The following is an 87933-nucleotide window of genomic DNA, read 5'->3' on the forward strand; positions in this document are numbered from 1 at the left end:
GAATAACACGCGCACGTGGCTTGCTCCTTAGCTTTGGTGTGCGGCGGTGAGCTCCTCGAGTCGCGGGACGATCTCGTTGGGGGAAGGCATGGCGAGCATCTCGTCGCGGATCTTCTGGGCGTTGGCGCGGAAGTGTGGCTCGTTCAGCAGCGCGAGCACGGCTTCCCGGACGGCTGGGCCGGTGGCTCGCGCCGAGTCGATGGCGAGGCCGGCACCGTGTTCGGCGAACCGGGTGGCGAGGGCGGGTTGGTCGAAGTGGTACGGAATGGACAGTTGCGGTATGCCGTGCAGGCTTGTGGTGGCCATCGTGGCCGCACCGGCGTGGTGGATGACCGCGGTGCAGGTCGCGGCCAGGTCCTGTAGTGGCACGTACGGCACGATCTTGGTGTTCTTGGGAATCCGGGGCAGTGCGGCTCGGGTCTTGTCGGTCAGGGTCGCGACGAGCTCGATGCGCAGGTGGCCGAGCGCGTCCAGTATTTGTCCTATGTCGACGGTGTAACCGGCGAACTTCTCCGTGGCGGTCAGGCCGAGGGTCAGTGCGACGCGCGGCTTGCGTGGCGGTGTTCGCAGCCAGGACGGGACAGTCGCCGGTCCGCCGTAAGGAGTGTGACGCATCGGAACGTACTGCAGATCGGCCGCGATGCGAAGCGAAACGGGCAACTGGTCGATGGTGAACTGACCGGTGACCATGTCCTCGCTGAAGTCCGCGCCGTACTCGCGGGCGTGGCGGGTGAGCCACTCGGCCAACGGATCCGGTCCCGGTGCGTCGAGTTGCCGGTACAGCTGCCGCGTGACGCCGAAAACGTCCATGCTCCACAGCATCCGGGCGTGCGCGGCGCCGATGGCCTTCGCGGCGATCGATCCGGCGAACGTCCGCGGCTCCCAGACGATCAGGTCCGGCCGCCAGTGCCGGGCGTACGCGACCAGCTGGGAGATCAACGGCAGGTTGTCCATCTTGTGCCACCACGTGACGTGGTGGTCGTACCCCGCCCGCAGGTGCTCCGGTGTGGCCAGCGAGGGGTCGATCGCCGCGTCATAGGGCCGGGGGAGCCCGGCGCGGGCGGAAACCTGTTCGCCTGGCGCGTTTTCCAGCGCACGGTGGATGTCGCTGTCCCGGCCGACCGGGACGGCGGTGAGCCCGGCCTGGGTGATCACGCCGGCGAAGCGGGGCTGGCTGGCGACGCGGACGTCGTGCCCGGCGGTGCGCAGCGCCCAGGCCAGCGGCACCAGGTACTGGAAGGTGCTCTTGTCCGGGCAGGTCGCGAACAGCACGCGCACGTCGTGTCTCCTTCAGTGTTGTGCGATGCGGCGGTGTGCGATGCGGTGGTGTGCCACGAGGCTTTCCAGCCGCGGGACGATCTCGTTCGGCGTGGGCATGGCGAGCACTTCGTCACGCAGCCGCCGCGCCCCTGCCCGGAACCGCGGCTCGCCGAGCAGCCGGAGCAGGTCCCGCCGGACGTCCGCGCCGGTGGCCATGGTCGAGTGGATGTCCAGCCCGGCGCCCTGCTCGGTGAGCTTGCGCGCCAGCGCGGGCTGGTCGAAGTGGTACGGAATGGACAGCTGGGGCACGGCGTGCAGGCTGGTGGTGGCCAATGTGGCCGCGCCGGCGTGGTGGATCACGGCACTGCACGTCGCGGCGAGGTCGTGCAGCGGCACGTACGGGATGACCCGGGTGTTCGGCGGAATCCTGCTGAGGTTCTGCTTCGCCTTGTCGGTCAGCGTGGCCACCAGTTCGATGTCCAGGTCGGCCAGGGCGTCGAACACATCCTGGACGTCCACGGTGTAGCCGCCGAACCGCTCGGTGGCGGTCAGCCCGAGGGTGAACGCCACCCTCGGCCTGGCCGGTGCTGTCCGCAGCCAGGCCGGAACGGTGGCAGGCCCGCCGTACGGGACGTACCGCATCGGGAGGTAGTCCAGATCCGCGGTGATCCGCAACGACTCCGGCAACTGGTCGATGGTGAAGTGGCCGGTGATCATGTCCTCGCTGAAGCTGGTGCCGTACTTGGTGGCGTAGCCGGACAGCCACTCGGCGAGCGGATCTTCCCGGTCCTCTTGCCCGTCTTTCAGGCGCAGGTAGTGGTCGCGGGTGACGCCGTAGATGTCCAGGCAGTACATCAGACGGCCGTGGGTCGCGCCGATGGCCTTCGCGGCGATCGATCCGGCGTAGCTGGTGGGTTCCCAGAGGATCAGGTCCGGCCGCCAGTGCCGGGCGTACGTGACCAGCTGGGCGATCATCGGGAAGTTCTTCATCCGGTGCCACCAGGTGACCTGCGTCCGGTAGCCGTCACGCAGGTAGTCCCAGCTGGCTTTCTCCGGTGCGTCGGCCACGTCGTACGGCGGGGGCAGGCCCGCACGCGACGCCTCGACCTGCTCCGGTTTGCCCTCGGCGACACGCCAGATCTCCCGGTCACCGCCGACCGGGACGGCGGTGAGCCCGGCCTGGGTGATCACGCCGGCGAAGCGGGGCTGGCTGGCGACGCGGACGTCGTGCCCGGCGGTGCGCAGCGCCCAGGCCAGCGGCACCAGGTACTGGAAGATCGTCTTTTCCGGGTAGGTGACGAACAGCACGCGCACGTCGTGTCTCCTCAGCGGTGTGTGGCCGCGAGCTCTTCGAGGCGCGGGACGACCTCGGCGGGAGCGGGCATGGTCAGCATCTCGTCGCGGAGCTTCGCCGCACTGTCGCGAAAGGACGGTTCGTGCAGCAGCCGGGAAACACTGTCCCGGACGGCCGCCGCGGTCACCGTGTGCGGGTGGATGTGCAGCCCCGCACCGCATTCCACGATCCGGTCGGCCAGCGGCGGCTGGTCGACGTACACCGGCAGGACCAGCTGCGGTAGGCCGTGGCGGACCGCGTCGAGGAACGTGGCGAGGTCGCCGTCGTGCACGACCGCGGCGCACTCGCCGGAATCCGGCTGCGCCACGGCGGCGGTGATCTCGTCGACGGTGAGCCGGTAGCCGCCGAACCGGACGGTCGGCTCGATGTCCATCACCACTGCGACGCGTTGCCGGCCGAACCGCTGGGACGTTTCCCGCCACGGGGTGTGGCGCATCGGCAGGCTGGGCAGTCCCGTGTCGAGCCGCAGGGAACCGGGCAGCTGGTCGATAGTGAGCTGACCGGTCACCATGTCCTCGCTGAAGCTGGTGCCGTACTTGGTGGCGTAGCCGGACAGCCACTCGGCGAGCGGGTCGTCCTGCCGCCGTTGCCCCAGCCTGAGGAAGTGCCCGCGGGTCACGCCGTGAATGTCCAGACTGGACAGCAGACGGGCGTGCGCGGCGCCGACAGCCTTCGCGGCGACAGGTCCGGCGTAGCTCGTCGGCTCCCAGATCACCAAGTCGGGCCGCCAGTCCTGGGCGTGTGCCACGAGCTGCGAGATCACCGGCAGGTTGTCCATCTTGTGCCACCAGGTGACGTGGTACTCGTACCCGGACCGCAGGTATTCCCACGTGATGTACCGCTCGTCCTGGCCCACCACGTCGTACGGCTCCAACATCGCGGCCCGCAGTGCCGCGCGTTCGCCGGGCTCCACACCGAATGCCTGCCACACGTCGTGATCGCGGCCGACCGGGACGGCGGTGAGCCCGGCTTGGGTGACCACGTCGGCGAACCGGGGCCGGCAGGCCACCCGCACCTCGTGCCCGGCGGCGTCCAGCGCCTGGGCCAGCGGAACCATGGAGGGAAAGGCGCTTTCGTCCGGACAGCTCGTGAACAGGACGCGCATCACGCGGAGGTGGCCGCGTGTGTGCGCTCCGCGTGGTCGGCGATGGCCACGGCGGTGCGCTTCAAGGCCTCCGCCAACGGAATCCGTGCCCGCCAGCCGGTCGCTCGCTCGAACGGGCCCGGGTCGAGCACGAAGTCGAGCTGGTCGGTCTGCAGCGACTGCTCGGCCGGTTGGGTGGAGATCACCGGCACCGGTGGCTTGCCGGTCGCGGCGGACATCGCTTCGGCGATGCTGCGGAACAGGTCGGCGATCGACGTGGCCAGGCCGGTGCCGACCAGCCAGTGCCCGCCGGCCAACCTGTCCGCGTGGTCGAGCGCGTCCGCGAACGCGGCCGCCGCGTCGTCCACGCACAGCAGATCGCGTTTCACCGTGCCGTCGTGCCACATCGTCAGCGGCTCACCCGCCCACGCGCGGCGGGCCATCGCGCTGACCACACCCCGGTCCAGCGCGATGGAATCCGTGCCCTGGCTGAACAGTGTCGCCAGGCGGAGCGTGACGCCCCGCAGGACACCTTCGGCCGTGGCGGCCTTGAGCGCGTTCTCCGCGGCCTGCTTCTGACGGTCGTACGTGGTCAGCGGGTTGTCCGGCTCGGTGCCGTCGATCCGGCCGCCGGTCGGGTGCCCGACCTGCGACATGGAACCGGCGAACAGGACCACCGGCGGCGTCGCTCGGCGCTGGGCCCGCAGCACCGAGATCAGGTCGTGCACGAGACCGAGGTTCACGCGCTCGGCCACCGCGTCGCCCGCACTCACCCGCCACGTGGCCGGGCCCGCGATGTGCGCGACGAGGTGGATGATCGCGTCCGCGCCGGCGACCGCGCGGGCGAGTTCGTGCGGCTCGGTGAGGTCGGCGGTCCGGACTTCGACGTCGGCGACCGGCCGCTCAGGGACGTTGGTCAGCCTGCGCCCGACCACGCGCAGTTCGATGGGCAGTCCGGCCAGTTCCCTGGTGACCGCGGTGCCGAGCAGGCCAGAGGCGCCGAGCACGACGACCGACCGCCGGGACGAGTTGCTGCTCACGCATTCTCCTAGGTGTGGATCGTGGGGCCGGGTTCATCCCATGTTCTGACTGCGTGCGGCGCTTTCCACGATGATGTCGGCCAGTTCGCTGAATTCGGCGCCGTCGAACTCCTCCAGCGACTCGAGCAGCCGGACGTGGTAGATGTTCTCCAGCTCGAGAATGATCTGGACCATCGAGAACGAGTCGAGGTCGGCGACGGAATTCGGCTCCGGCACATCGGGCTGCTCGGCGCAGATCATCCGGGCGGTGGCCGCGACGGTCTCGGTCACGGCGCCTTTGTCGAGCGTTTCGTTCATCGGGCATGCGCCTTTCCTGTCAGGTTGTCGGCACGACAAGGACTGCGGAGCCTTGTGTGTTGACCGGCGAGCAGAACGTCGTCGCCGTGAATCCGCGGGGAACGTCGGTCCCGCCGGCGAGACGAATCATATGGCGAAAACGCCCACCGATTAGCGGTCACCGGCCGGCGAATCGCCGGTCATGCGCCAGCGGTCCCAGTTCATCCGGCCGGTCGTCGCCGGTAAGGCGTCCAGTTCGCGCAGATCCTCGCGGCTGAGCCGGAGGTTGAGCGCGGCGAAGTCCTCCTGCAGCCAGCGCAGCCGCCGCGTACCCGGCAGCGCGACCACCCGCTCGTCCTGCGCGAGCGTCCAGGCGATCGCCACCTGGGCGGGCGTCGCGCCGAGCCGGTCGGCGACCGACCGCACGCCCTTCACGATGATCTCGTTGGCCGCCATGGCGTCCGCGGTGAACCGCGGGTCACGCGACCGGGAGTCCTCCGCGCCGAGACCGCCGGCCACGTTGCCCGACAGGTAACCGCGGCCCAGCGGCGAGAAGGCCACGTAGTCCACGTCGTTCTCCCGGCACCACGGCAGGACGTCGGCCCGGTTGTCCGCCGCCCAGATGGACAGTTCGTACTGCACGGCGGCCATCGGGAAGATCGCGTGCACCGCGCTCAGTTCGTCCACTGTGGCGTGGGAGATGCCCAGCGCCCGCACTTTGCCCTCGGTGACCAGTTCGGCCATGGCGCCCCACGTCTCCTCGAGCGGGACGGCGGGGTCCACCCGGTGCAGCTGGTAGAGGTCGATGACGTCGGTCTGTAGCCTGCGCAGCGAGCCCTCGCACGCGGTGCGGATGTGCTCGGGCCGCCCGTTGCGGCTCAGCATGCCGTCCGGGCCCGCGACCAGCCCGCATTTGGTGGCGATGACAGCCGAGTCGCGGCGTCCCTTCAGCGCCTGGCCGAGCAGTCGTTCGTTGCTGAACGGGCCGTAGACGTCCGCGGTGTCGAAAAGCGTGATGCCCAGCTCGATGGCGCGGTGAATGACGCGGACCGACTCGGCGTCGTCGCGATTCTCCGGCGCGTATCCACCGGACATGGTCATACAGCCGAGGCCGACCCGGCCCATTTTGAGCCGTTCGGCGATCAGAGTTTTCCGCATGGGTACCTGCACATCTATCGAATGGGGATGGAGGTGCACCTCGTGAATGCGGCTCAGCGGTGCGAACCCGACCACAAGAGCCGGTGCTGCCCCGAATGATGTCCCAGCCGGCCGGATGCTCGCAACAATTCAACCGGGAAACCCGCCGGAGAATGTCCGTGCCATTACGGGCTCGTTGATATCACGGCAAGCCGTGCCACCACACGAGCCCGCATGTCCCGCTTCCCGGCGGGCGCTCAGCCGTCCCGCTGGCGGGACGGCTCGCTCTGCGGCCGCGCGGCGTAGATCCGCGCGATTTCGTGGAAGGCCGCCTTGGGTGCCCACCGCTGGCCGCTTCGCTGGGTCACCTTCGTGATCGCGTATCCGGCCATGTCGAGGTCCCGCGCCGCCCGGCCGGAATGCAGCCGGGTGCGGTCGACGAACTCGAACACGAACGCGCCGTCGACGTCTTCATCGCGGTAGATCCCGAGCAGTTCGGCCAGATACCTGGCCTGTGTGCCCTCGTCTCTGGTGAATCCGGGGCGCACCCGCGGCGGGTCGGTGCGCCAATCGACGATCCCGTGTGTCGCCGGTCCGTCGTCGTCCGCGCCCACATAGCTCCCGCAGCCGAATTCCAGAATGACGACGGGCTTGCCGTGCCGGTGCTGACGGCGCAGTTCCGCGCGGTATCCGACGCGGTTGTGCCGGTGCCGGTAGTAGTTCACGCCGACGATGTCGAACGCGGTCCAGTCGACTTTCTCCCAGAAACCCGACGCGTACGTGATCCGGCCGTGGAAACCCGCGCGGGCGGTCGCCGCTGCCTGTCCGAGAAACACGTTCAGCCGCCTGTTGAACAGCGGGAGCAGTGCCCACCAGCGGGGTGACTCCAGCGGGAATCCCTTGTCCGCCGCGGTGCGGCCGGGAATGATCCCGTCGGTGTAGAGCGAGTACTCGCAGCCCACGTTGAGCACGATCGCCGGGTGTTCCCGCCGCAGCTGCTCGGCGGCGTGCGCGGCTTCGCCCAGGTGGGCGAGCACTTCGGCGGGTGCCGCGTCGGGCAGCCGGGGTTGCAGCCAGACTTCGAGGCCGAGTTCGAGCGCGACACGGGCGGCTTCGGCCAGCTGCCGCACATCGCGGCCGTAGATGTTCACCGCGTTGCAATACAACTCGTCGCGAATGGCGATAAGGTCTTGCCGTACGATGTCCGCGCCGTCCGTGTACCAGTAGTCGGACTCGATTCGATAATTGATGCCCCGGTGGACAAGGCTCATTGTGTATCCTCGTTCGACAGGTGCTGAATAATACGTTCGAACACGTCCGTCATAGGTATGCCGATAGCTTTCGCCTCGTTCACCATGGGCTCGAGGTAGGTCGCGAAGAACGTCTCCCTTCGTTCCGCGCGCCCGCCCTCCTGCCGCAGGTCAAAGGACATGCCGATGCCTCATTTCACGTGGTTGTCATTGCTCGATCCGCGTAATAGATTGCGGAGAGCGGTGAACATCATCCTACGTCGTGGCGTGCCGGGCTGACTACCCTCGGTGAACTGTCCACGGCGGCAAATCCCTTGTTGTGCTCCGGCCGTCGTGCCAGGCCGTCCGATGCGGAGAGGAATTCGATGCGGGTTCTGTTCGCCACATATGCGGTGAAAACGCATTTCCAGGCGATGGTGCCGCTGGCGTGGGCGTTGCGTAACGCGGGCCACGAGGTCAGGGTGGCCAGCCAGCCTGAGCTGGCCGACGTCATCACCAGCGCCGGCCTGACGGCGGTGTCCGTCGGCCAGGACCACACGCTGTGGCGTACCGCCAACCGGTTTCTGACCAAGCGGTACGCGGAGTCCAACCCGGCGGTGTACAAGTCCGTCCGTGAGGCCAAGGTGCTGCCGTTCGACCAGGCCGAGCGCGCGCCGGAACAGCTGACGGTGGACGACCTGGCGCCGGCCTACGACAACCTGGTGCGGTCCTGGTACCGGATCGTCAACAACACCATGGTCGCCGACCTGGTCGACTTCGCCCGGCACTGGCGGCCGGACCTGGTCATCTGGGAGCCCAACAGCTACGCGGCGGCGATCGCGGCCGAGGTGTCCGGCGCCGCGCACGCCAGGATGCTGTGGGGCGCCGACATTTTCGCCGTCACCCGGGCCCGGTTGCTCGACCTGCGAGCGGGACGACCCGACGCGCTGGGGGAGTGGCTCGCCGGGCTGATCGAGCCGTACGGCCACGACTTCACCGAAACCCTGGTCACTGGGGACTTCACGATCGACCAGCTGCCCGGCCCGCTGCGGATGACAGCCGATCACGTGCACTACGTGCGGATGGGATACGTGCCGTACAACGGCGTGGCCACCGTGCCAAAGTGGTTGTGGGAGCAGCCGAAACGGCCACGAGTCGCGCTGACCCTGGGTGTGTCCGCCGCGGAGAGCTTCGGCGGATACGGCGTCAGCGTCCAGGACGTGCTGGACTCGTTGGCGGACCTGGACATCGAGATCGTGGCCACAGTGGCCGAACGGGAACAAGACAAGCTCCGGCAGATCCCGGAGAACACCAGGGTCGTTCCGTCCGTGCCGCTGCATGCGCTGCTGCCCGGCTGCTCGGCGGCCATCCACCACGCGGGGTTCAACACGTTGTGCACCACCCTGTTCTACGGCGTGCCGCCGATGTCACTGCCGGAACGGTTCGACGAACCGCTGCTCGCACGACGAGTCGAGCAACAGGGCGCGGGGCTCTCGGTGCACATGGCGGAGGCGACCGGCGAGCAGGTGCGTGCCGGAGTGCTCCGGCTGTTGACCGAACCGTCGTTCCGGCAGGCGGTGCAGCCGCTGACCGCCGAGATGACCGCCATGCCGTCACCGGCGGATCTGGTGGCATACCTGGAAGAACTCACCGACGGCTATCGCCGTCACCCCAGCCCAGCTGTCCGGCAAGTCGCCGCACTTCACGGAAACGGATCATCATGAAGGGAATCATCCTCGCAGGCGGAAGCGGGACCCGGCTCTACCCGCTGACCGCCGCGACCTCGAAGCAACTGCTGCCCGTCTACGACAAGCCGATGGTCTACTACCCGTTGTCGGTGCTGATGCTCGCCGACATCCGGGACGTGCTGATCATCTCGACGCCCACGAGCGTGCCCGCGATGCGGTCGTTGCTCGGCGACGGCACGCACCTCGGGATGAACATCACCTACGCCGTCCAGCCCGAGCCCAACGGCATCGCCGAGGCGTTCCTGATCGGCGCGGACCACATCGGCGGTGAGGACTCCGCGCTCATCCTGGGAGACAACATCTTCCACGGGACCGGGTTCCCCGGCCTGTTGCGGGACACCCGCAAGAACCTCGACGGCGCCACGCTGTTCGGCTACCCGGTCTCCGATCCGGAGCGCTACGGCATCGGCGAGCTCGACGAGCGCGGGAACCTCGTCTCCCTTGAGGAGAAACCGAAGCAGCCGCGCTCGGACAACGCGATCACCGGGCTGTACTTCTACGACTCCGACGTCGTCGAGATCGCCAAGGGCCTCACGCCGTCCGCCCGCGGCGAGCTGGAGATCACCGACGTCAACAAGGAGTACCTGCGTGCGGGCCGGGCCCGCCTGGTCCGCCTCGGCCGCGGCTTCACCTGGCTGGACGCCGGGACGCACGAGTCGCTGCTGGAAGCGAGCCAGTACGTGCACGTGCTGGAGAACAGGCAAGGCGTGCGGGTGGCGTGCCTGGAGGAGATCGCGTTGCGGATGGGCTTCATCAACGCCGACGAGTGCTACTCGCTCGGCGAAAGGATGACCAATTCGCAGTACGGGCGCTACGTCATGACTGTGGCGCGGTCGGCGGCATGAGCCGTCCCGCCAGCGAGACATCTGCGGGGACCAGAGGATTCCCCGCGATACCACCGGATGAGCTGCTGTCAGCCGGGTTCGACGCGATCACCGACCGGCCGTGGCGTACACAGTGGACATCCGGCGCCGCGGACCTGGTGCGCGACTTGCTGCCGGAGACGGTGGTGACGCGCACGTCCGGGTCCACCGGTCCCAGCCAGGAATGGCCACGCACACGCGAGCAGTTGTGGGCGGAAGCAGGCCTGCTGGCGGATCTGCTGCGTCCCCATCGGCCGGACGCGGTGGTGTCCTTCGCGCCGCCGAGGCACTTGTTCGGTGCGCTGGCCAGCGTGCTCGTGCCGGCCCGGCTGGGTGCCGAGGCCTGGTACCGGCCGGGGTTCTTCGGTTCCCTGCCCCCGGTGGCCGGCCGGCGCGTGGTCGTCGTTGCGGTGCCGTGGATCTTCCGGCTCCTGCTGGAACATCCGGACTGGGTGCGTTCGCTGGCCGACCTGACGGTGTTGCACAGCACCGCGCTGCTGCCCGCCACCGCCGGGGACTTCCTGGCGAGCGCGGAGCAGGCGCGCATCGTCGAGGTCTTCGGGGCCACGGAGACGGGGGGCGTGGCGTATCGGTGGTGGCGTGGTGGAAACCCGCCGTGGCAGCTGTTCGACGACGTCACAGTCGATTTCCCCGGGCCGGGTGAGCACCCGCTGGTGGTGCGCGGCCCTCGGCTGGCCGGGAATGCACGGAGCCGGCAGCTGGACGACTTCGTCGAGCCGGTCGGCGACCGGCGGTTCCGGTTCACCGGCAGGCGGAGCCGGTTGGTGAAGGTCAACGGGCGACGGTTGAACCTCGACGAGCTGGAAGTGGCACTGCGCGCGGTGGTCCGGTGTGCCGACCTGGCGCTCGTGCCCAGCGCGGACGCCATGACCGGCGAACACCTGGAGTTGCTGATAGTCCCGCCCGACGGCGGCCGGCACGACCTCAGCCCGGTTGTCGACGTGCTGGGGTTGCGGCCGAGGCGTGTGCACGTGGTCGATCGGATCGACCGGACCGAGACGGGCAAACTCCGGCGAGCCGTGTCATGAGCGGACTGGCTTCGCTGGTGCGGCAGGCAGGCTGGGACGCCGTGCTGCCCGACTGCGGTCCGGACGACATCGACCGGATGGCCGAGAGCACCGCGACCGTGGACAAGGCACTGGCCGCCGGAGTGCGGATCTACGGCCTCACCCAGGGCTTCGGGCCGCTTGTGGAGTTCACCGCGGCGTCCGAGGCCGAGCAGGGCACGAGCCTGATCGCCCACCTGGGCAGTGGCCAGGGCCGCCCACTGGACCCGGACGTCTGCCGGTTGATCGTGTGGCTGCGGCTGGTGAGCATGCGCAAGGGGTATTCGGCGGTGTCGCCGGAGTTCTGGCACGTGCTCGCGGACCTGTGGAATCGCGGGTTCACCCCGGCGATTCCCCGCGACGGCACGGTCAGCGCGAGCGGCGACCTGCAACCGCTGGCACATGCGGCTCTCGCGTACGCCGGTCACGGCGACGCGTGGGTGCGGGTCGAGAACGAATGGACACTGCGCCCCGCCGCCGAAACGCTCGCGGCACTGTCGGCCGAACCCGTCGAATGGCCGGTCCGGGAGGCGTTGGCGTTCGTCAACGGGACCGGTGCCAGCCTCGCCGTCGCGATCGTGAACCAGCAGTCGGCGACACGGCTCGTACGCGCGGTCACCCTGCTGACGGCCCGTATTGTCTTCCTGTTGCGCGCCAACAGGGAGCACTACCACCCGGGTGTCGCGGTCGCTCGTGGCCAACCTGGACAGTCCACTGTGGCGCGCTGGTTGCGTGAGTCGCTGCCGCCGGACACGGCCAGGGACCCGGCACGGCCGCTGCAGGAGCCGTACAGCCTGCGGTGCGCGCCGCAAGTGCTCGGCGCGGTACTCGACCAGCTCGACTCGGCGGGCAACGTCCTGCTGAACGAGGCGTTCGGCTGTACGGACAACCCGCTTACCTACGAAACGGAGGTGCTGCACGGCGGCAACTTCCACGCGATGCCGGTCGGCCTCGCCTCCGACCAGATCGGGCTGGCCCTGCACCAAGCCGCCTACCTGGCGGAACGACAGCTGGCCCTGATCTGCGACCCCGGCACCAACGGCGGACTGCCGCCCATGCTCACCCCGCGCCCGGGACGTGGCTGCGGCCTGGCGGGGGTGCAGATCAGCGCGACCTCGTTCGTGTCCAGAATCAGGCAGTTGGTGTACCCGGCGTCGCTGACGTCGTTGCCGACCAACGGCTGGAACCAGGACCACGTCCCGATGGCGCTCAACGGCGCCAATTCGGTGGCCGACGCGCTGGATCTGGCCTGGCTGGTGGCCGGTTCACTCGCGGTCGGCGCCGCGCAGCTCGCGTCGATGGTGGGCGAGCAGCCGCGGGACGAGTTGTGGGCCGCGCTCGCGCGGATCAGTCCTCCGCTGGCGGCCGACCGGCCGCTGGCAGGTGAGGTCAGGGCCGCCCGTGATCTGCTGGCCGAAGCGGCCGGACAATTGTTCCGGCCGTGATTTTCACCAGGAAATTCGTCGTACCGAATTCCGTACGGACGACGCTGTGGAGCCGATGGATTCGGTAACTTCTTGTCCGGTAACCGGTTCGGCAACTTCTCGAGGAGATTTGATATGCCGGTCACATCCCAATGCCGTATTTGCGACGGAATCGTCCAGGAGTTCTTCGACTTCGGGCGGCAGCCGTTGTCCGACGCGTTCGCCGAGCCGGCGAGGGCCGGGGACAACGAGTTCTTCTTCCGGCTGGCCACCGGGATCTGCACGTCGTGCTCGATGGTGCAGCTGATGGAGGAGGTCCCGCGCGAGGAGATGTTCCACGAGGACTACCCGTACCTGTCCTCGGGTTCGTCGTTCATGCGCGAGCACTTCGGCAAACTCGCCGAGCGGTTCCGCACCACCGAGCTGACCGGGCCGGACCCGTTCATCGTCGAGCTCGGCTGCAATGACGGGATCATGCTCAAGGCGCTGGCCGACGCGGGAATCCGGCATCTGGGCGTCGAGCCGTCCGGTGGCGTCGCGGATCTCGCCGCTGCCAAGGGCATCACCGTGCGCAAGGACTTCTTCGAGGAGAAGGTCGCCTCGGAAATCCGGGCCGAGCAGGGCCCGGCGGACGTCATCTACGCCGCGAACACGCTCTGCCATATCCCGTACATGGGCTCGATTCTGCGCGGCGTGGTGAATCTGCTCGCCCCGAAGGGCGTTTTCGTCTTCGAGGACCCGTACTTCGCCGACATCGTCCGCCGCAACTCGTTCGACCAGATCTACGACGAGCATTTCTTCTTCTTCACCGCGCAGTCGGTGCGGGAGATGGCGAAGCTGCACGGCCTGGAACTGGTCGACGTCGAGCGGATTCCGGTGCACGGCGGCGAAGTCCGCTACACGCTCGCGCTGGCGGGTGCCCGCACGCCGAGCGCGGCGGTGGCCGAGCTGATCGCGGCCGAGCAGGAGCAGAAGCTGACCGACTTCGCGACGCTGGAGTCGTTCGGTGCCAACGTCCGCCAGATCCGCGACGACCTGGTCAGCTTGCTGCGTGAGCTGAAGGACAAGGGCCACCGGGTGGTCGGCTACGGCGCGACGGCCAAGAGCGCCACGGTGCTCAACTTCTGCGGGATCGGCCCCGACCTGATCGAGTTCATCTCGGACACCAGCTCCACCAAGCAGGGCAGGGTCACGCCCGGCTCGCACATCCCGGTCAAGCCGCCGACCGAGTTCGCGGCCCGCTACCCGGACTACGCGGTGCTGTTCGCGTGGAACCACGCCGAGGAAATCATGGCCAAGGAACAGGATTTCCGGGACGCGGGCGGCCGGTGGATCCAGTACGTGCCCAGTGTGCACGTGTCCTGATCAGACGAACACCAAGGCCGGGGTGGCATGCCACCCCGGCCAGTTCGTTGGCAGATCCCCGAATCACTCCCGCGCGGCGGCCGCCTCGTCGAGCACGGCGACGATCCACGTCAGCAGATCCTGGTCGACCGTCGCCGCGGCGTCCTGCCAGCGTTGCTGCTGGTCGGGGATGATGGTGACCTGTAGCCGGGTGCCCGGCAGGGGAGTCCCGTTCCGCGCTGTCCCGTCCTGGCCGGCACGGCGGCTGGCCTTCACGCGGTTGCGCAGCTCGTTGCGTGACCAGTTGTGTTTCTCCGCGCGGTCCATCCAGTCGTCCTGCTCGGCCTCCGGCAGGCTCGCCACTTCGGCGTGGTGCTGGAAGGTCAGCGACTCACGCCTGCGCTCGCGCGGGAACTTCCGCGCGACCCACGCATAGTTGCGCAACGTCTGGTAGTCCAGACCGGTCTCTTCGATCGCCCGCTTGTAGCGGTCCGAGTACTCCGTTTGCCCGTAGATCAGCCAATCGCCCAGCCACCAGGCCGACGAGTCCGAGATGGTGAAGATCTGACGGCCTATTCTCCGCCATTCATCGAGCGGCATTCTCGCGGGCAGCGCGAGGCAGGTCCGCATTGTCAGTGCGGTGCCGAGCGACGATGTCGACGACCGTGACGGTCCACGCTGTTCCGGCTTGTCCCCAGTGCGTCCGGCAGCGCCTTCGCTCATTGGCATTGGCTTTGTTCCCCAGTTCTTTCTCCCCCGGTGGCTCCGCGCCGAGCCGCATCACGCGCCCCCCTCGCGGCTGTTGTCCCCGGACGCCATGTTGCCAGTGTTGGCACTCGCGGACAACGCAGGTCAGTCACGGGGAACCGGACACCTGCGGGTTCGGTGACAACTGGCGGCGACTCGGTGTTGCCTGCCGTCCCGCCAGCGGGACGGCCGCGCCCGCCGGACCGGCGACGCGGCGCGGCCGGGCGGCCGGACCGGGCCGAAGAATGAATCGGCGGCTGTCGGCTCGGAATGGAAATTGACTGCCGCTCGCCAGGTGAGTAGTTTTCCTGAGGAGCGCGGAATCGCCGGAATCCAACGTTGATGCGTCTGTCCGTTGGCGGTTGCCGGTCGTGATGTCGCCCATTCGAATTGTGATCCCATGCGTGCTGGAGGATGACGTCGACCATGACTCAATATGTCTGGGGTTATCTGGACGAATATGAAAGCGAGCGGGCCGACCTCCTCGCTGCGGTGGACGAGGTCTTCCGCTCGGGCAAGCTCGTGCTCGGGCCGAGCGTCGCCGGGTTCGAGCGGGAGTTCGCCGACTACCACGGGGCCGCGCACTGCGTGGGCGTCGACAACGGGACCAACGCGATCGTGCTGGCCCTGCGCGCGATCGGTGTGGGCGCCGGCGACGAAGTCATCACCGTCTCGAACACCGCTGCCCCCACGGTGATCGCGATCGATGCCGTCGGCGCCACACCGGTCTTCGTCGACGTGCACGAGGACACGTACCTGATGCGCGTCGACCAGATCGAAGCCGCGATCACCGAACGCACCAAATGCCTGCTGCCAGTGCACCTGTACGGGCAGTGCGTCGACATGGCGCCGCTGGAGGCCGTCGCGGCCAAGCACGGCCTGCGCGTCCTGGAAGACTGCGCGCAGGCGCACGGCGCCACGCACCACGGCCGGATCGCGGGCTCGATGGGGCTCGTCTCGGCGTTCTCCTTCTATCCCACCAAGGTTCTCGGCGCCTACGGCGACGGTGGAGCAGCGGTCACCAGCGACCCCGAGGTGGACGCCAACCTCCGCAGGCTGCGCTACTACGGCATGGAGGACGTCTACCACGTCGTGCAGACGCCGGGCTACAACAGCAGGCTCGACGAGGTACAGGCGGAGATCCTGCGCCGCAAGCTGACCCGGCTGCCCGAGTACCTCGCCGGTCGCCGCGCGATCGCCGACCGTTACGTGGAAGCCTTGTCGGACACCGACCTCGTGCTCCCGGTGACCGCGCCGGGCAACGACCACGTGTACTACGTCTACGTCGTCCGCCACCCGCAGCGCGACAGGATCATCGCGGCGCTGCGCGAGCACGACGTCCACCTCAACATCAGCTACCCGTGGCCGGTGCACGTCCAGAAGGGCTTCGCGCACCTCGGCGTCGAGCCCGGCACGCTGCCGGTCACCGAACGGCTGGCCGGCGAGATCTTCTCGCTGCCCATGTACCCGTCGCTGACCCGCGGCGCGCAGGACAAGGTCATCGACGCGCTGCGCGAAGTCCTTGCCACCCTCTGACGAAGGGACTTGCCGTGACTTCCACGAGTGCCGCGCCGGTGACCGGGGACGGCGTGCTGACGACAATCGCGGAGTTCGACCAGTGGTGGGCGGGCCGCCACCGCGCCGGCCGGTTCGAGGTGACCAGGATCCCGTTCGCCGAACTGGACACCTGGCACTTCGATGAGGCGACCGGCAACCTCGGGCACGACAGCGGCCGGTTCTTCACCATCGAGGGGCTGCAGGTCGAGGTCGGCGGCGGGGCGGTCGACTGGCAGCCGATCATCAACCAGCCGGAGATCGGCCTGCTCGGCATCGTGGTCAAGGAGTTCGGCGGGGTGCTGCACTGCCTGATGCAGGCCAAGATGGAACCGGGCAACGTCAACACGTTGCAGCTCTCGCCGACCGTGCAGGCCACCCGCAGCAACTACACGCAGGTGCACCGCGGCGCGACCACCCGGTACCTCGACCTGTTCATCGGGCCGGACCGCGGCGAGGTCCTCGTCGACGTCCTGCAGTCGGAACAGGGCGCGTGGTTCTGGCGCAAGCGAAACCGCAACGTGGTCGTCAGGATCACCGAGGACGTCCCGATCAACGACGACTACCGCTGGCTGCCACTGCACCTGGTCCGCGAGCTGATGCGGGTGGACAACCTGGTGAACATGGACGCCCGGACTGTGTTGTCCTGCATGCCTTTCGCGCAGCCTGACGAGGCCGTGCAGTCCAAGGGGACGTCCTTCGCCGACGCGCTCACCCGCTCTTATCTGTCGGACAAGGCGTTGCACACGTCCGGTGCCGTGTTGAGCTGGTTCACCGAGGCGAAGACCATGTGCGACTGGAGTGTCCGCCTGATCCCGGTCGGCGAGGTGCGCAACTGGTCACGCACCGAGTACGAGATCGCCGACGACGCCGGGCGGGACTTCCGTATCATCGGGGTGCGGGTCGAGGCGGGCAACCGCGAGGTCGCCGCGTGGACCCAGCCGCTGCTCGAGCCGCGCGGCCAAGGCCTGGCGATCTTCGTGACTCGCTCGATCAACGACGTGCTGCACGTGCTCGTCCAGGCACGCCCGGAGATCGGGCTGCTGGACCTGGTCGAGATGGGTCCGACCGTGCAGCTGCTGCCAGGCCGGGACCCCGCCGACGTCGACGACCCGTTCGTCAAGGGCGTCGCGACCGGTGAGGTCGGGCGGATCCGTTACGACACCGTGCTTTCCGAGGAAGGCGGCCGGTTCCTCAACGCGCTCACCCGTTACCGCGTGGTGGAGGTCGGCGACGAGTTCCCCGTCGACGTGCCGCCGAACTTCTGCTGGCTGACCGTGCGGCAGCTGATGGACCTGTTGCGGCACGGCCACTACCTCAACATCGAAGCGCGCAGCCTGCTCGCCTGCGTGCACAGCTTGTGGTGACTTGGACCCGGATGCGCGACCTAGGCCGTGTTTCAAATGCCCGATCGCGATAGCCGGGCCGGATGCGGCCCCTGACGCCACCGCGGGACCGCCCAAAGACAACCAGTATTCGCGGCGATCCCGCGGCGACGCCAGGAACCGCCCCGATCCCGACTCTCATCGACCGGGACATTCGAAACACGACCTAGGAGGGAAACCCTGATGCAGGCACGGAAACTGGCCGTCGAAGGCGCGGTCGAGTTCTCGCCGAGGATCTTCGCCGACGACCGCGGCCACTTCGTGTCGCCGTATCAGGAGGCCGCCTTCGTCGACGCGGTCGGCAAACCGCTGTTCGCCGTGACACAGACCAACATCAGCATGTCGCGGCGCGGGGTGGTACGCGGCATCCACTACACGACCACCCCGCCCGGAACGGCGAAGTACGTCTACTGCACGCGGGGCAGGGTGCTCGACATCGTCGTCGACATCCGCGTCGGCTCGCCGACGTACGGGAAGTGGGATGCGGTCATCCTCGACCCGGAGTCCTACCGCTCCACCTATATGCCGTTGGGCGTCGGTCACGCGTTCGTGGCGCTCGAGGACAAGTCCGTGATGTCCTACCTGCTGTCGCAGAGCTATGTGCCGGAGAACGAACTGGCGCTGTCGGTCCTCGACCCCGACCTCAGCCTGCCGATCCCGCACGACATCGACCCCGTGCTGTCCGACCGTGACCTGAACGCGCCGAGGCTGGCCGAGGCCAACGCGCGCGGCCTGTTACCGGACTACGCCACGTGTCTGCGGATCGAGGCGAGCCCGTTGGTCAACTCCCGGCCGGCCTGATCCCGATCTCTCGAAAGGTGCCCCTGATGCGTTTGCTCGTCACCGGTGCGGCCGGTTTCATCGGCTCGCACTTCACCCGCTACTGGCTGCGGGAACATCCCGCCGACACCGTGGTCGCGCTGGACGCGTTGACCTACCGGGGAACCGAGACCAACCTGACCGACATCCGCGAGCAGATCACCTTCGTGCATGCGGACATCGCCGACAGCGTCGCCGTCGAGCGCGCGCTGACCGACCACGGGATCGAGACCGTGGTCAATTTCGCGGCCGAGTCGCACAACAGCCTGGCCGTGCTGGACCCCGCCCGGTTCTTCCGTACCAACGTGCTGGGCACGCAGTCGCTGCTGGAGTCCTGCCTGCGTACCGGCGTCAAGCGGGTGCACCACATCTCCACCTGCGAGGTCTACGGCGACCTGCCGCTGAACGCCGACGAGGCGTTCACCGAGGAATCGCCCTACCGGCCGCGCACGCCGTACAACGCCAGCAAGGCGGGCGCCGACCACGCTGTGCGTTCGTACTACGAGACCTTCGGCTTGCCGGTGACGATCACCAACTGCGCCAACAACTACGGGCCGAACCAGTTCCCGGAGAACGTCCTGCCGCTGTTCACCACGCAGGCCCTGGACGGCGAACCGCTGCCGGTCTACGCCTCCAAGCACAACCGCAGGGAGTGGATCCACGCGGTCGACCACTGCCGTGCGATCGACGCGGTGCTGCGGCGCGGCAGGATCGGCGAGACCTACCACGTCGGCACCGGGCTCGAAGCCAGCGTCGAGCAGATCGCCGACCTGGTGCTGGACGAACTCGGCCTGCCCGGCTCGTTGAAGACGACCGTGCCCGACCGTCCCGGTCACGACCGGCGCTACCTGCTCGACTCCACCAAGATCCGCCGTGAGCTGGGCTGGCAGCCGCAGGTCAGCTTCGACACCGGCATCAGGGAGACGATCCGCTGGTACGCCGACAACCGGGCGTGGTGGGAGCCTTTGCGGGACCGCAGCCCGGTCAACGAGAGCGCTTGGGCCACGAAGTCTTGAGGGAGACAACGCTATGCGTGGCTTGACCGTCGGCGCGGTGCTGGCCCTCGTCACGCTGGTTCCAGCGTGTTCCGGCGCCAGCACCGCCGCTCCTCCGCCACCCACGTCGCCGACGGTCACCACGACCGTTCCGCCGTCCTCGCCGTCGTCCTCGTCGCCTCCGCCGTCGTCGCCGCAGGCCGCGCCCGCGGCGGAGGTCAACTGCAGCGCGGCCGGCGGAGGCAAGGTCGGCCCGGCCGGTCAGGCGCAGGTCGACGTGATCGCCGAACGGACCGAGGCAGGCCTGGCCGGCTGCGCCGAGGCGATCGCCGTCATCACCGAGTTCTACCGAGCCCAGCCGGAGGAAGACGAGGTGGTGACCATCCAGGGCTGGACATGTGCTGCCGACTCCGGTGACGAGGGCACGGGAATCGTCGTGTGCGAGAAAGCGGGCCTGTCGTTCCACACCGGTCAACAGGGATAACGGCCCGCACATCCCGCTGGCACCCCCTGGCGGACCCCGGCCGTCGGCCCTCGTCGGCGTGGCACGCCTGTGCGCGATTCCTGAGCGTTCGCGACGGGTTGCGCGTAGCCCTATGCTGGGGCGTTGTCGTGTCGCATCTCGGGAGTTCGTATGGGACAGCTGCATGTCAGTGCCGAATACGACACCATTGCCCGCCGGATCGAGGACGTCGCGCCCATCCTGCGTGGTGAGGCGGACGAGAGCGAGACGTTGCGCCAGCACACCGAGAAGATGGTGCGGGCACTGGACGCGACGGAGGTCGTGAAGATCAGCATCCCTCGCGAGCTCGGCGGGTACGAGTTCTCACCGTCGCAGGTGATGCAGACCATTGAGCGGCTGTCGTATCACGAAGCGTCCGTGGGCTGGTCGGTCATGGCGCTGCAGATGGTCACCGGCTCCACTGGCGCCTACCTCGGCCGGGAGGCCGTCGAGGACCTTTATCCGGACGTGCCCGCCGGCCGGCACGCCACGATCGCCGGGCAGGGAACGCGGCTGGGCGAGGCGGTGCGCGTCGACGGCGGCTACCGAATCAGCGGGCAGTGGAGCTTCGCCTCGGGAATCCCGCTGGCCAGCCACATCCACACCGCCGCGTTCTGCGCCGAGACTGGCCGGCCGCTGGTGTTCACCTTTCCCAAAAAACAGGCGACCCTGGTCGACAACTGGGATGTGCTGGGGCTCCGCGCGACCCACAGCATCGACTACGTGTGCCAGGACGTGTTCGTTCCGGCGACGCACGTCTACGAGGCCACCACGACAGAGAACCTGCATGGTGGCGCGTACTACCGCCTCGGCTTGGTGAACCTGGCCGGGATATGCCACACCGGCTGGGCGCTCGGCGTCGGACGGCGGATGCTCGACGAGATGAAAACCTTGGCAGCCACCAAAACCGGGACGCACAACGCCTCGGTGGACACCGGCTACTTCCATGCCGCGTTCGCGCAGGCCGAGGCGAAGTTCCGCGCGGCGCGCGCGTGGGCCATGGAGGTCTGGGCCGACAACGAGGCGACGCTGGACCGCGGCGAGAAACTGAGCACCGAGCAGGAGACTCTGACGCGGTTGATGCTCAACAACACGACCTGGTCCGTGCAGTCGGTCGGCCAGACCGTGTACCAGTGGGCCGCCACCGCCGCGATGCGCCGGGGCGACCTGCAGCGGTACTACCGTGATCTCAACGCAGGCACTCAGCACATCACGTCCGGCCCGGTGGTGTTGCAGGACTGCGGCAAGTGGCTGGCCGGTCTGGCTCAGGACGCCCGTTGGCAATTCCTGACGCTGGTGTCTCAAGAGGACTCCGGGGCGCAGTGAGCGTCACGGCTTGGGCACGAGCCCGAAGTTCACAAGATCGGCGGGCCGCAGCGATCCTGCGGGGATCGCCTGTGCCTGTTCGAGCAACTGGATGATCGTGCCGATCCGGCTCTCGTCGACCGCGCCGAGCGGGCCGCCGAACCCGTCCGGCCTGGAATAGCCGGTCATCAGCCGCAGTTCGGCGGAGGCCACGTCGGAGTTCTGCGTGGGCTGGTACTCGCGGAGGATCTGACCGGCCTCGCCGGGATGCTCGATGGCGTGCCGCAGCCCCTTGAGCAACGCGTCACGGAACCGCCGGACCAGCTCAGGGTCCCGGCCGGCCAGGTCCGTCGTGGTGACCAGCATGTTGCCGTACAGGTCCGGCAGCAGATCGCCGTAGGGCAGGACGACCGCCTTGCGTCCGGACGCCGCCGCCTCGATCAACGGCTTGCCGACGACGAACTGGCCGATCGCGTCCACCTGCCCGGAGACCAGCAACTGCGGCAGCGCGGGCGGCGCCGAGGGCACGAACTCGACCTTGCCGGGGTCGATGCCCGCGGCCTTGGCATACAACGGGAACATCAGCTTGACCGTCGAGCCGGGCGGGTCGGCGACCTTCTTGCCGACGAGGTCCGCAGGCGTGGCGATCCGACCGCCTTCGAGCCCGATGATGGCCGCCACGGTGCGCTGCTGGACCGCGGCGACCGCGATCACCGGGATGTTCTCCCTCGCCAGCGTGATCATCATGCCGGTGGCGTCCGCGACCCCGAAGTCCGCCCGTCCGCCGCCCACCAGCTTGAGCACGTCCACCGTGCCGCTGCCGGGGTTGATGGTCACGTCGAGACCGGCCTCGGTGAAAAAACCCTTCTCCTGCGCGACAAAGGCGTACGCGTCGCGCCCGAACGTGCTGAACGACGTGAGGTAGGTGACTTTCGCCGTGGTGCCCGCCGTCCGCGGCTCACTCGTGCAGGCGACTGACGCCGAAACAAGAAGGATCGCAAGACACGCTGAACGGATGGGCCGCATCGCGGGCTCCTCTCCCCGAGATGTCATCCAAACAACTCCGGTGAGAGCGGGTCAAGACCTGAACACGGGCCGGGATCACATGCCGGTGTCCGCCTTCAGCCGGCACTGGCAGGAGCGCCGCCAGTACTGCACGGCGGCGCTCCTGCCAGCGGCGAACCTCGTGGGTCGACCTACAGCGTCAGCGTCCACCAGTCGAGGTCGCCTTCGCCTAGCCACATACGGTTGTCCACGCGAAGCTGCCAGGTGCCGTTGCGGACCTCACGGGACAGGTCGACGGTGAAGGAACCGCCAGGATCTGGCAGGGCGCTCTGGCGTAGGTGCTGGAGGCGGTATGCCGTGCCGTCCGGGGCGATCAGGTCCAGGGTGATGATGGAGAACGACAGCTTTTTGAAGTGCACCTCGACACGCGAGGCAGACCGGGCGTTGCCCTCGCAGCCGGTGATGGTGGTGTTCACGACCACCGGTGGAGTGCGGGTGACGACAGGCGTGTCTGTGTCGTCGGTCCGTGTGCACTCGGTCGTGGGCTCGGGCACCGGCCTATAGGGGGCGGAGGTGTTGCGCGCCGCGTGCAGCAGCATGGGCAGCGCCTTGGGCCAGAAGAAACCGTCCTGGCACGAGTAGGCGGGGAAGAAGCCGCCGCACGTCTGCTCCGGCGGTGAGCCCAGCTCCCATACGAAGGAGGCGACACCGAGTTCGTCGTAGACCCAGTCGTCGGTGGTGCCAGACGCGGAGTAGAGGACTTGGCCGGACTGCCCGTACTGCCAGCCGGGCCCGGCCAGCTCGGCCATCTGCTGGGCGAGGTTGCGCAGCGCCGCGTCGTTGCCGGTGCGCCGGTCGGGTGCGCCGCCGCTCCAGGGGAACAGCACGTAGTTGCCGTAGCTGTGCAGGGACAGCACCAGGCCCGTGGTGTCGGTGGGTGCGGGCCCGGCGGGGTCGGCCGCGCGGCGATCACGGTACAGGGAGCGCCACAAGGCTTGCAGCGCCTGTGTTTCCGGTTCGGACTCGGGTGCCGTGCCCCGGTAGTTCTGGTCGCACTGCCGGTCGGTGGCGTTCTGCAGGCCCCAGTTCGAGCTGGTGTTGCGGTTGAGGTCCACGCCGTGGTGGTTGTGGGACTGCGTGCCGCAGACGGTGCCCTGGTGGTTGGTGTCGTTGCCGTTCTTGCGGTGGGAGATCGGCGAGTCGCCGCCCCGCTGGACGTTGTCCACGCCGTCGGGGTTGGCGACGGGCACGACCCAGAACTCGGTGGTGTTCAACAGCGCCGCGATTTCGGGGTCGGTGCTGGAGACGAGGTGATCGATCCAGCGCCAGGCGACCTCGCCGGTGGTCAGCTCACGGGAGTGCAACAGGCCCATGACGAAGAAGCGGGGTTTGGGTGCGTCGGGGGACAGGGCGCAGTCGCCGGGGCCCTTGCGGGTGATGCAGATGGCGCGTAAGTCGTGTCCTCCTCGGTTCTGGGTCTTCAGCCAGGAATCGCCGTAGTCGACGACCGTGGCGAGGTCGGGGTGCTCGCGGGCGACTTGGTCCAGGTGCTGGTAGTGGGCGTTGGTGGTGCGGTACCCGCCGTAGAAGGTGTCGGCGGTGACCGCGAACCGGTCGGGCGGCTCGGGCAACACCTGATCGACGGTGGCGGTGAACCCGGCCCGTTCGAGCGCGACCCCAGTGGCCGAGTCACCCAGCACGAAAAGGCTGTCGCCGTCGCGGTGCTCCATCACATCGAAGCCCCCGGTGAGCAAGGCCTGCTCGGTGCCGAGTGGGGCGTACACCTCGTAGAGGCGCATCTGGTCGTCGGGCGTCGCTGCTGCCGGACCGGTCGCCACAAACATGGCGGCGGCGCACAACAAGGCGAGCCATGATCGGTTTCGGTTCATCGAAGCCTTCCTGGACAAGGGACAGGCGATCCCGACCACTTTCCAGCACCCACCGGCACAGGAGCCACGGTTCACCACAAGAAGGCGAAGTCTGGCCTAAAAACACCCGCGACGACGCGATGCGATCCGGCGGCAGGGCTCAGACCCGGGTGCCTGTCACGAGGTGGCCTCGGGATTCCTGGCTGGGCAGGTTCTGATCGCGGTGCCGTGGTTGTCGGAGGTCCGGTTCGCCCCTTACGTGCGCCGACGCTTGCGGGGACCGTTGAATCGCTTGTCGCGTTCTCGCCGGCCGGTCATTCTCGAGCGCAGGGTGAGTTTCGCTGGTTTCCTGGGTGGCTCGGGCAGCAGCCTGGCCAGCCGGGTGCCGGCGAGGTAACCGGCGGCCGCGCCGAGGATCGGGAAACCCATCATCATCACGAAGAACAACGCGCCGTCGCTTCTGCCCGGGAAGTCTCTCGGCACGACTTCCCGGGATGTGCTGACCCGCTTGCGGGGAACGTCGCGTTCGTGGACGTCCACGATGCCGGTGAGTTCGCGCACCGAGATCACCCGCTCAGCGACCGCGTTCTGCTCGCCGTCCCAGTGGACCTGCGCGTCACAGGTCCAAGTGATCCACAGGTACACGGCGTCGGGGGAGCACGACCGCACGTGGGCCTTGCCGCTGCGCTGGGCTTGGGGAACCTCGCCCGTGACGAGGCCCATCCGGTGCTGCACCGAGATGAACGCCCAGATGCCGAGCGCGACGAGCAGACTGGCCAGGGCGATGGCCGGCCAGTGGTAGATCCGGCGGTCCGGGCTCACTCAGGCCTCATCGGGGTTCACGGTCTCGTTGGTCGCCTTCGTTCCTTCCTTGACCACCTTTGTGCCCATGCCGTTGAGCCGTTGGCCGATCGTCGAGTTGCCCATCCGATCAACGTAGTCTGTGTATGCCTTGAGCCTGCCTGAGTTCGGTGCGAGCGCGTCGAGTGTCTTCGTGGTGTCCTTGATCGTCTTGTTCGCCACCCGGCCCAGCTGGATCTCCGCCGGACGGCTGGGGCAGGCACTGGGTGTCAGATCGTGGTTGGTCTGACGATGTCGAGCAGGTCGGGGTTGGTTTCGTCCCAGTGGTCGTAGAGCAGGTCGGTGTCGCGTGCGGCGAGTTCGATCTCTTGTCTGGTGATGGGGATGAGGGTGACGATCTGCAGGTTGACGACCTCCCTTGTCAGCGTGGCCGTCGGCCCTTGGGTGAGGTAGTTGAATCCTGTGGCGAAGTAGGGATGTGTGGCGGCGAGCAGGCCTTGTTTGCCTGTGCCGTCGAAAAGTTCGGTGTCGTTGTCGAAGATTTGGGTGTACTCGATGCCGGTTCGGTTCTGGGTGACGTACTCGCACATCGCGCCGATGATGGCGCGCGTGTATCCGGCTTGTGAGGTGCGCAGTGTGCAGGCGATCTCTTCGCCGAATGGTGCGTCGTTGTCCAGGAAGCGCAGGCCGTTGCTGGTGATCGTGGTCAGGCTGGCCGCGGTGTGGTCGAACCGTTCGAGGCTGTACTGGCAGTGGGGGCGGTTGTGTGGCTGGGACTCGGTTCCTCTGTGCTCGCCGGTGTAGGTCTCGAGGTGGTGGAGTAGCTGCAGGGTCTGGATTCGCTGGCCCATGGTGCAAGCATCGCGTCGCGAGACACGAGCCGAGATTCCCAACGCCGGACATGCCGACATCCCGTGTTGTCCGTCAATCGGTCCAGGTGCGCGGCACCCTTGCCGTGCGGCGGCCGGCGTTCTGCCACCGCACGGCGCGAGCGTCCGTATCGGGAACTACTCCGTGCCGTCCGCCGGCAGGCGCTCCGGCAGCCCGAGCCGCGGGAACTGGTCGTCGTGGAACGTGATGATCTCGGTGATCGCGCCGCCGGTGACGCGCAGGACGTCGATCGTCAACGGCAGGTACGCGCCCTCCCGCTCGCGCCACTGGTAGACGGCGACGGCGGGCTGCCGGTTCACGGCGGTGAGGACGGTGCGCAGGCCCTGCATGCCCCCGAAGCCGCTCTCGATCCAGTCGTTCACCACCGCTTCGCGGCCGACGTACACGCCCGGCGTGGGCGGCATCGAGCAGCGGACGTCGTCCCGCAGCAATGCGGCGAGCATGTTGATGTCGGTGGCCACGCTGGCGTCGGTATAGCGGCGGACCAGCTCGCGCGTCGCGGCGTCCTCCTCGCCGCCGGTCCAGTCCTGCCGCTCGGCGGGCAGGTGCTCCCGCATGCCGGCGCGGGCCCGCTGCAGCGCGCTGTTCACCGAGTTGACGGAGTCCCCGAGCAGCTCCGCGACGTCCTTCGCGGGCCAGCCGAGCACGTCCCGCAGGATCAGCACGGCCCGCGGGCGCGGCGCGAGGTGCTGGACTGCGACCAGGTACGCCAGCTCGATCGTCTCCCGCGCGACGGCGACGGTTTCCGGCTCGTCCGCGTCGCCCGCGGGCAGCTCGTCGAGCAGCCGGTCCGGGTAGGGCTGCAGCCACAGCACCTCGCCGCCGGTGGCAGGCTGCGGGCGGCATTTGGCCAGCAGGTCCAGGCAGGCGTTGGTGGCGATCCCGTACAGCCAGGCCCGGAACGTCGACCGCCCCTCGAAGGTCTCCCGCCGCCGCCAGGCACGGAGGAGCGTCTCCTGCACGGTGTCCTCCGCGTCCTCGAACGACCCGAGCATCCGGTAACAGTGCACGTGCAACTCCCGCCGGTGCCGCTCGGCCAGCCCCGAGAACGTCGGCTCGTCGACCTCGCCCAGACCGCTCACGCCCAGCTCCTCCAGCCGCGTGTCCGCACTCATCACGTCATCCTTCCGCTTTGTCCGTGTCCCGTCGTACGTGTGACGGGTGCGGGCGCGAAAACTCATCACTCGGTGTATGAGGCCATGACGTCCCTCGGATGCGGGACGTCCGATGCCTACACTCGTGGTAACGATTCGTGACTATGGGTGGCTTGTCGACGTTGGCTGCGTGCACAATCGGATGCCGCTGTCAGGAGCAGTGCCGGGGGTGAGACGGGTGGCACGGCCGGAAAAACCATTGCTGGTGACCGGCCCCGTCGCGGAGTTCGCGAACGAGCTGCGGGCGTTGCGCAATGCCGCGGGTCTCACTTACGAGCAGCTGGCGATCAAGACCAACTACAGCAAGTCGGCGGTGCACGAGGCCACGAGAGGCCAGCAACTGCCGACGTGGGCTGTTACCGCCGCGTTCGTCCGAACCTGCGGCGGTGACGAACGCGAATGGCGGCAACGCTGGGAGCAGACCAGGGAGCTGATCTCCCCACGGCCGTCCGAACCCGAACCGAACGTCGTCGAGACGCGGTCGTCGAAGCGTCGGCTGCGGTCACCGATCGCGCTCGGCCTGATCGGTGTCGTGGTGGCCGCCGTGGTGCTCGCCGTCGTGCTGCTGCCGGACCGGGCAGGCAACTCTCCCGATGTCTCCCCGGCGGCGTGGCGAATCGTTGAGGAACAACAGCCCAACCCGGACGCGCCCGCCGACGGCATGGATCCGATCCGGACCAGGTGCGCCTCTCCTGACGTCGCGCACAGAGTGATCACCTTGGACGAGGTGCCGGTCCGGCTTCCCGGCGAGGTCGGCTTCGGCCGCCTGCTGCTGCGCCACGACCCGGTGTGCCGGGCCAGTTGGGGCCTGGTCAAGGGGCCGCACAACCAGCAGCGACGCGTGCACATCACCGCGAGACGACCGGCCGACTCGGTGGCTGCACCGAGCGCCTTCGCGGGGGAGTATCCGGAAAGCTACGGCAACATACTGTCGTCCGCCGCCGGTTGTGTGTACGCCGAGGCATACGTGCAGACGCCGGAAGGTGATGGTCCGGTCGCCCGCACGCGCTGCGGGTAGCCGGAGGCCGCCGCATGGGCGACGGCCTCCAGGGAACGTACATCACACGCAGTGCTGAGTGGTGTACTTGACGACCGGGACAAGGCCTCGCGAGCTGATCTTGGCGCCGATGAACAGGCACCGCCCGTTCGGTGCGGTCAGGTTCCTGAGCGTGTTCGCGACGCGGTCACAGACCCAGTCGAGTCCACCAGGCAACAGATCCCGGCAATAGTTGGCGACGGCGGTGATCGGCTTGTTCACCACCGCCTTCCAGATGGCCTGGCTCATGCTCTTGCTGAAGACCCATCCACACGGATAGGGCACCGGATCCAACTGCAGGCAAGCAGTGCCGTTGATCTTCATCTCACCGGCCAGCATGTCGACCTGTCGGGTGAACTGGCCGGCCTGTGCTGGTGTGAGCCGGACATCGGTTGCCGTGCTTGTCGACGGGGTCGCGGCCGATGCCGTGCCACCACCAAGGGTGAGCGCGGCCGCCAGCAGCGTGGTGAGCAACGCCAGCAGTCCGGCCGCGGGCCGGGCCCAGCGGTGGCGGCTGCGCGCCTGTCCGGTTTCGTTCATGACGATCTCCTCTCTTCCTCCCACATCGGCGTGCGCAGATGCGGATGTGGGACAACCAGACCGCTCGGCGGCGATGTCAGGCGAGAGGTGGACAAGCTGGATGGACAATCTCCGGACAACGGGCAACCGCGAAGCACGACGCGCCATCACGGCAGTACGCCCAGCTGGAAGGCTCGTTCAGGACGGTTTGCGCGGTAGCCAGCCGAGCAGTTCCGAGATCGCGGACGTGGCGCGGGCGGTTTCGCGTGCGGCCTCGATGAGGGTCTCGCCGAGGCGTTCCTTGGGGGCGGACACGTTCAGCGCGGCCACCACACGGCCGCGGAAATCGCGGATCGGCGCGGAGGTGCCGACCAGGCCGGGCTCGAATTCCTCGTCCACGTAGGCGAAACCGGCCTCCCGGGCATGGGAGATCTTGGTCCACAGCTCGGCGATGGTCCGCACCGGCGTGTGGTGCTCACCCTGCGGGAACTCCCCGTCGGGGAAGCGAACGTGCAGTTCGTCCGGTGTCGCGTCCATCAACAGCACGCGGCCTGCCGACGTGCAGTGCACGGGTACACCGCGCCCTTCCCAGCCGTGCGCACGGAATTCGTGCCCCGGCGAGATCGACAGCAGGGTGACGACCTCCTGTCCACGGAGGACACACAGGTGGCACGTTTCCTCCAACGCGTGCGCGAGACGGTGCATGACCGGCTCGGCGGCCTGCACCAGGCGGCTGTGGGTGGAGCGGGCGACCAGCGAGAACAGGCGCCATCCCAGGCGGTACTCCAGGGTGTCCGGGTCGCGTTCGACGATTCCCTCGTCCTCGAGTGCCCGCAGCGCGCGGGAGACCTGGCTCTTCTCCCGGCCGGTCAGCGTCGCGACTCTGAGCACGCCGAGACCGCCCCGGCGTTGTGCTTCCTGGCCGGCCAGGACTTCGAGCAGGTCGATGTCACGACGTAACCCCGTGGATCCCATGCGTGAGCACGCTAGCCGGGGTGTTGCTCTGAAAGCAACTATTGTTGCGATTCCAGCCCCGTTCATTGCTCTCACGCCAACTCGGGTCTTAGCTTCCTCACACCGGTCCGACGCCGTGGTCGCACCGGTGTGAAGGAGCGGTGATGACCTTCTCCCGATACCTGGAGAACCGCTGGGACGACCTGCTGGAACAGGCCACCCAGCACGTACTTGTGGTGATCTTGTCGGTGGTGATCGCGACCCTGGCCGGCGTGGTGATCGGTGCGCTGACGTGGCGCAGTGACCGGTACAGCGGGCTGGCCATCGGCACGAGCGCGACCCTGCTGACGATCCCTTCGCTGGCCTTGCTCGCTTTGCTGATCCCGTTGCTCGGGCTTGGCTGGGCGCCGACGATCGTCGCGCTGGTGGTGTACTCGCTGTTGCCGATCGTGCGCAACACCGTGGCCGGGCTGCGCTCGGTTGACGCGTCGATCCTCGAAGCGGCGAAGGGAATGGGCCTCAGGCCCGCGCGGGTGTTGTGGCGCGTCCAGTTGCCGATGGCCTGGCCGGTGATCATCACCGGCGTGCGGGTGGCGACCCAGATGCTGTTCGCCATCGCCACGATCGCGGCCTATGTCGCCGGTCCGGGGCTGGGCAACGAGATCTTCTCGGGCCTGGCCAGGCAGGGTTCGGCCAACGCGCTCAACCAGGCGGTCGCGGGCACGGCGGGGGTCGTGATCCTCGCGTTGCTGTTCGACCTGCTCTTCGTCCTGATCCGCCGCTACACCACACCCAGGGGGATCCGTGTCTGAACATGGCGTGCGCATCCAGCTCGACCGCGTCACGAAGCAGTACCCCAGGCAGCCCGAACCGGCCGTCGACAACGTCAGCCTGGACATCCCCGCCGGGGAACTCGTGGTGTTCGTCGGGCCGTCCGGCTGCGGCAAGACGACCACCATGAAGATGATCAACAGGCTGATCGAGCCGACATCCGGTGAGATCACCATCGGCGGCGAGAACGTGCTCGCCCTGGAACCCAACGAACTGCGTACCCGGATCGGCTACGTGATCCAGCAGATCGGCCTGTTCCCCCACATGACGGTCCGGGACAACATCGCCGTCGTGCCCAGACTGCTCGGCTGGGACAAGGCGCGCATCACCCGGCGGGTCGACGAACTGCTGGAGCTGGTCGGCCTTGACCCGTCGGCGTTCCGCGACCGCTTGCCCAAGCAGTTGTCGGGCGGTCAGCAGCAACGAGTCGGGGTCGCCCGCGCGTTGGCCGCCGATCCTCCGGTGATGCTGATGGACGAACCGTTCGGCGCCACCGACCCGATCACCCGTGACAAGCTGCAGAACGAGTTCCTGCGTCTGCAGAAGGAACTGCGTAAGACGATCATCTTCGTCACGCACGACTTCGACGAGGCCGTGAAGCTCGGTGACCGCATCGCGGTCCTGGCGGAGCAGTCCCATGTGGCCCAGTACGACACACCTGGCCGAATCCTTGCCGCGCCGGCGAACGACTATGTCGAGGGCTTCGTCGGCTCGGCCGCGGCGATCAAGCAGCTCGGCCTGATGCACGTGGGCATGCTGACCGGGCTCGCCGAGCTGTCGGCGACGTCCGGCCTGCCGACGGTCCGTTCCCGGGAGAACGCCCGTGACGCGCTAGACATCATGCTGCGGGCGGGAACGTCCCATGTGGTCGTGCTGGACGAGCAGGGCGATCCGCGGGGTGTGATCGGTTTCGAGGACATCGCGGGACTGTTGCGCGAGGAGGTCAGCCGTGTCGGTCAAGACGCTTGACACCGCTTACCAGGTCACTCCGTCCCGGTGGAGCCGGCGGAACCTCACTGTCCCTATCGGACTGATCGCTGCCGTCGCCGTCCTGTGGCTGTGGGTGTCGTCTCTCAACCTGGACAGCATCGAGGCCCGTGTCCTCAACGCCGAAGCGGTCCGGCGGGCCGTCGTCGACCACATCCTGCTGGCAGTCAGTGCCACCCTGCTGGTTGTGGCCATCGCGGTACCGCTCGGCATCATGCTGACCCGTCGATGGGCGAAACCCCTGGTGCCCGTGGTGATGGCACTGGCCAACATCGGGCAGGCAGTGCCCGCGCTCGGGTTGCTGGTGTTGCTGGCGCTGTGGTTCGGCATCGGCTTCAAGATCGCGTTGATCGCGCTGGTGGTCACCGCGGTACTCCCGGTCCTGCGCAACACCGTGGTGGGCATCCAGCAGGTCGACCAGAGCCTCGTGGAGGCCGCGCGCGGAATGGGCATGCGTGCGTCGCGAATCCTCCGCCTGGTCGAACTTCCCCTCGCTGTGCCCGTGATGCTCGCCGGTTTGCGGACCACGATCGTCATCGCGGTCGGTGTGGCCACGGTGGCCACGTTCGTCAACGCGGGCGGCCTCGGCGACATCATCGTCGCCGGCATCAAGCTGCAACGCACACCCGTCCTGATCACCGGTGGTGTGCTGACCGCCGTGATCGCCCTCGGCCTGGACTGGCTCGGTGGGCTCGCCGAGCGACTGCTTCGCCCCAAGGGCGTCTGACATAGGAGAAACCTCGATGCGCAGCGTCATGATCCTCGCCATTTCGGCCGCCGCCCTGTTAACCGGCGCGTGCGGTGGCAGTGACACCCAGGCAACCGGCCAGGGCTCCCTCAACGGTGCCACGTTCACCGTCGGCGCCAAGGATTTCGCCGAACAGAACATCCTCGCCGAGATGACCGCCGCGTTGCTGCGCGCCAACGGCGCCGAAGCGCAGGCCAAGGAGATCAAGGGATCCATCAACACCCGCAAGGCACTCGAAGCCGGCGAGGTCGACCTGTACTGGGAGTACACCGGCACCGCCTGGATCACCTACCTGAAGAACGAGAAGCCACTGAGCGACCCCAAGCAGCAGTACGACGAAGTGGCCAAACAGGACCAGGAGCGCAACGGCATCGCCTGGCTGCCCAACGCGAGCTTCAACAACACCTACGCACTGGCCGTGCGCAAGGAGAAAGGCGACGAGCTGACCGTCACGTCCATGTCGGACCTCGCCGCGCTGGCCAAGTCCAGGCCCAACGAGGTCACCATCTGCGTGGAGAGCGAGTTCGCCGCCCGTGAGGACGGGCTTCCCGGCCTGCTGAAGGCGTACGGCATCGAGATCCCGCAGTCCAACATCAAGACACTGGACACCGGCGTCATCTACACGGAGACTGACAAAGGCGAGTCGTGCACCTTCGGTGAGGTTTTCGCCACCGACGGCCGGATCAAGGCGCTTGACCTGACCGTGTTGCGGGACGACAAGCAGTTCTTCCCCGTGTACCAGGGCGCGCCCACGCTCAAGAAGACCACTTTGGACAAGCACCCGCAGATCAAGGACATCCTCGCGCCGTTGAGCCAGAAGCTGACCACCGAGGTCGTCCGCGACCTGAACGCCAAGGCCGACGTGGACGGCGAGGACTTCAAGGACATCGCCACCGAGTGGTTGAAGAAGGAAGGCCTGCTGCGATGAGCGACCTGCAGATCGGTGAGAGCTTCGTCGGCGACGGTGCCGAAGCGGCTCACATCAACACCGTCCTCGGCAGCCGGCCGGGCCCGGCCGGGACGGCGTGGGCCACCGCGCTGGCCACACCGAGCGCCGGGCACACGCCCTTCATGGCGGTCCTGCGCCCCGGCCTGCCGGTCCAGCCGCCGACCCTGTTCGTCAACAAGGCCGCGATCGCCAACGACAAACACGGCACCATGACCTGGGGTCCTGCCCAGGCAGGGGTGGCGGCGGGAGTGGCGGACGCGGTGGCCGACGGTGTGATCACGGCGACGGAACATCTCGTCCTGATCGCCGCCGTCTGGGTCAACCCGGAAGCCGCCGACGCGGACGCCGTCTACCGGAACAACCGTGAGGCGACCAAGTCCGCGCTGATCGCGGGCGCGACGGGCCAGCCCACGGTCGACCAGGTGCTGGCGGCCAAGGACGAACCGTTCAACCCCTTCTACCGCCCGGGGACAGTGTGAAGATCACCGGCATCAGGCTTGATCGGCTGCGCCTGGACCTGGACCCGCCGTTCCACGCGGCATGGGATCCGATCCCGCGCACCCACTTCGACGCGACCATCGTGCGAGTCGAGACCGACGAAGGCGTCACCGGTGTCGGCTCCGGCGACACCATGGACGGGTTCGAGGCCTACGAGCACCTGTTCCTCGGTCAGGACCCGTTGGACATCGTCCGGCACGTCCGGGCGATCGAGACGATGAACTTCCACTCGGCCCGGTACTGGCCGCTGGAGGTGGCCCTGTGGGACATCGTCGGCAAGGTGGCCGGTCTGCCGGTGGCGACCCTGTTCGGCAACGTCCACAAGCGACTTCCGGTGTACATGTCCAGCGGCGAGCTGCGGACTCCTCAGCAGCGCGCGGAATCGGCGTTGGCCGCGGTCGAGCAGGGCTTCCGGGCGATGAAGATCCGGATCGACCGCAACCGGCTCGCCGACGGGATCGCCTCGGTCGCGGCCGTCCGTGCCGCGGTGGGTGACGGGTTCGAGATCATGGTCGACCTGAACCAGTCGTGGCGGATGGCCGGTGATGTCGAGCCGGCACTGGACTTCGGGACCGTGCGCCGGACCGTGGAGCGGCTGCGCGAGTACGACGTGTACTGGGTCGAGGAACCGTTGCCGTACCAGGACATGGTCGGCCTTCGCACCCTGCGGGACAAGACCGGGATGCGGATCGCGGCGGGGGAGATGCTGCCGTCGATGAGCGACCTGTTGTCCTATCTGGAAAACGACGCACTGGACGTGTACCAGATGGACGTCGTGCTGGCGGTCGGCATGCACCGGGCCCGCACGATCGCGGAGATCGCCCAGCTCAAGCACCGGTTCTTCACCCCGCACAGCTGGACCAACGGCATCGGTGTGCTCGCCAACCTGCACGTCTCCGCCGGTGTGGGCGGCGGACCGTTCTTCGAGTTCCCCTACGACCCGCCCGGCTGGACACCCGAGCGCCGGGACTTCATGCTCACCGAACCGGTGTGGATCGACGCCGACGGACAGCTCGCCGTGCCACAACGACCCGGTCTCGGGATCGACCTTGACGAGGAGGCCATCGCGCGATGGCGGATCTGACCACCTGGCTGGACAAAGCGGCCGCCTTCCGGCCGGAGACCCGGCTGTTCGTCGACGGCGACTACACCGATGCCGCGGCAGGATTGACCTTCACCGATGTCAGCCCTCGTGACGGATCGGTCATCGCCGAAGTGGCGTCGGCCGATGCCGAGGACGTCGACCGGGCTGTGCGAGCGGCCCGGCGCGCGTTCGACTCCGGTGTGTGGCGCGACATGCCGCCCCGTGAGCGCAAGCGGATTCTGCTGCGGTTCGCCGAGCTCATCCGGGAGAACACCGAGTCGTTGGCGTTGGCCGAGACCCTGGACGTGGGCAAGCCGATCGCCGAATCGGTCCGGGTCGACGTCGCAGGCGCGGCGAACTGCCTGCAGTGGTACGCCGAAGCGATCGACAAGGTGTACGACGAGATCGCGCCGACCGGGCCGGACGCACTCGCGCTTGTCACCCGCGAACCGCTGGGAGTGGTGGCCGCGGTGGTGCCGTGGAACTACCCGATGATCATCGCCTCGTGGAAGATCGCTCCGGCACTGGCCACCGGCAACAGTGTGATCCTCAAGCCCGCCGAGCAGTCCCCGCTGTCCGCGCTGCTGCTCGCCCGGCTCGGTGCCGAGGCGGGGTTGCCTCCTGGCGTGTTCAACGTGGTGCCGGGTCTCGGTGAGCGGGCAGGGCAGGCGTTGGGCAGGCACCCGGACGTCGACAAGATCGCGTTCACCGGGTCGGCCGAGGTCGGCAGGCTGTTGCTGCGGTACGCCGGGGAGTCCAACGGCAAGGCGGTGTCCATAGAGGCCGGTGGGAAGTCGCCACACCTGGTGCTCGCGGACGTCGCCGACCTGAAGGCCGTGGCCGAAGCGGTGGCGTGGGGCATCTTCTACAACGCCGGGCAGACGTGCAACGCCGGCTCCCGGCTGGTCGTCGACGAGGCGATCAAGGACGAACTGCTGGAGTCGGTCCTGCGGGTCACCGCGACGTTCCAGGTCGGCGACCCGCTCGACCCCGCGACCACGATGGGCGCGATCGTCGACGAACGGCAGCTGGCCAAAATCCTCGGCTACGTCGGCATCGGCCGGGACGAAGGCGCGAGCGTCGCGTTCGGCGGCAACCAGATCCGGACCGACAGCGGCGGCTACTTCGTCGAGCCCACAGTGCTCGACAACGTACGCAACGAGACCAGGGTCGCCCAAGAGGAGATATTCGGACCAGTGCTCACCACGACCACATTCCGTGGCACCGACGAAGGTGTCCGGATCGCCAACGAAACCCGCTACGGCCTGGCTGCGGCCGTATGGACCCGGGACGTGACCGCGGCCCACCAGATCTCCCGGCGGCTGCGCGCGGGCACGGTGTGGGTCAACACGTTCGACGCCAGCGACGTGATCACGCCGTTCGGCGGTTTCAAGGACTCCGGCACCGGCCGGGACAAATCACTGCACGCTCTGGACGGCTACACCGGCCTCAAGACAACTTGGATCAACCTGAGATGACGATCGGTTTCATCGGTCTCGGCCACATGGGTGGCCCCATGGCCCGCAACCTGCTTGCCGCCGGATACCCGGTTGTCGTGCACGACGTCCGTCGGGAAGCCGCTGACGAACTCGTCGGCCTCGGCGCGAAATGGGCGGGCTCGGCCTTCGACACGGCCGAACCGGCGGACGTGCTGATCACCATGCTGCCCGGGCCACGTCAGGTCGAATCGGTCATGGCCGACTGCGTCGGCGTGATGCGGCCCGGCTCGACCTGGATCGACATGTCCACCTCCACCCCGGAGGCGGCACGCCGGGCCGGCGCGGCGTTGGACCTGCGAGGCGTCCACCGGCTGGACGCGCCGGTGAGCGGGATGGCCAAGGGCGCCGCCGCGGGCATGTTGCAGATCTTCGTGGGCGGCGCGGAGGAGACGTACATCGCCCAGCGCCCGGTCCTCGAAGCCATGGGGGATCCACAGAGGATCTTCTACGTCGGCGGGCACGGCACGGGCTACACCACCAAGCTCGCGATCAACCTGTTGTGGTTCATGCACCTTGTCGCCACGGCCGAAGTGCTGACGCTCGGGGTCAAGGGCGGCGTGGATCTCAACGTGCTGCGGACCGCCCTGGTCGCCAGCCCGGCCAACTCGAACTTCCTCGAGAACGACATCCGGTCCGTCCTCGAGAACGGCGACTACGACGAGTCCTTCGCGATGGCCCTGGCGTGCAAGGACTTGGGCCTCGCGGTGGACCTCGGCCGGGATGTCGGCCTGCCGGTCGAGGTGTCCGCACTGGTCGAGCAGGTCTACCGCCGGGCCAAGGCGATCTACGGCGACGCGTCCGGCGAGATGATCCCGGTGCGGCTCTACGAGGACATCGCCAAGGTCCAGTTACGACTCGGAGGCGTTGGTGCACACTGATTTCGAGGTATCGTTCGCGGGCAGGCTCCGGTTCGGCTGTGGCGTCGTCGAGGACCTGCCGGACGCCGTCGCCGAGGTCGGCGGAAGGACGGCATTCGTGGTGACGGACACCGGGATGCGGGCCACCGGCATCATCGACCGCGTGTCGGCCATCCTGGACAAGGCGGGCGTCCGGCACGAGATCTTCGACCAGGTCGGCCCGAACCCGGGCACGGACGACATCGACGCCGCTGCGGCACTCGTGCGCCGGTTCGGCGACGCGGCGGTGATCCCGGTCGGCGGCGGATCGTCCCTCGACGCCGCGAAGGGAATCGCGTTGCTCGCGGTCAACGCCGGTGTCGCCAGGGACTTCGACTACCGCAACGAGCCGGACAACCCCGGGCTGCCGTTGGTCGCGGTGCCGACGACCGCCGGAACCGGCGCGGAGACCAACGGTTTCGGGGTGATCGAGGACCGGGCGGCGCACCGCAAGGTCTACATCGGACACGGCTCGGTCCAGCCCAGGATCTCTATCCTGGACCCGGAACTCACCGTCGGCCTGCCGCCCCGTGCCACCGCGGCCACCGGGTTCGACGCGCTGGTGCACGGCATCGAATCCTTGGCTTCGCGCGGCAGCAACCCCATTTCCGCCGCGTACGCGACTCAGGCAGTCGGCATGGTCGGTCACTGGCTTCCCCAGGCCGTCCGGGACGGCAAGGACATCGAGGCCCGCGCGCAGATGATCCTCGCCTCGCACCTGGCCGGGCTTGCCCTGAGCATCAGCGGCCTGGGATTGGTGCACGGCATCGCCCACTCCGTCACCAACCACACGGGCGCCGTACACGGGCTTGCCCTGGCATCCGTGCTCGCCGAGGTCATGGAGTTCAGCCGCGAGCAGGCCGCGACCGCCTACGCGACAGTCGCGCACGCGATGCACCAGACGGACGCCGTCAGCGCGTGCCATGACCTGGCCGCCGAGATCGGTGTCACGGTCACGTTGTCCGATCTCGGCTGCACGCCGGACATGATCGACTCGATCGCGATGGGTGCCTTGGCCGACGCGGTCACCTCCAACACCCCACGCATGCCGTCCCACGCCGAACTGACCTCGCTGCTGAAGGCCGCCCTGTGAAGATCACCCCTGAGAAACTGGACCACGTTCCGACCGGACTGTTGATCGACGGCGACTGGCGGCCGTCCGCGCAAGGCGGGACACTGCCGGTGATCGACCCGGCGACCGAGGACGTCCTGACCGAGGTCGCCGACGCCACACCCGCTGACGTGCCCGCCGTCCTGGACGCGTCGGTCAGCGCCTTCGACACCTGGTCGGCGACCGCACCCCGCGTCCGGTCCGAGATCCTGCGGCGAACCTACGAGTCGCTCATCGAGCGGGCCGACGATTTCGCCCTGCTGATCACCCTGGAAATGGGCAAGCCACTGGCCGAGTCCCGGGCGGAAGTCACCTACGCGGCTGAGTTCGTCCGGTGGTACGCCGAGGAGGCCGTACGCCTCAACGGCACCTACCGCATTGCCCCGGAGGGCAACGCGCGGCAGTTGACGGTCAAACAACCCGTCGGGCCGTGCCTGCTGATCACGCCGTGGAACTTCCCGCTGGCGATGGTCACGCGCAAGGTGGCGCCCGCGCTGGCCGCCGGGTGCAGCGCGATCCTGAAACCGGCAGAGCAGACCCCGCTGACCGCCTTGCTGTTCGGCCAGGTGCTGGCCGACGCCGGTGTACCCGCCGGGGTGGTCAACATCATCACGACCAGCGACCCCGCACCGGTGGTCGACGCGCTGCTCGCGGACCAACGGGTGCGCAAGCTGTCGTTCACCGGCTCGACCGAAGTCGGCCGCGTCCTCTTGGCGAGCGCCGCGAGGAACGTCCAGCGCACGTCCATGGAACTCGGTGGCAACGCGCCGTTCCTGGTGTTCGCCGACGCCGACATCGACGCGGCGGTGGACGGCGCGATGCTCGCGAAGCTCCGCAACGGCGGGGAGTCCTGCGTGGCGGCGAACAGGTTCCTCGTCCACGAGTCGGTCTCCGACGAGTTCGCGGCTGCTCTCGCCAAGCGGATGCGTGAGCAGCGGCTCGGTGCCGGAACCGACGCCGGCACAACGGTCGGACCGCTGATCGACGCCGCCGCTCGGTCCAAAGTAGACGATTTGGTGCGGGAGGCGGTCGACCGGGGCGCTCGTGTGCTCACCGGTGGCCAAGCGCCGAACCGCGCCGGCTTCTTCTACGAACCGACGGTCCTGACAGGCGTTGGGGCTGACGCCCGGATGCTGACTACGGAAATCTTCGGGCCCGTCGCGCCCATCAGTACCTTCACTTCAGAGGAAGAGGCGATCACCGCGGCCAACGCGACCGAGTTCGGCTTGGTGGCGTACGCCTACACCAGAGACCTCGACCGCGCGCTGCGCGTCGCCGACGCGTTGCGAACAGGCATGGTCGGGCTCAACCGTGGTGTCGTGTCCAATGCCGCCGCACCTTTCGGCGGCGTCAAACAGTCCGGACTGGGCAGGGAAGGCGGCGAGGCCGGCATCCAGGAGTACCTGGACACCAAGTACATCGCACTCTGAGCCGTCGCTGGTGAGCCGGGGACGGCCGCCCGGGCGCGGTCGTCCCCGGAGGTTCAGCGGTTCGCCACTCCGCTGCCGGCGGCTGGCTGGACCCGCTCGAACCGCACCCGGCTCAGCCAGCCCGGCAGGTCGCTCAGGACGTACAGCTCGCCGTGCACGTCGGCGTCGATCGCGGTCGGCTGGGTGGGGAAGTTGCCGATCGTGGCGGTCTCGTAGCCGCCCCCGGACTTGGGACGCACGGCGAACACACGGGTCGAGCAGTAGTCGCTCGCGACGTAGGTGCCTCGTGCCTCCGGGGTCCGGGAGCCTCGGTACACCACGCCGCCGGTCACCGAGCAGTTGTCGTTGTAGTGGTCGTACTCGAAGACCGGGTCGGTGTACCGCACGCCCGGCCGGCATTGCTGCGGGTCGAACACCGGGGTGCCCTCCCGGCAGGACCAGCCGAGGTTCGCCCCACCCTGCCACGGGCGGATGTGGTTGATCTCCTCGACCAGGCCCTGGCCGACGTCACCGATCCACAGCGAGCCGTCGACCGGGTCGACGGAGAACCGCCACGCGTTACGCAGCCCGTAGAGCCAGATTTCCGGCCGCGCGCCCGCCACCCGGACGAACGGGTTGCCGGCGGGCACGCAGTAGGGCTTCGCCCCGCAGGTGCGGTTCACGTCGATCCGCACGATCTTGCCGAGCAGGGTGCCGAGGTTCTGACCGGCCTTGAACGGGTCGTTCGCGTGGCCGCCGTCGCCCGTCGACCAGTAGAGATATCCGTCGCGGCCGAAGGCGACCTGTCCGCCGTTGTGGTTGCCGTACTCGGCGTGCTCCTGGGTGAGCAGCACTTGCAGCCGGTCGGGAGCGCTGAGCGGCACGCGCGCCAGGGTGAGCGCGCCGGCAGGCAGGCTCGTGTAGGACACGTAGAGGATTCCGGTCCTCGCGAAGTTCGGCGCAGGCGTGATGCCGAGGAGGCCGCGCTCGTTGTCCGACGTGTCGATCCGGGCGGTCAGGTCGAGCACCGGCTCGGCCGCCAAGCCGGTGTCGGGGTGGTAGGACCGGACGGTGCCGTCCTTCTCCGCGATCAGCATCCGGCCGTCCGGCAGCCCGGTGATCGCGATCGGACGCCGCAGACCGGACGCCACCTGTTCGGTTGCCACGGTCAGCTCAGCGAGTGGCACCGCACGGGTGTCGGGTGTGCCGGCCACCGACACCGAGGGCGACAGGAACGCGGACAGGGCCAGAACTAACAGGCCGGCCAGCATGGTGGCCGGGCGACAACGCCGTCGCGACATGGTTCAGCTCCTCGTGCAGGGTGGAGGATCTGGGAGCGCTCCCAACCGTACAACGACTTCCCGGCGACATCCAGCCCGCCGTCACGTCGCCTTTTGTCGGTCGGGAAACGGATACCGGCCGACGAGGACGTCGAGGACTCGGCCACACGAACGCCGGAAACCTGGGAACGCTCCCAGCTTGTGGCGTTATACGGCGGCAGGAGGTCGATACGAACCTGTGCCGGGGCGGTGGTTGAGGTCAGGGTGGGGCGACGCGTTTGGTGTAGGACGTGATCAGTGCTGTTTCTGTTCGTTCGACGCCGGGGAGGGTGCTGACTCGGTCGGTGAGGTGGGTGTAGAGGGTTTCCGAGTCTCGGCAGATCACGATGGCGATCAGGTTGTGCTGGCCGGTGATCGCACCGACGAAGGCGGTTTCGGGGTCCGCGGCGAGGGTGTGGGTGACGGCGGTGAGCCGGGACGGGGTGACGGTCAGCCAGAGCAGGCACTGGACGGAGAAGCCGAACAGCGTCGGGTCGACCTCGACGTCGAGTTGGAGCAGGCGGGACCGGCGTAGTTCGTTGAGGCGGCGGCGGACGGCGGATTCCGACCAGCCGGCCTCTCGGGCGAGGTGCGGGTAGGCGGCACGGCCGTCGGCGGCGAGCGCGGGGAACAGGCGACGGTCCAGGTCGGTGAGAGTGACCGTGGCGATGTCGCTGGTGTCGGGTGGACGCAGCGCGGTGATCTGCTCGGCGGTGAGCGCGGACGTGCGGCCGAGCCAGCGGTGGTCCATCAGGTGGCGCAGCAGCCGTTGTGAGGTGACGTCGAGGATCTGCGGATGGCGGGCCAGTGCTTCCAGGGGTGCGGGGCCGCCCGCGGGAACCCGGACGAGGCAGACGATCTCGGCGCCGCTGGACAGCACGCTCACCCACGCGGTGTCCGGGCGACGGGCGAGGGCGCCGGCCACAGCGCCGGTGTGTCGAGGGTGGACCCGTAGCCGCAGTAGCCATTCCGCGTGTCCGGCGCGGTGGCTGTCGAGTGTGCCGGTCACGCGAACCACGCCGCTGCCGCGGAGCCTGCCGTAGCGGCGGGCCACGGTGCGGTCGGAGACGTCGAGGACCTCGGCGATCTTGCTGAACGGGGCGCGCCCGTCCAGCTGGAGCGCGTGCAGCAGTTGGAGGTCGAGGGTGTCGAGCATGACCGAATCCACCTGGTCAGGGTAAGCCGATGTCGGATCACGGCGTGGTACCGGTCATTCCGGGCCGGCGGCAGGCGGTCGCCGCAGCATCGGTGGCATGAACTCTGACATCCAGGGCATTCACCACACCGGGATTCTGACCCGTGACCTCGACGGGCTGGAGCGGCTGTACACCTCGTTCGGGTTCACGCTGAGTCCCCGCTCGCGGCACCTGCTCAGCGCGCGGCCCGGTGAGCCGCCGGTGCCGGGGTGCACGGCCAACCGGTGCGCGCTGTTCGGCGGGGCGTACATCGAGCTGCTCGGCATCGTGGACGAGTCGGCACCCGATCCCTGGCACACCAAGGCGATGGCCGACCAGTACGAGGGGTTCCGGTTGCTCAACTTCGACACCGACGACCCCGAGACGGTCAGCCGACGCCTTGAGGGTGCCGGGCTGCGCACCTCAGGTGTGCTCGATCTGGAACGCGACGTCGACACCGAGGACGGCACGCGCACCGTCCGGGCTCGTGCCGTGCACGTCGACCCCCGCGCCACACCCGAGGGCTATCTGGGTATCGCCCAGCACCTGACCCGCGAATACGTGCACCAGCCGCGCTACCTCAAGCACCACAACGGCGCCTACGGCCTCAGCGGCGTGCTCGTGGTGGCCGACGACGCCGAGTTCGACGCGATCACCGACAGGTACACCCACCTGCTGCAGGCAACCCCCACGCAGAACGGTCCTTGTACCAGCCTCGACCTGGCAGGCGGGCGGCTGGAGATCGTGCGCGCCTCCGACGCCGAACAGGTGCTACCGGGGGAGCCCGCACCGGCCCCGTCGTACCTCGCCGCCATGACCGTCCTGGTCCACGACGTCGACCACGCCCGCACGATCGTCGACAGCAACGACGTGCCCACCCGGTCAACCCCGCACGGGTTCTTCGTCTCGGCACGCGACGCCTATGGCGCCGGCCTGTTCTTCACCAACACCCCTTGAAAGAGATCGTCATGTTCACGACCCTGATGCTTCTTCTCGGCCCTTGCCTGGGATTCCGCCTGCTCGGCGCCCTGGGCGTCGGCCGGTTCGCCACCTGGAGAGTCAGTGCGGCGCATGGCCTGGCGGTGATGCTCGTGGCCACAGGAGCCGCGCACTTCGCCCCAGCGACCGTCACGGCGATACCCAATCACGCGGACCTGGTTGCCATGGTTCCGCCGTTCGTTCCGTTCCCGCACCTGATGGTCTACGTGACCGGCGTGTTGGAACTGCTCGGCGCGCTGGGCCTTGTCCTGGCCAGGACCCGCTCCATGGCGGGCGTCAGCCTCGCCGTTCTCTTCGTGCTGATGGTCCCGGCCAATATCCACGCGGCCCTTGCCGACGTGCCACTGGGTGACGACCCACCCACGCCCCTGTGGTTCCGAATCCCGGAGCAGATCCTCTTCATCGCGGTCGCGCTCTGGGCAGCCGGAGCCGCCCACAAACCGTGGGCGCGTCGCATCCTCACCGCACTGCGACCGGCGCGAACCTCGACTCCGAACTAGCCGATCGCCGCTCTCAGCGTTGTCTCAGGGCCGAGAGGGGAAGCTGTCGCTTGCCATGATCGCCAAGATCACCCCACCAGCGGACCAGAGAGCACAGCCATGATCACTGTTCGTGAAGCGACTCCCGCCGCCACACGTCCGGGCGCGCCCGGACGTGTGCGAACGGTGATCTGCTGGGTCACGATCGCGTCCTGTCTGCCCTACCTGGTGCTCAAGGTGTTCTGGCTGTTCGGGAACTCCGTCGGTGCCGCCGACGCGCAGGGGGCCGCGGAGCTGTTGGACGTGCGGCATCTCGTGGGCGATGTGGTGACCGCGGGCATGGAGCTGTTCGCGATCGCGCTGGTGCTGGCGTTGACCTACCCGTGGGGCCGCCTGCTGCCGGCATGGCTGGTGGCCGGACCGATCTGGCTGGCCAGCGGGCTCCTGGCACCGATCGCGCTCGGGCTGCCGCTGGGCCTGGCAGCCCAGGCGTTCGTGGGCGGATCCGCCGTCCCGGCCGACAACGGGCTCCTTGGCTGGGTGTACGTCCTCGTCTACGGGGGCTTCGCGGTGCAGGCGGTCGGGCTGCTGGCCGCGTTCCTCGGCCATGCCCGGGAACGCTGGCCCGAGGTGTTCCGGATGCGCATGACGCACCTGTCCGGCACCGCATCACGTCATCGCCTACGCACGATGATCGCCGCCACCATCGCGGCGGGATACGCGGCGATAATGGTCGCGTGGTCGGTGACCGCGCCGGATTGGGGCGGCCCGGCGGGCTTCGAGACCGTCGCCCAAAAGACCGCCCTGCTCGCGACCGGCCTGCTTGTCCTGGCCGGTGCCATCTCCGTCCCCGCCTTGCTACGGCGGCGAGGAGACCGGCGCGTGGTGGGTCCGTTCACGCTCGCCTGGCTCGGCACCAGCGTCGCCGTCACCGCCGGGCCCACCCACATCGCGCTCAGCAACAACGGCAGCATCAGTCTGATCCTGGTGACGGTCTCACTGTGTGCGACCTTGTCCGGGTTGCTGCTCGCCCACACCATGATCCGCGCGCTCCCCGCAGCACCGCGAGAAACTGAGCGCCGCACCTAGCGGAGTGTCCGCATGGGAGCACCGAGGTTCTCCGGGGCGCCGCTCGCCTGCCGGAGTAGTGCGAGAGCCTCCTCGGAGGGGGAGTTGGCGGGAGTCGTGCACACGATCAGCACCTGTTCCGGTGAGCGGGCGATCGACAGCGTCTGCTGTGTCACGGTCACCGCGCCGACGACAGGATGGTGCAGGTCGTAGGACGCGGCGTCGCACGGTGCCACGCGGTGGTCGCCCCAGAGTGCGACGAACTCGGGGCTCTTCATCGTCAGTTCGCCGATCAGCTCCGCGAGCAGCGGGTCCTGCGGGTGCCTGCCGACGGTGATCCGCAGGTTGCCGACCACCGCGCGGGCCTTGCGCTTCCAGTCCGTGTACAGCTCCCGGCAGTGTGGGTCCAGGAACAGCATCCGGCTGATGTTCGGCCGCCGCGCCGGGTCGTCCGGGCTGTGGAAGTCCAGGTGGCCGGCCAGCAGGGCATGCCCGAGCGTGTTCCACGCCAGCACGTCCGTACGCCGGCCCAGCACGAGCGCCGGGACGCCGTCCACGGCGCGCAGCAGGTCCCGCGTCTCGTCGGCGAGCTTCTCGGGCCGGGGGCGGCGCACGCGGGGAGTGCGGCGGGCGGCCGCGGCGAGCCGGTTGAGGTGCTCGCGCTCGTGGTCGTCGAGCAGCAGGGCACGGGCGATCGCGTCGAGCACCTCGGCCGAAGCCCCGCGGGACAAGCCCTGCTCCAGCCTCGTGTAGTACGAAACGCTGACGCCCGCCAGTTGGGCCAGTTCCTCGCGCCGGAGCCCGGCCACCCGCCTGCGGGGCCCGAGGTCGCGCAGCCCCACGTCCTCCGGCCGCAGCAGCGCCCGTCTGGCCTGCAGGAAATCGCCGAGTGGGCCAGATCCGTCCATGCCCCCAGTGTCCAGGGCACGGCCGATCCCAGCCACACCCTGAGAGGGGTACGACAACGCGGGAGTGGTTCGTGCGCGCTTACGTGCCCAGGCTCGGTCTCATTCGGCCACATGCCCCGAACCGAGGACGGACCACATGGAGCAGAACCCCGAGCAGATCATCCTGGGCGACGTCACCGTCACCCGCGTCAAGGAGTTCTCCGGCTCGGTCGAGATGACCCCGGGCGAGTTCTTCCCGGACAGCCCCGACGGCTCGTGGGACGAGCACCGCGGCTGGCTGGCGCCCGACTTCTGGAATCCCGAGACCGACGAGTGCCACTCGGCGATCCAGTCCTGGCTGCTGCGCAGCGAGGGACGCACGATCCTCGTCGACACCGGCGTGGGCAACCACAAGGACCGGCCGTACTCGCCGGTGTGGAGCCGTCTGGACACGAGCTACCTCGACAACCTCGCCGCCGCCGGGGTGCGGCCCGAGGACGTCGACATCGTGGTCAACACGCACCTGCACGTCGACCACGTCGGCTGGAACACCCGGCTCGACGGCCGTACCTGGGTGCCGACCTTCCCGAACGCCACGTACCTGATCGCGCGGCGGGACTTCGAGTTCTGGGACCCGGCCAACGAGCACAAGTCCGTGCTGGGCCGCGGCAACCAGAACGTCTTCGAGGACAGCGTGACGCCGGTCCACCAGGCCGGCCTGACCCACCTGTGGGAGGGGTCGTACCGGATCGACAAGAACCTGCGGCTCGATCTCGCTCCCGGGCACACCCCGGGTTCGTCCGTGCTCGTCCTGGAGTCCGGCGGCGACCGGGCCCTGTTCGTCGGGGACCTGGTGCACACCGCGCTGCAGATCGTGGAGCCGGACACCAACTCCTGCTTCTGCGAGGCCCCGGCCGAGTCCCGGGCCACCCGGCACAAGCTGCTCGGCCACGCCGCCGAGAACAACGCGCTCGTCTTCCCCGCGCACTTCGGCGGCCAGGGCGCCGCGCAGGTCGAGCGCGACGGGTCGAAGTTCGCGATCAAGGAGTGGGCGGCGTTCTCCCGCATCTCCTGACATTCCCGGAAAGGAAGCGTTTCCCGTGACCCAGTACACAGATCCGGTCGTCCACACCCCGGCGGGCGCCGTGCGCGGCGTCCGCGACGACTCCGGCGAGTTCTACCGTGCCATCCCCTACGCGGCAGCACCGGTCGGCGCACGCCGTTTCGCCCCGCCCGCGCCACACCCGGGCTGGTCCGGCGTCCGCGACGGCACACGACCCTCGCCCACGGCGCCCCAACCGGTCCGCGACTTCGGAACGCTCGACATGACCCCCTACTTCGGGCCGGGCTGGGTCCGGGGCGAGGAGTACCTGACCGTCGACGTCCGCACGCCTGCCGCCGACAGCGGCAAGCGCCCCGTCATGGTCTTCGTGCACGGCGGCGGCTTCGTCACCGGCTCGACCCGCGCCGCGCTCTACGACGGCAGCGCGTTCGCCCGCGACGGCATCGTGCTCGTGACGGTGAACTACCGCCTCGGCATTCCCGGTTTCCTCGACCTGACGGGCGCTCCGGCCAACCGCGGGCTGCTCGACGTGCTCGCCGCGCTCGGCTGGGTGCGCGCCACCATCGCAGCGTTCGGCGGCGACCCGGACAACGTCACGATCTTCGGCCAGTCCGCGGGCGCCACACTCGTCGGAGCGCTCCTCGCGACGCCGGACGCCCAAGGCCTGTTCCGGCGGGCGATCATCCAGAGCGGCAGCGGCACCGGAGCGTTCACCCCGGAACAGGCGCAACGGGTCACCGCCGCGGCGGCTGCCGCGCTGGGCGTCGAACCGGCCGCCGAAGCGTTCGCCGCGATCCCGGACGAGCGCTTCCTGGAGATCCTGCCCGCACTGGCCGGACTCGACCTGCGCACCAGCACCGCCATGGACCCGCTGGCCGGCCTCAGCCCGTTCAGCCTGGTCCTCGCGGTCCAGCCCGCCGACGGTCTGCCCAACGGTCCGGCCCGCGACGTCGACCTGCTGATCGGCACCAACACCGAGGAGGGACACCTTTACCTTGTGCCGCAGGGCAACCTGGAATCCTCCACGACGGCGGACGTGCTCGCCGCCGCCGCCAGGCTGTACGCGGACCCGGAGACCAAGGTCGCCGCACACCGCGCGGCACGGCCGAACGCGACACCGGGCGAGCTACGCTCCGCGGTGCTGGGGGAGGCCCTGTTCGGGGCCGGTACAGCCCGCATGGCGCAAGCCCACGCACAGATTTCGGGCGGCCGTACACACGTCTACTCGTTCGGGTATCGCTCGACGGCCCTGAACGGACGGCTCGGCGCCACCCACACCGTCGAACTGCCCTTCGTGTTCGACATCGCCGACAAGCCGTGGCTGCACGGCGACACAGGACTGCTCGGCCCCGACCCCGCCCCACGCGGCCTCGCGACCCGGGTACACAACGCCTGGGTCTCGTTCGCCACCACCGGGAATCCGGGCTGGGCCGCGTACGACCCGCAACGACCGGAAGCTGAGCTGGTTGTAGCGTGACTTTCGCGAAATCCTACGGTGTCCGACGGCCGTCCTTCGGGCCGAACGCGCCGATCGCCTCGGCGTCGGTGGCGCGGGCGCGCAGGAAGTAGTCGCTCCACTCGTCGATGCCGGGGTAGCCGCAGCTCTTGACGGCCTCGATCGCCTTGTCCACATCGAACATGGTGCGGCGCAGGTCGACTCCTGGCCCGAGCAGTGCCCAGTGCGCGCCCGCCCGTCCGTACGGCATGCCCACGCTGCCGGGGTTGATGACGAGTTTTCCGTTGGCCAGCCGGACAAACGGCATGTGCGTGTTGCCGCAGACGACGGTGTCCGGTTCGACCCCGTCGAGCACCTCGGCCCACCGGTCCAGAGTGGAGTCGACGAGCACGATCTCGTCGTCGTCGCGCGGAGTGGCATGGCAGAACAGCACATCGCCGAGGCGCTCGACGGGGAACGTCAGGGTCCGGGGGAGTGTCGCGAGGAAGTCGATGTGTTCGTCGGTGAGCTGCTCGGCGGCCCACGGCGCGATCTCGTCCGGGATGGTGTCGCGCCTGCCCCGGCGGAACTCGACGATCTCCCGGTCGGCGTTGCCGCCCAACCATGCGACCTTGTCGCCGAGTTCGAGCAGCATGTCCAGTGCCACACCGGGTTGCGGTCCTGCCGTCATGTCGCCGGTCAGCACGATCTTCTCGGCGTCCCGCAGATCAGGCTCGGCCAGGACCGCGGTCAGCGCCGGGACGACTCCGTGGATGTCCGACAGCACGGCTACTCGGGTCAGCATGCATTCGTACAGTACATGCCGTGCCAACGATCAGCCGGCAAGCCTGCGAAGCAGGCCCTTCAAATCACGTTCGCCGTCGCGGGTCTGGCCGCGGCGATCACGCCATCGGGCAGTGCGGCGATGGTGCGGGCGAGACGGCCGACGACGTCGTCAAGATCGGTCAGCGCTTTCTAGTGGTGCGCTGTTGCTGGCGTGGCGTGGTCGAACGGGTCACGGAAGAGACCTTCGCGCGAGATGCGGTGGTCAACGATCGGATAGTCCGTCTCTCGCGGGTTGTAGGTGTAGGGGTGACTGAACAGATCCGGCGTGAGAACGGTGCCGGCTGTGGCTGAAGTGCTGATGATTTGTCCCTTCAGGACGAGTAGGAGTGAGTGCCTTTGTGGCCGGTCGCGGCTGCATCGAGCAGCGGCGGGACACGGACTCAAGGCCAAGTATGCGAACTACGACTTGTTCAACTGCGGCGGCCCTGCTTTTGTTCCCGCTCAGCCGCACGATCCGAATCGACGGGGGTCCGGTGGTACGGCAGGGCGGGTCCGTGCGGCCGGTGGCCGGATCCGTCAGGCCGAAACGCTGAAGCCAAGCCTGGCCTTGCCGGCGGTTTTCGCTTCCAGCGCTCGTCGCCGAGCGGTCACCTCCGCGGGATCGTCGCCGAACACCAGCAGTTGCAATGCACTCTGCCGGACTGGATTGTCCGTGCGTGCGGTGTCGTGACCCGCGACGACGAGCAGACCGTGGCCGGCCAGCGCCGGACGCACGTGGCCGAGCAGGTCGGTGAGCGGCCCGGACACCGTCAGTTTCACCGATTCGGCGGGCTGATCGAGGGTGTCGGGCCGGATGGACCGCAGCGCCAGCAACGGGATCGAGCCGCTGGTGATCCGGAAGTTCAGATCGAGCACGGCCAGCCTGCCGTCCTGGGTTCGGACGCAGTCGAGGCTGCACAGGCCGCGGTAGCCGAGGTCGGCGGCGCGCTGAGCGGTGGCCAGGCATTCGGCGAGTAGTTCCGCCGGCGGATCGGTCACCGCGCCGAATCTGCCACCTGTGTAGACGCCGGTCACGTCGACGCGTTGTTCGGACACGGCCAGCAGCCGGGCTCGTGCGTCCGTTCCCACGTAGAACTGCAGTCCCCAGTTGTCGTGGATCTGCAAGTACTCCTCGACGACGAACTCGTCGAGGACATCGGTGAACTCGGGCAGCGCGATGTTCTCCATGGCGCGGTGCAGGTACACGTCGAGGCTGCCGCCGTGCGCGTCGTCGGTCGCGGCCTTGAGCACCCAGGACTTCTCGGCCGGTGCCGCCGCGGCAAGTTGCTCGCGTGTCACGGTGCTGCGGCCGGCTTGGAAGCGTGGGTCGACCAACGTGGTGATGCTGGCCTTGTTGTTCAAGTGACCGACGAGGTGCGCGCTTTTGAGCGAGCGTTCCTCCGGGCACAACGCGGTCGGCTGTGGATACTCCATCGACATGAGCAGGCCATCGGATATCGCTTCGGTGACGCGGCAGGCGAATTCCGCTTCGCTTCGGAACTCGCGCAGGTCTGTGCCGACCGGAAGACCGCTGTCACGGATATGTGCCAGCAAGTCCGGGTCTGTGCCACCGGAGCTGCAGATCACCGGTGTGTCGGCCGCGACGGCGATCGGTCGTGCGGAGACCACGTCGCGGGTGTGCCGGTGTCTGCCCGCCGGTTCGGTGCCGGGCAGTTCGGGCCGCGCGCAGACGGCGATGCCCGGGCCGTACACGTCGGTGAGCGAACGGGGAGCGCTGACAGCAGGCGGTAGGACGACGGGAACGCTGATGGAAGATCTCCTGTGGAGTGGAGGGGATCGGAGGACGTGCGGACCTGCTGTGCTCAGCGGACTTTCTCCGGTATGTGGTCCAGAGCGTCCAGTATGCGCTCCGCGAGTTCGAGCGAGTTCTTCTCGTCGAGCTTCGAATGTTTTGTGAGTGTGTCCTTGACCAGGTTGACGCGTTGGTCATAAAGGGACGTGTACTTGACAGCGGTGGTCATCAGGTCTCCTTGGTCGTGCAGACGCAACCGCGGCTGTCTGCGTCGGATGATCGAGTGGTCGCGGCGCAGTAGCGCATCGCGATCCGGTCGTGCGTTCGCCAGGGGTGCGGACATGTGGCGCAGATCGCGTCACCTTGGTCTTCGATGTCCTGCTTCGTCGTGGGCAGTGATGATGTCATGGTCGAGTCCTGTGTTCGGGCGTTCGCCGGGCGAACGCCATCGCGGCGACGGTTCTCCCAAACCGTGGAAGCAGTGTCCGAGCGGGACGCGCACGTGACAACCAGGCTTCGCCGCCCGCCAGGGACTGGAGCTGGGGCCGGGCGTCGTCTCTCAGCTCATGGATGAGACTGACATGAGTCAGTGCTCCGTCCCGGCCGTCTCGCGACCCGATGGGGATATATCGAGGACGGCGCCTGCCCGACTGCCGGCGCACGAAATGCTCTCGATGTGACCATGGTACGCCCACCTGCCGACAACCCCACCAGCGGCGTGGTCTCCGCAGCCAGCGGCCGCTACTTCTGCGCTTCGCGCTCCCGCTGCCCCGACAGCAGGGCCACGGTGCGACGCCGGTAGTCGACGTCGGCGACCATCTGATCGAGGATTCGCAGTGCCTCGGCGGCGTCCTGGGCCAGTATCCGGTCCCGCGCGTACCGTGCCAAGCCGGCCAGGTCGTCCGGCCAGCTCTCCCAACCGGCACGGGCGGCCTCGATCAGCGGGCTCAGGTGCTCGGTGTTCCACTGCGCCTCTGCCGCTTCCTTGCCCGCTTCCGTGGCTGGATGTTCCGCGGTCGCGCGCCATCCGCACGAACAGGAAGCGACGAAGGCGTCCAGTGTGCTGGTCTCCTCGGTCCACACCGTGCTGACCGTGCCGTCAGTGAGCTTGCGCGCGGCCTGGCCCTCGTGCTCCGCGACCTGCTCCGCGTAAGGACCGGTGTAACGGATACCCATCATGGGCTTCCTTCCGTGGGTCGGCCATGCCGGCTCGACGACAGCCTTGATCCTGCCACCATGTGTGCCGATTGCTCAATTTCACGACATGATCGTCTTCAGGAATCGCGCGGTGCGGCCGCAGATGGCGTAACGTGGAGTCGTCGAGAGCATTTCGCGCGCGGAACTGCCTGCTTTGACCGAGGCGCTCAGTGTCCGGCTCGGGGCGGTGTGGCGGGTGGCCGGTCAGGTCTTCAGACTGGACGGGTGAACGTCGGTGGGGGTGGTGCGTTCGTCTTCGCTGCCTCGTAGGGAGCGGATGCCTGAGTTGAGTACGGCCAGCAGCGGGACGGCGAGCAGTGCCCCGGGGATGCCGGCCGCGACCAGTCCGACCGCGATGGCGAGCACCACGGCGAGCGGGTGGAGGTTGACGGCTCGGCCAAGCAACAGTGGTTGCAGGACATGGGCTTCCAGTTGCTGGACGCCGATGACGATGCCCAGGAGCACCAGTGCCGATACCGGTCCGTTGGCGACCAGGGCGATCAGTACGGCGATCCCACCGGCGACGACGCCACCGATGATCGGGATGAACGCGCCGAGGAAAACCAATGCAGCCAGGGGAATCGCGAGCGGGACGCCGAGGACGACCAACCCGATCCCGGCGCCGACCGCGTCCACTGTGGCCACTGCGATTGTCGCGCGCACGTAGCTGACCAGAGCGGACAGGCTGCGACGGCCTGCGACGTCCACCCGGTTGCGTATCCGGTGCGGGGCGGCGCGCAGCAGGAACTGCCAGATGCCGTGGCCGTCGTAGAGCAGGAAGATCAGCACGAATAGAATCAGCAGCATCTGGGCGAGGATTTCGCCGATGGTCGTGGCTGTGGTCAGCGCGCCGGCCGTGATGCCGGTCTGGGTGCTGGTCAAAGTGGTCACGAGGTTGTCGAAGAACGTTCGCACTTGCTCGTCGCTCAGGTGCAGCGGGCCGGTGGTCAGCCAGTTGCCGATGGCGTCGATGCTGCGCGAGAGCTGGATTTGCAGCGCAGGCAGGCCGTTGACGAAGGTGATGATCACGAATGTGAGCAACCCGCCGAGTACCGCCAGGCCGCCGACGAGGACCAGAGCGGCCGCCAGCCAGCGGGGTACCTTGCGCTTGACCAGGTACCCGACGGCCGGCGCCAGCAACGCGGCCAGCAACAGGGCGATCGCCACCGGAACGACCACCGCCGCGAGGTAGCCGACGACAAAACCGATCACGGCCAGCGTCGCGGCGACCACCAGCAACCGCCAGCCCAGTGCGGCACTGATCTGCAACGCTCCCGGCACGGCCGGATGTTCGGAGCCGACGTACGGCGGTGTGGTGTCCGGAGTGTCCACTGTGGTTCCTCTCGACCTGTCGTATGGCGGGTGCACACATGTCGCCAGGATCCGGAGCGGTCCAACACAAGATGTATACCGATACTAGACCTGATTGGCCCACTGAGCTCATCACGAGTGCGCACGGCCGCGTCCATCACCGACCACCTCATGACCACAGCCCGGGTCACCCGTATCGATCAGCCGTCTCCCGCCGGCAGCCGTCGTGCCGGATCTCCACCTGAACACTGTGCTGCCTGAAGTGACAAGGTCGCGCGTTTTCGGCGGCGCCGCCTGGGTACCCGGCACTATGTGAGGATCTGTGGTTCCTGAATGGACTGCGCGCCACCTGTCGGCGACTCGTCCTGGGCCAGACTGGTGCCCGATTCCGCACCGATCGCCCCGGGCCTCGGCGACGGAGCCACAGTTGCCCTTTCCGGAGGTAGAAACGCGTGAGTACGACAGTCTTCCAACAATCTTCCAGCGCGGACACGTCGCCTCAGTCGACGCCGGCCGGTGAGAAGTCCCAGGCCGGGCTGTCCCCGGTCAAGCTGTTCGCCCTTGTTCCAGCGGTGGCCCTGGCCGCGGCGGTCCCGCTGGCCTGGGTCTGGGGCCTGGCCTGGACCGGCATGGTCCTTGCCGTGTTCTTTTCCACGTTGACCAGCCAGGGTGTGACGATCGGGTCTCACCGGTACCTCACCCGCGAACTTCCGGCCACTGGCGCTGCCGTCGACGGGCCAGTCCTGGCACAACTCCCCCCACACCGGCCCCCGGCCTGATCACAGGCGCGAGGGTCCGGTGCGCACTGGGCGTCGCTGGGGAACGAACCTGGGATCGTCGACGTTGTCCTGGTGGATGGTCGAGTTCGCCCTTGCCTGTGGAAGCGATGGTGCGGGCACTGCTCTCTTGTGCGTGCCGGCCGGAGAACCGGCTTCAGATCCCAGCTCATCGCCGGGCTTCACCTCTGGGTCCCGCTGACGAAGGTCATCGGCATCCTCATTTCCTGGAAGGCGACACTCATCATGACCACAACCGAGATCCAGCCCTCGGATGCCGGGCGCGGCAGTGACTTCGCGCTCCTGGCGAGAGAAATAAGCCACGCCGGCCTGCTGGACAGGCGGCGTGGCTACTACATACTGCGAATGGCGATCAATGTGCTGCTGCTCGCGGCCGGAGGTCTCGCGTTCGTGCTGTTGGGCGACTCGTGGTGGCAGTTGCTGACCGCGGGGTTCCTCGCGGTGGTGTTCACCCAGTTCGCGTTCATCGGTCACGACGCCGGACACCGCCAGATCTTCCGGTCCCGCCGGAAGAACAACGTCGTCGGCTACCTTCACGGCGCGGTCACCGGGATCAGCTTCCAGTGGTGGGTGACCAAACACAACCAGCACCACGCGAACCCCAACCACGAGGACCACGATCCGGATATCGACATTCCCGCGCTGGCGTTCAGCCGGGAGCAGTCCCGCGCCAAACAGGGCCTGTACCGCCTGATCACGAAGTACCAGGCGTTCCTGTTCTTCCCGCTGTTGACGCTCGAGGCGGTGATCCTGCGCATCGCGGGTGTCCAGGCCGTTTTCCGCCGTGAGGTCAAGCGTCCTGTGCTGGAAGCCGTGCTGCTGACTGTTCCGCTCGCGGGTTATCTTGTCGCGCTGTTCCTGGTGCTGTCCCCGCTTCAGGCTGTGCTGTTCATAGCGGTGCACCAAGGCATCATGGGCGTCTACCTCGGATGCTGTTTCGCGCCGAACCACAAGGGCATGCCGATCCTGACCAAGGAGCAAAAACTGGACCACCTGCGCAAGCAGGTGCTGACCTCTCGCAACATCTCCGGTGGACGGTGGGTGGACGTTCTGCTCGGCGGCCTGAACTACCAGATCGAACACCACCTTTTCCCGCACATGCCCCGGGTCAACCTGCGCCGGGCGCAACCTGTCGTGCAGGCATTCTGTGCCAGGCACGGCATTTCCTACCGGCAAAGTGGCCTCTTCGCGTCCTACGCCCAGGTCCTGCGGCACCTGCATGACGCCGGCGCGGCACTTCGCCGCCCTGACGCGGTGGCGAACAACATCTGACGGATGTACTGAATGGATCGTGTCATCATCACAGCCGAATCCGGGAACATGACCGTACAAGACCTGTTCAGTCATGCACACCCGGACCGCACGCCTGGCGCGAATGACGCGCCTGGCGGCGTCTCGCGATCCCGCACCGAAAGTCCGCTGTGAACTGACCGATCATGGTCCACGAGGTGTACTGTCAGAAGTGTCGGAAGCTTTCGTATGCGGGTGGTCAAGCTCGCATCGTTTTCGGCGACGCCCACGCCGCCCGGTGCTCGAGGTCGGTGACGGGAGTTCGGCACGATGCCGGGGCCGCACGCGCATCGCCAGACCCTTCGGCCACACACTGGCCATTGAGCTACCTCGGCAAGTGCCGAAGGTGCCCGGTCGGGTCAGCCGATGACGCGCGTGGTCCTGATCGCGGGACCGGTCGTAAGAAGCGGTGTGCCGACCGACGAATCGGCCGGACGGGAGTTCGACATGAAGCCTCATGGGGAGCGACGTGCAGCCGTGCCCGCACCGAGTGGACGCGTGCCATTGCGGCTGACGTTGAAGCCGCCCTCCGCTGTCACAGATGTGATCGACGGTGGCTGGTGGCCCCGGTCGATGGATCCGATGGCGGAGTTTCCCGCGATGATCGCGGGTGTGACCGACCGGGTGGGCCCGGTCAGCAGGGTGGACTACAACATGGACGCCTGGGGTGACGCGCCCCGGCGCATCGTCATCGACGGTGAAATGGTTCGCCTTGAGGGCATCCGTTCGCTCGATCCGCGTACGGTTCTCGTGTCGGGAGAGGGCTGGCAGCGGGCGACCTTGCTGGTCGTCCCGCCCGGCGCCGGTGAGGACGCCGCACAGTCCGCGCTGCACAGTGCCGCGGACCCCGCTGTTCGCGATGGAGCGGAACGCATTCTGCTCGCGAGCGACGACATCGGCTGCTGCGCTCCGGACGGCGCTGTCCCTGTTCCCCGTGGCTCATCTTCTGGCGACGCCAGACGATGAGCCACGGGCGACTCGGCGCTTCGCGCGGGAGCCACGGAACCCCACGCTGGTCCGATTACTCGGCGTTCGGTGCTGTGTGGGGGTGGCGTAGTGCGCGGTTGTTGCGCGGTTCGGTGCGGGTCTTGGCATCGTCGATCTGACGGATCAGGCCGTTGCGGACTTCGTTGAGCGCCACCGCCAGTTCCGGCGCCGAGGACGTGGACACCAGGTGTAGCCGGGTATTGCGGCGGATCCAGCATTCCAGCGTGACCCGCTGGCCCACACCGTCGCGATCCTTCAGACTGATTTCCAGGTCGACCTGTTCGTCGCGGAAGGACCGCAGCCTCGGCTCCAGCGCGGCCAGGCGTTGGATGATCCAGTCGCGTTCGGACACATGGAATCCAGCGGCAAGGTGGAGTCGCTGTCCGATCATCGGTGCATCTTCCGGAATTCCGGTCATGTACTGCGCCTTCCCTGTGTCGCCTTCGCTTGGTGCGGGCTGGGCATCCCTTGCGCCGGTGGACCTGGCCGTTGCCTTGCCACTGGCTGTGCTGTCACACGTTCGGCGCGGTGGCCGGTCGTCCGCCGAGCGAAACGCCGTTGCTGGCAAGGATGTCCTCAACGGTGGCGGTCGTGTCCACACCTGACGCCGACCTCAACACCGCACGGGCCACACCACCGGGTGTGGCCGGGGGAACCAGCAACACGCGGATCTGTTTCAGGTTCAGGCCGGTCAGTGCCACGGTGTTCGGTCGCATGGTGTGCAGGGCTTCCAAGTGGACCGTCCAGCCCTCGACCGTCAGCGTCTTTTCAGCCGGGTCCCAGTCGTGGGGATGGTAGGCGAAATGACGGGCTGGTCCGACCCATGAGCTCAACGCCATGATCAGCGCGGGGAATTCGGCTGCCGGGTCGGTCGACCACGGCCACCAGCCCCCGTCGAGGGGCCCGCGGGCCGCGGAGCTCGGTTTGATCTTCAATCGCAGTTCGCGTCCTGGGTGCTGGAGGGGCACGTCAGCGCTGGTGACGAGCAGGTCCGAGGCCATCTCGGTGCTCCGCCTCTGGCCGGAATCGCCGACCGGTTTTGTCCACCCAAGGTGGCCCCGGCTTGACTGCCGGCACTCGACATACCCTCGGTACAGTTCAGTATACGCCGAGACGGGGGCATCCATCGGAGGTTGCCTCCCGAGTGCCGGTGTCGTGGTCCTCCTTGCTCAGTGTGTCCCTCCGCAGCATTGGTGCGGTTGTTCGATCTCGATCGGCCGTACCATGCCACCGGCGGCGGGTTCGACGAGCAGTACCAGGCGTCCGTCCTGGTATTCCGGCCGGAGAAAACCGCGAGTGTCCACCAGGATGTCGGGCGTCACCTGGTTTCCGACCGCGACGACCTCGTCGATCGCCGAAGCGGCGGTGATTTCCGCGATCGAGTGAACGCCGGTGAGGCCGGACTGTCCCGGGAACCGGACGCACCGTCCACTCGCACCCGTTTCGGCTGTCGTGATCTCCACGCCGTCCAGCTGTTCGGGCGGGCCCACGAGCCGCGCTGTCATCGCGACGGTCGCGACGGTGGAACTCCGGTCGACCTGGGTGCAGACGATGTCGGCCGCAAGGCCACGTCCGTCCACTAAGGAGAGTACGTGCGCGTCGATGTGTGCGGCGGTGCCGCCCGCGATCGATGGGTCGCAGGCGGCACGGATCCACTGCTGTGTCATGGGTTTCAGATGATGTCCACGAAGACGGGGTTGGCGTGGAACCAGAGGTCCGACCATGGGTCGGCGTCTCCGACGACGTCCATGACCGGTCCGCCTTCGGAGGTCAGCCGGTTGCCGTCGCTGCCGCGCAGCCGTAGGTAGAACGGGCCGTCGACGCCGCGGAAGACATGGGTGAACCGAATCCGGCCACGTTGCCTGGCGCCGACCTCGAAGGTCTTGACCAGCTTGGTCCCCGGCGCGGCCAGTGTGTCGCGGTCGGCGGCCGGGCCGGTCACCGGGCCCGCGATCAGGTCCACTTTGGCCAGTTTCGGGATGGCGCCGTTGAAGTTCGGCCCACCGGCCAGGGTGACGTCGATGGTGACCTCGACGTCCCCGCCGCGGCGCACGAACGTCCGGCCGCCGATCGACACGCCTCGGTTGTCGCCCTCGGACAAAGCCCGCACGCGTAGGTCCAGACCGTCGATCAGCCGGCCGTGCACGGCGACGACCTTGCCCGCCTGCAGTCCGCGCATGATGTCCACATAGGACTTTGAGCGGGCGCCGACCAGGGTGGAGCTGTAGAAGCCGGGCCAGTAGTCGCCGTAGACCTGGCGCACGCCCGAGTCGGTGGGGGCACCGCGGCTGCCGGTCCTGGCGTGGTCCTGGCTGCCGGGCACGAAGGTGTCGCCGAAGTTCTGGTGGCTGTCGGACGTCGCGGTGACCCACCACGGCTTGCCCTCGGCCAGCAGTGAGTCCCACAAGCCGCCGAGTTTCGCGGTCATCCAGTCGAAGCCACCGTAGGTGCGGTACGGGTTCTCGGCGGCAGTGGGGTTGTAGCCCGGGAAGCTGTCCGGCCCCGGGGAGGCCTCGTAGTACCCCCGTGCGTCGCCACGGCCACCTGCTGCCTCGGGAATTCCCGCTGCCTGGTGGCCGGGGGCGCCTTCCATGCCGACGGCGACCTGCGGCGCCGCGTCGCGCCAGCCGCGCAACTCGTGCGGGCTGTCGACACCGCGCCGGGCAGGGTGGTTGGCGAACATCAGCGCGACCTCGGTCCGGCCGGCCAGGACCTGAGCGTCCAGGTAACGCAGGGCCGCGAGCGCGTAGGGTTCGCCGTCCGCGGAGGTCGATCGCGTGATCAGGCCCTTGCCGCCCTGCGCGACCGGCGTGGACAGGATGCCGCCGTCGTACGCGGCCTCGAAGGCCTTCAGGATGTTCACGGTCTCGCGGCCGGGCGGCAGGAAGACCGTCGCATGCTCGGCACCCGGGATGTTCCACTCCAGACCCTGGTAGACCAGGATGTCCCGGTTGGACCGCCGGGCCTGCTCGATGTCCGGTGTGGTCTGGTCGATCGAGAACTTCTGGTGCGCCACGCCGCCGTGGTCGGTGATCACCATCCAGTCCAGGCCGTACTTGCGTGCGTTGGCGACCTGGGTCGCGACCTCGTACTGGGCGTCCGGCGAGTACTTGGTGTGGATGTGGTGGTCGCCGGCGAACCAGCGGTCACCGCCGCCCCAGGGATTGCGCGGGCGCTCCACGTCGTGCCCGTGATCGGCCGCCGCGACACCGGGCGTCACCGCGGCCGCACCGGCGGCCAGCCCGACACCGGCCAGGAACCTGCGCCTGGCCACCGAAAGTGGACGGTCGTCCTGCTCGTCCCGCCAGCTGCCTTCCACCGGCGCGGACTCGTGATGATGGTGATCGTGATCGTGGTCGTGATGAACATGCGACATGCGCGCGAAAGTATTGCCACGCGTGCATCAGAACGATCCTCATGGGCGTGAACAGCGAATGAACACTCGCCGGGTGCGTCCGGACGTGCCGCCCAGGTGGGACTGGCCGACCGGGACGTGCTGGTGCACGGGAGGCCGGCCGATGACCAGTTCCACCTGGGCTCGGCGAACGTCCTCGTCCTGCCGGGTGACCGCTGGCTGGGCGTCGTCGTCCCCGGCAGGAACACCGGAAGGGGATTCGTGGTGCCGTTCGGCGGCGGCGAGTCCCGCCGCGGACCACGGGATCACCGGCTCCGCCGGTGACCGCCGCACTTCACATGCGCCAGACGGGCGTTCAGAGCCCGTTGGCCAGGCTGCCGAGCAGAGGCAGCCCGCTGAGGACTTTGCCCAGACCGCCCTTGCCGTTCTGACCGCCGAGCAGGCCGCCGAGCAGAGGCAGCCCGCCGAGCAGGCCGCCGCCTGCGCGCTCGGTGACGTTGGTGACGTTGGTGATGGGAGCGTCCTGCGCCGCGCTGGCGAGGGCGGGGCTACCGAGCACGCCGACGACAGTCAGCACCGCTGCGGTCGTGATTACACGGATCCGGGTCATATGCGTCCATTCTCTGGCTGATGTGGAGCTCAAACTCCAGCAGCTCGCCACCGGCCGATCAAGATCAACTGCGGGCCGTGGCAGAAGATCACCCGTTCGTGCCCCCTGGGCGTGCGGCTGCCCCGCTTCCCCCTCGTGAGCGTTTATCCGTGTTCTAACCCTGCTAACCACTCACGAGGGGGCCTTGGGCGGTGGGGTTGCGGAGAGGGCGCGGAGTTCGTCGAAGGCGCGCAGCAGATGTGCGTCCAAACTCTGCGCGGGGTCGGCGATCCAGGCCTGGACCGCGTGCTGATAGGCCGCCCAGCCGGTCCGGGCGGCCAAGTCGGCCAGCCCGTCACTGACACCGCGCTGCCGCAGTGCCTCCGCCACGCCGTCGGCGAGCCACGCGTGCTTTGTCAGCTCACGTTCGCGGAGCGCCGACCAGGGAGTCCGCTCCAGCGTCGTGCGACTCGCGCCGACCGTGCACGGCCCCGGCGATCACGGGTTCATCCCGGCACTCATCGCGGCCGCGCGCAGAGCGGGCGTCTCGGCCTACGTCGGCGACGGCGCCAATCGTTGGCCCGCCGTCCACCGCTTGGACGCCGCCCGCCTTTTCCGCCTGGCGCTGGAGAAAGCGCCCGCTGGCAGCGTGCTCCATGGTGTCGGCGAAAGCGCCGTCACGATCAGGAGCATCGCCGAGCACGTCGGGCGGATGCTCGGCATTCCCACCGCCTCGCTGTCCCTCGATCAGGCCGCCGAGCATCTCGGGAACCCGTTCCTGGCCAGGTTCTTCGCCCTCGACGTGCCCGTCTCCAGCTCGCACACCCAGGCGCTGCTCGGCTGGGCGCCGCAGCACGCACCATTGATCGAGGACCTCACGACCGGCGACTACTTCACCCCGCAGGCCAGCGTCCGCGCCGAGGAGATCTGGCTGCCGCGTCACGACCCGCGCCAGCACAGCGGGCACTGACGTACGCACCCGAAGGCGCGCAGGGTTTGCGCCAACGTGCTCTCTTGCGAGGGCGGACACGCTCGGTAAGGTCGGAGTCATGACCGCCCGGGAGCGTGGTGACTACGTCCGGCAGCTCGGAGCGGAAATACGCAATCGGCGCCTGGCTCGCGGGATGTCATTGCGGGCGTTGGCCAAAGAGCTCAATCTCAGCGGGCACGGCACGCTCGTCGATTACGAACACGGCCGGCGTATCCCACCGGAGGACCTGGTGGTGGGGTGCGAACGGGTCTTCCAGGTGTCCGACGGCACGCTGCGCAATCTGCGAGAGAAAGCGCTGGCGGAGCGGGCCGACCGCAAGACCGAGGACATGCTGCGCTCCTCCTCGCCCGAACCCGAACCCGAACCTGAACCCGAACCCGAACCGGTCGAACTGCCACGTCCCCGGCAGGTCAAGCGCTGGACCCTCGTCGCCGGGCTCGTAGTGGTCCTCGCGATCGCCACCGCGATCGGCGTCTGGCAGTGGGCGCCCGGCGGATCAGCACCCGTGGCGAACACAGCGGCGACCTCCGTCCGGTTCGGGTTCGAGGACGGCACCCAGCGGTGGAGTCCGTTGTGGGGCAACAAGAGGGTCACTTACCAGGCCACCTCGGCGGTGGCGTTCGAGGGCCGCCAATCCCTCCAGATCACCTCGACCGTCGCGAGCAACGACGAGGACAAAGCGATCGGCACCACCCACGGGCTGGAGACATTGCGCCCAGGGATGAAGGTGACCGTCTTCTTGCGGGTTCCCGGCCAGCAGCCGGCGAGCATCCGTTTCTTCGCGTACGACTCGCGGTCGGACGAGCACTGGGCTCCGGAATCGCCTGGCCCTGGCAACGAGATCCCGCTGCCGACGGGCACCGACTGGCAGCAGTACGTCTGGACCGTGCCGCAGGTGGACGAGGTCCACGCGATCGGCATGGAGATCTACCAAAGTTCGGACGAGCCGGTGACCATCTGGATGGACGCGGTGAACTGGTGACCGCGTCCACCTGAAGATCACCGCGATCTCACCGGCCCATGGCCGGACGCCCATCGCTGATCAGGGCTGGACCAAGGGCAGGAGGACCTCGTCGACGACGGCCTCGACTTCACGAGGGTCCATCTGGTCGCACTCCCACGCCTCAAGGGTGATCATGCGTGGGCCCACTGAGGCGACACGTTCCGTGACGCGTTCCGGCGCTGCTTCGCCTCGCTCGGCGGCCTCCCGCAGCACGGTCAGGAGAACCTCAAGGTGAGGGCGGATCACGAGACGGTGCACGTGCTCGAAGAGTTCCGGGTGGCGGTGCCGGTGCGCGATCAACGGGCGCAGCGCACGGCCGCGCGGCTCTTCCAAGGCCCGAGCGAGACGCGTGAGCAGGGCGATCAGATCGGCTCTGAGGGTTCCTGTACGCGGCGCGGCCGGGACGTCCCCGAAGCCGGTGGCCGGGTCGGTCAGGGCCGCCAGGACCAGCTCGGCCGGGGTGGACCAGCGCCGGTACAGCGCCGCCTTCCCGGTGCCCGCCGCGGCCGCGATCTTGTCGAAGGACAGCTCCTCGAAACTGGTCCGAGCCAGTTCCTCGAGGGTCGCGAGGCCGATCGCACCGGTGAGCGCTTCGCCGCGCCGACGGGTACCACTGCCCCCGGTCCGCGCCTGGACGCTCGTTCTGGTGGCCGCACCTTCGGGATCCATGGTTACCGATATAGCACGCCTGCCAGGCGGTGGACGCCGTGCTACGTTCTTAGTGAACCATTCTGTTCCTTATTGCGATTGGTGGTTCCGATGCCGAAGACGGTGCTGCGCGACGTCCGGGTGTTCGACGGGAACGAGCTGACCAGGCCCCGCACGGTCGTCATCGACGGGACGGTCATCGGCGAGGACCCGGCCGGCGGGCACGAGATCGACGCGGCCGGCGCGACACTCCTGCCTGGCCTGATCGACGCGCACGTCCACCTGCATGGCCCGGAGGATCTGCGCACGCTCGCCCGGTGGGGTGTCACCACCGGGCTGGACATGGCCTGCTGGCCGGTCGAGCGCGTGGCCTCACTCCGTGCGGTCACGGGCGCGGCGGACTTCCGCACCGCGGGCCTGCCGGCGATCGGGCGGGGCAGCCACGCGAAGATGCCCGCGATGCCCGAGGACGCCGTGATCCTGACAGCGGACGACGCGCGGCGGCACGTCGAAGCCAGGGCAGCCGAGGGCGTCGACTACATCAAGGGTGTCACCGAAGCCCCAGGCGAGGGCGGCCTGCCCGCCGACGCCCTGCGCGCCCTGGTCGCGGCCGCCCGGGAACACGGCCTCAAGACCGTGGTGCACGCCGTCTCGCCCGGCGCGTACTCCATCGCGGTGGATTCCGGCGCCGAGTTCGTCACGCACGTGCCGCTGACCGGCCCGATCCGGACCGAGGACATCGCCGCCATGAAGGCCGCGGGTCAGGTGGCTATCCCGACGATCACCATGATGGAAGGCATCCTCACGACGGGTCCGCAGGCCGGCCGGTTCCCGGTTGACGGCCTGCTGCGCAGCCTCGCGGATCTGCACGCCGCCGGCGTCGGAATCCTCGCCGGCACCGACGCCAACGACGAGCCCGGCGCCCCGATTGCCGTGCGCCACGGGGAAAGCCTGCACCACGAATTCGAACTCATGGCCCAGGCGGGCATGACGAGCGCGGAGATCCTGCGCTCGGCGACCGCGGACGCGGCGCGGGCCTTCGGCCTGACCGACCGCGGCACGATCGCACCGGGCCTGCGAGCCGATCTCGTACTGATCGCCGGCGATCCGCTCCAGGACATCGCGGCGACCCGCGACATCCGTGCCGTCTGGTGCGCCGGCACCGAAATCACCCCCACCACAGGCCACCCCTCGTGAGCGTTTATCCGTGTTAGAACCCTGATAAACACTCACGAGGGGGTTAGGGGAGTTGGGTGCGGCGGCGGGTCAGGTAGGCGGTTTCGGCGGTGTTGCCTGCCAGTTCGATTGCCTTGTCGTAGGCCGCACGGGACTCCTGGCCGCGGCCCAGCCGGCGCAGCAGGTCGGCGCGGGTGGCGTGGTAGGCGTGGTAGCCGGCCAGCCTGTCCTCAAGCCGGTTGACGGCCGCCAGTGCCACGTCCGGGCCGTCGAGCTCCGCGACCGCGATGGCCCGGTTGAGGGCGATGAGGGGGGACGGGTCGAGGCGGACGAGCTGGTCGTAGAGGGCGAGGACCTGTGACCAGTCGGTGTCGCGTACGTCGCGGGCGGAGGTGTGCACGGCGTTGATCGCGGCGAGGATCTGGTAGCGGCCCGGAGCCACGCCGGCGGCGGCAGCGGCGAGGCGTTCGCGCACCAGGCGGTGTCCCTCGGCGATCAGGGCCGTGTCCCAGGTGCCGCGGTCCTGATCGGCGAGGGGAACCAGTTCGCCGCTGGCCGAGACCCGGGCGGCACGGCGGGCCTCGATGAGCAGCATCAACGCCAACAGCCCGGCCACCTCACCGTCGTCCGGCAGAAGGGCACGGATCAGACGGGTGAGCCGGATCGCCTCGGCGGTCAGGTCGTGCCGGAGTGGATCGGTGTCGGGACCGGTGGCCAGGTAGCCCTCGTTGAAGACGAGGTACAGCACGGCGAGCACACCGGTGACGCGCGCCGGGAGATCCTCGGCGGACGGTACGCGATAGGGGATGCGAGCCGTCTTGATCTTGGCCTTCGCGCGGGTGATCCGCTGCCCCATGGCACTCTCGGCCACCAGGAACGCGCGGGCGATCTCGGGCACGGTCAGACCGCCGACCATGCGCAGCGTCAGCGCCAGACGGGCGTCCATCGCCAGCGCCGGGTGACAACAGGTGAAGATCAGCCGGAGCCGGTCGTCGTCGATGGCGCCGAGAGGTTCGGGCGGGTCGTCGTCGTGCACCAGCCGAGCCTCTTTGTGCTTGTCGTCGCGCTTGTTCTCGCGCCGGAGCCGGTCGATGGCCTTGTGGTTGGCGGTGGTGGTCAGCCAGGCGCCGGGGTTGGCAGGCACGCCGTCGGCCGGCCACCGCTCCACGGCTGTCGCGAACGCCTCGGCGGCGGCCTCCTCGGCGACGTCGAGGTCACCGAAACGCCTGGTCAGGGCGGCGACCACCCGGGCCCACTCCTCGTGGTGAGCCCGGGTGACCGCCTCGCGGACGTCGACCTCGTTCACAGGAACGGCCGCACCTCGATCTTCCGGTCGCAGATCTTCGACGCCTCGGTGGCGAGCTTGAGCGCCACATCCAGATCGGGGGCCTCCCACACCCAGACGCCGGCGAGGTACTCCTTCGACTCCACGAACGGCCCGTCGGTGAACACCGCCTGCTCGCCCCGGTTGTCGACCACCGTGGCCGCGTCGGTGTCCGCGAGTCCGCCCGCGAAAACCCAGTAGCCCTCGGCGATCAGCCGTTCGTTGAACGCACTGATGGCAGGTTGCCTGTCCGTGCTGCCGGGATTGCTCTTGTCGTCGATCACGGAAACCAGGTACCGCATTTGAATATCCTCTCCTGTGGTGTCAAGACAACGTGGTTCGGTGGTCAGGGACTTCAAGCCCTCGCGTATCGCGGCCGGTGGACCTGGATCGTCACGCCCTTCGAGTCGACTCGTGACTCGACCAGGTCGAGCGCGAGATCCGGGCCGGTCTCCGGGAACAGTCTCGTGCCCTGGCCGAGGATCACCGGGATCACGATCAGAGTCATCTCGTCGACCAGATCGTTCTCCAGCAGCCACCGGGTCAGGGCGCCACTGCCGTGCACCTGCAGGTCACCCCCGGGCTTGGCCTTCAGCTCGCTGATGGCCGCCGTGAGGTCACCGCGGAGCATGGTGGTGTTGTCCCAGCGCGGCGCGGTGAGCGTGGTCGAGGCAACGTACTTGGGCGCCTCGTTCAAGGCCACGCCGATGGGATGGGCGCGCATCTGGCCGATTGATCCCCAGGACCCGGCGAACAACTCGTAGGTGCGCCGGCCGAACAGGAACGCCTCGGCGCGCTGGTAGGTCTCAGTGATGAACGTCCTGGTCTCGTCGTCACCCTTGCCCAGGGCCCATCCACCGCGCTCGAATCCGTTCCTGCGGTCATCCGACGCGGCGCCGTTCCCTTGCATCACGCCATCGATGGTGACCTGAGTCATGGTCGTCAGCTTCATGACCGCGGCTCCTTGTCTTGGCGCCGCCCCTTGTGGACGGCCTCGCCCCTGCTACGAACACCACCGCCCGGATCCGACACCTCCTCCCGGATTTCTCCGCGGAAATTTCGTACTCCCCAGGGAGTACGCGTCCTGCCACGGGAGGACCGGCAAGTGCCATCCGCGGCCGGTCGATTCCCGCCGTCCACGTCGGTCACAGTGCTCACACCACGAACCGGAAGGACAACGCACATGATCGACACCGCGGCGCGGACCCGTTGGTCACTGGTGATCCTGATCGCCGCCCTCACGCTGGCGTGCGCCAATGTCGGCCAGATCCTGTTGACGCACGCGAACTACATGTCCTGGTCGCGGATTGGCGTGGCGGAGATGGACGCCGTGCACGACAGTTGGGAGAGCATCGTCGACATCGTCATCATGCCGCTGTCGATCGCGTCGGCGGCCAGCATGGTCGCGGTGGCGTTGCTGCGGCATCCGCGTGTGCCGTGGTGGGCGGTCGGGGCCGGCATCGGGTTGCAGGTGGCCGTCTTCGTGACATCGTTCACGATGTGGGCGGAGTGGCAGAACCAGATCGGGACCAGCGGGCTGGTCCGGATGCCGGACGGGTCGCTGAGCGAACCGTACGTGCGGCTCATGGACACGCATTGGCTGCGGATCGCGATGATGACCGTCTTCGCGTTGTTCCTGGTGGGCATGGCGATCGCGGCGGTGACGCGCCGGTCGCCGCCGGCCGGACGGGACCGTACCTACGCGGCGGCCGCGGCCTGACCGTGACCGGAAGACCGATGAGCAGGGCGTTGACCGACGTCCTGCTCGCCGTGCTGGCCACCGCGGTGGCGGTGGGCTGGGCTGTGCTGGCGCCGCAACCCAAGCCTCTCGACGCCTGGGGCGTGTTACTCGCCGTGGCCGCGTGCGCGCCGCTCGCGGTACGGCGGCGAAGGCCGGTCGTTGTGCTGGTCGTGCACATGGCGGTGTCTGTGCCCTACCACGCGCTGGACTACCCGCACGACGCGCTGGTGGTGCCGGGGCTGCTGGTCGTCTACACGGTGGCGTCCGTGATGCGCAGGCCCCACTCGCTGCTGGTGGGCACCGGCGCCGTGGTGGTGGTGCTGGTCATCCGGGCCGTGGACGACGGCCGGGTCCGGTTCGACACGCTCACCACGCTGGGATGGATGGTGGCCGCCGTCGGCGTCGGCGAGGCCGTGCGCAGCAGGCGCGCGTACCTCGCGGAGATCGTCGACCGTGCCGAGCGGGCCGAGCGGACCCGGGAGGAGGAAGCGCTGCGGCGCGTCACCGAGGAGCGGCTACGCATTGCCCGCGACCTGCACGACCTGCTGGCACACAGCATCACGCTCATCCACGTGCAGGCCGGTGTCGCGGCCCACCTGCTCGCCGAGTCCGCCGACCGTCTGAACAGGACAGTCATGGTCCGGAGCCTCGACACGATCACCGAGGCGTGCCTGCGGGCACGTGCGGAACTACGGGCGACACTGGCCGTGTTGCGGGACTCCACGATGACCGAGCACCCGGACGAGGACCGCCGGCCGGTGCCCGCCCTGTCCCGGCTGTCCGACCTCACCGCGCCGGTCACCGCGGTCGGCGTCACGGTCGACCTGGTGTCCACAGGGGACAGCCGGCCGCTGCCGCCCGCGGTGGAGGTCGCCGCCTACCGCATCGTGCAGGAGGCACTGACCAATGTGGTCAAGCACGCGGTGGCGACACGGGCGCGGGTCGAGCTGGCGTACCTGCCGGACGCACTGGTAGTCACGGTGACCGACGACGGCCGGGGCGGGGCGGGGACCGCGGGTGGGTACGGTTTTGTCGGCATGGTCGAGCGCGCCCGCAGCGTCGGCGGCACACTGACCGCCGGATCGGCACGGGACGGCGGGTTCCGCGTCATGGCCGAACTGCCGACGGGAGAGCACGGGTGAGCACACGGGTCCTGCTGGCGGACGACCAGGCGCTGGTGCGTGGCGCGTTCGCGATGCTCATCTCGTCCGCGCCGGACATGGCGGTGGTCGGTGAGGCGGCGACCGGGGCCGAGGCGCTGAAGTTGTTGCGTACCACACCCGTCGACGTCGTGGTGATGGACATCCGGATGCCGGAGCTGGACGGCATCGAGACGACGAGGCGGATCGTGCGGGACGAGCACCTTGCCGGCGTGCGCGTGCTGGTTCTCACCACCTATGACACGGACGAGAACGTGGTCGCCGCGTTGCGTGCCGGAGCAAGCGGTTTCCTGGTGAAGGACACCCGCCCGGCGAACCTGCTGCACGCGATCCGCACGGTCGCGGCCGGCGAGGCATTGCTGGATCCCGGCCCGACCGCCACGTTGATCGCCCGGTTCCTGCGTACGCCGGAGCCCGGTCCGGCGCCGGAGCGACTGGGCGTGCTGACCGGACGCGAGCGTGACGTGCTCCGCCTTGTCGCGGCCGGGCTCACCAACGGCGAGATCGCGGCCGCACTGGTGCTCAGCCCGCTGACCGTGAAGACCCACGTCAGCCGCATCATGTCCAAACTGGACGCACGGGACCGCGTGCAGCTGGTGATCACCGCCTACGAAACCGGCCTCCGGTGAGCGACGACTCATTGTCTGAACGACGAGAAGCGGCGCATAGGTCACACGCCCTCGTCCATCACCCCCTCGTGAGTGTTTATCAGGGTTCTAACACCGATAAACACTCACGAGGGGCCTTGCTGCGTTCGAGTGAATCCGGGGCGGCTCGACTTGCCGCGGTGTTGGGCGATGGGTTCGCGTGAGAGCCTGCTGTGGCTTGGTCGTAGACGGCAAAGGCCCGCTCCCGGGGAGCTTGGGCCGGGCGAGGGGAGCGGTCGATGCTTGAGGCGTTCCGGAGAACTGTGCGGGCCGAGGCCAGCCGAGTGGTGGACAAGGTGGCCAGGCGGGTGGTGCGCGAGTTGGAGCCGGTCATCCGGCGCGAGGTCGACCGCACGATCCAGGCGTTGGCCGAGGCGGAGTTCCGGGCGCGGCGGGACATGCTCGTCGCCGGTGAGCGGGACGCGGCGCTGGCGGCGGCGAAGTTCGTCGAGGCGAACATGCCGGTGGCCCGCTCGTTCAGCGACCCAGAGAGCACGCTGCGCTACGCGCTGGAGATCGCGCCGCCCGAGGGTATGGCGCTGGAGTTCGGGGTGTTCCAGGGCCGGTCGCTGAAGATCATCGCGGCCGTCCGGTCCGGTGATGTGTACGGCTTCGACTCGTTCAAGGGGCTGCCTGAGGACTTCCGCTCGCATGTGCGCGAGGGGGCGTTCGCCCTGGACGCGGTTCCCGAGGTGCCCGGCGCGCAGCTCGTGGTCGGCTGGTTCGACGACACGCTGCCCGGTTTCCTGGCCGAGCACTCCGGTCCGGTGGGCTTCCTGCACGTCGACGGTGACCTGTACTCCTCGACCAAGACCGTGTTCGATCTGGTCGGTCCACGCCTGCGGGTCGGCTCGGTCGTCCTCTTCGACGAGTTCTTCAACTACCCCGGCTGGGAGAAACACGAGTTCCGCGCCTGGCAGGAGTTCCTGTCGAATACCGGAACCGAGGCCAGCTATGAGGCCTACACGATGAACAACGAGCAGGTCGTCGCCCGTATCACCAAGCTCGGCGAGTTCGAGCGCCCATAACGCCGGCGTCTCCCCGACGAAACCCCAGACCGGGAGGCCAGTCCAACGGCCTGCCTGGCAGACGGGTACAGGTCGGCTTCAGGTTCGGCACAGGACCGCTCCATCACCGGATGCCACCTTCACGTCCGGGCGAACGCCCGACGATTGGAGGAAGTGCGATGGTGAAGAGGTCAGTCCTTCGGTGTGCGACCGCCGCCGCGGCGATCGCGGGCGCGGTCACCCTGGTGGCACCGGTCGTGGCCAACGCGCAGGTCGCCCGCGAACCGGCGTCCTGCCCAGGCGGTTACTTCTGCGCGTACGACGGCACCAACTACGGCGGAACCGAGTTGCTGCAGAGCAACGCCCGTGCGGGCAGCGACCACATCACCGTGGCCAGCGACCGGGTTACGTCGGCCGCGAACCACACCGGCAACTACTGGTGCGCCGTGAACGCCAGCTGGCCGGCTGACATCACGATCTGGCGGTGGGCGCCGGGTACCCACACCAGGGACATGGGCAGTGGGTCCAACCGGACCGACTGGTTCTACGTGCGCACGGCGTCGCAACAGTGCGACTAGGCATTCGAGGCCACCGGGGGGTGAGGGGTGAGCTGCTTGGGCTCACCCTGATCCTCGCGGTCGTCGGCTGTGCGGCGCACGATGACCGGCCGCTCGACCCGGCGGTGCGGGCGGCCGCGCTGAGCCTGGTGGACGAGCCCGACCGGGTCCTGGTGCGGGCCGAGTACCGGGCGATCGCCGAGTGCATGGCCGGGCACGGGATGCGGTATCCACCGGCTGAGACGATGCAGGCGGACGTGCCCGTGAGCGATGGATACGGCGGGCGCTTGGCCGCAGTGCCCGACCCGTCGACGGATTCCGACCTGGTCCAGCGCGCCTACCTGGACGGGCTGCCTCAGAATGAGCGGAGCAGGTACTGGAACACGCTGCGGCCGGAGAACTCACCGATGAGTTCGGTGGTTCTGCCGGACGGCAAGCAGGTCAGCCTGGCCGTCGACGGTTGTGAGGCGGCCGGGCGGGCGGCGGTCTACGGTTCGGTACCGGATTACCTGGGAACAATGACCTTTCCGGCCGCGGTCGCGGCTGCGGCCGGGGACGTCACGAACACACCGGCCGTTCGGACCGCCCTGGCCGGGTACGGCGGGTGCATGTCCGCCGCCGGGTACCAGGTCGGCAGCCCACGGGAAGCACTGGCGCTCGCCCGTCAACGGTTCGGTACGCGGGAGAACGCCGCGCCGGCAGGGGAGGACGAGCGCGTGATGGCGGCAACGGACCATGGATGCCAACGGCAGAACCGGATTCCGCAGGTTCTCAGGTCCACAATGGTCGATCAGGCCGCTGGGTGGATCATGTCGGTGGAGCGGGACGTCCTGCGGTTGGCCGAGATTCAGCGGCGAGCGGTGCGGCGGGCCTCGGCGATGGTGGGGCCCTGATCGCTATCCGGTCAACCGTGCCAGCGCGGCTTCGATCTGGCGGACACGGCGGGACGAATTCAGGTCACGCCACAGGTGCAGGGCTTGTTCGTAGGTGTCGGCGGCGGCGCGGTGGTCGCCTCGTTTGGCGTGGATCTCGCCGAGGGTGACCAGCGCGCGGCCGGCGCTCCACCGGTCGTCGGCCTGCCAGGCGTGGCTGAGGCGCTCGGTGGCCAGCCGTTCGGCGAGGTCCAGCCGGCCGTGGGCGGCGGCGACCCCGGCCAGGTCACCTCCGCCGTAGTCGGTCATGGACGCTTCGCCGAGCTCACGGATCAGGGTCTGCGCGCGGGACAGGCATGCGCGGGCGTCGTCGAAGCGGCGCATCCGGCAGTACATCAGGCCGACGTTCTTGATGGTCCACAGTTCCAGCAGGGGCGCCCCGCCCGCGGTGAACGCGTCCCGGGCCTCCTCCAGCAGACCGAGGTAGTCGGCTGGTTCGCCGGCCGCGCGTTTGGCCAGTGCCAGCCGGGAGGCCTCGAAACCCACGGCCAGCGCGTCACCTTCCCGCCGGGCCGCCAGCAGAGCCGCCGACACCGTCGGTTCCTCGACGGTCACGGGAGCAACCGGTTCACCGGCCGGCAGGTCGAAGTAGGCCGCGACGGTCAGCGCACCGTAGCGGAGGCTGCTGCGGTGCTCGTCGCGGATGCCTTCGACCTGCATCAGCAGGCCCAGCATGGTGGCCTGCCCCTGCCGGTCGGCGGTGGCGTCGGCGCCGCGCAGCCCTGCGGTCAGCACGTCGTGCCATTCGGTGTACCGGCCGCGTAGTTCAAGGTACGTCGACAGGCGTTGCGCGATCGGCCAGGCCGGGTGGCCGTCACGGGCCGCTTGGTGCACCGCGCTGGTCAATGCGGTGGTTTCCTCGTCGAACCATCGCATCGGGTTCCGGGCTGCCGTCGCGAGGGCGTCCGGTGCGGGTCGCCAGATCGGTGCCGGTTCGGGGTCGAGGCCGAACCAGTGTCCCAACTGGTCGTCGGCCGCGGCGGCCAGCGCGTGCCAGCCGCTGAGCACGCGAGCCACGCCGCGATCACCTGTCGGCGCCGGGCTGTGTTCGGCGGCGACGAGGTGTATCAGGTCGTGCATCCGGTAACGCGGGCCGGTGAGCGTGTTCCCCGCGGGTTCGATGAGGTGGATCTCCACGAGGTCGTCCAGGAGGCGTTCGGCTCGGCCGGCCGGCAGGTCGAGGATCGCGGCGGCCACCCAGGCGGGGAATTCGGGCAGCTCCAGGCAGCCGAGTCCCCGCAGCAGCCGTTGGTGGGCGTCGGTCAGGCCCGTGCAGCTCTGCGAGATGCTGGCTCGCACACCCACATCGCCCAGTTGCAGCCAGTCCAGCCGGTCGAGGCTGTCGGCGAGCCGGACCGCGAGGTCGGTGGCGGTCCAGTTCGGACGGGTGGCCAGGCGGGCACCGGCGAGCCTGATCGCGAGCGGCAGGCCGTCGCACAGCCGCACGATCCGTTCGTCAGCTTCCGGTTCGCACGGGTGTGGCCGGCCGGCGACGGCACGCAGCAGCGTGATTCCGTCGTCGTCGGGCAGGACGTCCAGCGAGATCCTGCGCAGGGGTTGTAGCCCGGTGAGCCGTTTCCGGCTGGTCATCAGCAGCCCGCACCCGCCGGCCACGGGCAACAGGGGCTGCACGGTGGATTCGTCGTGCACGTCGTCCAGCACGATGAGCACACGCCGCCTGGCCAGTACGTCGGTGAGCGTCTCGGCGAGCTCGGCCGGGCTGGTGGTGTCCGGCCGGATGCCCAGGCCGGCGAGCAGCCGCGTGAGCACCGAGGCGGTGGGCCGGTCGGGGCCGACGGTGGCGTAGAGCTGTCCGTCGGGGAACCGGCCACGCGTCCGGTGCGCCACGCGGATCGCGAGCACGGTTTTGCCGACCCCGCCGGGCCCGGTGATCGCGACCGGATCGGTGCCCAGCCAGCTCGCCACGGCGATGACCTGCTCGTCGCGGCCGATGAACAGGGGCGGGTCGGGTGGCAGCTGGCTGGGCACGGGCTGCTGCTGACCGGTGAGGATGGATCGTTGGACACGTTTCAGGCCGGGGCCTGGATCGACGCCGAGTTCGTCGGCCAGCAGCGTGCGGACCCGGGCGTAGGCCGCGAGTGCTTCGGCACGCCGTCCGCTGCGGTCCAGTGCGACCATCAGCTGCTCCCACAGCCGTTCCCGCAACGGGTTCGCCCGGGTCAACGTGTCCAGGTCGGTGATCAACTCGGCGTGCCGGCCGTCGGCCAGTTCGGCGGTCATCCGGGTCTCCACGGCCACGAGCCGTTGCTCGTTCAACCACGTGGCGGCTTCCCGCACCATCGGCGTGACCGGCACGTCAGCGAACGCGGGACCTCGCCACAGCGCCAGCGCCTCGCTGTACCGGCCCGCCCGCGTCAGCGACGCGAACTCGTCCGTGTCGATGTCACCGTCGGCGGCCGCCAGCAGGTAGCCGGGTGCGCGGGTGACCAACAGCTGCCCGTCCCGGTCGGCCAGCAGGCCGCGTAGCCGGGCGATGTAGCCGTGGATGACGTTTGTCATCGTGGCGGGTGGATCGTCAGCCCAGAGTTCCTGCGCGATGCGGTCGATCGACACGACCTGGCGGGCGTTGACGAGCAAGACCGCCAGCAGCGACCGCCATTTCGCCGCTCGCACCGTGCGCCACGCCGTACCGTCGAACACTTCCAGTGGCCCTAGTATTCGGAACTTCATCCGCCACCGTCTCCCCTCGGCCGCGAACTACTCGCTTCTGAGGAGACTCATGATGGCTATGGACGGTTGCCCGGCCGTGCGAATTGAAGTTCGTTCACGCAAACGGCCTACGGACGTGCCGTCCGCGCCACGAGGGAGCGGGTCAGCGGCTGGTGGTGTGGCTGAAGCGATCCAGTGATGCCATGAGATGGCGGCGGCTTGGGTGTACGGATTGTGTCGAGTGGACGGCCGGTCAGTCCTTAGTGGCCGCACTATCGAATTCTTACCGTTACCCGGCACCGGAACTAGTCTCGGAAGACGGCACTCGGATCGGATATGGAGGTGTGCTGTGCAGGTTCAGTCGTGGCTCGTGCTGGCGCTCACCGGTGCACTGGTGACCGGTGGTGTCGCGGGAGCCGATGCCGTCGACCACAGGGCCAGCACCGTGGAGGTGACGGCCAAGCGGACTCTGATGTCGGCTCCCGCGGCTCCGGCGGTGGGTGCGGGGTTCGTCAGCGGCGGTCAACTGTTCGACGCACAGGGCGCCGTCCAGGTCGGCGAAGGGTATTCCCACTGCGGCGTGCTGGCGGTGTCAGTCACGGTGCCGCCGGAGGTGACGACGCACTGCACATCGACGTTCCGGTTGAAGGACGGCGAACTGCACCTGTCCGGGATACGCGTCTACAAGACGATCGCGCTGGGCTTCGGCGACACGACGGTGGCGGTCGTCGGCGGCACCGGCGCGTACACCAACGCTCGTGGTGAGGGCAAGGTGACCCGGGCGAACACGCAGGACGTGGCCTACAGGTTCATTTTCACGTTGCCGGACTGAGCGCCGGTCACGGGCCGGTCAGCAGTTCGCCGCCAACGGGCACGACCGGCGCCCGGCGGTTGTCCACGACCACCAGTTCCGGCCGGTCCTCGCCACGCCACTGCCCACCCGCCAACGGGATCGTCGCCACGCCCGGCACGGGCCCGGAAGTCCAGTCGAGCACACCGGCCAGGGTCGCCAAGCGAGTGCGTGCCAGCACCTGGGCAGCGCTCGCCCGAGAGTCCGAATTGGTCACCGCGTGGCAGCCCACCTCCATCAGGGCATGCGCCAGGCCAAGTGGCTGCAGCCACGGCGACTTGGTGGCGTCCTCATAGGCTGTCGCGAGGTCGCGGGGTGTGCGGCCGGCGGCCCGGTGGGCGTGCCCCGGCGTCCATGACACGATCGTGGCGACTTGGTCCAGCCCGTGCCGGGCCACGCCGAACGGGTACGTCAACCAGCGCGAGCAGGTGATCAGCCGGGGCCGAGTGCGGCTGACGGCCGCCGCGAGGTCGGCCGCGGTGGCGGCCGCGGTCAGCACTTCCACCCCCGCCACGTCGGGCAGCCGGCCGCTGGACTCCTGATACGGCAGGTCGACCAGGTTGTGCCCGCGTGCCACCGCGACCGGCCGGAACCACCGCCGCAACGCCTGGCCCTGCGTCTTGTCGTTCCACAGACAGCCGACGACGCGTGCCTGGCCCAGGTACTCCCACAGGTCGGCGAACACCGTCGCGATGTCGTCCAGGCCCCAGCCGAAGTGGAAGGCCCACCCGGGACGGTGACCGGCGGCGAACACCTGCCACGGCAGAGTCGTGGACACGCAGGGTACTTCGCGTTCGGTGCAGGCGCTGGCGACCGCGGGCAGGGTCTCCGTCCCGCCGAGGGTCACCACGACCCGGACGCCCGCGTCCACCAGGGACAGTGCGGCGGCGCGTGCGCCGCCGGTGGTCGACCCGCTGTCGCGGATCAGCACGCCGACGGGCCAGTGCAGGGCACCTGTGACGAAGTCCAACGGCGTACCGAGGGGCGTCAGGCGTCCGGTCGCCGCGAGGACAACCCCGATCAGTGGTCGTGACACCAAAGCACCGTACAAACAGCGGGACCGTCACGATCGGGCGAACCCTGCCCCACCTCGTGAGTGTTTATCCGTGTTCTAACACCGATAAACACTCACGAGGGGGTCACCGGGGCACCGGGACGCGTGACCAGTCGATGTCCGAACCCATGTAGAAACTGGTGTACGACGGTTGGTTGTAGGTGGTCTGCTGCCGTGCGACCTCCGCTCGGTACTGCTTGTCATGCATCAGCGTGTACAGCTTGCGGTCGGTCACCTCGGTGCTGAGATAGATTCGTACTGCGGTGCTGTCCGCGGTACGGACCAGCATCTCCTCCCGCCAGTCACCGAGAATGTCAGCGACCAGACACGGGTTACCCTTCGTGGAGTTGTTGGCCAGCGCGCCGTCGGCGACGAGCAGCACGCCGCGTCGCCAGTCCTCGATCCTCGGCGGTTCCACGGTCGTCGCGGCGGCACCGTTGACTATTTGCGTTGTCATGTCGGCCGCCCACCGGATGCTTTGGTTCGTCCCCGGGATGGTGCTGGAAACGAAGTCGCCGTCCGCTGTCCACAGGCCGACTCCGTTGGACGCCCAGGTCTCCAGCCCCGGCTCTTCGGGGATGATGTCGCCGACCATGCCACGACCGGTGTCCACGCCTGTGTACTTGCCGTAGATCACTCCACCGGTCGCCGCGTCGCGCAGCGCGGCGCCGTACGGCGCGACCGTGCCGCCCTCGTGGACCTGGAAGACCTCCAGCCCCGGGCGACGTGGATCGATGTCTGTGACGTGCAGAGCGTCGCCGTGGCCCAGCCGGACGTTCTGGCCGGGGACGCCGCTCTGCGGCGGCGCGATCGCGAACGAGCTGGACAGCAGGCCGCCGTCGTGGTCGATGGTCGCGGCACCATAAACGATCTCGTGCTTCCCGTCACCGTCCACATCAGACGTGCTGAGTGAGTGCACGCCTTGGGTCGTGATCGTCCGGTACTCCGGGTGGGTCCCGTCCCTGCCGTGCGGGCTGTCGTTGAACGGGTTGGTCATCGGCACCCAGCCACTGTCCACATGCCACTCTTCTCGCAGACGCCGTCCGTCCCAGCGGTACGCGACAAGGGCCGCACGCGTGTAGTAGCCGCGAGCGAAGATCGCGGACGGCCGCCTGCCGTCCAGGTACGCCACAGTGGCAAGGAACCGGTCGACCCGGTTGCCGGGCTCGATGCGCGACATCGCGTAGTCGCCCCACATCAGGCCGTCGTCGTGCCGTCCGGGTTTGTAGTGGACAGTCTGTAACTCTCGTCCGGTGGCGCCGTCGAACACTGTCAGATACTCGGGTCCGTCGACGATGAAGCCCGCGAACGCTCGCAAGTTGTTGCGGCTGCTGCGGCTCGGCGCGTACACGTCGATGAAGTGGTCGGCCAGCGCCTCGGCATCCGTGCGCGACAACGGGTAGCTGTAGCGCGGCGCGATGCCGAAGGCCTGTTCGAGTGTGCGCGGCCATCGTCCGGCCAGCACTTCGAGGTGCTTGTGCCAGCCGCGGAACATGTCGACGACATGCTCGTAGTAGCCCTCGGCGCTCAGCCGGTAGTCGTCGGCATGCGAGAAGCCCGCCCGCACGTCCTGCGCCGGCATCGTGATGAACCGTTGCGAGGCAACGTTTCCGGCTCTGTCGTAGGAGATGGTCCTCGTGCCCGGTGCGGTCTTGACCATCGTCTCCGCACGTCCGTCACCGTCGAAGTCGTAGACGAGGAACTGCGTGTAGTGCGCCCCGGCCCTGATGTTGACGCCGAGGTCGATCCGGTACAGCAGGGTGCCGTCCAGTTCGTACGCGTCGATGTACACCGGCCCGGTGTAGCCGACCTGGGACACGTCCTTGGAGTTCGACGGATCCCACTTGACGATGTACTCGTACTGGCCGTCCCCGTCGAAATCACCGACGCTCATGTCGTTGGCGGAGTACGTGTACGCCTCTCCGGCCGGGGTGACGCCGTCGGCGGGCTTGCGGAGCGGCAGGTTGTAAAAGCCGTTCGTCCACGGTGAAACCGCCGCACTGAGGCCGGTCTGCTTGCCGCGCTCAACCGCGGCGACGCGGTAGGAGGACGTGGACGCGCCGTCACGGTCGAGGTAGTTGGTGCTGTCGGTGACGGTGGCGATCCGCTTTCCGTCCCGGAGGACATGGAACTTCGGCCCGGCCATGCCGGTGGCCGTTCGCCCGGTGACCTCATGGCCGAGCAACCGCCAGCTGAGAAACACTCCTTCGCCGGTGCCGACCGCGACCAGCCCGCGATCGAGCCGCTCAAGCTGAACCGCGTGCGCGGGGGCGGCCAAGACCGGCGGCGAGCCACCCGGAACAAGCGTCGCCAGGACAACGGCGATCGTGAACACCACGCGTGAACCTCGTCGTCCACGGAACATCGCCCGACCTCCCGCACCAGTGGGACGATTGAAACGTTTTAATTCCGGGCTCCTCCCACGCTAGCGCGGCGTACACGACCCGAACAAGAGGCCGATCGGCTGCTCAGCGCCAGGATTTCGCAGCCGCGGCGGCACCACCGGACAGGCTTCGGGTGTCAGTGGCCGGGCAGCAGGCGGCTGGTGCCGATGGTGAAGCCGATCGTCGCTCCACCTCCCGCCTGGTTCCTGGCGAACGTCGCCCCGCCGTGGGCTTCGGCGATGCCGGCCACGATGGCCAGGCCGAGGCCCGAGCCGGGCAGTGCCCGGGACGTGTCCGCGCGGTAGAAGCGGTCGAAGATCCGGTCGATGTCCTTGGTGTCCAAACCAGGCCCGCGGTCCGACACCGCGATGGTGCCCGCCCGGACCTCGACGCGGATCGGGCCGGTGCCGTCGGTGTCGAACTTCGCGGCGTTCTCCAGCAGGTTGCTGACGGCGCGTTCCAGGGCGAGTCGCTGTCCGCGCACCCGCGTCCGGTCGGCGTCGATGGTGACCTCGCGTTCGGTCCGGCGCCGTGCCCGCGTGGCCGCGTTCCGGGCGACGTCGGCGAGTTCGACGTCGGTCTCCTCCTCGTCGGTACCTCTCGCGAGCGCCAGCGCGATCAACTCGTTGACCAGATGGGACAGCTCCCTGGTCTCGCCCTCGACGTCGGCGAGCAGTCGCGCGCGCGAGTCCGGCGCGAGCCGGTCGAGGCGGCGCAGCACGCTGGCGTTGGTGCGCAGGCTCGTGAGCGGGGTGCGCAACTCGTGCGCGATGTCCTGGATCAGCCGTTCCTGCGCTTCCCCTGAATCCGTCAGCCTGCGCAGCATGGTGTTGAACGACGACGACAGCCGTGCCACTTCGTCCCGTCCCCGCACCGGGACCTGCCCCGCGCCCAGGCCGGAGGCGCTGACGTCCTCGGCGATCGCGGTCAGCCGCACCAGCCGCCGGGTGATCCGGCGTGCCAGCACGAAGCCGAGACCAGCGGCGACCGCGGTCACGAGCAGAGCGAGCAGGGTGATCTCCTTGGCCAGCCCGCTGAGCACCTGCCGCGACTGGTTGACGTCGATGCCGACCTGCACCGCTCCCGTCCCGTCGCCCAAGGACGTGGTCAGCACACGGTAGGTGTCGTACCGTGCGATCACCTCAGCGGTACTCGTGGCGCCCCGTGCCGACCCGGCGGCGAGAGCACGATCGGCGTCGCTGACGGGGAAGGTCACGTCGCGCCCACCGAGCGGTGTGACGCCGCCGCTGGGGTCGATTCGCTGCGCGGTCAGCGGCAGCAGGTGCTTCACGCCTTCGTCGCCGGTGAGCTCGGTGACCGGGTCGTGCAGCACCCCGTGGTGTCCGTCGATCACGGCGGCGGAGGCTGTGTGCAGGCTGCGGTCCACCTCGCCGGTGACGCGTTCGAGCGCGGACCTGAAAGCGAGCACGCCTACCATCGCCGCGACGATTCCGGCGACGACGGCGAAGGCGAGAGCGAGCCGGGTTCCGAGGTTCACGGGCGCCGCACCGTGTACCCGACGCCGCGCACCGTGTGGATCACCGACGAGGCCCCCGCCGCGGCCAGTTTGCGCCGCAGGTAGCCGACGTAGACGGCCAGGTTCTTGGAATCCCCGCCGAAGTCGAAGCCCCAGATCCGGTCGTACACCGTCGAGTGGTCGAGCACGACGCCCTCGTTGCGCATGAGCAGTTCCAGCAGGTCGAACTCGGTCTTGGTCAGGGTCAGCTCGGTCGTCGCCCACCACGCGCGGCGGCTGGCCGGATCGAGCCGCAGCTCCCCGACCGACAGGGCACGGTCATCGCTGTCGTCCGACGGGACGGCCCGCCGCAGCAGCGCGCGCAGGCGCGCCAGGAGCTCGTCAAGTTCGAAGGGTTTGGGCAGGTAGTCGTCGGCGCCCGCGTCGAGACCGGCGACCCGGTCGGAGGTCTCGACCCGCGCCGTGAGCATCAGCACCGGCACCCGGTCGCCTTCCGCCCGCAGGAGCCGGACGACGCCGAGCCCGTCGAGCTCGGGCATCAGCACGTCCAGGACGAGGACGTCGAACTTCTGCCTGCGGACCCGGGTCACCGCCTTCACCCCGTCGTCGACGTCGACGACGGAATAGCCCTCGAGCTCCAGCGCGCGGACGAGCGACTCACGAATCGCCCGGTCGTCGTCGGCGATCAGCACGGTGCGGGTCATCGAGTTCCTTCCGCATCTCAACGGTTGCCGATGATTCTCGCCGAGTGGGCACCGCGGATCACCGGAATCGACCTGGAAGTCGGTAGGAACCTGGTGAGAATCCGCCGATGCGACCGGCCGCGTCATTACCTTCGGGTGCAGCGATTTCTCTGTTCCGCGGATATCCGCACCGTCACCGAAGGAAGTTTTGTGGACTCCACCGTGCACACCCACTCCCCGCCGGACAGGTCAGGACACACCCGATGGAACATGCGGCTCGTCGGGCAGATCGCCGCGTTGCTGCTCGCGAACATCACCGCGGACACGGTGATCGTCCTGCCGCTGCTCGTCCTGCCGCAGATGCTCGACCACTTCCACACCGGCCAGGCCGCGTGGATCAGCTCCACCGCGATGCTCGCCGGGGCGATGTGGGCGCCGCTGTTCGGCAAGAGCGCGGACATCCACGGCAAACGCAGGATGCTGACGGTGGCGCTGCTCGTCGCCTGCGGCGGTGCCTTGATCTGCCTCACCGCCCCCAACCTCTGGATCTTCGTACTCGGGCGCATGCTGCAAGGCGCCGCCGTGGCGGCGGTCTTCCTGACTGTCGCGATCGTCCGTGACCTCTGCGCACCGCGGATCGCGATGCCCGCGGTGGGTGCGGTGACCACCGGCGCGGGAGTGGTGGGGCTCGCGGTGAGCGCCAACATCGAACCGCTCGCCGCGCAGTTCGGGTTCCGGATCGTGTTCGTGGCCTCGGCGCTGTTCGCGACCGCAGCGGTGATCTGCATCCGTGCCTTCGTCCCGGAATCCACGGTGCGGACGCCGGGACGAGTCGACGTCGCGGGAACCCTTCTGCTCGGCGGGGGCCTGGTCGCGGTGCTCGCGTACATCAGTCTCGGACCGGACATCGGCTGGCTCAGCGTTTGGGCGCTCGCGTTGCTCGCCGCCGGCGTGGCGGCGCTCACCCGGTGGTACCTCGTGTCCAGCCGGATTCCCGAGCCGGTGATCGACATCAGGAACCTGGGCAGGCCGATGGTGCTCACACTGCTCGTGGTCGTGCTCGCCAACGGCGCCGTGCAGAGCATGGACCAGCTCCTCAGCCTCATCGCGCAGGTCTCAGCGGACCAGGGGCTGGGCTACGGGCTCGACGCCCAGGGCTCGCTGGCCCTGCTGTTCGGCCTGCCCGCCATCGGAATCATGGCCGGAGGGCTGATCTCGGGCTGGCTCGCGGCCCGCACCGACCCGTCCGTGGCGCTGACCGGAGGCGTCCTGGTGGGCACCGTGGGCACCCTTGGCATGTTCCTCGGCGCATCCTCGTTCCCGGTCGCCATCTCCTTCGCCATGCTGCTGAACCTGAGCGTCGGATCGCTCCTGGCTTCCGGGTTCAACATGGCGGCAGTGCTCACCCCACCAGAACGCCAAGGCGTGATCTCAAGCATGGTCACGGTGATGAGCGCGATCGGCTCGGTGGGCGTGAGCTTTGTCGGCGCGGCGGTCCTGTCTTCCACGAGCGTGGTGGTCGACGGCGCCACGGTGAACTCCGCCACGGGCGTGTTCAGCTACGTCGCGATCGCGGCCGGAGTGTTCGTGGTCGCCGCGGTGCTCGCCTGCCTGCTGGTCGCGCACCGACGCGCCAACCGCCCACAAAGGACCGTCACGTCAGCGTCGCCACAGTGACGTCGGAAACAGCGGCTTCGGTCCTTTTGACGAGCGGAACCGGTGAACTGGCCACTTTGGACGCAACCAATCGCCCGGAGTCAGCAGGAACACGCCCGCACCGCGAACGCCGCGGCGTGCGCACGGTTGCGCAAGCCTTCCCGCCTCATCACTCTGTGCAGTACGTTCTTGACGGTCCGTTCCGAGTACGAGAGTTTCCCGGCGATCTGCTCGGTGTTGAGCCCTTCGGTGAGCAACCGCAGGATGTCGCACTCGCGCTCGGTGAGGCCGGACATCGTCAGTCCGTTGGGACGCAGCACCTCGCGATCCACGTTCTGGACAAGCGTCAGCAACTTCCGTTGCAGAGCCGGGGGAAAGCTCGCCATGCCATTGCTCGCGGCCAGTACCGCGTTCACCAGTTGCGGACCGCCGGTCTCCCGCAACGGCATGATCGCGACCACGTTCCGCAGAACGGCCGCCAACAGGTCGTCGTCGTTGAAGTGATCGGTGACGACGACACAGGCCGGCCGGCCGGTTCGGTTCGAGTCCCGCTTCAGCGGCCCCAACTCGGTCAACGCGTCCCTGGTCACTTTCGCTTCGATCAGCAGGATCACGTCCGCCTGGTCGACGTCCGGCACGACATGCACATTGGTTCGCGCGTCCAGCAGGACGGTCGCGCCGCCGCGCAACAACGGATCGGATGTGACGACAGCGACCTTCGTGGTCTTCACGTTAGTCCCCGAAGCGTTCCCAACCATTGGTATGCCCCTCGACAACGGTCCTGTTCGCAGGATGCGCGGTTCTCACTCATCTGGACGGCTGACAACCGTCTTGGTTCTCGCGCTGACCGATGTGTACCCGAAATACTAGTCTTCCGGGGCCGAAGCAACCTCAGGGCGGTCCGCGACGTCCTCGCTGCCTGGTCGCTACAGTGTTGTGTTGATCACTGTTGCTTCGCCATCTCCTGCTGGATCCACTCGGACACCACGTCCACCCGCGCGATGATCTCCCGTCCGGCCTGCGGGCACGGCGGTCCGCTGCTGACGACGCCCAGCAGAGTCCCGGTGCGGTCGTCGTCGGAGACGAACAACGGTGCGCCTGAGTCCTGCGGGCACGGGCTGTTCTCCACGGTCCGCGCGCCTGAGTGCTCGGCTTCGAGGGTCGTCTGCGCGATCGTGGCGACCGTGAACCGGCCTCGTTTGACGCGGTCTGTCCGGGTGACGGCGGCGGCCGAAAGGGTGCCCCAGCCGGCGAACTCCAGTTGCTGCCCCGGCGTGGGCTTCCGGTCACCCACCGTCAACGGAACGATGTCGTTGACAGCGACGTCCAGCTTCACCATGGCGACGTCGTTGACCGGGGACTGCCGGACGTCCAGGACAGTCGCGGTACGGCCACCGGGATCGCTGTCCTGCAGCTTGCCAACCGTCGCCGTTGTGGCGTACGGCGGCTTCCCGCCGACCCGGACGTCGTTGATGTCGTGGAAGCAGTGCCCGGCCGTGAGGATCCACTCAGGAGCGATCAACGCACCACTGCACCCACCACTTCGGACCCCGCCGCCCTTGGCCGGGATGCCCGACATCACCAGTTTCGCGGTGAACGGCAGAACCGGGCTCGGCGCCGGAACCAGGCTCGGCGCCGGGACCGATGGGCCGTTGACGTCGTCGGCGGTCGCCGGGACGCCGTGGTTGACCGGCTTGGCCTGCCCCGCCGCGGCCGGTTCGCCTGACGTGTCGGCTGCGACGTAGCCATAGGCAAGACCGGCTCCCACGACAGCCCCGACCGCGATGATCCAGAGATGGCGCAGTGAGAGCCCTCCTGCATTCGTACGCACGACGTTGAGAAGGGTCAGGACGTCATCTGGTTGCGTCGGATCTCGGGAAGTGCACGAATGTACATCCTCCCTGTCCCGTTCTGCCCTGATCTGCCTTGATTCTGTTGCGTTCCGGTATGGACCTGGCGACCATGCCGACTGGGTCGTGTTCGGGAACCTCAGTTCCGGGTGCTTGGGTTGATTGCGCTGGTGTAGAAGAACAACTTGTCGTTCGTGCAGGCGACGGAGCCGGTTCCGTGCGCACCGGTGTCCGTCATGCACTGCCACCCCTGCACAGTGAGACTCCGAGCCGTTCCCTCGGACTCGCCGGCGTTCTCGAAGTACTCGGTGACAACGGTGAAGGCTTCGGTGCATCCCACGATTCCCGCCTCAGTCTCGACCGCGATCAAGTCGACCTGGTGCGGCCCGACCGTGCCGCCGTTGGTGCTGCAGTTGACTTCCTTGCCGGTATCGCCTTTCCCGTCCCCGCCCGCGAGCAACCGCAGTTGCTGGGCCTTCGGCGCCGCCTGCCCGGTTTCCTTCGGCCCGGTTTCCTTCGGCACGGTCTCGGTTGGCGCGGTGGCGCCCTGGCCGGAACACGCCGAAAGCAGTGCGCCCATGGCAAGTGCTGCGCCGACCGCGGCCAACTTCATTGACGTGGCACCCATTTCGCTTGTCCCCTCATGTGGTTGGTGATCCCTGTTTGCCAAGACGTGTGGTGCCATGGCGGGTTGCGTTGGGGTGTTCCAGGCGTGGGGGACAGGGAAGCGTCTGCACGAACGACTCGACCGTCAGGTCAGGCTTCCTCCTGCGGGTGCGGGCGCCGTTTCCCTGATGTCCAAGATGACTTACGGAAGGCCCCGATAGGTGTTTCCTAAGCCTCGGGGCGGTCTGCCTTCAGGGTGTCGAGGATCGTGGCCGCGATGCCGGTGAGCTGATCGAGCTGTTCGGCGGTGAGTGGTTCCACGAACAGCCGCCGGACCTCCTGGACGTGTCCTGGCACGGCTTGCTTGAGCGTGGCCCGGCCTTCTGTCGTGATCACGGCGTACATGCCGCGAGAGCCGCACCGTTCCCTGGTGACCAGACCACGCTTGCTCATCCGGTTGAGCTGATGATGCATGCGGCTCTTCTCCCAGTTGGCGAGCCTGCCGAGTTCGTAGACGCGTATCCGCCCGCCGGGCGCCTCGGACAGCAACGCGAGGACCGTGTAGTCGGCGTTGGACAGGCCGCTGCTGGTCTGGAGCTGCTGCTCGATGCGTGCCCGGAGCAGCTCGAGCATGTGGAACGACGTCCGCCAAGCGCGCAGCTCACGGTCGGTCAGTCCTTGCCAGGTCATGAGGCCATCGTACCCGTGAGTTGACAAATCAACTCGACAGTGTAGTGTCAGTTGACACATCAACTCGAAGGCCTGGACGGGCCACGACGGGATGGGGTGCCATGAGCAGCGGACATGACGAGAATGAGCCGCGGGAAGGGTCCACCGCACGAACCGGGCGGCGACACTTTCTGAAGACGGCCACGGGGGCCGCCGCGGGAACAAGCCTGTTCGCGACCGGTCGTGCCGAGGCGCGCGTCGGTGACCAGCCGCCGAAGGGCAGCGGCCACCGGGGACGCCGCTACGTCATCCGCGGCGGCGCGGTGATGTCCATGGACCCGGGCGTCGGCAACTTCGAGGCCGCCGACATCCTGGTAGAGGGCAGGAAAATCGTCGAGATCCGGCCCGGCGTCCGCGCCGCCGACGCAGCCGTGATCGACGCGCGGGGACGCATCGTCCTGCCTGGCTTCGTCGACACGCACCACCATCTGTTCGAAACGGCGGAACGCGCGTTCCTCGCCAACGGCTTGCTTCTTGACGACGGCTCGGGCTCGCCGAGCGCGTACCCGAACTACAGGGATCACATCCTGCAGGGGTTCGCGAGGGTCTACCGGCCGGAAGACGTCTACATCAACTCGTTGTTCGCAGGGCTCTCCCAGCTTGATGCCGGTGTCACGGCAGTGCTGGACGTCTCGCAGATCCACCACTCTCCGGAGCACACCGACGCGGCGATCCAGGCGCTTGCCGACACCGGGCGGCGTTCGGCGTTCGGGTTCTTCGAAGGTGACGGCCGCGCGGGAGCCCGGTACCCGGAGGATGCCTACCGCATCAGGGACAAGTGGTTCCGTTCCGACGATCAGCTGGTGACCATGATCATGGGCGGTGAGCTCCACCTCGGCCGGGAGGTGTACACCCGGTCCTGGGCGATCGCCCGCGAGCTGGGTCTGAAGATCGCCGCGCATTCCGTTGGCTCGTGGGGGATGCGGCCCGTCCTCGACGACGTCGCGCGGGGCACAGGTGGGGTGGAGGTGGGGTCCGACAACCTTTTCATCCACATGACGGGCATGTCAGACGAGACCTGGCGGCGGTTCCGGGACGCCGGGGCACAGGTCTCGGTGGCTTTCCCGATCGAGATGACGATGCGGCACGGCACGCCGCCCATCCTGAAAATGCAGCAACTCGGCATGGAGCCCTCGTTGAGCTCCGACGTCGAAACGACGATGGCCGCGGACCCGTTCACCCAGATGCGCTCGGCGATGACCATGCAGCGCATGATCGTGAACCAGATGATCCTGGACCAAGGTGACCTCGTGCCGCCCAACAACTGGCCGACACCGGCCCCGGGCACACCGGAACTCCTCACCGTCCGCGACGTGCTGCGCTACGCGACCATCAACGGCGCCAAGCACCTCGGACTCGATGGCAGGACCGGCACGCTCACGCCCGGGAAGGAGGCGGACATCGTCCTGCTCGACGCCACCGCACTCAACGTGGCCCCGCTCAACAGTGTTCCGGGAGCGGTCGTGTCGCTGATGGACCGTACCAACGTCGAAACGGTGATCGTCGCCGGCAAGGTGCGCAAGTGGAAAGGGCAGCTGCTGGACGCGAACCTGGATCGACTACGCCGGGACCTTGAAGCGTCCCGCGATCACCTCTTCAGGGCGATGGGCCTGCCACGGGATCTGTTCGCCTGGAGCTGAGAACCCGTTGGTGATGAGCATGGACGAGCGCGCGCGTGCAGGCCCGCGTTCGGAGCAGACCAGGAGTGATTCCGTCGTGGTGTGCGTACCGGGTCGACGTAGTCCGGTGGGGTGAACCAGGCGATGCCTCCGTCGAGCTTGACTTCCCATTCGCTGCGGTGGATGAGCCGATGGTGTTGTCCACACAGGAGCACGAGGTTGCCCAGGGCGGTTGGCCCACCCCGTAGCCAGGATGTGATGTGGTGGCTGTGGCAGACGCTGGCGGGCCGGTCGCAGCCCGGGAAGGCACATCCACGGTCCCTGAGTACCAGTCCGCGCCGGATGTGTGCGGGCACGACATAGGCCGGGACCGCGACATCGAGCGGCTTGGAATCTCCACCCATGACCGCGGGAAGCACGTGCGCGTCGCAGGCGATCCGCCGCGCCTCACCCGCGGTCAACCGGGTGCCGGGCAAGACTCGTTCGTCCACCGACTTTTTCAGCTCGTCCATCGAGATGGTGAACGCCACCTCGGTCTTGTACCCGTTGTGCGTCGGCAGGTCCGGGCAGTTCGCGGCCTTCTGCAGCACATCGGCGAAGGCATCCCCGCCACGCTCGGCGTACCCGCGCGTGTCGTCAGCTTCGCGCTTTTCAAACGGCGCGAGCAGTGCGTCGAACAGGGCGGCGGTTTCGGCGTCCAGCCGTCCTTTGAATTCCATCCGCCCGTCGCGGAACACGTGCCGCCGCAGCTCTCGCTCCGGCCGCTGCGGTTCGTCGTCCTCAGGCGCCGTGCCGTCCGGGTCGACGATGTCACGCACCCACCGCTCCCCATACCGGGCCAGGGCGTTCGGGTCGTCCTCGGCGGCGCGTTCGACCATCAGCTCTTCGGCCAACGCGACCTTGTCCGCCTCCACATGGTTGAGGCTGCCGACGAACTTGCGGATGACTTCAACCTGTCCGACGCTGATCTGACCGGCGGCGAGCTTCTTGGCGGTCAACGGAAGAGAGGCCTCGACCACGGCTCCGGTCGGAGTTTTCACATCGTGCAGGGCGGTGGCTTGGGCGATGCGCTGGTTGGCTTCACTGCGTGAGATGTTCTGGGTGTGGACGAGTAGTGCGGCGGTGTTGCTGTAGCCCAACTCGTACGCGGCTCCCCGGCCGTCTACTTCGGACAGGATGTCGAAGTATTCGGCGTAGTCCCGGAGTATCCGCCTGTGTACGGCGGTGAGCCGGGTGACAAGCTCGCGGTTGCCGAGCTGCCAGAGTG

General features: G+C 68.3%; 91 protein-coding genes (1 of these 91 only partly in view). 44 read left to right on the plus strand and 47 right to left on the minus strand.

The genetic code is table 11. The features are described 5' to 3' along the window. From GC106_RS27545 to GC106_RS27585, 9 genes are all read right to left on the minus strand, one after another. Window positions 1–15, minus strand: partial view of a nucleotide disphospho-sugar-binding domain-containing protein gene (locus tag GC106_RS27545; RefSeq protein WP_173136550.1) — the beginning only. Its footprint begins 948 nt before the window's first position; only the first 15 of its 963 coding nucleotides appear in the window; its start codon is at window positions 13–15; its stop codon lies off the left edge, out of view. 12 nt (window positions 16–27) lie between these two features. Then, complete coding sequence (locus GC106_RS27550) at window positions 28–1278, minus strand: activator-dependent family glycosyltransferase (RefSeq protein ID WP_173136552.1); 1251 nt, start codon at window positions 1276–1278, stop codon at window positions 28–30. Between the two features lie 12 nt (window positions 1279–1290). Beyond that, window positions 1291–2574 (minus strand): activator-dependent family glycosyltransferase, encoded by a 1284-nt coding sequence (locus GC106_RS27555; RefSeq protein WP_173136554.1) that lies wholly within the window; start codon window positions 2572–2574, stop codon window positions 1291–1293. Between the two features lie 11 nt (window positions 2575–2585). Beyond that, the gene (locus GC106_RS27560) at window positions 2586–3671 is read right to left on the minus strand and encodes a nucleotide disphospho-sugar-binding domain-containing protein (RefSeq protein WP_246366793.1); all 1086 of its coding nucleotides are present in this window, start codon (window positions 3669–3671) and stop codon (window positions 2586–2588) included. Window positions 3672–3718: 47 nt separating this feature from the next. After that, the gene (locus tag GC106_RS27565; protein ID WP_173136558.1) at window positions 3719–4738 is read right to left on the minus strand and encodes an NAD-dependent epimerase/dehydratase family protein; all 1020 of its coding nucleotides are present in this window, start codon (window positions 4736–4738) and stop codon (window positions 3719–3721) included. 33 nt (window positions 4739–4771) lie between these two features. Beyond that, window positions 4772–5035 (minus strand): hypothetical protein, encoded by a 264-nt coding sequence (locus GC106_RS27570; RefSeq protein ID WP_173136560.1) that lies wholly within the window; start codon window positions 5033–5035, stop codon window positions 4772–4774. A gap of 150 nt (window positions 5036–5185) precedes the next feature. Beyond that, entirely contained in the window at window positions 5186–6172 is a 987-nt protein-coding gene (locus tag GC106_RS27575; RefSeq protein WP_173136562.1) for an aldo/keto reductase, read from the minus strand. A 236-nt stretch (window positions 6173–6408) separates the two neighbouring features. Further along, window positions 6409–7422: a glycoside hydrolase family 113 protein gene (locus GC106_RS27580; protein WP_173136564.1), complete on the minus strand. Its 1014-nt coding sequence runs from the start codon at window positions 7420–7422 to the stop codon at window positions 6409–6411. Beyond that, complete coding sequence (locus GC106_RS27585; protein ID WP_173136566.1) at window positions 7419–7583, minus strand: hypothetical protein; 165 nt, start codon at window positions 7581–7583, stop codon at window positions 7419–7421. The genes GC106_RS27580 and GC106_RS27585 overlap by 4 nt, the downstream gene beginning before the upstream one ends. A 183-nt stretch (window positions 7584–7766) precedes the next feature. Here GC106_RS27585 and GC106_RS27590 point away from each other — a divergent pair, with 183 nt between their 5' ends. The 5 genes from GC106_RS27590 (at window position 7767) to GC106_RS27610 (ending at window position 13847) form a co-directional block, all read left to right on the plus strand. Continuing rightward, the gene (locus tag GC106_RS27590) at window positions 7767–9104 is read left to right on the plus strand and encodes an activator-dependent family glycosyltransferase (RefSeq protein WP_173136568.1); all 1338 of its coding nucleotides are present in this window, start codon (window positions 7767–7769) and stop codon (window positions 9102–9104) included. Continuing rightward, a complete protein-coding gene (rfbA, locus tag GC106_RS27595) occupies window positions 9101–9973 on the plus strand; it encodes a glucose-1-phosphate thymidylyltransferase RfbA (protein WP_173136570.1) in 873 nt (290 codons plus the stop codon). The genes GC106_RS27590 and rfbA overlap by 4 nt, the downstream gene beginning before the upstream one ends. Then, window positions 9970–11040 (plus strand): AMP-binding protein, encoded by a 1071-nt coding sequence (locus tag GC106_RS27600; RefSeq protein ID WP_173136572.1) that lies wholly within the window; start codon window positions 9970–9972, stop codon window positions 11038–11040. Before rfbA ends, GC106_RS27600 begins: the two co-directional genes overlap by 4 nt. Next, entirely contained in the window at window positions 11037–12503 is a 1467-nt protein-coding gene (locus GC106_RS27605; protein ID WP_173136574.1) for an aromatic amino acid ammonia-lyase, read from the plus strand. The genes GC106_RS27600 and GC106_RS27605 overlap by 4 nt, the downstream gene beginning before the upstream one ends. Window positions 12504–12617: 114 nt before the next feature. Then, entirely contained in the window at window positions 12618–13847 is a 1230-nt protein-coding gene (locus tag GC106_RS27610) for a class I SAM-dependent methyltransferase (RefSeq protein ID WP_173136576.1), read from the plus strand. Between the two features lie 63 nt (window positions 13848–13910). On the opposite strand, the gene GC106_RS27615 is transcribed toward GC106_RS27610, so the two are convergent. Then, window positions 13911–14549, minus strand: a complete 639-nt coding sequence (locus GC106_RS27615) for an LmbU family transcriptional regulator (protein ID WP_173136578.1) — start codon at window positions 14547–14549, stop codon at window positions 13911–13913. Window positions 14550–14999: 450 nt separating this feature from the next. Between GC106_RS27615 and GC106_RS27620 the strand changes: the two genes are divergently transcribed. From GC106_RS27620 to GC106_RS27645, 6 genes are all read left to right on the plus strand, one after another. Then, window positions 15000–16109 carry a DegT/DnrJ/EryC1/StrS family aminotransferase gene (locus GC106_RS27620; RefSeq protein WP_173136580.1) on the plus strand — a complete coding sequence of 370 codons (1110 nt, stop codon included), beginning with the start codon at window positions 15000–15002 and terminating at the stop codon, window positions 16107–16109. A gap of 14 nt (window positions 16110–16123) precedes the next feature. After that, entirely contained in the window at window positions 16124–17494 is a 1371-nt protein-coding gene (locus GC106_RS27625; RefSeq protein ID WP_312872890.1) for an NDP-hexose 2,3-dehydratase family protein, read from the plus strand. A gap of 201 nt (window positions 17495–17695) precedes the next feature. Then, on the plus strand, window positions 17696–18313 hold the full coding sequence (locus GC106_RS27630; protein ID WP_173136582.1) for a dTDP-4-dehydrorhamnose 3,5-epimerase family protein: 618 nt from the start codon (window positions 17696–17698) through the stop codon (window positions 18311–18313). 26 nt (window positions 18314–18339) lie between these two features. Then, a complete protein-coding gene (rfbB, locus tag GC106_RS27635; RefSeq protein WP_217281032.1) occupies window positions 18340–19347 on the plus strand; it encodes a dTDP-glucose 4,6-dehydratase in 1008 nt (335 codons plus the stop codon). Window positions 19348–19360: 13 nt separating this feature from the next. Beyond that, window positions 19361–19810, plus strand: a complete 450-nt coding sequence (locus GC106_RS27640; RefSeq protein ID WP_173136584.1) for a hypothetical protein — start codon at window positions 19361–19363, stop codon at window positions 19808–19810. A gap of 150 nt (window positions 19811–19960) precedes the next feature. Continuing rightward, window positions 19961–21154 carry an acyl-CoA dehydrogenase family protein gene (locus tag GC106_RS27645; RefSeq protein ID WP_173136586.1) on the plus strand — a complete coding sequence of 398 codons (1194 nt, stop codon included), beginning with the start codon at window positions 19961–19963 and terminating at the stop codon, window positions 21152–21154. A gap of 3 nt (window positions 21155–21157) precedes the next feature. On the opposite strand, the gene GC106_RS27650 is transcribed toward GC106_RS27645, so the two are convergent. From GC106_RS27650 to GC106_RS27675, 6 genes are all read right to left on the minus strand, one after another. Next, entirely contained in the window at window positions 21158–22159 is a 1002-nt protein-coding gene (locus GC106_RS27650) for an ABC transporter substrate-binding protein (protein ID WP_173136588.1), read from the minus strand. Window positions 22160–22329: 170 nt separating this feature from the next. Then, window positions 22330–24027, minus strand: a complete 1698-nt coding sequence (locus GC106_RS27655; RefSeq protein WP_173136590.1) for a M14 family zinc carboxypeptidase — start codon at window positions 24025–24027, stop codon at window positions 22330–22332. Between the two features lie 234 nt (window positions 24028–24261). Beyond that, entirely contained in the window at window positions 24262–24828 is a 567-nt protein-coding gene (locus GC106_RS27660; RefSeq protein WP_173136592.1) for a DUF6346 domain-containing protein, read from the minus strand. Beyond that, a complete protein-coding gene (locus GC106_RS27665; protein WP_173136594.1) occupies window positions 24829–25029 on the minus strand; it encodes a hypothetical protein in 201 nt (66 codons plus the stop codon). A gap of 47 nt (window positions 25030–25076) precedes the next feature. Continuing rightward, the gene (locus GC106_RS27670; protein WP_173136604.1) at window positions 25077–25658 is read right to left on the minus strand and encodes a suppressor of fused domain protein; all 582 of its coding nucleotides are present in this window, start codon (window positions 25656–25658) and stop codon (window positions 25077–25079) included. A 156-nt stretch (window positions 25659–25814) separates the two neighbouring features. Next, on the minus strand, window positions 25815–26813 hold the full coding sequence (locus GC106_RS27675) for an RNA polymerase subunit sigma-70 (protein WP_173136606.1): 999 nt from the start codon (window positions 26811–26813) through the stop codon (window positions 25815–25817). A gap of 217 nt (window positions 26814–27030) precedes the next feature. On the opposite strand from GC106_RS27675, the gene GC106_RS27680 reads away from it, so the two are divergent. Beyond that, window positions 27031–27870 (plus strand): helix-turn-helix domain-containing protein, encoded by an 840-nt coding sequence (locus tag GC106_RS27680; RefSeq protein ID WP_173136608.1) that lies wholly within the window; start codon window positions 27031–27033, stop codon window positions 27868–27870. 42 nt (window positions 27871–27912) lie between these two features. On the opposite strand, the gene GC106_RS27685 is transcribed toward GC106_RS27680, so the two are convergent. Beyond that, the gene (locus tag GC106_RS27685) at window positions 27913–28428 is read right to left on the minus strand and encodes a hypothetical protein (RefSeq protein WP_173136610.1); all 516 of its coding nucleotides are present in this window, start codon (window positions 28426–28428) and stop codon (window positions 27913–27915) included. Between the two features lie 177 nt (window positions 28429–28605). After that, window positions 28606–29382: an IclR family transcriptional regulator gene (locus tag GC106_RS27690; RefSeq protein ID WP_173136612.1), complete on the minus strand. Its 777-nt coding sequence runs from the start codon at window positions 29380–29382 to the stop codon at window positions 28606–28608. 143 nt (window positions 29383–29525) lie between these two features. Between GC106_RS27690 and GC106_RS27695 the strand changes: the two genes are divergently transcribed. The 10 genes from GC106_RS27695 to GC106_RS27740 are packed head-to-tail and all read left to right on the plus strand — an operon-like array spanning window position 29526 to window position 39394. Beyond that, complete coding sequence (locus GC106_RS27695) at window positions 29526–30173, plus strand: ABC transporter permease (RefSeq protein WP_173136614.1); 648 nt, start codon at window positions 29526–29528, stop codon at window positions 30171–30173. Then, a complete protein-coding gene (locus GC106_RS27700; protein ID WP_173136616.1) occupies window positions 30166–31161 on the plus strand; it encodes an ABC transporter ATP-binding protein in 996 nt (331 codons plus the stop codon). The genes GC106_RS27695 and GC106_RS27700 overlap by 8 nt, the downstream gene beginning before the upstream one ends. Continuing rightward, window positions 31142–31906, plus strand: coding sequence for an ABC transporter permease (locus GC106_RS49460; RefSeq protein WP_173136618.1), 765 nt, complete (start codon window positions 31142–31144; stop codon window positions 31904–31906). Before GC106_RS27700 ends, GC106_RS49460 begins: the two co-directional genes overlap by 20 nt. Window positions 31907–31922: 16 nt before the next feature. Next, entirely contained in the window at window positions 31923–32855 is a 933-nt protein-coding gene (locus GC106_RS27710) for a glycine betaine ABC transporter substrate-binding protein (RefSeq protein WP_173136620.1), read from the plus strand. Further along, window positions 32852–33355: a formaldehyde-activating enzyme gene (fae, locus tag GC106_RS27715; RefSeq protein ID WP_173136622.1), complete on the plus strand. Its 504-nt coding sequence runs from the start codon at window positions 32852–32854 to the stop codon at window positions 33353–33355. Before GC106_RS27710 ends, fae begins: the two co-directional genes overlap by 4 nt. After that, a complete protein-coding gene (locus tag GC106_RS27720) occupies window positions 33352–34458 on the plus strand; it encodes a mandelate racemase/muconate lactonizing enzyme family protein (RefSeq protein WP_173136624.1) in 1107 nt (368 codons plus the stop codon). The genes fae and GC106_RS27720 overlap by 4 nt, the downstream gene beginning before the upstream one ends. Next, entirely contained in the window at window positions 34446–35936 is a 1491-nt protein-coding gene (locus GC106_RS27725; RefSeq protein WP_173136626.1) for an aldehyde dehydrogenase, read from the plus strand. The genes GC106_RS27720 and GC106_RS27725 overlap by 13 nt, the downstream gene beginning before the upstream one ends. Next, window positions 35933–36835, plus strand: coding sequence for an NAD(P)-dependent oxidoreductase (locus GC106_RS27730; protein WP_173136628.1), 903 nt, complete (start codon window positions 35933–35935; stop codon window positions 36833–36835). The genes GC106_RS27725 and GC106_RS27730 overlap by 4 nt, the downstream gene beginning before the upstream one ends. Next, window positions 36825–37946, plus strand: coding sequence for an iron-containing alcohol dehydrogenase family protein (locus GC106_RS27735; protein ID WP_312872891.1), 1122 nt, complete (start codon window positions 36825–36827; stop codon window positions 37944–37946). Before GC106_RS27730 ends, GC106_RS27735 begins: the two co-directional genes overlap by 11 nt. Next, complete coding sequence (locus tag GC106_RS27740; RefSeq protein WP_173136632.1) at window positions 37943–39394, plus strand: NAD-dependent succinate-semialdehyde dehydrogenase; 1452 nt, start codon at window positions 37943–37945, stop codon at window positions 39392–39394. Before GC106_RS27735 ends, GC106_RS27740 begins: the two co-directional genes overlap by 4 nt. 53 nt (window positions 39395–39447) lie before the next feature. Here the strand turns inward: GC106_RS27740 and GC106_RS27745 are convergent, their stop codons facing one another. Both GC106_RS27745 and GC106_RS27750 read right to left on the minus strand, forming a co-directional pair. Further along, a complete protein-coding gene (locus tag GC106_RS27745) occupies window positions 39448–40674 on the minus strand; it encodes a PQQ-dependent sugar dehydrogenase (RefSeq protein ID WP_173136634.1) in 1227 nt (408 codons plus the stop codon). Between the two features lie 238 nt (window positions 40675–40912). After that, the gene (locus tag GC106_RS27750) at window positions 40913–41860 is read right to left on the minus strand and encodes an Lrp/AsnC family transcriptional regulator (protein ID WP_173136636.1); all 948 of its coding nucleotides are present in this window, start codon (window positions 41858–41860) and stop codon (window positions 40913–40915) included. An 85-nt stretch (window positions 41861–41945) separates the two neighbouring features. Here GC106_RS27750 and GC106_RS27755 point away from each other — a divergent pair, with 85 nt between their 5' ends. The 3 genes from GC106_RS27755 (at window position 41946) to GC106_RS27765 (ending at window position 44434) form a co-directional block, all read left to right on the plus strand. Then, window positions 41946–42824 (plus strand): VOC family protein, encoded by an 879-nt coding sequence (locus GC106_RS27755; protein WP_173136638.1) that lies wholly within the window; start codon window positions 41946–41948, stop codon window positions 42822–42824. 11 nt (window positions 42825–42835) lie between these two features. Beyond that, window positions 42836–43366 (plus strand): DoxX family protein, encoded by a 531-nt coding sequence (locus tag GC106_RS27760; protein WP_217281033.1) that lies wholly within the window; start codon window positions 42836–42838, stop codon window positions 43364–43366. A 99-nt stretch (window positions 43367–43465) separates the two neighbouring features. Beyond that, a complete protein-coding gene (locus GC106_RS27765; protein WP_173136640.1) occupies window positions 43466–44434 on the plus strand; it encodes a hypothetical protein in 969 nt (322 codons plus the stop codon). Here GC106_RS27765 and GC106_RS27770 read toward each other — a convergent pair. Then, window positions 44431–45321, minus strand: coding sequence for a helix-turn-helix transcriptional regulator (locus tag GC106_RS27770; RefSeq protein WP_173136641.1), 891 nt, complete (start codon window positions 45319–45321; stop codon window positions 44431–44433). The genes GC106_RS27765 and GC106_RS27770 overlap by 4 nt on opposite strands. 136 nt (window positions 45322–45457) lie before the next feature. Between GC106_RS27770 and GC106_RS27775 the strand changes: the two genes are divergently transcribed. Then, on the plus strand, window positions 45458–46375 hold the full coding sequence (locus GC106_RS27775) for an MBL fold metallo-hydrolase (protein ID WP_173136643.1): 918 nt from the start codon (window positions 45458–45460) through the stop codon (window positions 46373–46375). Window positions 46376–46400: 25 nt separating this feature from the next. Continuing rightward, on the plus strand, window positions 46401–47840 hold the full coding sequence (locus tag GC106_RS27780) for a carboxylesterase/lipase family protein (RefSeq protein WP_173136645.1): 1440 nt from the start codon (window positions 46401–46403) through the stop codon (window positions 47838–47840). Window positions 47841–47853: 13 nt separating this feature from the next. Here the strand turns inward: GC106_RS27780 and GC106_RS27785 are convergent, their stop codons facing one another. Then, window positions 47854–48603: a metallophosphoesterase family protein gene (locus tag GC106_RS27785; protein WP_173136647.1), complete on the minus strand. Its 750-nt coding sequence runs from the start codon at window positions 48601–48603 to the stop codon at window positions 47854–47856. Window positions 48604–48623: 20 nt separating this feature from the next. Between GC106_RS27785 and GC106_RS27790 the strand changes: the two genes are divergently transcribed. Further along, window positions 48624–48935, plus strand: a complete 312-nt coding sequence (locus GC106_RS27790; protein ID WP_173136649.1) for a hypothetical protein — start codon at window positions 48624–48626, stop codon at window positions 48933–48935. 225 nt (window positions 48936–49160) lie between these two features. On the opposite strand, the gene GC106_RS27795 is transcribed toward GC106_RS27790, so the two are convergent. From GC106_RS27795 to GC106_RS27810, 5 genes are all read right to left on the minus strand, one after another. Continuing rightward, the gene (locus GC106_RS27795; protein WP_173136651.1) at window positions 49161–50336 is read right to left on the minus strand and encodes an ATP-grasp domain-containing protein; all 1176 of its coding nucleotides are present in this window, start codon (window positions 50334–50336) and stop codon (window positions 49161–49163) included. 110 nt (window positions 50337–50446) lie between these two features. Then, on the minus strand, window positions 50447–50605 hold the full coding sequence (locus tag GC106_RS27800; protein ID WP_173136653.1) for a DUF6307 family protein: 159 nt from the start codon (window positions 50603–50605) through the stop codon (window positions 50447–50449). Then, window positions 50605–50784 (minus strand): RGCVC family protein, encoded by a 180-nt coding sequence (locus GC106_RS47100; RefSeq protein WP_217281034.1) that lies wholly within the window; start codon window positions 50782–50784, stop codon window positions 50605–50607. Before GC106_RS47100 ends, GC106_RS27800 begins: the two co-directional genes overlap by 1 nt. Window positions 50785–51117: 333 nt before the next feature. Beyond that, window positions 51118–51552 carry a hypothetical protein gene (locus GC106_RS27805; protein WP_173136655.1) on the minus strand — a complete coding sequence of 145 codons (435 nt, stop codon included), beginning with the start codon at window positions 51550–51552 and terminating at the stop codon, window positions 51118–51120. Window positions 51553–51777: 225 nt separating this feature from the next. Continuing rightward, window positions 51778–52905, minus strand: coding sequence for an AI-2E family transporter (locus tag GC106_RS27810; RefSeq protein WP_173136657.1), 1128 nt, complete (start codon window positions 52903–52905; stop codon window positions 51778–51780). A 431-nt stretch (window positions 52906–53336) separates the two neighbouring features. Between GC106_RS27810 and GC106_RS27815 the strand changes: the two genes are divergently transcribed. The 3 genes from GC106_RS27815 to GC106_RS27825 all read left to right on the plus strand — a co-directional run bounded on the left by GC106_RS27815 (window position 53337) and on the right by GC106_RS27825 (window position 55937). Continuing rightward, a complete protein-coding gene (locus tag GC106_RS27815) occupies window positions 53337–53663 on the plus strand; it encodes a hypothetical protein (protein ID WP_173136659.1) in 327 nt (108 codons plus the stop codon). 243 nt (window positions 53664–53906) lie between these two features. Further along, window positions 53907–54953: a fatty acid desaturase family protein gene (locus tag GC106_RS27820; RefSeq protein WP_173136661.1), complete on the plus strand. Its 1047-nt coding sequence runs from the start codon at window positions 53907–53909 to the stop codon at window positions 54951–54953. 384 nt (window positions 54954–55337) lie between these two features. Next, complete coding sequence (locus GC106_RS27825; RefSeq protein ID WP_173136663.1) at window positions 55338–55937, plus strand: DUF5994 family protein; 600 nt, start codon at window positions 55338–55340, stop codon at window positions 55935–55937. Between the two features lie 55 nt (window positions 55938–55992). Here GC106_RS27825 and GC106_RS27830 read toward each other — a convergent pair whose 3' ends face one another. The 4 genes from GC106_RS27830 to GC106_RS27845 all read right to left on the minus strand — a co-directional run bounded on the left by GC106_RS27830 (window position 55993) and on the right by GC106_RS27845 (window position 59334). After that, window positions 55993–56376 (minus strand): HPF/RaiA family ribosome-associated protein, encoded by a 384-nt coding sequence (locus GC106_RS27830; RefSeq protein WP_173136665.1) that lies wholly within the window; start codon window positions 56374–56376, stop codon window positions 55993–55995. Between the two features lie 94 nt (window positions 56377–56470). Further along, window positions 56471–56959: a DUF5994 family protein gene (locus GC106_RS27835; protein ID WP_173136667.1), complete on the minus strand. Its 489-nt coding sequence runs from the start codon at window positions 56957–56959 to the stop codon at window positions 56471–56473. A gap of 168 nt (window positions 56960–57127) precedes the next feature. Continuing rightward, window positions 57128–57625, minus strand: coding sequence for a hypothetical protein (locus tag GC106_RS27840; RefSeq protein ID WP_173136669.1), 498 nt, complete (start codon window positions 57623–57625; stop codon window positions 57128–57130). Window positions 57626–57630: 5 nt separating this feature from the next. Beyond that, window positions 57631–59334 carry a PHP domain-containing protein gene (locus tag GC106_RS27845; RefSeq protein WP_173136670.1) on the minus strand — a complete coding sequence of 568 codons (1704 nt, stop codon included), beginning with the start codon at window positions 59332–59334 and terminating at the stop codon, window positions 57631–57633. Window positions 59335–59430: 96 nt separating this feature from the next. Between GC106_RS27845 and GC106_RS27850 the strand changes: the two genes are divergently transcribed. After that, the gene (locus tag GC106_RS27850) at window positions 59431–59637 is read left to right on the plus strand and encodes a hypothetical protein (RefSeq protein WP_173136672.1); all 207 of its coding nucleotides are present in this window, start codon (window positions 59431–59433) and stop codon (window positions 59635–59637) included. Between the two features lie 31 nt (window positions 59638–59668). Here the strand turns inward: GC106_RS27850 and GC106_RS27855 are convergent, their stop codons facing one another. Together GC106_RS27855 and GC106_RS27860 are read right to left on the minus strand one after the other, a co-directional pair. Further along, on the minus strand, window positions 59669–59923 hold the full coding sequence (locus GC106_RS27855) for a hypothetical protein (protein WP_173136673.1): 255 nt from the start codon (window positions 59921–59923) through the stop codon (window positions 59669–59671). 171 nt (window positions 59924–60094) lie between these two features. Then, window positions 60095–60292: a hypothetical protein gene (locus tag GC106_RS27860; protein ID WP_173136675.1), complete on the minus strand. Its 198-nt coding sequence runs from the start codon at window positions 60290–60292 to the stop codon at window positions 60095–60097. Between GC106_RS27860 and GC106_RS27865 the strand changes: the two genes are divergently transcribed. Together GC106_RS27865 and GC106_RS27870 are read left to right on the plus strand one after the other, a co-directional pair. Beyond that, window positions 60261–60872 (plus strand): NAD-dependent epimerase/dehydratase family protein, encoded by a 612-nt coding sequence (locus tag GC106_RS27865; RefSeq protein WP_446684945.1) that lies wholly within the window; start codon window positions 60261–60263, stop codon window positions 60870–60872. The two genes, GC106_RS27860 and GC106_RS27865, sit on opposite strands and share 32 nt — an antisense overlap. 79 nt (window positions 60873–60951) lie before the next feature. After that, window positions 60952–61875, plus strand: a complete 924-nt coding sequence (locus GC106_RS27870) for a helix-turn-helix domain-containing protein (RefSeq protein ID WP_173136679.1) — start codon at window positions 60952–60954, stop codon at window positions 61873–61875. 60 nt (window positions 61876–61935) lie between these two features. Here GC106_RS27870 and GC106_RS27875 read toward each other — a convergent pair whose 3' ends face one another. Further along, window positions 61936–62565, minus strand: a complete 630-nt coding sequence (locus GC106_RS27875) for a TetR-like C-terminal domain-containing protein (RefSeq protein WP_173136681.1) — start codon at window positions 62563–62565, stop codon at window positions 61936–61938. 90 nt (window positions 62566–62655) lie between these two features. Between GC106_RS27875 and GC106_RS27880 the strand changes: the two genes are divergently transcribed. After that, window positions 62656–63741, plus strand: a complete 1086-nt coding sequence (locus tag GC106_RS27880) for an amidohydrolase family protein (protein ID WP_173136692.1) — start codon at window positions 62656–62658, stop codon at window positions 63739–63741. 43 nt (window positions 63742–63784) lie between these two features. On the opposite strand, the gene GC106_RS27885 is transcribed toward GC106_RS27880, so the two are convergent. The 3 genes from GC106_RS27885 to GC106_RS27895 are packed head-to-tail and all read right to left on the minus strand — an operon-like array spanning window position 63785 to window position 65996. Continuing rightward, the gene (locus tag GC106_RS27885; RefSeq protein ID WP_173136694.1) at window positions 63785–65026 is read right to left on the minus strand and encodes an RNA polymerase sigma factor; all 1242 of its coding nucleotides are present in this window, start codon (window positions 65024–65026) and stop codon (window positions 63785–63787) included. Next, window positions 65023–65346, minus strand: a complete 324-nt coding sequence (locus GC106_RS27890; protein ID WP_173136696.1) for a YciI family protein — start codon at window positions 65344–65346, stop codon at window positions 65023–65025. The genes GC106_RS27885 and GC106_RS27890 overlap by 4 nt, the downstream gene beginning before the upstream one ends. 53 nt (window positions 65347–65399) lie before the next feature. Further along, window positions 65400–65996 (minus strand): dihydrofolate reductase family protein, encoded by a 597-nt coding sequence (locus tag GC106_RS27895; protein ID WP_173136698.1) that lies wholly within the window; start codon window positions 65994–65996, stop codon window positions 65400–65402. A 231-nt stretch (window positions 65997–66227) separates the two neighbouring features. Here GC106_RS27895 and GC106_RS27900 point away from each other — a divergent pair, with 231 nt between their 5' ends. From GC106_RS27900 to GC106_RS27925, 6 genes are all read left to right on the plus strand, one after another. Beyond that, window positions 66228–66764 carry a hypothetical protein gene (locus GC106_RS27900; protein WP_173136700.1) on the plus strand — a complete coding sequence of 179 codons (537 nt, stop codon included), beginning with the start codon at window positions 66228–66230 and terminating at the stop codon, window positions 66762–66764. A 17-nt stretch (window positions 66765–66781) separates the two neighbouring features. Further along, window positions 66782–67927, plus strand: coding sequence for a sensor histidine kinase (locus tag GC106_RS27905; RefSeq protein WP_173136702.1), 1146 nt, complete (start codon window positions 66782–66784; stop codon window positions 67925–67927). Continuing rightward, on the plus strand, window positions 67924–68574 hold the full coding sequence (locus tag GC106_RS27910) for a response regulator (RefSeq protein ID WP_173136704.1): 651 nt from the start codon (window positions 67924–67926) through the stop codon (window positions 68572–68574). The genes GC106_RS27905 and GC106_RS27910 overlap by 4 nt, the downstream gene beginning before the upstream one ends. 257 nt (window positions 68575–68831) lie before the next feature. Next, window positions 68832–69620: a class I SAM-dependent methyltransferase gene (locus tag GC106_RS27915; protein ID WP_173136706.1), complete on the plus strand. Its 789-nt coding sequence runs from the start codon at window positions 68832–68834 to the stop codon at window positions 69618–69620. A gap of 158 nt (window positions 69621–69778) precedes the next feature. Continuing rightward, a complete protein-coding gene (locus GC106_RS27920) occupies window positions 69779–70177 on the plus strand; it encodes a peptidase inhibitor family I36 protein (RefSeq protein ID WP_173136708.1) in 399 nt (132 codons plus the stop codon). Window positions 70178–70197: 20 nt separating this feature from the next. Beyond that, complete coding sequence (locus tag GC106_RS27925; RefSeq protein WP_173136710.1) at window positions 70198–71049, plus strand: hypothetical protein; 852 nt, start codon at window positions 70198–70200, stop codon at window positions 71047–71049. Between the two features lie 3 nt (window positions 71050–71052). On the opposite strand, the gene GC106_RS27930 is transcribed toward GC106_RS27925, so the two are convergent. After that, window positions 71053–73779: an AfsR/SARP family transcriptional regulator gene (locus GC106_RS27930; RefSeq protein WP_173136712.1), complete on the minus strand. Its 2727-nt coding sequence runs from the start codon at window positions 73777–73779 to the stop codon at window positions 71053–71055. A 328-nt stretch (window positions 73780–74107) separates the two neighbouring features. Between GC106_RS27930 and GC106_RS27935 the strand changes: the two genes are divergently transcribed. Then, on the plus strand, window positions 74108–74590 hold the full coding sequence (locus GC106_RS27935) for an allene oxide cyclase barrel-like domain-containing protein (protein ID WP_173136714.1): 483 nt from the start codon (window positions 74108–74110) through the stop codon (window positions 74588–74590). A gap of 7 nt (window positions 74591–74597) precedes the next feature. On the opposite strand, the gene GC106_RS27940 is transcribed toward GC106_RS27935, so the two are convergent. The 4 genes from GC106_RS27940 to GC106_RS27955 all read right to left on the minus strand — a co-directional run bounded on the left by GC106_RS27940 (window position 74598) and on the right by GC106_RS27955 (window position 80227). Then, window positions 74598–75644 (minus strand): ABC transporter substrate-binding protein, encoded by a 1047-nt coding sequence (locus GC106_RS27940; protein WP_217281035.1) that lies wholly within the window; start codon window positions 75642–75644, stop codon window positions 74598–74600. 103 nt (window positions 75645–75747) lie between these two features. Beyond that, window positions 75748–78000 (minus strand): rhamnogalacturonan lyase, encoded by a 2253-nt coding sequence (locus GC106_RS48935; protein WP_312872893.1) that lies wholly within the window; start codon window positions 77998–78000, stop codon window positions 75748–75750. 182 nt (window positions 78001–78182) lie between these two features. Beyond that, window positions 78183–79544, minus strand: coding sequence for a sensor histidine kinase (locus GC106_RS27950; RefSeq protein WP_173136720.1), 1362 nt, complete (start codon window positions 79542–79544; stop codon window positions 78183–78185). Next, window positions 79541–80227 carry a response regulator transcription factor gene (locus tag GC106_RS27955; protein WP_173136722.1) on the minus strand — a complete coding sequence of 229 codons (687 nt, stop codon included), beginning with the start codon at window positions 80225–80227 and terminating at the stop codon, window positions 79541–79543. The genes GC106_RS27950 and GC106_RS27955 overlap by 4 nt, the downstream gene beginning before the upstream one ends. Before the next feature lie 189 nt (window positions 80228–80416). Here GC106_RS27955 and GC106_RS27960 point away from each other — a divergent pair, with 189 nt between their 5' ends. Continuing rightward, a complete protein-coding gene (locus GC106_RS27960; RefSeq protein WP_312872894.1) occupies window positions 80417–81883 on the plus strand; it encodes an MFS transporter in 1467 nt (488 codons plus the stop codon). Between the two features lie 80 nt (window positions 81884–81963). Here GC106_RS27960 and GC106_RS27965 read toward each other — a convergent pair whose 3' ends face one another. The 4 genes from GC106_RS27965 to GC106_RS27980 all read right to left on the minus strand — a co-directional run bounded on the left by GC106_RS27965 (window position 81964) and on the right by GC106_RS27980 (window position 85008). Beyond that, the gene (locus GC106_RS27965) at window positions 81964–82593 is read right to left on the minus strand and encodes a response regulator transcription factor (protein WP_173136724.1); all 630 of its coding nucleotides are present in this window, start codon (window positions 82591–82593) and stop codon (window positions 81964–81966) included. Between the two features lie 212 nt (window positions 82594–82805). Beyond that, window positions 82806–83693: a S1 family peptidase gene (locus GC106_RS27970; protein WP_312872895.1), complete on the minus strand. Its 888-nt coding sequence runs from the start codon at window positions 83691–83693 to the stop codon at window positions 82806–82808. Window positions 83694–83851: 158 nt separating this feature from the next. After that, window positions 83852–84325: a hypothetical protein gene (locus GC106_RS48130; protein WP_173136726.1), complete on the minus strand. Its 474-nt coding sequence runs from the start codon at window positions 84323–84325 to the stop codon at window positions 83852–83854. A gap of 221 nt (window positions 84326–84546) precedes the next feature. Next, window positions 84547–85008 carry a MarR family winged helix-turn-helix transcriptional regulator gene (locus tag GC106_RS27980; protein ID WP_217281038.1) on the minus strand — a complete coding sequence of 154 codons (462 nt, stop codon included), beginning with the start codon at window positions 85006–85008 and terminating at the stop codon, window positions 84547–84549. A gap of 101 nt (window positions 85009–85109) precedes the next feature. On the opposite strand from GC106_RS27980, the gene GC106_RS27985 reads away from it, so the two are divergent. Beyond that, window positions 85110–86687 (plus strand): amidohydrolase family protein, encoded by a 1578-nt coding sequence (locus GC106_RS27985; RefSeq protein WP_173136727.1) that lies wholly within the window; start codon window positions 85110–85112, stop codon window positions 86685–86687. Here the strand turns inward: GC106_RS27985 and GC106_RS27990 are convergent. Next, window positions 86636–87933, minus strand: a 1298-nt coding sequence (locus GC106_RS27990; protein WP_173136729.1) for an HNH endonuclease signature motif containing protein, incomplete at its 5' end; no start/stop codon positions are given. The two genes, GC106_RS27985 and GC106_RS27990, sit on opposite strands and share 52 nt — an antisense overlap.

This window comes from Kibdelosporangium persicum (genome assembly GCF_013280595.1).
GTDB classification, from domain to species: Bacteria; Actinomycetota; Actinomycetes; order Mycobacteriales; family Pseudonocardiaceae; genus Kibdelosporangium; species Kibdelosporangium persicum.

Bases quoted from the DNA above. Each gene is read 5' to 3' on its own strand.
- GC106_RS27560 (WP_246366793.1), bottom strand. From the start codon at position 3,671: ATGGTTCCGCTGGCCCAGGCGCTGGACGCCGCCGGGCACGAGGTGCGG.
- GC106_RS27570 (WP_173136560.1), bottom strand. From the start codon at position 5,035: ATGAACGAAACGCTCGACAAAGGCGCCGTGACCGAGACCGTCGCGGCC.
- GC106_RS27575 (WP_173136562.1), bottom strand. From the start codon at position 6,172: ATGCGGAAAACTCTGATCGCCGAACGGCTCAAAATGGGCCGGGTCGGC.
- GC106_RS27580 (WP_173136564.1), bottom strand. From the start codon at position 7,422: ATGAGCCTTGTCCACCGGGGCATCAATTATCGAATCGAGTCCGACTAC.
- GC106_RS27585 (WP_173136566.1), bottom strand. From the start codon at position 7,583: ATGTCCTTTGACCTGCGGCAGGAGGGCGGGCGCGCGGAACGAAGGGAG.
- GC106_RS27590 (WP_173136568.1), top strand. From the start codon at position 7,767: ATGCGGGTTCTGTTCGCCACATATGCGGTGAAAACGCATTTCCAGGCG.
- rfbA (WP_173136570.1), top strand. From the start codon at position 9,101: ATGAAGGGAATCATCCTCGCAGGCGGAAGCGGGACCCGGCTCTACCCG.
- GC106_RS27600 (WP_173136572.1), top strand. From the start codon at position 9,970: ATGAGCCGTCCCGCCAGCGAGACATCTGCGGGGACCAGAGGATTCCCC.
- GC106_RS27605 (WP_173136574.1), top strand. From the start codon at position 11,037: ATGAGCGGACTGGCTTCGCTGGTGCGGCAGGCAGGCTGGGACGCCGTG.
- GC106_RS27610 (WP_173136576.1), top strand. From the start codon at position 12,618: ATGCCGGTCACATCCCAATGCCGTATTTGCGACGGAATCGTCCAGGAG.
- GC106_RS27615 (WP_173136578.1), bottom strand. From the start codon at position 14,549: ATGAGCGAAGGCGCTGCCGGACGCACTGGGGACAAGCCGGAACAGCGT.
- GC106_RS27620 (WP_173136580.1), top strand. From the start codon at position 15,000: ATGACTCAATATGTCTGGGGTTATCTGGACGAATATGAAAGCGAGCGG.
- GC106_RS27630 (WP_173136582.1), top strand. From the start codon at position 17,696: ATGCAGGCACGGAAACTGGCCGTCGAAGGCGCGGTCGAGTTCTCGCCG.
- rfbB (WP_217281032.1), top strand. From the start codon at position 18,340: ATGCGTTTGCTCGTCACCGGTGCGGCCGGTTTCATCGGCTCGCACTTC.
- GC106_RS27640 (WP_173136584.1), top strand. From the start codon at position 19,361: ATGCGTGGCTTGACCGTCGGCGCGGTGCTGGCCCTCGTCACGCTGGTT.
- GC106_RS27645 (WP_173136586.1), top strand. From the start codon at position 19,961: ATGGGACAGCTGCATGTCAGTGCCGAATACGACACCATTGCCCGCCGG.
- GC106_RS27650 (WP_173136588.1), bottom strand. From the start codon at position 22,159: ATGCGGCCCATCCGTTCAGCGTGTCTTGCGATCCTTCTTGTTTCGGCG.
- GC106_RS27655 (WP_173136590.1), bottom strand. From the start codon at position 24,027: ATGAACCGAAACCGATCATGGCTCGCCTTGTTGTGCGCCGCCGCCATG.
- GC106_RS27670 (WP_173136604.1), bottom strand. From the start codon at position 25,658: ATGGGCCAGCGAATCCAGACCCTGCAGCTACTCCACCACCTCGAGACC.
- GC106_RS27675 (WP_173136606.1), bottom strand. From the start codon at position 26,813: ATGAGTGCGGACACGCGGCTGGAGGAGCTGGGCGTGAGCGGTCTGGGC.
- GC106_RS27685 (WP_173136610.1), bottom strand. From the start codon at position 28,428: ATGAACGAAACCGGACAGGCGCGCAGCCGCCACCGCTGGGCCCGGCCC.
- GC106_RS27690 (WP_173136612.1), bottom strand. From the start codon at position 29,382: ATGGGATCCACGGGGTTACGTCGTGACATCGACCTGCTCGAAGTCCTG.
- GC106_RS27695 (WP_173136614.1), top strand. From the start codon at position 29,526: ATGACCTTCTCCCGATACCTGGAGAACCGCTGGGACGACCTGCTGGAA.
- GC106_RS27710 (WP_173136620.1), top strand. From the start codon at position 31,923: ATGCGCAGCGTCATGATCCTCGCCATTTCGGCCGCCGCCCTGTTAACC.
- fae (WP_173136622.1), top strand. From the start codon at position 32,852: ATGAGCGACCTGCAGATCGGTGAGAGCTTCGTCGGCGACGGTGCCGAA.
- GC106_RS27725 (WP_173136626.1), top strand. From the start codon at position 34,446: ATGGCGGATCTGACCACCTGGCTGGACAAAGCGGCCGCCTTCCGGCCG.
- GC106_RS27730 (WP_173136628.1), top strand. From the start codon at position 35,933: ATGACGATCGGTTTCATCGGTCTCGGCCACATGGGTGGCCCCATGGCC.
- GC106_RS27745 (WP_173136634.1), bottom strand. From the start codon at position 40,674: ATGTCGCGACGGCGTTGTCGCCCGGCCACCATGCTGGCCGGCCTGTTA.
- GC106_RS27755 (WP_173136638.1), top strand. From the start codon at position 41,946: ATGAACTCTGACATCCAGGGCATTCACCACACCGGGATTCTGACCCGT.
- GC106_RS27760 (WP_217281033.1), top strand. From the start codon at position 42,836: ATGTTCACGACCCTGATGCTTCTTCTCGGCCCTTGCCTGGGATTCCGC.
- GC106_RS27765 (WP_173136640.1), top strand. From the start codon at position 43,466: ATGATCACTGTTCGTGAAGCGACTCCCGCCGCCACACGTCCGGGCGCG.
- GC106_RS27770 (WP_173136641.1), bottom strand. From the start codon at position 45,321: ATGGACGGATCTGGCCCACTCGGCGATTTCCTGCAGGCCAGACGGGCG.
- GC106_RS27775 (WP_173136643.1), top strand. From the start codon at position 45,458: ATGGAGCAGAACCCCGAGCAGATCATCCTGGGCGACGTCACCGTCACC.
- GC106_RS27785 (WP_173136647.1), bottom strand. From the start codon at position 48,603: ATGCTGACCCGAGTAGCCGTGCTGTCGGACATCCACGGAGTCGTCCCG.
- GC106_RS27800 (WP_173136653.1), bottom strand. From the start codon at position 50,605: ATGACCACCGCTGTCAAGTACACGTCCCTTTATGACCAACGCGTCAAC.
- GC106_RS47100 (WP_217281034.1), bottom strand. From the start codon at position 50,784: ATGACATCATCACTGCCCACGACGAAGCAGGACATCGAAGACCAAGGT.
- GC106_RS27805 (WP_173136655.1), bottom strand. From the start codon at position 51,552: ATGGGTATCCGTTACACCGGTCCTTACGCGGAGCAGGTCGCGGAGCAC.
- GC106_RS27820 (WP_173136661.1), top strand. From the start codon at position 53,907: ATGACCACAACCGAGATCCAGCCCTCGGATGCCGGGCGCGGCAGTGAC.
- GC106_RS27825 (WP_173136663.1), top strand. From the start codon at position 55,338: ATGACGCGCGTGGTCCTGATCGCGGGACCGGTCGTAAGAAGCGGTGTG.
- GC106_RS27830 (WP_173136665.1), bottom strand. From the start codon at position 56,376: ATGACCGGAATTCCGGAAGATGCACCGATGATCGGACAGCGACTCCAC.
- GC106_RS27835 (WP_173136667.1), bottom strand. From the start codon at position 56,959: ATGGCCTCGGACCTGCTCGTCACCAGCGCTGACGTGCCCCTCCAGCAC.
- GC106_RS27840 (WP_173136669.1), bottom strand. From the start codon at position 57,625: ATGACACAGCAGTGGATCCGTGCCGCCTGCGACCCATCGATCGCGGGC.
- GC106_RS27845 (WP_173136670.1), bottom strand. From the start codon at position 59,334: ATGTCGCATGTTCATCACGACCACGATCACGATCACCATCATCACGAG.
- GC106_RS27855 (WP_173136673.1), bottom strand. From the start codon at position 59,923: ATGACCCGGATCCGTGTAATCACGACCGCAGCGGTGCTGACTGTCGTC.
- GC106_RS27870 (WP_173136679.1), top strand. From the start codon at position 60,952: ATGACCGCCCGGGAGCGTGGTGACTACGTCCGGCAGCTCGGAGCGGAA.
- GC106_RS27875 (WP_173136681.1), bottom strand. From the start codon at position 62,565: ATGGATCCCGAAGGTGCGGCCACCAGAACGAGCGTCCAGGCGCGGACC.
- GC106_RS27880 (WP_173136692.1), top strand. From the start codon at position 62,656: ATGCCGAAGACGGTGCTGCGCGACGTCCGGGTGTTCGACGGGAACGAG.
- GC106_RS27890 (WP_173136696.1), bottom strand. From the start codon at position 65,346: ATGCGGTACCTGGTTTCCGTGATCGACGACAAGAGCAATCCCGGCAGC.
- GC106_RS27895 (WP_173136698.1), bottom strand. From the start codon at position 65,996: ATGAAGCTGACGACCATGACTCAGGTCACCATCGATGGCGTGATGCAA.
- GC106_RS27900 (WP_173136700.1), top strand. From the start codon at position 66,228: ATGATCGACACCGCGGCGCGGACCCGTTGGTCACTGGTGATCCTGATC.
- GC106_RS27905 (WP_173136702.1), top strand. From the start codon at position 66,782: ATGAGCAGGGCGTTGACCGACGTCCTGCTCGCCGTGCTGGCCACCGCG.
- GC106_RS27915 (WP_173136706.1), top strand. From the start codon at position 68,832: ATGCTTGAGGCGTTCCGGAGAACTGTGCGGGCCGAGGCCAGCCGAGTG.
- GC106_RS27920 (WP_173136708.1), top strand. From the start codon at position 69,779: ATGGTGAAGAGGTCAGTCCTTCGGTGTGCGACCGCCGCCGCGGCGATC.
- GC106_RS27930 (WP_173136712.1), bottom strand. From the start codon at position 73,779: ATGAAGTTCCGAATACTAGGGCCACTGGAAGTGTTCGACGGTACGGCG.
- GC106_RS27955 (WP_173136722.1), bottom strand. From the start codon at position 80,227: ATGACCCGCACCGTGCTGATCGCCGACGACGACCGGGCGATTCGTGAG.
- GC106_RS48130 (WP_173136726.1), bottom strand. From the start codon at position 84,325: ATGAAGTTGGCCGCGGTCGGCGCAGCACTTGCCATGGGCGCACTGCTT.
- GC106_RS27980 (WP_217281038.1), bottom strand. From the start codon at position 85,008: ATGACCTGGCAAGGACTGACCGACCGTGAGCTGCGCGCTTGGCGGACG.
- GC106_RS27985 (WP_173136727.1), top strand. From the start codon at position 85,110: ATGAGCAGCGGACATGACGAGAATGAGCCGCGGGAAGGGTCCACCGCA.